Below are 113794 nucleotides of genomic sequence, written 5' to 3' on the forward strand. Positions count from 1 at the left end.
GCCATGCACCGTATGGCCCGCCTTGACCAGGTTTGCGGCCATTGGATTGCCCATATTGCCGAGGCCGATGAAGGCGATGGTGGTCATAGTGGCGCTCCGTGATTGGATAAGCGGCATTAGGCAGTAGGCGGTAGGCAGTAGGCAGTAGGCAGTAGGCAGTAGGCAGTAGGCAGTAGGCAAACTATTGCGGCGCAAGTTTGCTGATGAGTTGGCGAAGCATTTTTCCGATGCCCTCGGTTGCTAACAGCATGCGGTCAGCTTGATCATGCGTGGCAAGACCGATGCGCTCAGCGATCTGGAGGTGGGTCTCCAACTCCTTCAGCGAGCCTTGGGCGATCCTGAGAAATTGCTGATATGAGCCTCGATTGTCCCGGCCATAGCCTTCTGCAATGTTCGCAGGAATAGAGGTTGCAGAGCGGCGGATTTGGCTGGTCAGGCCATACAATTCCTCTTTAGGCCACGCTTTAGTCAAGGCGTATGTCGCGACGGCCAGATCCATCGCCTGCTGCCATACGATAAGATCCTTGTACGAATTGATCGTGCCGGTCATCTGCCTACTGCCTACTGCCTTTACCGTCCGATCAACGCGCGCGCGATGATCACGCGCATTATCTCGTTGGTGCCTTCCAGAATCTGGTGCACGCGCAGATCGCGCACCAGCTTCTCGATGCCGTAGTCGTGCAGATAGCCGTAGCCGCCGAGCAATTGCAGCGCATCGTTGGCGACGTCGAAGCCGGTGTCGGTGACGAAGCGCTTGGCCATCGCCGACCATTTGCCGGCGTCCGGCGCCTTGCGGTCGAGCTTCGAGGCCGCGGCATAGAGAAAGATGCGCGCGGCCTGCAACTCTGTCTCCATGTCGGCAAGCCTGAACTGCAGCGCCTGGAACTGGTTGATCTTCGAGCCGAAGGCTTTGCGGTCGGCCGTGTAGGCCAGTGCCTTGTCGAGCGCCGACTGCGCGCCGCCCAGCGAACAGGCGGCGATGTTCAGCCGGCCGCCGTCGAGCCCGGCCATGGCGATGCCGAAACCGGCGCCTTCGCCCGACAGGAGGTTCTCCGCCGGCACCTTGCAGTCCTCGAAGATGACCTGGCGGGTCGACTGCATATGCCAGCCCATCTTGTGCTCGTTGGCGCCGAAGGAGAGGCCGGGCGCATCCTTGGGCACGACGATGGTGGAGATGCCTTTCGGGCCGTCGGCGCCGGTGCGCACCATGACGGCGTATACATCGCTGTCGCCGGCGCCGGAGATGAACTGCTTGGCGCCGTTGAGAACATAGTCGCCGCCGCTCTTCACCGCGCGGGTCTTCAATGCAGCTGCATCGGAGCCGGAACCCGGCTCGGTCAGGCAATAGCTCGCCAGCCATTCCATGGAGGTGAGCTTCGGCAGGAAACGCCGGCGCTGTTCTTCATTGCCGAAACGGTCGATCATCGAGGCCACCATGTTGTGGATCGAGATGAAGGACGAAAAGGCCGGATCGGCATGTGACAGCGCCTCGAAGATCAGCACCGCGTCGAGTCGGCCGAGCGCGGAACCGCCGACGTCGTCCCTGACATAAATGCCGCCGAGGCCGAGCGGTCCGGTTTCCCGGATCACGTCGGCGGGGAAGTGTTTCCTGCGGTCCCAGTCGAGTGCATTCGGCGCAACGCGATCGGCGGCGAAGGCCTGCGCCATCTCCTGGATGGCGCGCTGTTCCTCGTTGAGTTCGAACTGGCTGGTGCTCGCATCGACCGCGGCGTCCATGGCGTGCTCCCTATATGTTGGCCAGCTAGCCCGCTGGCCTGTCGTTTTTGGCTTTGCGCGCGTACCAATCTAGACCAATGATGCCGCCGCGCAACCCGACCCGCCGCGGAGCGGCTGTGCACCAATGCATGTCCGGAGCAAGATGTGACGACAAAATTCGACGAACTGCTGGAACAGTTCCACGCCTACCTTGCTTCCGTCGACGACGCCCTGGTGCGCGAGGCCGTGGCGCGCATAGGCTGGGACATGCCGGCCCGCGATCTGGAGCCGTATGCGCTCGGTTGCCTGCGCCATCTCGATCGCGCGGCTGATCTGGCGCCGATGGCCGCGAAACCGCTGGTGCAATTGCTGGCACGGCAGCGCAACGAACTCCATTGGGGGCAGACTTACAGCGAAGCGGATCTCGGGAAAGGTTTCATCGACAATTACGGCTGGCTGGAAATGTTCGGCACGCGCGGCCATTTCGCCAATGACGAGGTTGCGGCCGGGCTGCTGATCCTTGGGCCCGGGATCGTCTATCCCGACCATCATCACGTCGCCGAGGAGATCTACATTCCGCTGACCGGCGGCACCGAATGGCGCATGGGCGAGGGCGGTTTTCGCACGCGTGAAGCCGGCGAGGTCGTCCATCACGCCTCCGATGTCAACCACGCCATGCGGACTGGCAAGGAACCGCTGCTGGCGCTTTATATCTGGCGCGGCGGGCCGCTGGCGCAGAAATCCACGATCACCGGAACCGCAACGCAGGGCCAGAGCTGATGGCCAAAGCGATCATGCTGCAAGGCACGGGCTCGGATGTCGGCAAGACGGTGCTGGTCGCCGGGCTGTGCCGCGCCGCCAGGAATCGCGGCCTGAAGGTGCGGCCGTTCAAGCCGCAGAACATGTCGAACAACGCTGCCGTTGCCGATATTCCTGGTGACAACAACCATGGCGGCGGCGAGATCGGCCGTGCGCAATGGCTGCAGGCGATCGCTTGTGGGATTGCGCCGTCGGTCCATATGAACCCGGTGCTGCTCAAGCCGCAGACCGATGTCGGCGCCCAGGTCATCGTCCAGGGCAAGGTGTTAGGCGAAGCGCGGGCGCGCGACTATCAGGCGCTGAAGGGCCGGCTGATGGATGCGGTGCTGGACTCCTGGGGCAAGGTCGGCGTGGGCGCCGACCTCGTCATCGTCGAGGGCGCCGGCTCGCCGGCCGAAATCAACCTCAGAAGCCGCGACATCGCCAATATGGGTTTTGCCACGCGCGCCGACGTGCCGGTGGTGCTGGTCGGAGACATCGACCGCGGTGGCGTCATCGCCTCGGTCGCCGGCACGCACCTGATCCTGCCGGAAGAAGACCGGCGCATGATCGTCGGTTACCTCATCAACAAGTTCCGGGGCGATGTTTCGCTGTTCGATGATGGCCTGAAGGCGATCGAGAAATTCACGGGGTGGCGCTGTTTTGGCGTCGTGCCGTGGCTGAAGGCGGCGGCGCGGCTGCCCTCGGAGGATTCCGTGGTGCTGGAGCGGCTGGCGTCCGGTGAGGCGCGCGCGTTGAAAGTGGCGGTGCCGGTGCTTGGCCGCATCGCCAATTTCGACGATCTCGACCCGCTCAAAGCCGAACCGCAGGTCGAGGTGGTGTTCGTGCCGCCGGGAAAGAAGCTGCCGGCCGATGCCGGGCTGGTGGTCATTCCCGGCTCCAAGTCGACTATCGGCGATCTCCTGAAGTTTCGCGAGAACGGCTGGGACCGGGATTTGGCGGCGCACCGCAAGCGCGGCGGCCATGTCGTCGGCATTTGCGGCGGCTTCCAGATGCTCGGCCGAACGGTGCGCGACCCCGACGCCATCGAAGGCAGCGTCACCGAGGCTGAAGGTCTTGGCCTGCTCGATATCGAAACGGTGATGGAGCCGGAAAAGACGGTGCGCAATGTCAGTGCCCGCTCTGTACCGTTCGACTTGCCGCTCGAGGGCTACGAGATCCATCTCGGCCGCACCACCGGCCCGGACACCGTGCGGCCGTCAGCGATCATCAACGGCATCGAGGATGGTGCGATCTCCGCCGATGGCAAGGTGATCGGCACTTACATGCATGGCCTGTTCGGCGCCGATGCCTTTCGGGGAAAATTCCTCGAAAGCCTCGGCATCAAGGGCGGCGGCATAGACTACCGCGCCGAGGTCGAGCGGGCGCTGGACGAGGTTGCGGCCGAGCTGGAGAACCATCTCGACTGCGATGCGATTTTCGCGCTGGCACGTTGAAGGTCAAATCAGGCCTTTTCATCTGCTTTCGGCCAGTAGGTGCCGAACGACCAGACATTGCCCTCGGGATCGCGGCAGATGAATTCGCGGCTGCCGTAATCGCGGTTCGTCAGTTCCTGGATGATCGTCGCGCCGGCCTTCCTGGCCTTGGCGTAGGCGGCGTCGGCATCGTCGACGGCGATATAGATCGACTTGCCGCCGCCTGAACCGGGTTCGCCGACCATCTTGCCGTAGTCGTCGTCGCGCACCGTGCCCAGCATGATCATCGAAGAGCCGAAGACCAGTTCGGCATGATGCACGACATCGCCTTCGCCATAGCGGGCACGGACGCTGAAGCCGAAGGCTTCGCCCAGCCAGTCGATCATCCTTGCCGCATTCTTGTAGCGCAAAGCAGGATAGAGCCGGGGTGCTTCAGTGATGGCGGGCATGGGAACCTCCTTCGTGGGTTGATCGATAAATCCCTGTTCGTGCATGTCGTTGTCCCAAACTGCTGCGCAAATTTGGGCGACATGCATCACTCTGTTCGAAGGCCGTTCCAGCGTCTTGAAGAAATGTTACCTGACCGAAAGTGCCGTTGGCGTCTCGCCTGCAAACTCGCGAAATTCGCGCACAAGATGCGCCTGGTCGGCATAGCCGCAATCGGCGGCGATATCGGCCCAGTCGGCGGTCGGCTGCCTCGACAGGCCGAGCGCCCGGTTGAAGCGGACGATTCGCGACAGCGTCTTGGGGCCAATGCCGGTCGCGTCGGAGAATTTGTCGGCGAGGTGTTTGCGGCTCCAACCCAACCGTTCGGCAAGCGATGCAATCCGGGTCCGGCCGCCGGACGCGATGATACGGTCATAGGCCCAGGCGATTTCCAGCGGCGTCTCAGCGGCGCTCTCAAGACGAGCGGCGACGAAGGCCTCGGCAAGATCGAAACGCGCCGTCCAGTCAGGCGCGTTGCCGAGCTGTTCGCGCAGCGCCATGCCTTCCGCGCCGAGCACGTCATCGAGCACGACCATGCTGTCGGTCAAGTCGCTCATCGGCAGGCGGAAGAAGCGGCGTGCGCCAAGAGGGGTGAAATTGACCTGGATGCAGCAGGCGCCGCCGAAGGATTCGATCATTACCGGACCGGCGAAAAGGCCGGCGGCGAAACTGGCGAAGCGGTCATTGTCATCAGGCGTCCTGCCGAGGCCGATGGCGAAGGGCTCGGCGAAGCTGATCACCAACGGCACCGTCAGCGACGCGTATTCGACATTGGGGAAATGGCCCGCCGCCGTCTCGCGATAGCCGCAGATGTCGATGACAACGTCCTCGAGCGCGGGATCGGGAAAACGCCGGCGCATTTCGAATAGCCCCGATATGGAGCGATCCTGTTCTTTCCGGCGCTGCATCTCGATCGGCATTGGCCACCCTTCCGCCAAGCGAATCTAGCAGAGCCCGCATCAAAATCAAAAACGCCCGGCTTTTGGCCGGCGCTCTCGGTCCCCACCTGTCCAGGGAAACTTGTCAGGCGCCGCGCATCAGGCAGCCGGCGGCGAGCACGATGTAGGCGACGAGCACGATCCACACCGATGCGAGCGGAATGAACGCAAAAACGCCAAGCGCGGCAAGAATGCCGATGATGGCGATGACCAGGGAAATGATGAAAACAATCTGGGTAGGCGCGCTGAGATTCATGTCTGGCTCCTCCAACATGATTCGAACAGCGATATTGTAACAGGCGCGTGATCACACACCAATCATGACACGCAGCGGGTTGGCCGGATCGGCCAGCAGCTTCTCCGCCAGAGCCACGCAGACGATGACCAGCAGCGGCTTGATCAGTTTGGCGCCGATGCGCATGGCGAGACTGGCACCAAGCCGGGCGCCGAGGAACTGGGCAACGCCCATCATCAGGCCGATCTTCCAGGAGATGACGCCGACGGCGGCAAAGACGATGAAGCCGCCAATGTTGGAAGCGAAATTGAGCAGTTTGGTGTGCGCCGTCGCCTTGAGCACGCCGTAGCCGGCGAGCGTCACGAAGGCCAGCATATAGAAGGAACCGGCGCCCGGCCCGAATACGCCGTCATAGAAGCCGATGGCCGGCACCACGGTCACGCCGAACAGGAAGGGCGACAGGCGCTCGGCCCGGTCGACATCGTTCATGTTGGGCTTGAGCGCGAAATATAGCGCAATGGCAATCAGCACCAGCGGCAGGGCCGCGCGCAACAGGTCGCCGGGCACGATCGTGGCCAGCAACGCGCCGACGGCACCGCCGGCAAGTGCCAGCAGCGCCGATGGTAATTGCCGGCGCAGGTCGACATGACCTTTCGAGGCATAGTGGATCGTCGCCGACCCGGAGCCGAACATGCCTTGCAGCTTGTTGGTTCCGAGCGCTTCGACCGGCGAGAAACCGGCAAGCAGCAACGCCGGAATGGTGATCAGTCCGCCGCCGCCGGCAATCGAATCGACAAAGCCCGCGGCAAAAGCCGCGAGGGCAAGTATGGCGATGGACTGGATGCTGAGGTCGATCATCTGATCTGTCGAGATGTCCGGTCGGCGGAGATAGCGCGCGTTCGACCACGACCACCCCGTTTGCGCAAGGCCGATTCCGCGCTAATTCTATTGAAGAGGAATCGGAAAGGGGCCGTTCATGGCATTCGCGTTGCTGGACCAGATACGCTCGATCTTCGACGGCGACCCGGGCGTGCGCAAAGTCGCTGACGATCCCGTCCTGTCGGCGGAACTCTTGATGCTGTTCCGGATGATCCTGGCAGATGGCACAGTGAGCGAGAGCGAGATGGTTGCCTTCCGGCGCATCTGCAAGGATGCCTTCGGCATTCCGGAAACCAGCATCGACAGCGTCATCGAATATCTCAACGAATTCGGCTACGAGACCAACGGCTCGCAGGCGATCGCGCTGTTCCGCGATCTCGACGTCGAGCGGCGCAAGCAATTGGCGCAGCATATGGCAGAGATCGCCAAGGCGGATTCGCAACTGGTCGAGAGCGAGGTGCGGCTGCTCCGCCGCACGCTCGATTTGCTCGACATCAGCCCGGTCGATGTGGTGAAGCCGGAAGGTTGACGCTGCATGAGACAACCAATCACCAGCGCCGAGGGGTTTGTGTGAGCTTTGCCGATAGCTACCTGGGACAATTGCGGGCGCTGATCGGCGACCGTCTGGTGCTGATGCCGGGTGCGCGTATCGTCATTGAACGCGCAGACGGCAGCATTCTCCTGCAGAAACGAACCGATTTTGGCTTGTGGGGCTTGCCCGGCGGTAATGCCGAGGAAGGCGAGGGCCTGGAAACCCTGGTGATCCGAGAAGTACTTGAGGAGACCGGCTTGGTCGTCAGCGATGTCGAGCCGTTCGGGTTCGGCTGCGACCCGAATTATGAAACCTTCCCTTCGCGCGCAGTTCTTCGCACTGATGTTTTACACGCGCCGCTTTGAAGGCGAGCCAGCCGTCGCCGACGACGAGAGCAGCGCCGTCGAATGGTTCTCGGTCGACAGCCTGCCCGAGATGCTGCCAAACATGGCGCGTAGCGTCGAGGCCTATCTCCGGTTCAAGACCACCGGAAAATTCCAGATGATCTGAGAGTCCCACTCACGCCACTTTGGGCGACATGCATCAGCCCTGTTCCTGCATCCGTCGAGCGATCGCGCGATGCAAATCCGGGGCGGCTGTGACCAGCGCCCTTGCGGCTTCGGATTGCGGATGGTCGAGCACTTCGCTCGTCTTGCCGCGCTCGACGATCTTGCCGTCATGCATGACCAGCACTTCGTCCGTGATGGCGCGGGCGACGGCAAGGTCATGGGTGATGAAGAGATAGGCGATGCCGAGTTTCTGGTTGAGCCCGGCGAACAGGTCCAGGATCTGCGCGCGGATCGAGACATCGAGTGCCGAGACCGGCTCGTCGGCGACCACCAGTTTCGGCCGGGTGATGATGGCGCGGGCGATCGAGAGGCGCTGGCGCTGGCCACCGGAAAATTCGTGCGGGTATTTGTCCATGTCGCGTTGGTCGAGGCCGACCTCGTGGAGCGCGTGCGCCACCATCTCGCGGCGTTCGGCCTGCGTCGGTTTTTTCTCCAGGACATGAAGCGGCTCGGCAACCAGTTTTTCGACCTTCTGGCGTGGATCGAAGGAACCATAGGGATCCTGGAACACGACCTGCATATCGCGCCTGGCCGGCTTCAGCTCGGCTTCGCTCTTGCCGGTGATGGCTTCGCCGCGAAACCGGATCGCGCCCGCCACCGGCCGGTCCAGTGCCAGGATCATGCGGGCAAGGGTCGACTTGCCGCAACCGGAGCGGCCGACCAGTGCCACCGACTGGCCCGGCGCCATCGAAAGGGAGACGTCGTCGACGGCGCGAATCGCCGGCGCACGGCTGAACAGCGAGATGCGGCGGCCGGGGTAGTCGCGGGTGACGCCTTCGACCTGGAGCAAGGGTTGGTCCGTCCCGACACGGTGAGGCCTGGCGCGCGTCGGAACATGCATCGAAGCCTGCGCCAGTTGGCGCGTATAGGGATGAAGCTGGCCGGAGAGCGTGCGCGCCGTGTCGCCTGCCTCCATCACCTCGCCATGGCGCAGGATGGTGATGCGGTCCGCCATCTCGGTCACGACAGCGAGATCATGCGAGATCAGCAGCAGGCCCATGCGGTTCTCCGCAACGAGGTCGCGCAGGAGGTCGAGAATCTGCGCCTGCAGCACCACGTCGAGCGCCGTCGTCGGCTCGTCGGCGATCAGCAGCTTTGGTTTCAACGCGCAGGCGATGGCGATGACGACCCGCTGGCGCTGGCCGCCTGACAGTTCGTGGGGATAGCACGACAGCGGGAACTTTGCCGAGGGCAGACCGACGCGGTCGAGTATTTTTCGCGCGCGCTCCTCGGCATCGGCACGGCTTGCCCTGGTGTGCCAGCGTATGCCTTCCGCGACCTGTTCGCCGATCGTCTTGACCGGATTGAGCGCTGTCATCGGTTCCTGGAACACCATGCCGATGTCGTCGCCGCGCAGCGCGCACATCTGGTCCTCGGTTGCCGTCAGGATATCGATGCCGTCGAATGTCACGCGGCCGGTGGCACGTGCGGCATGGGGCAGGAGCCGCATCACCGTCAGCGCGGTCATCGATTTGCCGGAGCCGGATTCGCCGACCAACCCCATGACCTCTCCGGGCGCGACGGAGAGCTGCATGTTCTTCAGGATTTGAGTGTCGCCGATGGCCAGCGACAGATTGTCGACTTCGAGCAGGCTCATCGCTGCCGCCGCGATTTAGGATCCAGAATGTCGGCGATGCCGTCGCCCAAAAGATTCAGGCCGAGCACGGTGACGACGATCGCCATGCCAGGGAATATCGCCATCCACGGCGCCACCACCATGCGCGTCTGGGCGTCGAACAGCATGCGGCCCCAGCTCGGCATCGGTGGCTGAGCGCCGAGGCCGAGATAGGAAAGCCCGGCTTCGGCCAGGATGCCCAGCGCGAACTGGATCGTGCCCTGCACCAGGAGCAGCGTAGCGATGTTGGGCAGTACATGTTCGATCGATATCTGCGTGCTGCTCTTGCCGGCGGCGCGCGCGGCAAGGATGAATTCGCGCGGCCAGACGGCAAGCGCGCCGGCACGGGCGACGCGGGCAAAGACCGGAATGTTGAAGATGCCGATGGCGATGATGGCGTTGACGGCTCCAGGCCCGAAAATGGCGGTAATCATGATGGCCGACAGCAGCGCGGGGAAGGCGAAGACGAGGTCGTTTACACGCATCAGGGCCTCGTCGGCGAGGCCGCCGCGCGCAGCGGCGAAGGCGCCGAGCGGCACGCCGGCCCCCATGCCGATCCCGACGGCAACCAGCGCCACGGCAATCGAATTGCGCGCGCCGACCATGATCATCGACAGGATGTCGCGGCCGAAATGGTCGGTGCCGAACCAATGCGCCAGCGAGGGGCCTTGCGTCTTGTCCGCTATGACCAGCCTCGTCACATCGTAGGGCGTCCAGACGTAGGAGATTACAGCCATCGCCAGGATCAGCACCGTGATGACGAAGCCGGCGACGAATGCGGCGTTCCCAAATGCCTTGGCCAGGATGCTGCGGAACGTCTCTTCGGGGATGTCGATGCGCAGCGTCATTGCCGGGTCCTCAGGCGAGGATCGACCACCGCATAGGAAAGGTCGACGACGAGGTTGACGGCAATGACGGCGGCGACCAGCAACATGACCACGCTTTCGACGACGATCAGGTCGCGCTGGGTGATCGCCTGGAACACCAGTCGGCCGAGACCGGGCAAATAGAAGACATTCTCGATGATGATGGTACCGGCGAGCAGGAAGGCGAATTGCAGGCCAAGAATGGTCAGCACCGGGATCATGGCGTTGCGCAGCGCGTGCCGCCACAGCACGGCGCGATAGGGCAGGCCCTTGGCGCGGGCGGTGCGGATATAGTCCTCGTTCAGCACCTCGATCAGCGCCGAGCGGGTGACGCGCGCCAGGATCGCAGCTTGTGGTAGGGCAAGCGCCACCGCCGGCAACAGGAGCGATTTCAGCGCGGGCCAGGCGCCGGCTGCCCAACCGGGAAAACCACCGGCTGGGACCAGGCGCAGCCAGACGGCAAAGACATAGATCAGCATCAGCGCGAACCAGAAATTGGGGACGGCGACGCCAAGCTGCGCCACGCCCATTGAAATCGTGTCGCCGGCCCGTCCGCGCCGGCTGGCGGAATAAAGCCCGACCGGAATGGCGATGATGGTGGAGAGCGCCAGCGCGATCAGCGCCAGCGGCAGCGAGACGGCGAGCCGTTCACGCACGAGGTCGATGACCGGCACCGAATAGGTATAGGAGCGGCCGAAATCGAGGCTGAGCAGGCCGCCGGCCCAATGCAGGTAGCGCAGGACGAGCGGCGCGTTGAGACCCATCTGGTTGCGCAAGAGTTCGACCTGATCGGCGCTGGCATTCATACCCAGCATCAGCCGCGCGGGGTCGCCGGGGAGGACCTCCAGCACGGCGAACACCACCATTGAGGCAAGCACCAGCGTGGCGAAAGCGATGGCGAGGCGCTTGAGGAGGTAGGCTGTCATGGGAGGCGAGGGAGCGTGGCGTTCTTCCTTCTCCCCTTGTGGAAGAAGGTGGCCTCGCGAAGCGAGGTCGGATGAGGGGTGCTGGACGAATTGCAGGTTGAGTTTGTTCCAGCACCCCTCATCCGTCTTGGCGCTTTGCGCCAATCCACCTTTTCCCACAAGGGGAGAAGGGAAGTCCCGCGCAACAGCCGCCGCACCACGAGCCTCACTCGCTCCACTTCACCTTGGTCAGATCATTGGCCTGGATAGGGGCGTTCTCCCACAGGCCTAAGAGCTTGGCGTCCCAGACGCCGATCTTGGGCAGTTCGTAGAGGAAGCCGACCACGGCGTCGTCAGCCAGGATCTTTTGTGCCTCGCCAAGCAGTTCCTTGCGCTTGGCTTCGTCGGAGGTGAGGTTGAGGTCGGTGATTATCTTGTCGAAGGTCGGATTGTCGTAGTTGAAGTAGTAGTCCTTGCGCGAATAGATATCGATGTCGTTGGGTTCGGTGTGGGAGACGATGGTCAGGTCGTAGTCCTTCTTGGTGAACACCTGGTCCAGCCACTGCGCCCATTCGACCGGGATGATCTCGAGGTTGATGCCGACATCGCGAAGTTCCGAGGCGATGATCTCGCCACCCAGCCGTGCATAGCTGGGCGGCGGCAGTTTCAGCGTCGCCTTGAAGCCGTTCTCCAGCCCGGCTTCCTTCAGCAACTCCTTGGCCTTGTCGATATTGTGCGGATAGAGGCCGGTGAGGTCGACATAGTCCTTGTTGGCTGGCGACATGTGCGAGCCGATCGGCAGGCCAAGGCCGGCCGAGGCGCCGTCGATGATCGCCTTGCGGTCGAGCGCGTAGGAGATCGCCTGCCTGACCTGCAGCTTGTCGAAAGGCGGCTGCTTGTTGTTGATCGCCAGGATGGTCTCGCCCTCGGTCGAGCCGATCACGACCTTGAAACGCGGGTCGTCCTTGATCTGTGCCAGGCTGTCGGGATCGAAGAAGGGGAAGGCCTGGATGTCGCCGGACAGCAGCGCCGGCACATAGGCCGCGGCATCCGGCACGATACGGAACTCGACTTTGTCGAGGAACACCGGAGCGCCCCAGTAATGGTCGGCTTTTACCAAAGTGATCGACGACCCCTTGGCCCAGTTCTGGAATTTGAAGGGGCCGGTGCCAACAGGTTTTTCCTTGTTGGTATCGGCGGATTTGGGGGACACCATCACCGCGTCGCCCCATCCCATATTGTAGAGGAAAGACCCTTGCGGGTTCTTCAGCGTGACCTTGACCGTTGCCGGATCGATGATCTCGACCTTGTCGATGGCCGCGAACAGGCCCTTCTGCGCATTGACCGAGTTGTCGGCGCGGGCCCGGTCGAGCGAGAATTTCACGTCGTCGGCGCTGAAATCGGCGCCGTCGTGGAATTTGACGCCGGTGTGCAGCTTGAACATATAGACCTTGCCGTCATCGGAAATTGTCCAGCTCTCGGCCAGATCCGGTAGCACCTCGCCATTGGGGCCGATCCGGGTCAGACCCTCGAAGACATTGGCGTAGAGCACTTCCTTGATCGCCGCCGCGGCACCCGCGGTCGGATCGAGATGCGGCGGTTCGAGCGGAATGCCGATGACCAGGTCGGTCCGGGCCGCAAAGGCCTGACTTCCGGCGGCCAGCGCAAGGACCGCCGCGGCCAGAATGGTTTTCCACAGTCTCATCGTGCAACTCCCCATGCGTTCAGGACACGTGCTCAAACCGGGCGATAGAAGCGTGATTTCGCGCGGGAGTAAATTGCGTTTCGTGCTGCCGGGCAGCATGGCCGGGAATGTTTTTGCCGTGCCAGCCCTGTCGGCAAGTTGAAGCTTGTCGCGATGCTGGGTTATTCCGAGGCAGTGCCACGCAGCAGCACGTTGAGCCCGATCGCCATCACCTTGGCTGATTCCACCATGTCCGATACGCCGACCCACTCGTCCGGCCGGTGGGCAAGATCGAGAATGCCGGGTCCGTAGGCGATGCAGTCATAGACGTGGCCGATGCGGGCAATGTGCTTCTGGTCATAGGTGCCGGGCGAAATGACATAGTCGGGCTCGCGGTCGAAGATCGCATGAATGCCTTGCGCCACCGCCTTGACCACGGGCGCGTCGCGCTCGGTCATCAGTGGCAGTACTTCCATCAGGTCGCGGATTTCATAATCGAACTTTTCGCGCTCGCGCTTCAGTCGGTCGAGGATGCCGGTCACTTCGGCTTTGACCGTGGCGAGATCCTCCTCCAGCAGGAAGCGGCGGTCGATGGTCAGCCGGCAGGAATCGGGCACGTTGGGCGAGGGCAGGCCGGGCCGGAAATCCTCGGTCTGGCCGCCATGGATGGAATTGATGTTCATGGTCGAGCGCCTGGCGCCTTCCGGCACCACCGGCATGCGCGTGATCTTGCGGTCGAGCGCCGGAAACAACTCGTCCTCGAAGGCCCGCAGGACGGCGCCCATGTGGCGCACCGCATTGTCGCCGAGAAACGGCATCGAACCGTGCGCGATCTCTCCCTTGGTCTCGATCTCCGCCCACCAGACGCCGCGATGGCCAAGGCAGATGCGGTCCTTGTTCAGCGGCTCGGGGATGATGACGTGGTCGACCTTGGGTTTCGAGAAATAGCCGAGCCTGGCCAGATGGGCGACGCCGCCGAAACCGCCGGACTCCTCGTCGACCGTGCCCGAGATCTCGATGGCGCCGGGAAAGTCGGGGAAGACTTCCATGAAGGCTTCGACAGCGATGATGGAGGCGGCGAGGCCGCCCTTCATGTCGCAGGCGCCGCGGCCATAGACCTTGCCGTCCCTGATGACGCCGGCAAAGGGATCCACGGTCCAGCCCTCGCCGGCCTCAACCACGTCTATATGCGAGTTGAAGTGGACGCAGGCGCCGGGTGACCGGCCGTCGAAACGGGCAACGACATTGACGCGCGGATAGCGATCGGTGTCGCCGGGCGTGCCTTCGGCGCGGATGAACTCGGTCTCAAAGCCGCGCTTCCTTAGCCGCGCACCGATATAGTCGGCGCATGGCCTGTAGGCTTCGCCGGGTGGATTGACGGTCGGAAAACGGATCAGGTCGGCGGTCAGCGCCACCAACTCGTCGCGCCTGATATCGATTGCCTTGAGGAGTCGCTCGTTCATGCCGCGATTTGAGCAGCGATCGCCGTGGTTTTGCAAGCCCGTCGATCAAACCGTGCAGCGTGTCCCTGCGGCAACTATCGCGGGAAATCGTTCAAATTAGCTGCTTTGGATTGGCGAATTGATCAAGGACTGTGTGTTATCCGTTCACCGCCATTAAAAAGGTGAAAAACAACGTGATGGCGGGCAGGCAAGGGGCAATCAAAGGGGTTTGATCGCATGAAAATGTCATTTCTCAAGGCAGCAGTATTGGTTGTTGCGCTGTTTGGCGCATCGGTCGCAAGTGAGGCGGCCACATTGGTGGCGAATATCGACGTGTCGTCGCAGACAATGACGGTCCGCTATGGCGCTTCGGTCTATCGGTGGGCCGTGTCGACCGCTCGGCCAGGCTATTTCACGCCACGCGGAACCTACCGGCCGCAACGCACGGCACGGATGTGGTATTCGCGCAAATACGAAATGTCGCCGATGCCTTATTCCGTATTCTTCCATGGCGGCTATGCCATCCATGGAACAGGCGCCGTCAGGCAGCTCGGCCGCCCGGCTTCGCATGGCTGCGTAAGGCTGCATACGGCCAATGCCGCGGCATTCTATTCGATGGTGCGCGACGTCGGATTCGTCAACACGCGCATTGTCGTCACCAATTAGGCAATTGGCGGTTCACTGATATTGGCTTTGTCTGCTGGCGGAGGAACTCACGTTCCCGCCAGCGGCTTGCTCAGGTGTTTGAGGCGGAGGCCGGCTTGGTGCGCGTTTTTCGCCGCCAGTTGCTGATCTCCCACCTTTTGTGGAACCACATCCACTGGCCGGGATCCTCGCGCACCCAGCGCTCGACGACGTCGTTCAGCATCTGGGTGGTGGCGTGAACGTCGACGCTGCCGTCGGCGGTGCGCGGCAAGACCAGCTTGTCCTCGATCTCGAGCCGGAAGCGGTTGCCCGGCAACCTGACACAACGCGCCGGATAGACATCGCAGTCATAGTGACGAGCAAGGGTGCCGAGCACGCGGTTGCTCTGGCAGGGACGGCCGAAGAAGGTGGTGTCCAGGCCGTTGGAGAATTTCTGGTCGACGAGAACGCCGATATTGCCGCCATTCTCCAAGACTCCCGCCAGCGCGAACGAGGCGCCAGCCATCGAAGGCAGCAAGCCTCCCATGGTCGATCGCCTTGTCGAAAGGATGTAGTCGGCCAGGTAGGGGTTGTTGGGCGGCCGAAACAGCGCCGTGATGTTCATGCCGAAGGTCGCGGCCGCCACCGGCAGCAGCTCGAAATTACCGAGATGGCCGGTGAAGACGATGTGCGGCTGCTTCTCGGCCGCGATCTCGACGAAATGCTCCGTTCCCTTGACCTCAACCCGACCCGGCTTGCCGGCGGCGGGGTCATAGTCGAACAGGGCGTCCAAAAAGATGTATTCGGCGGCAAGGCGGGCCATGTTGCCCCACATGTCGGAGGCGATGGCCTGGATTTCGCCATCATTCTTTTCCGGATAGGCCTTGCGCAGATTGTCGATGGCGACCTGGTGGCGTCCGACCCTTGGGCCGATGAGGCGAGCCGTGCGGTCGGCAAAATTCAGCGCGCTGTCGACCGGCAGCAGGCGCAGCAGCGACATGATGATCATCGCCGCGCGCGCGACAAGCCAGTAATTCATCTGGCGCAGTTGTCTGCCATAGCGAAATGTCAGATCGCGGCGAAGCTTCTTGAGCACGGAAATCGAGGCTCTAGGCGACGCGCAAGATGATCTTGCCGAAGACGTCGCGGCCTTCCATGCGCTTCAGCGCGGCATCGATATCGTCGAAGCCGACCTCGGTGTCAATGACCGGCGCGACCTGCCCCGCGGCCATCTTCTGCATGGCGTTGGCCATGTTCTCCATGCGGCAACCGAAGGATCCGAGCAATTTCAACTGCTGCTGGAAGAGCTGCATCAGGTTGATCTGCGTCGACACGCCCGAGGTCGAGCCGCAGGTCACCAGGCGGCCACCGCGCTTCAGGCAAAGCATCGAGCCGGCAAAGGTGTCGGTGCCGACATGCTCGAACACGACGTCGACGCCCTTCTTCTTCGTCAACTTGCGCACGACGCCTTCGAAGCGGTCGTCGCGGTAGTTGATGACGTGGTCGGCGCCCAGCGCCTTGGCCTTGTCGATCTTGTCGTTCGAGCCGACCGTGGTGATGATCGTGCAGCCCATCCGCTTGGCCAACTGGATAGCCGCCGAACCGATGCCCGATCCGCCGGCATGGACGAGGATCGTCTCGCCGGGCTGCAGCCTGGCATTGTCGAACAGCATGTGCTCGACGGTGCCGAAAGTGACGGGTGCTACCGCGGCCCCGATGTCGGTCACGCCGGGCGGGGCGGGGACCAGCAGGCGCGCCGGCAGGTTGATCTTCTCCTGCGCGAAGCCGTCGAGATGGAAGCCGTGAACGCCCGAAACATGTTCGCACAGATTGTCGCGGCCTTCGCGGCAGGCGCGGCAAAGGCCGCAGGTGCGCGCGCCGTAGATCGACACCAATTGTCCGGGAAGCAGGCTGGAAACGCCGGGACCGACCGTCTCGACCTCGCCGGAAGCCTCGGCACCGACCACCAGCGGCAGCTTGCGCTTGGCGAACGCCATGCCACGCCAGCCCCAGACGTCGATATGGTTCAGCGCCACTGCCCTGATGCGCAGTGTGACTTCGCCAAGCGCGGGGGGTGGCGGGGATGGCAGGTCCACCGTTTCAAGGCGGCGGTCCTCGATAAGTTGCAGTGCGCGCATGGAGCCTGTCGGTTCTGTTAAGCGGAAAGGGCTCGCTTAGACCGGTTCCCGCGCCATGACAAGGCAAGTGTTCTGGCCGCCGAAGCCGAAGGAGTTCGACAGAACGGTACGAACCTGCGCATCGCGCTTCTTGTTCGGCACGACGTCGAGCACGATAGCAGGGTCGGGATTGTCATAGTTGATGGTCGGGGGAATGACGCTTTCGCGCATCGTCATCAGCGAAAACGCCGCTTCGACCGCGCCCGCCGCCGACAGTGTGTGGCCGATCATCGACTTGTTGGACGAGATCGGCATAGAGCCGATGCGCTCGCCAAACACCGTCGACAGCGACAGGTGCTCCATCTTGTCGTTTTCCGGCGTCGAGGTGCCGTGGGCGTTGACATAGTCGATCTCGTCTTCGCCGAGGCCCGCATCGGCAAGTGCGGCCCGGACAGCGGCAATCGCCGGCGAACCGTCCGGCTTGGAGCGGGTGCGGTGGAAATCGTCAGCCTTTTCGCCACAGCCGCTGAGGATGCCAAGAACGGCGGCCCCACGGGCGAGCGCCGCCTCCAGCGATTCCAGCACCAGAGCGCCGGACCCCTCCGCCAATACGAAGCCGTCGCGGTCCTTGGAAAACGGCTTGGAAGCCTTTTCCGGATTGTCGTTGTGAGTGGAAAGAGCCGACAGCAGCGAAAAGCGGATCAGCGCCTCGGCGGTTGCCGAACCGTCGGCGCCGATCGACAGGGCCCGGTCGCATTCGCCACGGCGGATCGCCTCGACGCCGAGCTGGATGGCGGTCGCGCCGGACGCGCAAGCCGTCGAGAGCGTGATCGGCAGGCCGCGCGTACCGAACCTGTCGGCGAGCCGGTCGGCGATCGAACCGAACTGGGTGGTTTCGAAGACATCAAGCTCCTTCAGGCCGCGCGCCACACGCAGCAGCCTTTCGGCGCCGGAATCCTGCTTGTCGGAATTGTAGAGCGAAAAGCGGTCGTGCCAGTCGAGTTCGACCGGTGGCGAGGCGAGGAACAGAGGGCCGTCGAAATCACCGGAATTCAGGCCGGATTCGCCAACAGCCTCCTGCGCAGCGGTTTCCGCCAGCTCATAGGTGAGGAGGCTTGCTCCCTTGGAGCTCGACGGCAGAAAATCGACCATGCCGGAGATACGCGTGTTGAGGTGATCGACCGGGAAACGGGTGATCGGGTGAATGCCCGACTTGCCCGAAGTCAGCGCTGCCCAATTATCTGATTTGCCGACTCCGAGCGAGGTCACCACCCCGATGCCGGTGACGGCGACAACGGGCCTGCCCATGTGATCTCTGAACTTGGCCATCCGGGAGCCCCTCTTATCTCTGCGGCATGATCGCGAAACGCCGCCTCAGGCGGCGTTGACCAGCGCCATGCCCTCGAATTGGTGATAGCCGATCGCCGTTGCAAGGACGCTCGCGGGAATGCCTTCGAATGGCTTTTCGGCCGTAGCGTCAAAAACAGGGTAGGCGGCCTTGCGGTCGACAGCCAATGCCGCCAGCGCGACGGCGAACGGGAACTGTGCTTCCTTCATATGCCCGGTCAGCGTCGAAAAACCGCGCGTGGCGATTGCCGGATTGGCATCGAGCGTTGATTTCTCGGCAATGGTTGCCGCATGTGCGCCGGACGCGCCGGACATGGCAAGCAGCTTGCCGTTCGGCGGCGCCGCCCGTTTGAGCAGGAGAGCGATCTCGCCATCGAGTCCTCCGCGCGACCGCCTGGCACGGCCGGACACGATTTGTCCGAGCTCCGCGTAAATCTTGCGCCCGCGGCTTGCCGCGTGATCGCGCTGCTCAAGCACCAGGAAGGCCCCGCCGGAACCTGACACCACGCCGCCGCCCTCGGCGCCCTGCCTTTGCCAGACAGGCTTCCACGGGCCGCGATGCAGATAACCGGCCAGCTCATAGCCGAGCAGCATGTCGGAATGTTCGGTCTGGAAGGCGCCGCCGACCAGGATGTGCGTCGACTGGCCGGAGCGGATGCGCGCGGCCGCGGTCTCGACGGCGGCGACGCCAGCGCCTTCCTCGCCCATGAAGGTGCGCGACGAGCCCGTCACCTTGTGGACGATGGAGATGTTGCCTGCGAGCAGATTGGAAAGCTGCGCCAGGAACAGAGTTGGGCGCAGCTCTGTGGTCAGCTTCTCGTTGAGCAGCACGTCGCGGTCGTTGCGGTTTTCCGAAGCGGCGAGAATGTCGGCGTCGACCGCTTCGTCGCGCTCGCCGCCGCCGGCTGCCACAACCATGTCCATGGTGGTGCACAGCTCGTCATTGCCCTTGATGCCGGCATCGTCCAGGGCGAGGCCCGCGGCATAGGTGCCGAGCCTCTGCCATGTCTCCATCTGCCGCTGGTCGCCGCGCTTGGCGATCTGAAGGTTCCAGTCGATCTCCGGCAGCGGATGGACGGTGTAGGGTGCAAAGCGCGCGGCTTCGAGCGCTGGCTCGTGGCCGGGTTGCGCCAGCTTCTGCCAATGGGCGTCAGGACCTTCCCCCAGCGAGGAAACAAGGCCGATACCTGTGATGACGACGTCGTGGGGGCTGCTCATGGGCGGCTTTGTGGGTCAGGCGGCGGAGCGCGTCAAGTCACGCGCCCTGATGACCTCAGGCGGTCTTGGCGGCAACCAGCGCGTCGATCTTGGCGCACAGGTTCTTCATGACGAAGTAATCGTCGGTCGAAGCCTTGCCGTCATTGACTTCCTGGGTCCACTTTTCCAGCGGCACCTTGATGCCGAATTCCTTGTCGATGGCGAAGACGATGTCGAGGAAGTCGAGGCTGTCGATACCGAGATCGTCAATGGTGTGGCTCTCGGGCGTGATGGTGTCGATATCGATCTCGCTGGTATCGGCAATGATCTTGGCGACTTTGTCGAACGTGGTGGAGTTCGTGGTGGACAAGGGCTTTTCCTTCTTTGCGGGCGGAATCTGTCCGCATTCGTTTGGGCGCTGTCTAATCGGTTTTTTCCGGCAGGAAAAGGCCTGATAAGCCGGGCGCAGATGGGCAGGGCGCCCGGGAAACGCAAGAAGGGCCGCCGGTTGACCCGGCGGCCCTTCCATTGACGTGACGTAAGCTCAGCTGTCGCGGAGCTTGACCAGGTCGTTCAGTAGCCCGCCCGTTCCGTTGTGGACGGTCAGCCGCTCGACCTTGCCGGCGATGGTTTCCAGAGCCTCGAGCTCCTTCAACCGCAGCATCACCGGGTTTTCCGCCATCACCCTGGCAGTGTTGAGCAGGGAACGCGTGGCGTTCGTCTCCTCGCGGCGGCGGATGACGTTGGCCTCGGCCTGCTTTTCGGCCGAAACCACCTGGTTGAGGATCTCGCGCATCTCGCCCGGAAGGATGACATCCTTGAGCGCGATATCGCTGACCTCGACCCCGATCTCGGCCATGTCGGCCCTGACCTTGGCCGCCGCCTCTTCGTCGACCGTCACCTTCTTTTCAAGGATATGGTCGAGGGTAAGCGCGCCCAACGTCTTGCGGAAGGCGTACTGCAGGGCACGGTAGAGGGCCTCGGAGAAGTCCTTCACCGCGCTCACCGCCTTGACCGGATCGACGACCCGGTATTCGGCGGCGATGTTGACGCGGATCGTGACGCGATCCCTGGTCAGCACTTCCTGCCCGGCGACGTCGAGCGACTGGCGCTTGAGGTCGACGACCTTGATCTGCACCATCCGTCCGACGTTCCAGAAGCCGTGCACGCCAGCGGCAAGCGTCCGCACAAGGACACCGTCGATGAACAGCAGCCCGGCCTGACCGTCGACAACCGGGTGAACGGACATCAATTCCGCCTTCCGGGCCTGGCCGAGCCGGCGCATGACCGCCGGATCGATGGCAAGATCGACCGAGGTGTCGATCACCGTCACCTTCCACGGTCCGGCATCGGTCCACAGCACCAGCTTGCGGTCCGGCGCCAGCACGGAATGGAGGTTGCCGTCACGCTCGATGACGGCAATTTCCGTGCGCCCGGTGCGAACAACCGTGAAATGACGCGCGGCCACGTCCGGGAGCTTGTCGAACAACGCCTTCTCGTACGCCGAAACGAATTCCGGGTTCTTCAGATCGTGCCGGGACACCTCAAGGCTCTGGTTCCGGTTGGCGAGCCAGTGCTCACCCGGCAGCAGGACAGCCTTGATCTCCCCCTTGTGGAGGGTGAGGGCACGTTCGTTTTCCCTTACGAGGACGCGCTCGCGCCCAAGAACCTTGTCGAGAATAGTCGTCATTGTCTTACTCCTGTCGGGCATGGCCCCATGCGAGGCGTCACGTCATGCGTCGATCTTCCCTTCGTTTCTCGTTTCACTTCGAATTCCGGCACGAATGATCCAGGGACTGGTGGCATCAATCCGTGGCGGGCCCTCGGGAGCGGATCGCGGGGCAGCGAAGCGGGCGCCGGAGGCCAAAACCTCCCTTGCCGGCGACGCTGCGCCTTGACCATCACCGCGAGCCTGGCCGCGAGCCGATGGCATCGGACCTTTCGATACGGCTTTGGCCCGAAGGCTTCGGCCGTCCGTCAGGTCTTCAGCATTCCAGTCCCCGGACCGTTTTCAGATAACACCTGGTAGGTGCTGGCTTATCAGGCCAATGGAGAAGGAATCGAACCTTCGACAATCAGATTATGAGTCTGATGCTCTAACCAAACTGAGCTATCCGTGGTGCAGACGACGGGACTCGAACCCACAACCTCCGGATTAAGTCCGGCGCTCTCCCAATTGAGCTACATCCGCGATCCCAATCCCCAAAGCGGCGCCTTATACAGGGCGGCAAAGCCGCCTGCACGGGCGGAGACGAAAGCTCCAACCGTTGTGCTCGCTTCCGTTTTCGTGACCGGGAGCGCGCCTATAGCCCCTGCGACGGGTTGTCGCAAGCGGCATTGTCGCGGCCAAATCGCGGCTTTTTACGGCAGTGGCATTTCGGCAACATCCGCCTATCGGCGATTGCATGTACCAATGTACCATGGTAAATCTAATTATGGATATAGAGCGCGTGCAGACCGGGGTCCGTCTGGAAAAAAGATTGGTGAAGGTACTCAAGGCCTTGGCCGAACATCGCGACATGAGCCTCGGTGATCTCATCGAAGGCATCGTGCTGCATGCTTTCGAGGGGCAAACGCCGTTTTCCCTGGAGACCCTCGAAACAATCGGCCAATTGAAACGCATCTACGGGTTGGAGCTAGGCGCGGCGGACAGCCACGGTCTGGCTGAACGGAAGGAGAAGGCGGATGACGAGCCATCTTGAGCGCAGCCACAGCATTGTCCTTGCCGCTCCGGTCGAGCGTGTCTTCCCGCTTTTCTCGCCGATCGGCGAGACCTTGTGGGTGGAGGGCTGGGCCCCGGAATTTCTGCACCCGCAAGGTGGAGAAACACGGCAAGGCATGGTCTTCCGAACCGTCCACGGCGACGAGACAACGCTCTGGGCCTGCGCTGACTGGGATCCAACCGCGCATCGTGTCCGCTATGTCAGGGTCACGCCGGACTCGCGTTTCGGATTTGTCGAAGTGGCCTGCCGTTCGGCATCCGATGGCGGCACCGAAGCGTCGATTGCCTATACGTTCACGGCTCTGAACGGGGCGGGAGAATCCTATCTGTCGATGCTGACCGAGGATACCTTCGCGCGCATGATCGAGATGTGGAAAGTCCGTATCGATGCGTGGCTGCTCAGTGAGACGTCAGCTGGCTCTGATCATCGTTAGAAGGTGACACGGCCGAGTACGCGCAAGCCGTCGCCTTGCGGCTCGACCACTACTGCTTCGCCTTCGCGCGGCGACACGCCGGTCAGCGCCACGATGTTTTCGAGATGGGTGACCATGACCATATTGTCGGAACCGGTATAGGCGCGGATTTCCTTCATAACCGCCGCGATCTGCGCCGCCTTGTCCGCCGCATCGCTCTTCAAAAGGTCGAGGGGTGCAAAAAGCTCCGGCTCGGCCTCGAAGGCGGTGCGCGCCGTGTCGAGGCAACGGCAATAGCGGCTGGACAGAATGCGCTCGATGGGAGCCGCGCGGGCGGCAAACAGCGCGCCGATCTTGCTTGCCTGCTGCTTGCCGCGCGCCGACAGATTGACCTGGGTGGCGCAATTGCCGATGTCGAAATTGGCCGGGTCGGTGGTGCCGGTGACCATGGCGTGGCGCAGCAGCACGACATGGCCGCCGTCGCGCAGCAGCGCCCAGCCGGCGTCCGTCGCGTGCGCGGCGGCGGGGACGACAAGCAGGAACAACGCCAAGGCTAACCGGATCATCGCCACCCTTCCATGAGTCCGTATCGGGCTCCAACCATTCGCATATAGAGATTGGAAAGCGGGCACAAAGACAAGCCGGGCGTCGGCCGCGTCTCAAGCCTCACTTTTTGGCGAGCTGCTGCTTCACCAGATCGATCTTCTGGTCGGTGAGCGGGATGGGGATTGTGTAGCCGGCTTCAGTAAAGCCCTGTTTGGCGTTCTCGAAGAACGCGATCGCCTTGAGGTATTCCGGCTTGCCGCCGCCATAGCTGGCGCGGTTCCAGTGGATGTCGCCAAGGTTGTTCTGTTCGAAGGCCCACTGCATGGGCTGACTTTCCCTGGTGAACACTTTCAGCGTCGCCGTGAAAGCCGCCTCGGCGTTATCGAGATATTTGCCGGTCCGTTCGATGTTGCCGAGGTTGAGCAGGCTCATACCGATACCGTTCTGGGCGTTGGCCCAGTCGACGGGTGCCGTCTCGATGGTCAGCACTTCGAGCGCCGCACGCCGCGCGGCGATCGAATCCTGCAAGGTCCTGGGGTCGTCATTGCTCATGCTCAACCAATGCAGCGTCGAGCCGAGGCCAGCCTGGGTCAGCGCCCATTGCCGCGGGTTGGTCTCGCGTTTGTACTCGCGCAAGGCATCGCGATAGGCGGCAATCGCCTCGCTGTAGTGCTCGGGCTTGTCCGTCACGCCGCCAAGAAGCTGGAGCGTGTTGCCGAGATTGTAGTAGCTCATCGCCCAATCGAGGGGAAATTTCCGCCTGACATAGACCTGGCGGGCCGCCTGGAATGCCGCGGCCGACTGCTCCAGCCTGGATGCGTCGCGGGTGCGCTGGCCAAGCGTCTGGTAGATCGAGCCGAGATTGTTCTGCGCCGACGCCCAATCCATCGGGAAGCGCTGCCTGGTGAACACCGTCAATGCATCGTCATAGGCTGCCGCCGCCTCTTCAAGCGTGCCGGTGCCCGTGTCGAAACGGGCGACACCACTCAGCGCATTGCCGAGGTTGAGCCGGCTGGTGGCCCAGGAGACGGGGAAAGTGTCGCGGGTTCGCACTTCGAGCGCGGCGCGAAAGGCGTCGACGGCCTCGTTGATCCTGGCCTTGTCGTTGAGCTGGATGCCGAGGGTCACAAGTGTGTTGCCGAGATTGTTCTCGACCATCGCCCATTCGACCGGCGTCTTCTGGCGCGTGTATTCCTCGAGCGCCAGCCGGTAGGCCGCTTCCGCCTGGGCCAGATGCTCGCCGCCGGGTTCACGTTCGGAGAGCGCATAGAGCGCGAGGCCAAGATTGTTCTGCGAGGAAGCCCAGTCGAGGGGAACCTTGTCGCGCGGGCGCTTTTCCAGCGTGGCACGCATCGCCGCCACCGCCTCGTTCAAGCGCTTCGGGTCGCTCTCGCGTTCGCCGATCTTCAACAGCACGTTGCCGAGATTGTTCTGGGCGGCGGCCCAGTTGAGATCGTCTTTCACACGTTCGAACACGGCGAGCGAATCGCGAAAGATCTGCGCGGCCTCTTCGAGATGCGCGGTCTCGGTCTCGCGCTCGCCGATGTTCTGCAGCACCACGGCCATGTTGTTGCGGGTGATGGCCCAGTCGCGATTCTGTTCGCCATTGGGAATGAAGTTCAGGATGGCGCGATAAGCTTCGATCGCGTGCTGCAGTGCATCCAGGTCGCCGGTGGCGTAGCCATAGGAATTAAGCGCCTCCGCCTCCTGGTTCTTGTAGTTCCAGCGCAGCTTGTCATCCCATTTCTCGGCCAGCGAGAACGCCTTGGCGTAGTCGTTGGCGGCCGATTTGTAGTCGAAGACCAGCGCCGAGGCGTCGGCCCGCTTGGCGTAGATCGCGGCATCGGCGATGCGCTTCTGCTTGATCAACTCCTCAGCCTGGTCGACCGTGTCGTTGGTCTCCTCGACCCGCCCCACGGCATCATCGAGGAATTTTCGCGCCGTGGCGATCGCGCCCTGGCCGATGGCCTTGTCGGCGGAGGCGACCAGACGCTTGATCTCCGGGTCGTCGGTGCGCAATGCGGCGCGCTCGGACATCATCTTCTTCAGGCGCTCGGCCTGCCCGTCGAGCACTTTCCGCAGGTCGGTCGGATCTTCGGGAATTTTCTCGGTGCCGAGTGCCCGCAGCACGCCATAGAGTGCGTCGAGCGGCACGCCCTCCTGCAGCGATGCCAGTTCCACCTGTGCCCGCTTGGGGTCCGGCAGATCGGAAATGGTCAGCAGCAACTGTCGCCGCTCACCGGTGATCAGCCCGTCATCGCCGGTCGGCTCCGGCGGAGCCACGCCGAAATAGAGCAGGCGGCGCAGGCTTTCGTTGACCCAGGGGCGCTGCTTCGCCTTGGTGTCGAGATAGACCTCTTCTGTGACCATGCGCATGACCGAGCCGAACTCGGTGCCTTTCATCGCCGCGAGGTGGCGCAGCAGGGCGGCCGCATAGGGGCTGTTTTCGCCAGCGGCGCCATCGAGCGCCGGACGGCCGGGTTCCGCGGCGAAGCCGATCACCGTGCCGAGGCTCGCATCGGCCGCCGGCGCGTTGCCGAGGGCCTTGGCGCCGCGCACCGGTTCCAGTCCCCCTGCGCCGATCGGCTCGGCGGAAGCGGTCGGCGCACGCCGCACCACGGCGTCTGACGGAAACGGATTGGTGCGGCAGGCATCGAGCAGCATGATCGTCACCGGCACGGTCTTCTTCAATTCGTCCATGACGGCGGAAATCGGCACCAGTGCCTGATCGGCATCCTTGAGCGACGAGACGTCGGCGTCGACCGGAACCAGATAATTCTCGCCACCGGCCTCGATGCCGTGACCCGAGTAATAGATGAGAGCGACGTCGGCGCCCTCTGCGTCCTCGACGAAGCGTTCGAGGTCGCGCTTCAGCTTGCTCGCATCGCGGTCGGTGACGTTGCGGGCATCGAAACCGAGATCGGTCAACATCTTGGCCATGTCGCGGGCATCATTGGCCGGGTTGGGCAGCGCAGCGATGTGTTCGTATCTGGACTGGCCGACGATCAGCGCCACGCCCTTGAGGTCTTTTGCCTCGGCAGCCTGAAGCATCGACGCGGCAACGGAGACAAACATGGCGACAAACAACGTCAGCCACGCACGCCGGAAAAGACACAGTTTCGAGGTTTCGACAAAGGTCATTTGTCGTTCCGCCCTGATGATCCAAACCCTCTATAACCCTGGCAGCCGACGATGATCAAATTCGGGCGCGATTGCGCCGCGACCGTGGCTCGCCTATCCCTGAAAAATGTCTCCGCTCACCGAAACCGTCCTGTTCGTCTTCAGTCTTGTCGCGCTCGGCTATCTCGCCGGGTACACAGGCTATCTGAGACCGGCGAGCGGCGAGGGGATATCCGACTTCGCGGTCTCCGTGGCAATGCCGCTGCTTCTGTTCCAGACCATGGTCAAGGCCGATTTCCATGGCGTGGCGCCATGGCCGCTATGGGGTGCCTATTTCACCGCCGCGGCGATCACCTGGGCGGCGGGCCATGTCGTAACCACGCGAATCTTCGGTCGCGATGCACGCGCCGGGGTCGTCGGCGGGGTGTCATCGGCCTATTCCAATGTGGTGCTGCTCGGTGCCCCCTTCATCCTTGGCATATTTGGTCCGAGCGGCTTCGAAGTGCTGTCGCTGCTGGTCTCGGTGCATCTGCCGATCATGATGATGGCTTCGATCGTGCTGTTCGAGATGTTCGGCCGGGGCAGCGGCGACCATGTGCATCCGTTGCGCGTCATCCGCAGCTTCCTGAGGCGGCTGTTCATCAACCCGCTGATCATCGGCATTCTCCTGGGGCTGGCATGGCGGCTCAGCGGCGTGCCGTTGCCCGGTCTCGTCATGCGGCTGGTCGATGCGCTGGCGAATACGGCCGGGCCGGTGGCGCTGTTTGCCATGGGGCTCAGCCTGCGCCGCTTCGGAATATCAGGCAATGTCCGCCCGGCCTTGGCGCTTTCGGTGCTCAAGCTGTTCCTGATGCCGGCGCTGGTCCTTGCCTTCGTCTGGCTGCTCGGCCTGCCGCCGTTGACTGCCAAGGTGGCGGTCGTGGTGGCGGCGCTGCCGTCCGGCATCAATTCCTATCTCATCGCCGTGCAGTTCAACACCGGCCAGGCGCTGGCATCGAACCAGATGACCATTGCCACGGCTTGCGCCGTCCTCACCACCGCCTTCTGGCTTACAGTGGTCTTGCATGTCTTCGGGTGAGATTGACGACGGCGCATGCCAAGCCGCCCTCGTCTTGCGCTGGTCCAACCCCTATATGCCATCTTGCGATTGCTTGCGGGGCTTTCCCTAGGTTAAGAGCAATGGCTCCAGCGTGCGGCCCTGCCTGCGCTTTACCGAAGACATCCAGATAGCGGCCCGTGAGCGCCGAACGGAGGCTAGACCATGCTTCAGAAAACCAGCCATTTCATGCGCCAGGCCAATCTCATCAACGGCGAATGGGTGCAGGCCGACAGCGGCCAGACGGTCGATGTGAACAATCCAGCCACCGGCCTCAAGATCGGCACGGTGCCGAAGTCGGGCAAGGCCGAGACACGCCGCGCCATCGAGGCGGCCGACGAAGCTTTCAAGACCTGGCGCAAGACGACCGCGCTCGAGCGCTCCAAGCTGCTGCGCAAGCTGCATGATGCGATGATGGACAATCAGGACGTACTGGCTGAACTGCTCACCATCGAGCAGGGCAAGTCGCTGTTCGAGTCCAAGGGCGAGATCGGTTCGGCGGCCGCCTACATCCTGTGGTTCGCCGAAGAAGGCCGCCGTACTTATGGCGACGTCGTGCCCTCGCCATGGGCGGACCGTCGCATCCTGGTGACCAAGGAACCGGTCGGCGTCATTGCCGCCATCACACCGTGGAATTTCCCGTCCTCGATGCTGGCCCGCAAACTCGGTCCCGCACTTGCCGCAGGCTGCACCGCCGTGGTCAAGCCGGCCTCGCAGACGCCGTATTCGGGTCTCGCCTGGGGAGCGCTGGCCGAAGAAGTCGGCTTTCCCAAGGGCGTCGTCAACATCCTGACCGGCGCCGCCGGCGAGATCGGCGACGAAATCTGCGCCAATCCGCTGGTCAAGAAGATCACCTTCACCGGCTCGACCGAGGTCGGCAAGATCCTGATCCAGAAATCGTCGGTCACCGTCAAGAAGGTGTCGATGGAGCTCGGCGGCAACGCGCCGTTCATCGTCTTCGACGACGCCGATGTCGAGCGTGCCGTGGCCGGCGCGATCACCGCCAAATATCGCAATTCCGGCCAGACCTGCGTCTGCACCAACCGCTTCCTCGTCCAGGCCGGTGTTTACGACAGGTTCGTCGAGAAGCTCGCTGCAGCCAGCAACGGACTGAAGGTCGGTTCCGGCCTCGAAGAGGGCGTCCAGCAGGGGCCGCTGATCGACGAGAAGGCGGTCGAGAAGGTCGAGGAACTGATCGCCGATGCCACCTCAAAGGGCGGCAAGGTCGTCGCCGGCGGTCATCGCCATGCGCTGGGCGGTTCGTTCTTCCAGCCGACGGTCATCGCCAACGCGACGCCGAAAATGCGCTTCATGAAGGAAGAGATCTTTGGCCCGGTCGCACCCGTGTTCAAGTTCGAGACTGAGGAAGAGGCCGTCGCGCTCGCCAACGACACCGAATTCGGCCTTGCCTGTTATTTCTACACCGGCGATCTCGGCCGTGCCTTCCGGGTCATGGAAGGCCTGAAATACGGTATGGTCGGCGTCAATGAAGGGCTGATCACCACTCCGGAAGCGCCGTTCGGCGGCGTCAAGGAATCCGGACTTGGCAAGGAAGGCGGACATCAGGGCATCGAGGATTACCTCGATACCAAATATGTGTGCATCGGCGGCCTCGGCCTCTGATAGGCTGGTGCTGGGGCAGGCTGGTAAACCTGCCCCAGGCTGAACAACCAGCCGAAGTCCTTTGGATCCACTGGCATTTGCGGGCATGATGATGAAGGACGGCGAGGTTTTCGGCACGACGCAGGCAGGCGACCCGATCCGCCGCTTTACGATCAGGGGCGGCGGCCTCACCGCCAACGTCATCGGGCTTGGCGCCATCGTCCAGGACCTGCGCCTGACCGGGCACGACGCGCCGCTGGTCCTCGGCTACAACAATCTGGAGGCCTATGAGACCGACACTGGCTTCTTCGGGGCCGTGGTTGGGCGCTACGCCAACCGCATCGGCGACGGCCGCTTCACAATTGGCGGCAACCGCTACCAGACCGAGCGCAACTTCCTGGACAAGCATACGCTGCATGGCGGCTCGCAAGGCTACTCGCACCGTCCATGGGCGGTTTCACTGCATGGCAGGGACTTCGTCACGCTGACATTGCACGATCCCGATGGCGCGATGGGCTTTCCCGGCGCGCTCGACGTTACCTGCACCTACCGGCTGAAAATTCCCGGCACGCTCAGCGTCGAACTGACGGCGACCTGCGAGGAGCCGACGCCGTGCAATCTCACCCAGCATTCCTACTTCAACCTTGATGATGGCGGCACGGGCGACATTCTCGACCACAGGATGATGCTGAACGCCGGCGCCTATCTGCCTGTCGACGGCGACATGATCCCGACCGGCGTGGTCAAGCCGGTCGACGGCACGCCCTTCGATTTTCGTCAGGCGCGGCCGCTGCGCATGGAGACCGAGGGCGAACAGCTGCCCTACGACCAGAATTTCTGCCTGGCCGCGGCGCGCGGGCCGCTCAAGCAGGCAGCGTGGGTGCAAGGGGCGAATTCCGGCGTCGAGATGGAAGTCTGGACCACGGAGCCCGGTGTCCAGCTCTACACCGGGCAATATGTGACGCCGCGCATCGGTCTGGAAGGACGGAATTACAAGGCCTTCAGCGGCTTCTGCCTGGAGCCGCAAATATGGCCGGACGCGCCGAACCGGCCCTATTTCCCGCAGGCGACGCTATGGCCGGGCGCGATCTACCACCACGTGACCGAATATCGCTTCCGGCAGAGTTAGCTTTTTAGGGCCTGTCGAACGCCGCTCGTAGCGTCTCGAACGGCGCCAGTGCCCCGCGGACCTGCACCACGGCAGCGGCAACGCGGTGCGCGTGGCGGACAGCGTCCGTCGGACCAAACCCGGCAAGCCGTGCGGCGAGATAGCCGCCATTGAAGGAATCTCCGGCACCTGTCGTGTCCACGGGCACCGCGACATGGATCGCGGCGACCTCCCGCAGCGCTCCACCCTCGGCAATCAACGCCGGCGCTTCGCCGTTCTTGACCACGACCTCCTTGACCAATTGACCGAGGCGATCAGCGGTCGCTTGCGGTGTGTCATCGCCGAACAGCATCTGTTCGTCCGGGAAAGTCGGCAATGCAATGTCGGTGACGGCGAGCGCTTCGACGATCGCTGCCTGCGCATCCTTGCGGCGGCGCCAGAGCCGTGGCCGATAATTCGGATCAAAGGCGATCAGCGAGCCCGCCGAGCGTGCCTTAGCCACTGCCGCCAGAAGCGTAGTGCGCGCGGCATCGTCCAGAATTGCCAAAGTGATTCCGGAAAAGTACACAAGTGCCTGATTTTCCAGGTTTTTCGACAATGCCGCTGAATCCGACGCGAGCTGCCTGGCGGCGGCGTCGCCGCGCCAGTAGGTGAAGGAGCGCTCGGCGCCGGTCAGCGTGATCGCATAGAGGCCGGGGCGGGCGCCCGGTATCACCGGACTGGAGCCGATGCCGATGCCGTTTTCGGCGAAGAAGGCGATCTGGCCCTGTGAGAAGGGGTCGTCGCCGAAGGCCGAGACATAGGTTGCCGGCCGGTCAGGGCTGAGCGCATGCAGCGCCCACAGCGTGTTGAACGTGTCGCCGGCAAAGCCCATGCGCCAGTTCGGGCCGGTCTGACCCGATAGTTCGAGCATGCATTCGCCGATCGAGGCGACGCCGTTTCCCACCATCTGCAATCCTCCAGTGATTTCGGTGCTGTAGCTTTTTGCCGGACGCAGCGCCATGCTTGGCAAGCAGGCTTTTTTCCGCCACAGCGTTTTCCCACAGGCTGGCGGGATGCGATCCGCCCGGCAGAACGTTATCCGCAGAAGAGGAACCGGTTTGGCATCGTTATGGCGTTATTTCCTGGCAGGTCTTGGTCTGGCTGCTTTGCTGGTCGGCGTTCTCGCGGCCGTCTATCTGACGGCGCCGCATTCGGCACAGCCCGCCGGCCCGGATGTCTCGCGGACCAAGAAAACCGACAACGGATTGTACGTAGCGAGTTTCGTGCCGGAACACGGCGTGGTGCGGCAGGGCGAACTGGAATCCTGGCTGCTGACGCTGAAGACAAAGACAGGGGCCTCGGTGGAACGAGCCGCGATCACCATCTCCGGCGGCATGCCGCAACACAATCACGGTCTGCCGACCAGCCCGCAGGCGACCGATTATCTGGGCGAGGGACGCTACCGGATCGAAGGGGTGAAATTCACCATGAGCGGCTGGTGGCAACTGCATTTCGCCATATCGTCCGGCGCGGGCTCCGACACTGTGCTGTTCAACGTGGTACTGTGAGCGGTCGATGAGGCGCTTGTTCTGTTTTTTTGCGCTGACGGTGGCGGCCATCCTTGCCGGTTGTGGCAAGCCGGATTTTTCCGATGCCGAGAAGAAAATGATTGCTTCGCTGGCATTGAACACACTGCCGGCGCTGAAGCCGGACACCACCAATCGCTTTGCGGATGTGCCAGCCGCTGCCGCACTTGGCTCGACGCTGTTCTTCGACGTCGGGATGAGCCGCGACGGTACGGTGTCCTGCTCGACCTGCCACAAGATCGACCGCCAGTTCCAGGACGACCTGCCGCAGGCGGTCGGCGTTGGGCGCACCAACCGGCGCACCATGCCACTGGCCGGTGTGGCGCGTGACCCCTGGTTCTTCTGGGACGGACGTCGCGACAGCTTGTGGGCGCAGGCGCTGACCCCCCTCGAAAACCCGTTGGAACAAGCGGGAAACCGCACCGGCTATGCGCATTACATGAAGACACGCTTCGGCGAACGCTATGAGCGGATCTTCGGGCCTTTGCCCGATTTGTCCGGCATTCCGCCGAATGCCAGCCCGCTCGGAAGCGATGCCGAAAGGACAGCCTGGAACGCGATGAGCGGCGCGCAGCGCGATGCGGTCAACCGCGTCTACGCCAATATAGGCAAGGCGATCGCCGCTTTCGAACGCTCGATCGAGCCGTCGCCGACGCGCTTCGACCGCTTTGCTCTGGACCTTGCCACAGGTGCCGAGCCGAAAGGCGATGCCGCCTTTTCGCAAGAAGAAATCCTTGGGCTGAAACTGTTCATCGGCAAGGCCAATTGCGTGACCTGCCACAACGGCCCGCGCTTCAGCGACAACGGTTTTCACAACACGGGCGTGCCGCCCGTTGCCGGCCTGCCGGCGGATCGTGGGCGCGTCGATGCGGTGGCCCAGGTCGAGGCCGACCCGTTCAACTGCTTCGGCGCCTATCGCGATGGCGACGCCAGTGCCTGCGGCGAACTGCGCTTCATGGTCAAGGATGCGCCGGAACTTGTGCGCGCCTACAAGACGCCGTCGCTGCGCGGTGCGGCGACGCGTCCGCCTTACATGCATGCCGGGCAGTTTTCATCGCTCGACGAGGTTGTGGCGCACTACGCCAAAGCGGCAGGAAGCGTTGAGGGCACCTCTGAAATTCACCCGCTTGAGCTGTCCGACCACGAGCGCGCCGCCCTGGTGGCGTTCCTGAAGACGTTGTCGGAATAACGCCAAGGGATGAGCAGTTGAAAAAATATTGCAAAAAAGATATATTCTAACCCGATGAGCTGGTCAGTCGAGTTTCTCAATGTTGAGGTGAGACGGGAACTGGGGGCCCAGCCAAAAGATATTCTCGCGAGCTTTCTGCGGATATCGCGGCTGATCGAGGTCCATGGGCTGCAGAAAGTCCATGAGCCATATGTGAAGCATCTGGAAGGCCCGCTCTGGGAAATGCGGATGAAGGGCCGGGATGGCATTGCTCGCGCGGTCTATGTCACTGCCGCGTGGTTGTGGTGCGGGTGTTTGCCAAGAAGACCCAGAAGACGCCGCGAAACGAGATCGAGCTCGCCCTAAAGCGAGCGAAGGAGGTTCCATGAGCCGAAAAGCAATTTCCGTCGAGGACGCCGCTAAGGAGTGGTTCAAGGACCCGCAATTCGTTGTCGAATACGATGCCTTTGAGGAAGAATTCGCCATAGCCGAAGCCTTGATCAGGGCACGAGGCGACGCCGATATGACTCAGGAACAGGTCGCTGCGGCCATGGGAACCACACAAGCCGTGATCGCTCGCCTGGAGAGCGGCCGAAACATGCCCTCGACCCGAACCTTGCAGCGCTTCGCAAAGGCGACCGGATCGAAATTGCGCATCAGCTTCGAGCCGGGCAAGCCGAAGTCACGCTCCGGCCATTAAGCGTCTACCTATCCTTCACCGTTTCCATCGCCACGAAGGTCGAGGTCTGGGCGACGTGGGGCAGGGCCGAGATGCGCTCGCCGAGCACGCGCCGGTAGGCGGCGATGTCGCGGGTGCGGACCTTCAGGAGATAGTCGAAGCTCGACGCCATCATGTGGCACTGCTCGATCTCCGGCACGGCCTGTACGGACCGGTTGAAGGCATCGAGCGCGGCGGATCGGGTGTCCGACAATTTCACCTGGACGAAGGCGACATGGCCTTCGCCCATGCGTTCGCGGTCGATGATCGCCTGGTATCCCCTGATATAGCCGTCCTTCTCCAGCCGCTTCACCCGCGCCTGCACCGGTGTCTTCGACAAGCCGACCTTGGCGGCCAGTTCCGACATGGAAAGCCGGCCGTTGCCGGCCAATGCCGACAGGATGTTCCTGTCGATGCGGTCCAATTGGTCTTCTGTCATCGAAACCGCAGCCTGAATCAGCAATTTTCAGCGACATGATAGGTCAATTGAGCTGCCCTGTCGATTTTTTCAGACCGCCTGAAATCTGGCACTTGTGCTAGCTTGCGCCATTCGGTCCGGTGACCGCCGGCCGCTCCCTTATGCTTGCTCATAGGACCGCCATGCCGCTCGACGCCATCCGCCAGCAGATCCGTGCCAATTATTTGCCCGACGAAGACGCAGCGGTTAAGCGATTGGCCGAGGCGACCGGGCTTTCTGCCGGACACCGCAAGGCGATCTCGGCCCGCGCGGCCGACCTGGTGCGGGCGGTGCGGGGCTCCACCGATCCCCGGCTGATGGAGGTCTTCCTCTCCGCCTACGGTCTCTCCACCAAGGAAGGCGTGGCGCTGATGTGCCTGGCCGAGGCGCTGTTGCGCGTGCCCGACACCGAGACGATGGACGATCTCATCGCCGACAAGATCGCGCCGCACGACTGGTCGGCGCATTCCGGTGGTTCGAGTTCCATTTTCGTCAATGCCTCGACCTGGGCATTGATGCTGACCGGGCGCGTGCTCGACGAGGGCGAGGGCGGCATCGAAGGCACGCTGCGCTCGATGGTGCGAAGGCTGGGCGAACCCGTCATCCGCAAGGCGGTGGCCGCCGCCATGCGCGAAATGGGCGAACAATTCGTGCTTGGCCGCACGATCGCGGAAGCCGTCAAGCGCGGCCGGCCGATGACCCAGAGGGGTTATCTCTATTCCTTCGACATGCTGGGCGAAGCGGCTCGCACCGAGGCCGACGCCTTGCGCTACCACAAGGCCTATGCCGACGCCATTTCCTCGCTCGATGCCGGCTCGAACGGGCCAGATATCCGGTACAACCACGGCATTTCGGTCAAGCTCTCGGCGCTGCATCCGCGCTACGAGGTGGCGCAGAAGGAAGAGATGCTGCCTGTGATGGCCGAGCGGCTGTTGTCGCTGGCTCTGGCCGCACGGCATTCGCGGATGGGCCTCAACATCGATGCCGAGGAAGCGGATCGTCTGGATCTGTCGCTCGACGTCATCGAGCGGGTGCTGGCAGAGCCGGAACTCGCCGGCTGGAACGGTTTTGGCGTCGTCGTGCAGGCCTATGGCCCGCGCGCGGCTTTCACCATCGACTGGCTCTATGCGCTGGCCAGAAAAAACGATCGCAACATCATGGTTCGGCTGGTCAAGGGCGCTTATTGGGACACCGAGATCAAGCGGGCGCAGACGCTCGGACTGTCAGGCTATCCCGTGTTCACGCGCAAGGCCAACACCGACGTTTCCTACATCGCATGCGCGAAAAAACTGCTTGGGATGACCGACCGAATCTATCCGCAATTCGCCACCCACAATGCCCACACCGTCGCCGCCATTCTGTCGATGGCGGACAACCGCGACACCTTCGAATTCCAGCGCCTGCACGGTATGGGCGAGGCCTTGCACGAAACCGTGCGCCGGTCGGAGGGCACGCGTTGCCGCATTTACGCGCCGGTCGGCGCGCATTCGGACCTGCTTGCCTATCTGGTCCGTCGCCTGCTGGAGAACGGCGCCAATTCCTCCTTCGTGCATCAGCTGACCGATGAGGACGTCGAGCCGGAGGACATCGCGCGTGATCCATTGGAAACGGTCGAACGCCAGGGTCCCGCCGCCAATCCGACGATTGCCCGGCCTTCCCAGATATTTGGCGCGGGCCGTCGCAACTCGATAGGGTTCGACATTGCCGATGCGGTGACGCTGGCTGCTATCGACCAGACCAAAGCGGCATTCGCGGGTCCCGATCGCTGGCACGCCAAGCCGATCACGCGCGCCGCCGGCTACGGCAAGCAGCGCCCGATCGTCAATCCGGCAAAACCTTCCGAGGTCGTCGGCACGGTTCACGAGGCCGCCGCTAAGCAAGTCGCGACCGCCGTGCGCATCGCGGTGGAGGCGCAGCCGGCCTGGGCAAAACGGCCGGTCGCCGAGCGTGCCGGCATCCTCAACCGCGCGGCTGACCTTTACGAGGCCAATGCCGTCGAGTTCTTTGCGCTCGCTACGCGCGAAGCCGGCAAATCGTTGGCCGACGGCGTCGCCGAGGTGCGCGAGGCCGTGGACTTCCTGCGCTACTACGCCACCGAGGCGGCGAATGCCGAGGCGGGCACGCAAGCGCGCGGCGCCATTGTCTGCATTTCGCCATGGAATTTCCCGCTCGCCATTTTCACCGGCCAAGTCGCGGCAGCACTCGTCACCGGCAATTCGGTGATCGCCAAACCGGCTGAGCAGACGCCGCTGATCGCCTTCCGCGCCGTCGAGATGCTGCGCGAGGCCGGTGTGCCGGAGGACGTCATCCAGCTCCTGCCCGGCGACGGCCCATCGGTCGGTGGCCCGCTGACTGCGGATCCGCGTATTGCCGGCGTCTGCTTCACCGGGTCGACCGAGGTTGCCAAGCTGATCGAAAAACAACTGGCCGAGACCGCGGCGCCGGACGCCATGCTGATCGCCGAGACCGGTGGGCTCAATGCCATGATCGTCGATTCCACCGCGCTGCCCGAACAGGCGGTGCGCGATATCCTGGCGTCGGCCTTCCAGAGTGCCGGCCAGCGCTGCTCGGCGCTGCGCGTGCTCTATGTGCAGAAAGACGTCGAGAAGAAGATGCTGGAGATGCTGAAGGGCGCCATGGAGGCGCTCAATGTCGGCGATCCCTGGCTGATCTCGACCGACATAGGGCCGGTCATCGACGACGAGGCGCAGGCCTCGATCCGCGATTATTGCACGACGATGGGGCTGCAAGGGCGGCTGATCGCCAAACTGGAAGCCCCCAAGGACGGCCGCTTCGTCGCGCCGCATGTCTTCCGGGTCAAGGGCATCGAGGAGATGGAGCGCGAGGTGTTCGGGCCGGTGCTGCACGTCGCCAGTTTCGACGCCGACCAGATCGACAGCGTCATCGCCGCCATCAACCGCAAGGGTTATGGCCTGACTTTCGGTCTGCATACCCGTATCGAGGGGCGTGTGCAGCATTTCGTCGACGGCATCCATGCCGGCAACATTTATGTCAACCGCAACCAGATCGGCGCCGTGGTCGGTTCGCAGCCATTTGGCGGCGAGGGCCTGTCCGGCACCGGGCCGAAGGCAGGCGGCCCGTATTATCTCAGGCGCTTCCGCAAGGGGCCGGAAGCAGGCACGGAAGTTGGCGAAGGCCACAAGGTTACGGCGACCGAGCTTGCCGACAATCTGCCCGATCCGGCACTTGGCGGCTGGTCGACGCGGCCGGACCGGATCGCCATCCTGAGGAAGCATCTGCGTGGCAAGGGCGCGGCGGCGATCGGTGCCGCCGCCAGCATCGATTTCGGCCAGGTCGATTTGCCTGGCCCGACCGGCGAGGCCAACACGCTGTCGCTGTCGCCGCGCGGCCGGGTGCTGTGTCTGGGGCCGGACGCCGACACGCTGCTAGCCCAGACCATCCAGGCGCTCGCCGCCGGCAATGCGGTGCTGGCGGTGGCGCCAGGTGCCCCGGCTACCCTCTCCGCATTGACCGGGAAGGGCTTGCCGCTGGCGGCCATCGATGGCCGCCCCGATCCTATCGAGGCGCGCTCGCTGCGCGTCGATGTCGTTGCTTTTTCAGGCACGCCCGAGGCGGCGCGCATCGTGCGCAAGGTCATCGCCGAGCGCAGCGGGCCGATCGTGCCGCTGGTCAGCGAGGTGCTCAATCCAGCGGCCTATGCGCATGAGCGGGCGGTCTGCGTCGACACGACGGCAGCGGGCGGCAATGCCAGCCTGTTGGCCGCTGCATAGACTGGTCGATACTTACGCGCCTTCGACGATGGAAAAGCCCTCGAATTGCGGGTGGCCGAGATAGTGGACCTTTGTCGTGCCGACATCGCGGTGGGCGGCGCGAAAATTCTCCGACTTGGTCCAGGCGACGAAATCGTCATGGCTGGCCCAGACCGTATGCGAGGCAAAAAGCGTGTAGCCTTCGGCCTCGTTGACCGGACCGCGCAGCAGATGGAACTCGCGGAAGCCTTTCATCTCGGCAAGGCTGGAATCGCGGTTCTTCCACACGGCTTCGAAGTCGGCCTCGGAGCCGGTCTGCACCTTGAAGCGGTTCATGGCGATATACATGGGGTTCCTTTCAGTAGGTCTCGAACGTTGATGATTGATGGCTTGAGTGACTGGCCACGGCTCAGAACGGACCGATTGGCGCCTTGAAGCGCCAGCTCGACATCCCGGTCTCAGGCGGGATTGGCGGGAATGGCGCCTGTTTTCGCACCAGGTCCAATGCGAATTGATCGAGCTCCGGGGAGCCGGAGCTCTTGGCAAGTTGCAAGTCGGCTATGTTGCCATCGGCAAGCACGACAAATGCCACCATCGCGTTGTTGCGGGCTGTCGTTTGCGCGGATTTCGATACACGGCGATTGGCGCGAGCCAACTTGCTGGCCACTTCGCCGCTATAGCGGGAAGCCGCCGCGTTGCCGGCCTCGCTTCGCTTTCTCCCTTTGCTGGCAATGGCCGCCTTGATTTCATGGCCGTCAGCCGAGCCGCGTTTCTCGTATGGTTCGCCGGCGGTTGCTGGAGCACTTTCCGGGCTCGGCCTTGCGATGGGAACCTGCGGCTGCTCTGGAACCGAGGCAGGCGTTTCGGTGTCCTCGGCCTGCACGGTCGGTTGCGCCGGCATTTCAGTTCTGGGAGGCGCCACGCTCTGGTCGTCGGAACGTGGCGTCCCCGCCACCAGTATGTCCGGCGTGACCGCCGGCAGCTTGACAGGTTCCGGCAGAGGCTCGGGAGGTGGCTTCGCGCCTTCCCGCGCGGGACGTGGAGGTTTTGTCGGTGATGTCGACCCCGCTGCCTTTTCCGGCCGCGGCTTGGCCGGCTGCGGATTCGGCACCAGCGTGACATTCATCGCAGCCTGGTCCTTGTCCAGTGCGCTACCGACCACCTTGTCTCCTGTGTGATCGCTGCCTTCCGACTGCACCCCGCCCTGGAGATCGAACGTTCCCTTGGGCGATATAAAAAAGGCCGCCGCCACGCCCGCGTGCAGCAGACAGGAGACGACGATCGCAGCCGGCCATTTGCCGTTGCCGGCAGGCGGCCGCGTCTGGGCAAACGGCTCGGCCGGCACGATGGCCAACTCGTCGCCGGCGTCGGGAAGGGGACTGGTTTCCTGCATGTCGCGCGGCGGAAAATGCAGCGGCCCAGGCGCCATTGTCAAATCAAGATAGACTGGCTCGAACAACAGAAGGCCGGCCAGGGGCCGTGCCTGGATATGTCGCGCCAAGGCGGGTTCTGGTCCCACATCAGACGCCGAAAGCAACGCCGGTCCTGGTGTCCGTCTTCAGCTTGCGCATGCAGGCGGCCGGTTCGAGGCCCGTGCCGGCGCATTCCGTCGCGCTGTTGATCAGCACACGGCTGACCTTGGTGCAGTCGGTGCCGGCCAGGTCAAAGCGCGTCACCTTTGTCTTGCCCGATGGCAAATCCTTGAAGTCGAGCACCGTCAGCCGGTCGACCACCCCGGCCTCGTTGAACAGGGCGATCTCGAACGCCGCCTTGGTGAGGTCGGCGCCGAGATTGTTGTTGACCAGGAAGGTCAGCCGGCAGCCTTTGTCAGAAGGCCGCGCGGCATTGAGTTCGAGGGTCAGGACCGGCTCGGACTGTTCAGCCCGCGCCGGAACCGTCGCAAGCGACATCGCCAGCGTCGAGGTCAGCAGACGAAGGGATGTCGTCAAGCTCGTCATGCTCAGCCTCCAAATCGCATGGTTGCGGCCAGCTTCAGCGTGATGCCCGGTTCATAGACAGCAACCGTCGTGCCGCCGTTCAGCGGGTTGGCGTATTTGACGTCGAACAGGTTGTCGGCACGGAAATCGACTTTCAGATTGTCGGTCGCCTGATAGCTGGCGAACGCGTTGACCAGTGTGTAGTCCGTGGCCACCGCATTGCCCTTCGGCTTGCCGTTATACTGTACCTCGCCGCCGACGGTCAGCTTGTCCTCGAGGAAGCGCAAGCCGAGCTGAGCGGTGACCTGAGAGGAAGGAATGGTGGCGAGGTCGGCTTCCACACCCTTGTAGGAAACCGTGTGGCCATCCGTGATCGAAGCCGAGAGGCCGGCATAGCCCCATGCCGCGTCATAGACACCTTCCAGCTCGAAGCCGTTGATCTTGGCCTTGGCGAAATTCTGATACTGGAAGCAGATCGGGATGCCGGGGCCGAAGGGGCAGCCGCTGCCTGGAGCGAACGGCGACAGCGTTACGCCGTCGATATAGTCGTCGACATCGTTGTTGAAATAGGCCGCCTTGATACGGAGTGCGTCGCCAGCCTCGAAGATGTCGTTCTGCTTGTAGTTGACGCCGAACTCGGTCGTCTTGCCGGTTTCAGGCCGCAGATTTGGATTGGGCAGGAAGGGGAAGCTGATGCCAGCCGGATGGTTGCCGCTGATCAGAGTCTCCGTGATCGACGGCGAGCGATAGCCTTCCGCATAGGTGCCGTAGAATTGCAGGCCGGCAAGCCCGGCGCTCTCGAACGGCGAGACACCGACCGTGACGCGCGGCGATAGCCTGTCGCCGGAAATATCGTGCGTGTCATCCTTCAGGCTATAGCTGTCGTAGCGCAGGCCGGCGATGACTTCGAGCCAGTCCCAGCTGAGCTTGTCCTGGACGTAGGCGCCCGACACATTCCGCTTGCCAGAAGGGGTGTAGAAACTGTCGCCGCCGGCAGCGCCGCCCGTCTTGACGTTGTCGCCGACCCAGTCACCGCCATAGGTCAGTTCATGCGCGATGCCGCTCGTCTCGAACCGTGACGTGTTCCAGATATCGATGCCGGTCGTGCCGACATCGAATGTCGACTGCGATCCTGCAGGCAGCACCACGGGAAAACCGGTCGCCGGATCGAAGCGGTTCTGCGGCACGAGACTGGTCAGGTCGAGATTGGTCTTGTTGTAGGAGGTGTTGATGTGGAGATCGAGCCAGCTCTTGTCTTCGTCCGTGATGTTGTAGCGGGCCGTGAAGGTGTTCGACTTCAGGTCGACATCATTCACAGACAGGCCGCCGCTGGTCTCGTTCCAGCCATCGCTAGAGCCGACCCAGCCAAGCTTCAGTTCACTGTTCTCGGTCGGCCGGATGGTGGTCTTGAGCAGGCCGCTCAGCACGTCGAAACCAGTGCCGTTGACGGTGTCGCCGCCGCCGTCCTTGTAGTTGTCGTAGTCGCGGTAGACGATGTTGCCCAGCACGTCCCAGTTCTGATTGATCCGATAGGCGCCGGATGCGCTTGATGTCCAGCCCTTGCCGTTGCTTTCGTAGCGTCCAGTAACGGAGCCTGCCCAGGTCTCGTCAGGCTTGAGGAAATCCAGCGCATCCTTGGTATCGAAGAAGACGACGCCGCCAATGGCGCCCGAACCATAGGTGTTGGCGACCGGACCGCGGATCACGTCGACGGATTTGACCAGTTCGGGATCGATGTAGAAGGTCGACTGGGTGCCGTGGTCGGAACGCTGGAAATTCTGGCGCGCGCCATCGACGATGACGGCGACGCGGCCGAAATCCTGTAGGCCTCGGATGTTGATGCTGGTACTGACGCGCCTGGCGTCTGCCTGCGCGGCGACACCTGGTACGCCGAGCAGCATTTCGTTGGGCGTCGTCGCCATTCGGCGGTCGAATTGCTCCTGGTCGACATGGCTGGCCGAAGCTAGCGATTCGATCGCCGTTTCGCCGGTGCGGCTGAGCACCAGGATCTTGTCGAGCAGCGTCGCGCCCGAGGGAGCTGCTTTTTCCTGGTCAGTCTTTTTCGATTGGCCGGTCTGCTCGCTCGCCGGCTGCGTCGCCTGTTGCGCGTGCGCCGATGGCGCGGATAGGGCGATCGCCGCGACGCTTGCAAGCAAAGCCATTGCACGGTTCGCCTTCGACCGGCCGCGCCATTCCCAATTCATCAACCCCATGCCCCAACTCCAAATTCCAGGTTCCATGCTGGCTGGCCCGGGGCTTGCTGGCATTTTTGATCGTATCCGGCATCTTAAATGTTGACTCATTTAGTCCGGTATTGCACTGACTAGTAAACATGATTATTCGAGTCAAGAAATGAATCGGCAATTTCGCAACGCCTAGCCAGATGCCCGGCACAGGAAAGGGATCGACCCAGATGAACACGCACAATCCCAACGATTTTCGCTATCGCGTCCGCCGTTCGGACGATGCCTCCGCCCGTTTCGACCGGATTCCGCTGGCGGTGCGAACGCTGTCCAGCAACACGCTGTTCCAGGGCGAGCACGAGATCGGCATCGAACATCATGGCGCGCTCTACCGGCTGAAGATCACCCGCCAGGGCAAGCTCATTCTCAACAAGTAAGGCAAGGCATCAGGGGTAAAGACATGGACCAGCGCGTAAAACCCGCTCCGCATGAAATCCGGCGGGCACGGACCGAGAATCCGAAAGCGCGCGAGCGTGACCTGGCCGGCCAGCTCGGCATTTCGGAAGCCGAGCTGGTCGCCGCGCATTGCGGCGATGGCGCCCTCCGCATCGAACCGCGCGTCAACGACTTCCTGACCGGTCTCGAGGCCGTTGGCGAGGTCATGGCGCTGACCCGCAACGAAAGTGCGGTGCACGAGAAGATCGGGGTCTATGACAAGGTCGTCACCGGCAACCACAATGCCATGGTGCTTGGCGAGAACATCGACCTGCGCATCTTCCCGAAAGTCTGGGCGCATGGCTTCGCCGTGGAGAAGCGGGACGGCGACGACATCCGCCGCAGCCTGCAGTTCTTCGACGCGGCCGGCGAGGCGGTGCACAAGGTGCATCTGCGCCCGGCCTCCAGCCTCTATGCCTACCAGAAGCTGGTCGCCTCCCTGGAATCCTCGAACCAGGAGCCGACGATCGACATTTCACGGCCCGTTCTCGATGAGGAAAGCGAGGCCGGGACCGCAAGCCTGGACGATCTGCGTGACCGCTGGAGCCGGCTGACGGACGTGCACCAGTTCTTCGGCATGCTGAAGACGTTGAAGCTCAGCCGTCGCCAGGCGGTGCGCATGATCGGCCAGGACTATGCCTGGCTGCTCGACAATGACGCGGTCCGGGCCATGTTCCATCACGCCGCCGAAGGCGAGATGCCGATCATGTGCTTCGTGGGCAACCGCGGCTGCATCCAGATCCATTCCGGCCCGGTCAAGTCGATCAAGACGATGGGACCGTGGATCAATGTGCTGGACGAGACCTTTCATCTGCACCTGCGAATCGACCACGTCCATGAGGTCTGGGCGGTGCGCAAGCCGACCAAGGACGGCCATGTCACCTCGCTCGAGGTCTATGCCGCCAATGGTGACATGATCATCCAGTTCTTCGGCAAGCGCCATGAAGGCGAGGGCGAACGCGACGACTGGCGTTTCCTGGCCGAGCACCTGCCGCGCATTCCAAGCCCGACGGCAGCCTGAGGAAAGTGTAATGCGTTCTGTTTCGAGACTGTCCGCCCTGCGCGGATCGATCATCGGTTCCGCGATCGGCCTTTCCCTGGCTTTCGCCGCAATGCAACCAGCCGGCGCCACCGAAGGCGTTTCGGTCTTCGCCGACCCTTCGAAGATCGCCGCCATTGGCGGTTCCATCACCGAAATCGTCTATGCGCTTGGCGAGGAAAAGCGTCTCGTAGCGCGCGATTCCAGCAGCCTCTATCCGAAAGCGGCACTCGAATTGCCCGATGTCGGCTACATGCGCCAGCTGTCGCCGGAAGGCGTCTTGTCGGTCAATCCGACAGGCATACTGGCATTGCACGGCAGCGGCCCCAAGGAAGCCGTCGACGTGCTGAAGAAGACGAGCATTCCCTTCATCGAAGTGCCCGAGCAATACAACCGCGAAGGCATCCTCCAGAAGGTCCGCATTGTCGGCAAGGCGCTCGGGGTCGAGGCCAAGGCGGAGGTGCTGGCCAAGGCGCTCGATGCCAAACTCACGGCCGCCGAAAAGCAGACAGAATCGATCAAGGGGCGCAAGCGCGTCCTGTTCGTGCTCTCGATGCAGGGCGGCAAGATCATGGCGGCCGGCAGCGACACCGCGGCCAACGGCATGGTCAAGCTGGCGGGCGGGGTCAATGCGGTGGAAGGCTTTTCCGGTCACAAGCAGATGTCCGACGAAGCGATCGTCACCGCCAGGCCGGACGTGATCCTGATGATGAGCAATGCCGGGCCTCCTGTGTCGGACGACGAAGTGTTCGGCAATCCATCCATAGCCTCGACGCCGGCCGGCACCGCGCGCAAGCTGATCCGCATCGATGGCGCCTACCTGCTCGGCTTCGGGCCACGCACGGCCGACGCCATCCACGACCTCGCCGTGTCGCTTTATGGCGCACAGGTCACGGACTGAGCATCATGGCCGACCAGTCGATCGCCGGTCCAGTGAAGGCGATGGGTGCATCCGAAGGCGATCGTTCCGGTCGCGCCCGTGCCGTCATCCTCTTGCTGTGCCTGGGCCTGGCGATCGCCGTCTTGCTTTCGCTCACATCCGGGGCGTCGGACGCATCCGCCGTGAACGTCATCAGGAATTGGCTCTTTGGCACCGTCGCCGGCGATGCGGCCCTCAACGCGCGTGACAGCCTGATCGTCTACGAAATCCGCCTGCCGCGCGTCATCCTCGGCATGTTGGTGGGCGCGGCGCTCGCGGTTTGCGGCGCCGTCATGCAAGGGCTGTTCCGCAATCCGCTCGCCGATCCCGGCCTGATCGGGGTTTCAGCCGGCTCCAGCCTTGGCGCGGTGGCCGTCATCGTGCTTGGCGGGACCGTGCTGGCACCGGCGACCGCCTTGCTTGGAACGCTCGCGCTGCCGTTTGCGGCGTTTTTCGGCGGCCTCGCCACCACACTGGTGCTTTATGAGGTCGCCACGCGACGCGGGCAAACCTCGGTCGCCACCATGCTGCTCGCCGGCATAGCCCTGGCGGCACTTGCCATGGCGCTGACCGGAATCCTGATATTCATGGCCGACGATCGCCAGTTGCGCGACCTGACCTTCTGGTCGCTGGGATCGCTCGGTGGTGCGACATGGGCCAAGATCGCTTCCGTGGGGCCCATCATCATCTTGGCGCTGGCGGCGATGCCGTTCCTGGCCCGCGGCCTCAATGCGCTGGCGCTCGGCGAGGCCACCGCCGGCCATCTCGGCATACCGGTGCAGCGGCTGAAATACACAGCCGTCATTGGTGTCTCGGCGGCGGTCGGGGCGTCCGTCGCCGTCAGCGGTGGCATCGGTTTCGTCGGCATCGTGGTGCCGCATCTGCTGCGCCTGCTGATCGGCCCGGACAATCGTTACCTGCTGCCGGCCTCGGCGCTGCTCGGCGCCTCGCTGTTGCTGTTCGCCGATGCCGTCGCCCGCACCATCGTGGCGCCGGCCGAATTGCCGATCGGCATCGTCACCGCCGTCGCTGGCGCGCCGCTCTTCCTGTGGATCCTGTTGCGCAAGCGCGGCGTGATCGACCTGTGAGATTTGGGACCTGTAGGAGTGTTTCATGATCGAAGCGCGCGATGTTTCTGTGGCGATCGGCAAGAAGCGTATTGTCGTTGATGTCGATTTCGAAGTCGGGCCGGGTGAAATCTCGGCCATCGTCGGTCCCAACGGCTCGGGCAAGACGACCTTTCTCAAGGCGATGTCGGGGGATCTCGCCCATACCGGACGGATCGTCATCAACGGTCGCGAGCTGTCGACGATGAAGCCGGTCGAGGCTGCGACGGTGCGAGCGGTGTTGCCTCAGGCAACGACCTTGTCCTTTCCCTTCACGGTGCGCGAGATCGTCAGGCTTGGCCTCGTCGGTGGCCGCTCGGGCGTGCTGTCCGGCGAGAACGAACGCCTGCCGGAGCGGGCGCTGGCGCGGGTCGATCTCGACGGCTTTTCCGGGCGTTTCTACCAGGAACTTTCGGGTGGTGAGCAGCAGCGCGTCCAGCTTGCGCGCGTGCTGTGCCAGGTCTGGGCGCCAGTTCTCGACGGCAGGCCGCGCTATCTCTTCCTCGACGAACCGGTTTCCAGCCTCGACATCAAGCATCAGCTGATTATCATGAACATCGCCCGCGATTTCGCCAGAAGAGGCGGGGGCGTGGTCGCGATCCTGCACGACCTCAATCTGACGGCCATGTATGCCGACCGCGTCTTCGTGATGCATCGCGGCCGGCTGGCCGCGACCGGCTCGCCGCGGGAGGTGCTAAGCGATGAGCTGATCGAAAAGGTGTTCGATTGCCGGCTCAAGGTCGGCGTGCTGCCGGCTAGCGACATGCCGTTCGTGCTCCCGCAATCGTCGGTCAGCTGATATTCAGCCGACCTCGCACGACTCGACAGGGATCAAGCTGCCGGCGCGCGGCGCTCCATCAACAGATCGATGCCGAGCAGGTTGCGCACATTCGGCCGCGCCGCCACCAGGTCGGCGATCGTGTAGCGGGCAAGCACGGCGAAGAAGGCGTTGAGCGCCTCGCGCAGCGCCGAATTCAACGCGCAGCTGTCGACGAGCGGGCATTCGGCCGCGTCGTTCTCGAAGCACTCCGCCATCGCAAAGCTTTCCTCGGTCACGCGCACAACGTCGAACAGGCTTATCGCTTCGGCGGCACGGCCGAGCCGTACCCCTCCGTTCCGGCCGCGGACAGTCTCGACCAGGCCGTTCTCGACCAAAGGCTGCAGGATCTTGAACAGGAACAGTTCCGACACCGAATAGGCGGCCGCGATCTCAGGGATGCGGCTCAACCGTTCATTGTTGGCGGCACAATACATCAGGATGCGCATGGCGTAGTTGGTCTGGCGGGTAAGCCGCATTTCATCCTCACAAAGCGCTGACACGGTGCAACCATGCCAGAGTGTAGACTTGCTGGCGCGGCTTCATCCGGATTTTCGGAGTCTCCACACTGGCCTCGACGGAATATGGCCTATACCTTGGAATAATTCCAGACTAGCTTCGCGTTATAGCTGAATATTCTCGTCAACTTTATGTGCGTGACCGGGTGAAACCCGGGGGTAATCACTGTCACGGGCATTCTGGCGGTCGAAACACTAAATAGGCTGAGATCGACGAGGAGCGGCCCATCCATGGCTCAATCGGACCAGTCCCTGGCGCCAGTGCGGTTCGATGCCGACGCGGGCGCCAAGCTTTCCGCGCTGCGGCGGACAAAGTTCGTCGCCACGGCGGCACTGGCACTCTGCGTGCTGGTCTTTGCCTTGGCCAAGTCCTTCCAGAGCAGCTATCCGTGGCTCGGCTTCGTCGCCGCCTTCGCCGAGGCGGCAACCATCGGCGGCCTTGCCGACTGGTATGCGGTGGTGGCGCTGTTCAAACGGCCGCTCGGGCTGCCCATCCCCCACACCGCCATCATCCCGGAAAACCAGGACCGCATCGCCGACAATCTCGGCCGTTTCATCGAGGTCAATTTCCTGGCGCCGGAGCCGGTGCGTGAAAAACTCGCCGAGGTCGATTTTTCGGCACTCGTCGCCGACTGGCTGGCCGATGCCGAGCGCGCCGCCGACCTGTCGCGCTTCGTCGTGCGGCTGGTGCCGCAGACGCTTGCCGCAGTCGAACAATCCGGTCTGCGCGGTTTCGTCACCAGCCGCATGCTGGAGCAGATCGAAAAGGTGCCGCTGGCGCCGCTGGCCGCCGAACTCTTGTCGGCTCTCACCGACGATCGCCGCCACCAGAAGTTGTTCGACGAGTTCATCAAGGTCATCGGCCGGTTTCTCAACGACGAACAGGCGCTGGCGACGATGCGCGACAAGATCCGTGAGGAATTGCCGTCGCTGTTCAATCTGTTTCGCGCCGACGCCTATCTCCTGAAGAAGATCGTCGCCTCGGCGGGCTCCCTGCTGGACGAGGTGCGTGCCGATCCCGACCACCCGATGCGCGCCGAATTCGACCGTTTCGCGCTAGGCTTCGTCGAGCGGCTGCGCACATCCAGGCAATATGCCAAGCGAGCGGAGAAAATGAAGCGCGATTTCCTCGCCAGACCCGAAGTCAGGGCGCTGGCCGGCGACATGTGGGAGAGCCTCAGCCTGTTCATCGAGCAGGATGCCAAGGCGCCGAAATCGCTGATCCGGGAGCAACTCGCCAGCATGTTCGTCGAGGTCGGCCGCCATCTTGCCGGCGATGCGCAGATCCGGGCCGACATGAACGGGGGATTCGTGGTGGCGCTGGCCTCTTTCGTCGAGAGCCAGAAGAGCGGCGTATCGAAATTCATCGCCGACCAGGTCAAGCGCTGGGATCTGGCGCAATTGACGCGCCTGATCGAGATGAACATCGGCAGGGACCTGCAATATATCCGCTTCAACGGCATGATCATCGGCGGGCTGGCCGGCATCGTGCTCTATACGATCGAGTTGCTGCTCCCGGTCAATTGATCCGTATCGACCGCCAGGCGTGCGTTCGAAATGGACACACGGCGTTCGAGTGCTATTCTCCCGTCGAGGGCGTCCGCACCCGCGGCAACAGGGGAGAAGACAATCATGGCCAGGCAACCGGAATCCGATTCCTTCATGGAGATGTTCGGCAGATTCGGCCGTGACCTCAAGGTGCCCAATGTCGATGTCGAGGCGATCCTTGCGCATCATCGCAAGAATCTGGAAGCGCTGGAGAAGGCGGCACGGACCAGTGCGGCCGGGGCATCCTCGCTGTTGTCGAGGCAGCGCGAAATGCTGCAGGACACGCTGCGGGAAGTCGCCGACATGGCGCAGAGCTACCGCGCACCGGGCAATCCGCAGGAGCTCATGGCCAAGCAGGCGGAGTTTGCCAGAAAATCCTTCGAGGCGGCGCTCAAGAACGCCGGTGAAGTGGCTGAACTGGCAAGGAAATCAGGTACCGAATCGATCGATATCCTGCGCGCGCGCATCAAGGAAGCGATGGAGGAGGTCCGCGCCGGTTACGGGCAGAAGTAGGTTCTCATCGGCTGTCGTTCCGTCCTCGGCCAAGCACGCCGGTTCGCGATTCCGCAACCTTGCGCATGGTTGTATTAGCGCCACAGCATAAGCTCCCGGCAGCCTGGAAGGTTGGAAAATCCGAATTCGGCCTGCCAACGCGTGGCAATGCATGGCACGAGTGAGCTCGAATCCGTCGGAACGGATTTGCGCAGGATGAATTGACAGAGGCCGCCGGTTCGTGGTCCGGAAGCTTTGGAAGCGATCGGGAAAGCAGGAATGACGGAAGTACGGCCTAAAACGCCGCCTAGCTACGAGCAGCTGAGAACGATGTCCGGACAGGAGCTCGGCGTCTCGGAATGGACCACGGTCGACCAGAACCGTATCAACCAGTTCGCCGACTGCACCGGCGACCATCAATGGATCCACGTCGATCCTGAACGGGCGCGGCGGCAAAGCCCGTTCCGCACCACGATCGCGCATGGCTATCTGACGTTGTCGATCATCGGCGCGCTGGCCCTCGACATGGGGATCGTTCCCGAGAATACGCAGGCCGCCTTCAATTACGGTTTCGACAAAGTGCGTTTCCTGGCGCCGGTCAAGGTCGGCGCACGCATTCGCCTGCGCACGACGCTGCTTTCCATGGAAGACAGAGGCCCAGGCCAGTATCTGATGAAGGCAGCCAACACGGTCGAGATCGAAGGCGAGGAAAAGCCGGCGCTGATGGCTGAAACGCTGGTCATGCTTTACGAACGCCGCAAACGGGCAGGGGCCTGAACGGCGGTCCGCCAGGCCCCTTGCGTCATTTCCTTCAGCTGTTCTTGTCCTGCCTTGTCTGCTTGCTCCGCAAAAGCCTGAGCGCAAGCAGCGTTATCACCGCGAAAACAGCGGCATAGAAGGCCAGGGGCCATGCTGTGTCGCCGCCGAGCAGGAGCACGAACAACGTCCCGGCGATGCCGACGATCAGGCTCTGGACGCAGAAATAGAGCGCCACCGCCGTCCCCGCGACATCGCCGAAGGCTTCGAGCGCGCCATTGGCCGTGACCGATCCGGCGAAGACGATGCCCACGGCCATCACCCACATAGGCAGGACGAAGGTCGTGAAGGAGGGGGCGGCGAAGATCTGGCCCAATGCCAGCATCGCGGCGCGGAGAAGCAACGTCGCCATGCCGCGGGCGAGACTGCCGGCGACGCCCCAGCGGGCAATGAGCGACTTCGCAAATCGCGTGGTCGCGACCATCACCAGTGCCGCCGTGGCAAAGGCGATGCTGAAACCGATCTGCGAGAAGCCGGCGCGATCGATGAGAACCCTGGGCGCTGTCGAGAAGAACACGAAGAAGGTGCCCATCGCCGTGGCGAAGCCGAGCGTGTAGGTCCAGAAGGCGAAGCTACGCAGGATCGTGCCGAAGGCAGGACGCGGACCTGAGCTGTTTGAGGCGCGCGTCTCATGCCATCGCAGCCACGCATTGAGCGTGGCCGCAGCGGCCAGGATGGCAAGCGTGACGAAGATGGCACGCCAGTCGAATTTCCAGGCGATCAGGGCGCCGGCGACCGGGCCCAACGCCGGCACGAAAGCCAGCATGGAGCTGAACAGACCATAGATGACCGTGCCCTCCGGCCTTTCGGCATAGACATCCCGGATGGTGGCGAAGGTTGCGACCAGAACCGCCGATGCGCCCATCGCCTGCACGATGCGCATCACGACAAAGGGCGTGGCAAGCGACGTGACGGCGAGCAGGACGGAAGCGGCTGCGAACAAAAGCCCGCCGCCGATCAGCACCGGGCGCCTGCCTATGCGGTCGGAGATCGGGCCGAACACGACCTGACCGAGGCCGAGGGTCACCATGTAGAGGCTGAGCGTCAGCTGAATGATGGCAGGCGATGTGCCGAGAGCTTCCGGCATCACCGGAACCACCGGCAGGTAGATGTCCATGGCCAGCGAGGCAAGGATATCGAAAGGCGCCATCAGCAGCAGCGCCGAAGGCAAGGAATAGGCCCATATTGGGGTGGGTCGTTTCGGAAAAGGCATGATTGAGCATCCGCACAAATGGTGAGATTTGGCGGCGATTCTGCCATTTCATGGTTGGTCTGGTTTGACGGGGCAGAAGGCCGCAACAACGAGGTGTCGCCGCGGCTTATTTGTCTGCTGACTTGGTGGTTCCCATACCGCTGTCCCGAAATTTGACATCGCAGACATGCGTCCGCGCGCCGGTCAGTACCAGCGCGGGATCGGCTCGGCAACCTTTGCGCTGCTCCATGAGCTATCAAACGGTTCGGTTCAAGGCAGACTGGGTTCCGCTCGGCGAGCGACGCGGGCGGAGAGCAGGGCAAGGACCAGCGCGGCCAGGGCCAGGGCGGTGGCTGTCCGAAAAGTGATCTGCATGCCTCGGGCCGCGACCGCGGAACTCAAGAGCTGTTGCCCGATCCCTTGCCGAGCGTCACTTGATGCGATCGCGAATATGGCGCCCATCAGCGATGCGCCAGTGATGAGGCCGAGATTGCGCGACAGGTTGAGCAGACCGGAAACGACGCCACGTTCGTTTGCGCTTACACCGCCCATGACGGCCGCGTTGTTGGAGGTCTGGAACAGGGCGTAGCCGAAGCATGTGACGGTGATTGGAACGACATAGCTGGCAATGCCGAACTTGGTCAGGGCAAGCGACAGGAGGAACGTCCCCGTGGCGAGGCAGGCCAGGCCGGCGACCATCATCGCGTGGGCGCCGAGGCGATCGGTCAGGCGGCCGGCCAGCAGCGCCGACAAGGTCGAGACAAGCGGCCCGGTCGAAAGCGCCATTCCGACCATCGCGGCATCCAATCCGAGCCCGCGCGACAGATAGAACGGAGCAACCACGAGGGTTGCCATCATCACCGTCGCGACGATGAGACTCATGGCAAGGCCGGCGCTCAGCCGTGGGTCGCGGAAGCGGGCGAGTTGGATCAGGGGCGCCTTCGCCTTCGCCTGCGCGATGGCGAACACGATGACGCCGATACCGGCCGCGACCAGCAGGCCCAAATTGGGCATGCCGAAATTGCCTCTTCCAAGCGTCAATGCCAAGGCATAGGCGCCCAAGGTAAGGGCCAGCAGGGCGGTGCCCGTGGCGTCAAACGTGCCTCGACCGGCCTCCATTGTCCCGCTGCGCGCCGGCAGGGCACGCCAGGCGAGAGCGAAGGTCAGAAGGCCCAGCGGGACATTGACAAGAAAGATAGCCCGCCAGCCAAGGCCAGCGATCAAAAAGCCACCAAGCGAAGGCCCGAGCGTCGTGCCGATCGCGGACATGGCGCCGAGCAGGCCCATGGCGCTGCCGGTTCGCTCCTTGCTCACGGTTTCCGCGACGAAGGCCAACGTCAGCGCCATCATCAGCGCGGCGCCAAGCCCCTGCATGGCGCGTGCCGCGATCAGCAGCCAGAGCGTCGGTGCCAGGCCGCAGAGCACCGATGCCAGGGTGAACAGCGCGATGCCGCCGAGCAGCAACGGCCGGCGCCCGAACATGTCGGCCAGCCGCCCGGCGCCGACGATCAGTGTCGTGATGGCGAGCAGATAGGCGAGAACCACCCATTGCACGGACTGGAACGATGCATCGAAAGCCTGCATGAGCGAGGGCAGCCCGACGCTGGCGATGCTGGTTCCCAATGACGATAGCAGCGTTGCGAGCGACAGGCTCGCCACCGCCAGGCCGGTGGACCGGGCCTGTTGCGGCGCCGATATCAGTTCCCGATTTTGCTCAGCGAGTGCCAAGGCGATCTCCTTCTGTCTGCTCCCGAAGCGGAGCCGTCGGAGATCTAGTCTTGTGATTGATATGGCGGAAGGTGCATCATTTGCATCTTATCCGTGCGTCAAACGCCATATCATGCTAGGATCGAGCGATGATATCGCCAGATCTCAATCTGCTGTTTGCCCTCGATGTCCTGCTGGCCGAGGGCAGCGTGGCGCGCGCGGCTCACCGTCTGCGCCTCAGCCCCTCGGCGATGAGCCGAACGCTGGCGCGGCTGCGCGAGGCAACGGGCGATCCTCTGCTGGTGCGTGCCGGGCGCGGCCTGGTGGCGACGCCGCGTGCGGAGGAATTGCGGTCACAGGTCGGCCGTGTCGTCCAGGACGCGGAAGTGCTCCTGCGCCCTGCCGAGTTGCTTGACCCCTCAAGTCTGGACCGGATCTTCACATTGCGCACCAACGAAAGCTTCGTCGAGGAGTTCGCGCCTCGTCTCGTCAGCCGCATCGAGGCCGATGCACCAAGGGTGCGGCTGCGTTTCTCGCCGAAGTCCGATAAGGATGCGATGTCGCTGCGCGAAGCGGCGATTGACCTAGAAATTGGCGTTGCTGGCGAGACCGGACCCGAAGTGCGCATCCAGGCGCTGTTTCGCGACCGTTTCATCGGCGCTGTTCGATCAGGCCATCCCCTGAGCGAGGGCAAGGTGACGCCCGAGCGCTATGCGGCCGGCCGGCACATCAGCGTTTCGCGGCGCGGCCGCGAGAAAGGGCCGATCGACGAGGCCCTGAGCACGATTGGCTTGCGGCGGACAGTCGTGTGCATGGTCTCGGGCTTTTCGGCAGCACTTGCCATGGCCCGAGCCTCGGACTTGATCGCCAGCGTGCCCGAGCGGCATACGACAGGAGCGCGCGCCGGCATGCACAGTTTTCCCCTGCCGGTCGCCACCTTGGACGTCACCATCTCCATGCTCTGGCATCCGCGCCTCGATGCCAATCCGGCACAACGCTGGTTGCGTGAGTGCGTGCGCGAGGTTTGTTCGAAGCACTGACGATTTCGTGCCAAATCAGCGAGCCATCGCCGTTTCGAGCGCCTTGAAAATCCGCTCGTCCGCGCACTGGGCGACGTTGAAGCGCAGGAAGCGACTGGCGGACTGCGACAGGCTGAACGCATTGCCGGGTGCCAGCACGATGTTGTCGGCCAGGGCGCGGCGGGCGATTTCGGCCGCGTCCACCCCGTCCGGCAGGCCGCACCACAGGAACAGCCCGGCCGGCTGCTCGATCCAGGGCATGATGCCGATCGCTTTCAGCCGGGCGCTGGTTTCAACCATGGCGCGCGCAAGCTTGGCGCGCAGCAGATCCATATGTTTGCGGTAGCTGCCGTCCCTCAGCAGCGTCAGCACAAGTTCGGCCGCCAGCCGTCCGCCGCCGAAAGTCGTGGCGATCTTGAGATCGGCCAGGCGCTCGATCCAGTCTCGGGGCGCGGCGATGAAGCCACAGCGGACCGACGCCGAGAGCGTCTTGGAGAAACTGCCGATCTGGACGACGCGACTGAGGCCATCGAACGCCGCCAGCCTGGGGGCGGGGGTATGCTCGAAATCGGCGAAGATGTCATCCTCGACGATGGTCAGGTCCGACTGGTCGGCTAGCTTGAGCAACCGGTGCGCGGTGACCGGAGACAGGATCGCGCCGGTCGGATTGTGGATGGCGGAGTTGGTGATGTAGAGGCGCGGCCGGTGTTCGGCCAGCGCCTGGGCGAACAGTTCGATGTCCGGTCCCGATGGTGTGTAGGGAATGCTGACGACCTTGGCGCGATGGGCACGCAGCAAAGCGTGGAAATTGAAATAGCAGGGGTCGTCGACCAGCACCGTGTCGCCGGGCTCGATCAGGAACCGGCAGAGCAGATCGATCGCCTGGGTGCCCGATTCCGTCAGCATGATCTGTTCGGGGGAGGCTTCGATGCCGTGCCCGGCCATGCGCCGCGCCAGCAATTGCCGCAGCGGCGGCAGGCCAAGCGGCGTGCCGTAGTCGGCAAGCGCGACATCGTCGGCACGCGCGACCGTACGCAGTGCCCGGCGCAGTCCGGTCTGGGGCATCCATGATGCCGGCAGCCAGCCGCAACCGGGTTTCAGGACCTCCTCGCCAGCCTCCAGCGACTGGCGCGAAACCCAGAGCGGATCGACGGCACGATCGAGCCGGGGGCCGATCTCGGCCAGGGACAGCGGCGCCAGCGAGCCGGCGGCATAAAAACCGGAACCCGGCCGGGAGCGGATCGCGCCTTCGGCGGCGAGCCGCTCATAGGCTTCGACGACGGTGGATTTGGACACCTGCATGGACTTCGCGAAGGCACGGATCGACGGCAATCGGGTTCCCGGTGTCAGGCTGCGCGCTGCGATCCGCTGACGGATGGTCGCCATGACGCTCTCCACAAGGGTGCGTGCGCCGTCGGGTTCCAAGGCAAGGTCTGTCATCCGTACTGCTCAATCCTCCATTACAGTTTCATCGAATTGTACCCCATTGTCTCTGGCCGCACCATGGGCGTCCGCCCGATAGAGGGCGAAAGCAATGGAGCCTGCGATGGACAAGACGGCGAGCGGCTGGGTGAACGGATTTATCGGCGTGCTGATCTTCAGCGGTTCGTTGCCGGCGACGCGCGTGGCGGTGATGGATCTCGATCCCATATTCCTGACATCGGCTCGCGCGGTCATAGCCGGCCTGCTTGGTCTGGCGCTGCTACTTGCATTCCGCGAGAAACGCCCTGGGCGTCATGACTTGCTGTCGCTCGTCATTGTTGCTCTTGGCGTGGTGGTCGGTTTTCCCTTGCTGACGGCATTGGCGCTGAAGCATGTCACTTCGGCCCACTCCATCATCTTTGTCGGCCTGCTGCCGCTGGCGACCGCGATCTTTGGTGTGTTGCGCGGCGGTGAACGGCCCCGGCCGGCGTTCTGGCTGTTCTCATGCCTCGGCAGTGCGCTGGTGGCGGGTTTTGCACTTGCGCAAGGCGTGACGGCTTCGCCGGTCGGCGATGGGCTGATGCTTGCGGCCATCATCGCCTGCGGCCTGGGCTACGCCGAGGGTGCCGCACTGTCGCGCAAGCTCGGCGGCTGGCAAGTGATCTGCTGGGCGCTGGTGCTGTCCCTGCCGATCATGCTGGTGCTGACGTTTGCGACCCTGCCGCCATCCTTCGCCAGCGTCGGCTCCAATGCCTGGATCGGCCTTGGCTATGTCTCGCTGTTCAGCATGCTGATCGGCTTCGTCTTCTGGTATCGCGGCCTGGCGCAAGGCGGTATTGCAGCGGTGGGGCAGTTGCAGCTTCTGCAGCCGTTTTTCGGGCTCGCATTGGCGGCGACGCTGCTGCACGAGCAGGTCAGCCCAATGATGATTGTCGTCACGCTCGGCGTGGTGACATGTGTGTTCGGCGCGAAGAAATTCGCCAAGCGGGATTTGCCGCGGCGTGCGGCTGCATAGGGATGATGCCGACCCTGACTAGTTTTTCGTATAGTCAGGCCCAACCCGTGTCGGCAGGCCGTCGGCGAGTTTCAACCACGGGAGCTTCTCCTCAAAAGCGACATGCAGCGTGGGTGCAAATTTTTCCGGCTCCTCCATCCCCGCTGCAAAAAAATGCATGACACCGGACATGTTCGTTGAGCGGAAGGACAGCGGCGAGCCGCAGTGATCGCAAAATGTTCTTTCCACACCGGGTGAAGAGTTGAATACCTTCGGTGGCTTGCCCAACCATCGCCAGTGGCCGTCCAAGACGCCAATGTAGGTGGTCATCGGCGCGGAACATTGCCGCCGACAACTTTCACAATGACAGACCACGCATGCTTGCGCCGGCCCATCGACTTCAAAAGCAATAGCGCCGCATAAGCAATGACCACGCATGGAAACTCTCCTCAAGTCATTGACCCAATAAGTTGTACCGGGCGTAGCGGGAGAGCCGCCATGAGATGCGTCGAGCTGGCGCTCAATTGCGACATTACCGATGAAGTATCAGCGGCGCCTTCTTGTCGAGCATGGCCTTGGCGGCCATCAGATTGTCGCTTCGCTTTCACCGCCCTTTGGCTCTGAACGAGTTTAAGCTCTAGGTACCCGACTGCGGCACTGTCCTTTCGGCGACATACACCATGTGCATTGAGCTCGGATCGGTCGGCAGCAGGTCAGGGTGAGCGAATTCGCCGCCCTCGATTTTCTTCATCCCCAACCTTTGCATGACGGCTTCGGACCGCTTGTTCGCCAATGCGGTGAATGCGTAGACGCGCGGCGCATCCAGGCTGCCGAATGCATAGTCGAGGGCGGCGCGAGCGGCTTCGGTCGCATAACCCTTGCCCCAATGGTCGCGAGCAAGCCGCCAGCCCACCTCCAGGGCCGGGCCGAAAGGGAAATCGGTCCCGAGGCGGTGCAGGCCGACCGCGCCGAGCAACGCCCCGTCGCCGATACGCTCGGCGGCCCAGAAAATCGGCTCGCCGACTTCGGAAAGCCGCATCAGTTGTTCGACGATGTCGCTGGTCTCAGAGGCGGTCTTCATGCCGCCGAGGAACTGCATCACCTCCGGATCGGCGTGGATAACACCCAATAGGGGCTTATCCGCCTCTCGCCAGGCCCTGAGCTTCAACCGGTCGGTCGCGATCATACACTCTCTCCAAGAGGATCGGCTCACCCCCGCTACCATAATAGCGTTCTGGCTGTGATTGAGTCTCGACCTTAGAACTTCGTCACCACGCCGATGCCGATGCCCTCGAAACCGCCCATCGCCATCAAGGCTGCTGGCGCCTCGTCGAGGCTTATCTTCTTGCCGACCAGCAGTTCGGGCTTGAGCTTGCCGTGGCGGATCATCTCCATCATCGCGGGGTAGCGATAGGCCTGCATGCCGTGACTGCCGAGGATTTCGAGTTCGAAGGCGATCACCTTGTCCATCGGCACTTGCGGTCGGGCATGCTCGCCCAGCATCAGGCCGACCTGCACGTGACGGCCGCGTCGGCGCAGGTTGGCGATCGAGTTGAAGGACGTCGTGGGGTGGCCGAGCGCGTCCATCGACATGTGAGCGCCGCCATTGGTGATCTGCTTGACCGCCTTGACGACGTTCGGCGTCGTGGAGGCGTTGATGGTCGCCACGGCACCGATTTTTTTGGCGAAGTCCAGTTTCTCGTCGGTGAGATCGATGGCGATGACATTGGCGCCCATCGAACTGGCGATCATGATCGCCGACAGGCCGACGCCGCCGCAGCCATGCACCGCCACCCATTCGCCCGGCGTCACCCGGCCCTGGTCGACGATGGCGCGGAACGACGTGACGAAGCGGCAGCCGAGGCTGGCGGCGGTGGCGAATTCCATTTCGTCGGGCAGGCGCACGAGATTGGTGTCGGCGTGTTCGATGGCGACATATTCGGCGAACGAGCCCCAGGCGTTGAAGCCAGGCTGAGACTGATGTTCGCAAACCTGATGATTGCCTGATGTGCATTCGAAGCAGTGGCCGCAACCGACGGCGAACGGCACGGTGACGCGTTCGCCCGCCTTCCAGCGGGTGACGTGCTTGCCGGCGGCGACGACGATTCCCGCCAGTTCATGGCCCGGCACGTGCGGCAGGCGGATATCGGCGTCATGGCCCATCCAGCCGTGCCAGTCGCTGCGGCAGAGCCCCGTCGCCTCGACCTTGATGACGACGCCATCGGCAGCCGGCTTCGGATCGGGCACGGTCTGGATGGTCGGCGCTTCGCCGAATTTCTCGAAGACGACGGCTTTCATCGGTCACTCCACCCTTGAGACTGCACGTGGGAAACGATAACCGATTCCCTGACCGGTCAAGCGGAAATCGATCCCGCGATGCCAACGGAGGAGGTGAATGGCGGTTCGTCGTCTTCTTCCAGCACGTACAGGATATGGCAGCCCTACGCCTCGATATCGGCCAGCACCTTTGCCTCGTCGGCATCGCTGGCTTCTCTATTCGGCATCGATCTGGTTCTGTGGCGCGGCTTTCTGGAAGGCCGGCAGTGCCATGCAGCCGGCATTGATGCGCGAAATCGTCGGATAGGGCATCATATCGACGCCAAAGCGGGCATTGCTGGTGACTTGCGCGGCAAGGCAGATGTCGGCCAGTCCCGGCGTGTCGCCGTGACAGAATGTGCCGGTTTCGGGCGAAGCCGTCAGCAATTGCTCGAGCGGCGCAAAGCCTTCATTGACCCAATGCCGGAACCAGTTGGCGACATCCTGGTCGCCGGCGCCGAACAGGGTGCGCAGGGAGGTCAGCACGCGCAGATTGTTCACCGGGTGGATGTCGCAGGCGATGATCTGCGCCAGCATTCTCACCCGTGCCCGGCTGGGCGGGTCTTTCGGCAATAGCGGAGGTTCAGGTATGGTCTCGTCGAGAAATTCAATGATTGCCAGCGATTGCGTCAGGAGCATGCCGTCCCTCCAGATCAGCGCCGGCACCAGCCCCTGCGGATTGACCGCGAGATAGGCCGCCTCCAGATGCTCGCCGTGACGCAGGTGATGCGGGATGTAGTCATAGCCCACCCTTTTAATCTCCAGGGCGATCCGCACCCGATACGAGGTGGAAGAGCGGAAGTAGTTGTGCAGGACGATGTCGCTCATGGCTTCGGCTGGCCGATGGTCACTTCGATCGTGCCGATGCCGTCGACGCCGCCTGATATCGTTTCACCCGGCTTGACCGCGCCGACACCGGCCGGCGTGCCGGTGAAGATCAGGTCACCGGCCTGCAATTCCACGCCTTCGCTGCAGATCGAGACGATATCGGCAATCGGCCAGATCAGCTCGGCGAGGTCCGCATCTTGTTTCACCGCGCCGTCGATGGCGAGCCAGATACGACCCTTCGCCGGGTGCCCGGATTTCCGCGCGGCAACCAGCGGACCGCAGGGCGCGGAACGGTCGAACGCCTTCGACCAATCCCAGGGCCGCGCCGCCTTCTTGGCGGCATCCTGCAGATCGCGCCGGGTGAGGTCGATGCCGACGCCATAGCCCCAGACATGGTCCAGCGCCTTGTCGCGGGAAATGCGAAAGCCCGATGTACCGATCGCCACCACCAGCTCGATCTCGAAGTGGAGATTTTCGGTCAGCGGTGGATAGGGGATATGAGTGCCGGAATCGACCACCGCGTCGGTCGGCTTGGTGAAGAAGAAAGGCGGATCGCGCTCGTCATTGCCGAATTCGCGCGCATGCGCCGCATAATTGCGGCCGACGCAGAAGATGCGCCGCACGGCAAAGCGTTCGCCGGAACCCGCAATGGCGACAGAAGGCGTTGGCGGGACGGGAAGGACAAAGGCGGTCATGGCGATCTCTGCGTATGATGGCGATACATTCGGCCGATTTCGGGGGTCGGGCAAGGCGTCGCTTTTCATAAAGCATGGGCTTTGCCGCGGCTGGATGAGGAATTCAGGGCTTCCGATCTTTTTGCTGCGATGAATCCCGTCAACAGGCGATAGACTATTTGCCAATAATCCGGCCATGGTCAGGAGACTATGGTGTGCCCGGTAAACCGGAACGAGCCCTATGACCCCTCCCACCGATCGTGTCCGGTTTCTTATCATCGACGACCATCCGCTGTTTCGCGAGGCGCTGCACAGCGCCGTCCAAATGGCTTATCCCGAGGTCGACACGGTCGAAGCGCGATCGATTACCGAGGCGCTGGATCTGCTGGCCGATGCAAAGCCTTTCGACCTGGCGCTCCTCGACCTCAGCATGCCCGACGTGCACGGCTTCGACGGGCTGCTGCAGCTCAGGACCCGTTATCCGCGCCTGCCGGTGGTGATCGTGTCGGGCTATGAGGAGCCGAGGATCATCTCCGAGGCCTTGTCCTATGGCGCTGCCGGCTTCATCCCGAAATCAGCGCGCAAGAGCGATCTCGCCGCGGCAATCCGCTCGGTGATGGACGGCGCGATCTATGTGCCGGAAACCTATGAGGGCCTGCCGCCGGGCGCCGACAGTGCCGATCGCGCCGACATGCTCCAGCGCCTCTCCAAGCTGACGCCGCAGCAGTTGCGCGTGCTGCAGATGCTGCGCCAGGGCCTGCTCAACAAACAGATCGCCTTCGAGCTACAGGTCGGCGAGACCACGGTGAAGGCGCATGTCTCGGAGATCCTGCGCAAGCTCAACGTCTACAGCCGCACGCAAGCGGTGATCGAGGTGTCGAAGCTGGACAATGCCGAGCTGTTTCGCGATCAGGCCGGTTTTTGAGCCATTAGTCCTCCGCTGGGGACTCTAAGCCAGCAAATGCGCCAGCAGCGCGCGCAGTTGCGCGGGCTTCAACGGCTTGCGCATCAGTTCGATGCCGCCGGCGCGCGCTGCCTTGGCCACGGCTTCGGAACTGTCGGCGGTGACGATCAGCGCCGGCACGGCGCGGCCGAGATAGTCGCGGACCTCCGATATGGTGGCGGTGCCGAGGTCGCCGCCGTTGAGATGCTGGTCGGCGATGACGATGTCGGGCACCCAGTCGGTATCGCCGAGCATGTCCAGCGCATCGTCAGTCGAGGTCGCGGCCCGCACCAGGCACTGCCAGCGCTCAAGCAGGAAGGTCATGGCCTCCAGCACCTCGGCATCGTTCTCGACCAGCAGCACCTTGGTGCCGAACAGGCCGTAGCCGCGCGGCCGTTCCAGGCTGGCGGCGCTGGCGATGGCATCGGCCGGCACGCCGAGGCCGACGGGGACATCGATGTGGAAGATGGTGCCGCGGCCAACCTTGGATGAAAACGTCACGGGGTGGCCGAGCGCGCCGGCCATGCGGCGCACGATGGCGAGCCCGAGCCCAAGCCCGCCGCCATCGAGTTCGGCATTGGCCGGCGAGGTGCCGCGATGGAATTCCTCGAACACCGCTTCGCGCTGGTCCTCGGGAATACCGCAGCCCGTGTCGGCGACATCGATGCGGATGGTGTCGCCGCGATGGCGTGTGCCGACGAGCACGCCACCCGAACGGGTATAGCCCAGCGCGTTGGAGAGGATGTTCTGCAGGATGCGGCGCAGCAAGGTCCTGTCCGAGCGGACCACCGCATTGACCGGCCGGAATTTCAGCGACAGCGCCTTCAACTCCGCCACGGGCTGGAAATCCGAGCGCAGCGACGAGAACAACGCCTCCAGGCTGACATCGCCGATGTCGGGCTGGACCACGCCGGCGTCAAGCTTGGAAATGTCGAGCAAGGTGCGCAGTAGGTCTTCCATCGTCTCCAGCGAGCGCTCGACCTGCCGAACCAGTTTTTTTCCCTCCTCGCTGGTCTGCACCTCGGCGAGCGCCGAGACGGAGAGGTGGGCGGCGTTCAGCGGCTGCAGCACGTCGTGGCTGGCGGCGGCGAGGAACCTTGTCTTGGACAGGTTCGCCAGCTCGGCACTCTCCTTGGCGGCGCTGAGGTCGATGTTCGACTGTTCCAGCCTGCGCAAGGTCGAATGCAGTTCCTCGGTGCGCGTGCGCACCCGGTTTTCCAGTGAGATCGCGGTCTGGAACAACGAAAAGGCATTGCCTTGCTGGTCCATCGAGCGCTCGACGCGGCTGACCAGGGCGGCGTTGATCTTCTTCAGCCTGTCGAGATCGTTTATGTCCCTGAGCGGCATTTTGTTGCGCCTATTCAGCCGCTTGCCGGTCACCGAAGGCGATGCCGGTGAAAGTCTGGTTCAGGTGCATCGACCGATATTGCTCGCCATAGGTGCCGAAGCCGATGACATTGTTGACCCTGTAGAGCTCCGAAATGTCGCGAAAGACCTGCCGGTTGCGCGCATCCAGCCGGCGCAGCACGCAGTCGAAGCCAAGAATCATATCGATACCACCCAGCCTTTCCTCGACCTCGCGCAATGCCGCTCGTGTCGCTTCCACCATGTCCTTGGGCTGGGCGATCGACAGCACGACACCGTCGTCGATGGCGCAGAAGAACGACAGCGAGCCATCCGCGTGCATCTTCTGGATCGAGCGGCAGTAATATTCTCCGCCCACCTTCACCACCACGGGATGCGAGGCGAAGCTCAGCGGCGTCAGGGTCTGCGGGAGGATGCCGACGGAAGCGGCATATTCCTCCGCCGCATTGGTGGCGTTGAACTCCCGCACGATGCGATGATCCGGATCGGACGCGGTCACCACCAGCTTTTCGTCGGTGGGAACGAAGTTGTCGGTCTTGAAGACGTGGAACGGAATTTCCGTGGCGATCAGCACGATGATGGCGCTGTCCGAAGTGACGGCGCCGTTCGAGATCAGACGCGTCGTCTCGAATTTCAAATCGTCACCGGCCGAGCCGCCGAGCAGCGGTATGTCGTCAAGACCCCAGTGGATGGCCGAACTCACCGCTTCCTCGGCGTAGGACAGCCCGTCGATGAAGCAGAGCGCGAAGGTGTTCCTGGTCTGCTCGCCGCCGGGCCGGGCGCGCAGCGTGCGCCGCAGGGCCTCGACCTCTTCGGTGATCCTGTCCATGCCCGATGTCGACAAATTGTCGACCATGGTGCTGACCGCCGTGAAGGACGCCGAGGGCAGCAGCATCGCCAGCATATGGCCTTCCTCGAGCCCCTGCGGCGTGATCTCGCCGGCGGTGGAACAGCCGGCATGGTGGAGCCCCGGCGCGCACGTCGTGAGCGCCTGCGAGAGGGTGCTTGCCTCGACGAGGCTTTGGGAAAAGAACACGAGGGCAAAGCCGGCATCGATGGCAGCGGCCTCGGCGGCTACCGCGCGTGCGAAGACGTCCGGGTCGGGCTCGTCCGTGGTCAGCGCCGACAACCCGCATGCGTAGCGCGTCAGTGAACTGGTCAGCGGCGTTCTCCCGCATTTCCTCCGACGCCTTCTTGTGCGCGGCTTTTCAAGTGCTTCTGGCGCGCGGGCGACGAAGGCATTCTTGCCGCCAGGAGGCGTTTTGGCAATGGGGCCGGAAAAATGCACTTTGGTCCCTTGGCCATGGCCGAAAGTACAATGATCCGACTTTTCCCTCGTGTTGTTTTTTGTGCGTTGTGCGGTGTACGACTAACGCATGGCCGAAGTGCCAGCGGCGCGTCGGCAACCTGATGACCAAGGTTGACACCCAGGGAGGGGCTATGTCGGACGTTTCGTTGATGGTGAACGGCAAGCGGATCGGCGTTGCCGTCGAGGATCGAACGCTGCTCGTCCATTTCCTGCGGGAGAATCTCGGCCTGACCGGCACCCATGTCGGTTGCGACACCTCGCAGTGCGGAGCCTGCGTCGTGCATGTCGACGGCAAGGCGGTCAAGTCCTGTACCATGCTCGCGGTCCAGGCGTCCGGATCGACCGTGGTTACGATCGAAGGCCTCGCCGACGGCGCCGACCTGCATCCAGTGCAGGCGGCCTTCAAGGAACATCATGGTCTGCAATGCGGCTTCTGCACGCCAGGCATGATCATGGCCGCAATCGACATGATCAACCGTCATCCCGAAGGCCTCGACGAGGCCACGGTGCGTGCAGAACTCGAAGGCAATATCTGCCGCTGCACCGGCTACCACAACATCGTGAAGGCGATCCTCGCCGCATCGAAGACGATGTCGAAGGGGTCCAAGGACAAGGCGAAACAGGCGGCGTGAGAGAAGAGCGGGTAGTGAGTAGTCAGTAGTCGGTCTGAACCGGCGGCTATACTTACTACTCACTACTTCCTATTCACTTTTTCGGGAGGAATCTCTGCATGGGCATCGAAGGTGTTGGCGCTCGGGTCGCGCGCAAGGAAGACAAAAGGTTCATCACCGGCGCCGGCCGCTATGTCGACGACATGGTGGTGCCCGGCATGAAGCATGCAGCCTTCGTGCGCAGCCCGCACGCGCATGCGCAGATCAAGAAGATCGACGTGAAAACGGCTCAAGGCATGCCGGGCGTCATTGGCGTGCTGACCGGCAAGGAGCTCAAGGCGGACGGTATCGGCAACCTCATCTGCGGCTGGATGATCCATTCCAAGGACGGTTCGCCCATGAAGATGGGCGCATGGTCGCCGCTGGCCGTCGACAAGGTCCGTTATGTCGGCGATGCGGTCGTGGTGGTGGTGGCCGAAACCAAGGGCCAGGCACGCGATGCGGCCGAGGCGGTCGACATCACCTACAAGGAACTGAAGGCCGTCGTCGACGCGACCAAGGCGCTCGAAAAGGGCGCGCCGCAGGTCCATGCCGAGGCCGAGAACAACCTGATCTTCGACTGGGAGATCGGCGATGCCAAGGCGACCGATGCCGCCATCAAGGCGTCGGCGCATGTCACCCGCATGAAGATCGTCAACAACCGGCTGGTGCCGAACGCAATGGAGCCGCGCGCGGCTCTTGGCCATTACGACAAGGCCGAGGATCATTACACCTGCTGGACGACATCGCAGAACCCGCATGTCGCGCGGCTGGTGATGAGCGCCTTCTACAACGTCGCACCAGAAAACAAGCTGCGCGTGATCGCGCCGGATGTCGGCGGCGGCTTCGGCTCCAAGATCTATATCTACCCGGAAGAAATCGTCTGCCTGTGGGCCTCGAAGAAGACCGGCGTGCCGGTCAAATGGGTCGCCGATCGCACCGAAAGCTTCCTCACCGACGCGCATGGCCGCGACCACGTCTCGACCGTGGAAATGGCTTTCGACAAGAACAACAGGATCACCGGGCTGAAGGTGGACACCATCGCCAATCTCGGCGCCTACATGTCGCTGTTCTCGTCCTGTGTGCCGACCTATCTCTACGCGACACTGCTGTCAGGGCAGTACGACATCCCGGCCATTCACGCCAATGTGCGCACCGTCTACACCAACACGGCACCTGTCGATGCCTATCGCGGGGCAGGGCGGCCGGAAGCCACCTATCTTCTGGAGCGCACCATGGAAGCCTCTGCACGCGAGCTCGGCGTGTCTCCGGCCGAACTGCGGCGCAAGAACTTCATCACGACGTTTCCGCACCAGACGCCGGTGATCATGAACTATGACGCCGGCGATTATGCGACCTCGCTCGACGCGGCCATGAAGACCGCCGATTATGCCGGCTTTGGCAAGCGCAAGGCGGACGCGGCCAGGAAGGGCAAGCTGCGCGGCATCGGCATGAGCTGTTACATCGAGGCCTGCGGTCTCGCCCCGTCGGCCGCGGTCGGCTCGCTTGGCGCCGGCGTCGGCCTGTGGGAATCGGCTGAGGTAAGGGTCAATGCCGTCGGTACCATCGAGGTGCTGACGGGGTCGCACAGCCATGGCCAGGGGCACGAGACGACCTTCGCGCAACTGGTCAACCAGCGTTTCGGGGTGCCGATCGATTCGGTGTCGATCGTCCACGGCGACACCGACAAGGTGCAGATGGGAATGGGCACTTACGGCTCGCGCTCGGGCGCGGTCGGCATGTCGGCGATCGCCAAGGCGCTCGACAAGGTCGAGGCCAAGGCCAAGAAGATCGCCGCTCACCTGCTCGAAGCCGACGAGGGCGACATCGTCATCGAGAATGGCGAAGTCAAGGTCGCCGGTACCGACAAGAGCCTGCCGTGGTTCCAGGTGGCTTTGGCCGCCTATACCGCGCACAATTTGCCGGCCGGCATGGAACCAGGACTAAAGGAAACGGCGTTCTACGATCCGGCGAACTTCACCTTTCCGGCGGGCTGCTACATCTGCGAGGTCGAGATCGATCCGGAAACCGGAACGACCGAGATCGTCCAGTTCGTGGCGGCGGACGATTTCGGCAATATCATCAATCCGATGATCGTCGAAGGCCAGGTGCATGGCGGCATCGCCCAGGGCGTTGGCCAGGCGCTGCTGGAAGGCGCTCACTACGACGCCAGCGGGCAGCTGCTGACGGCGAGCTACATGGACTATACCATGCCGCGTGCCGGCGACCTGCCGTCGTTCAAGGTCTCGACGTCGAACACGCCATGTCCGAGCAATCCGCTCGGCATCAAGGGCTGCGGCGAGGCCGGCGCCATCGGTTCGCCGCCGGCCGTGATCAATGCCATCACCGATGCCATCGGCATCGCCGATATCGCCATGCCGGCCACACCGTCGACCGTGTGGGCCGCGATCCGCGCCGCGAAGCATTGAAGAGCGAATAGCGAATAGGGAGTAGCGAATAGGGAACAGAGAGGGCGGTGCGACGGATGATTCCTACTCGCTATTCGCTACTCCCTATTCGCTCTTTTTCCAAAAGGGAGGAAGACAAATGTACTCGGTCAACTATCACCGTGCCGCCTCGGTCACTGAAGCCGCCAAGCTCGTGAAGAGCGGCGACGCCAAGCTGCTGTCGGGCGGCATGACCTTGATCCCCGCCATGAAGACGCGGCTGGCGGCCCCTTCCGACCTGGTCGACCTGTCACGCATCAAGGACCTGCAGGGCGTCAAGGTGTCAGGCAAGACGGTCACGATTGGCGCCGCCGCCACGCATTTCGACGTCGCCAATGACGAGAAGCTGCGCAAGGCCTGCCCGGCGCTTGCCCATCTGGCGTCGCTGATCGGCGATCCGGCGGTACGCCACAAGGGCACGATCGGCGGTTCGATCGCCAACAACGATCCGGCGGCGGATTATCCGGCCGCACTTCTGGCGCTGGGCGCCACCATCATCACCAACAAGCGCGAAATATCAGCCGACAAATTCTTCAAGGGGCTGTTCGAGACGGCCTTGAAGGACGGCGAGATCATCACGGCGGTCTCCTTCACGGCGCCGGCAAAGGCTGCGTACGAAAAATTCCGCAACCCGGCCTCGCGCTACGCGATCGTCGGCGTGTTCGTGGCCAAGGGCAAGGACGGCGTCAGCGTTGCCGTCACCGGCGCCGGCGATGACGGCGTCTTCCGTTCGAAGGAGATCGAGGCGGCACTTGCCAAGAGCTTCGATGCCACCTCGCTCAATGGCGTGAAAGTGCCTGCGAAGAACCTAATGAGCGACCTCCACGCTTCCGCCGACTACCGCGCCAACCTGATCGCGGTCATGGCCAAGCGCGCGGTGGCGGCAGCCAACGCCTGACGCAAGATCGATTGCGGACAAGGAAAGGGGCTGTCACGGCCCCTTTTTCGTTCCTAGCGCCTGTAGCTGCCCGGTTCCCGACCGCCGCATCCCATGTTTGCTTGAAACGATTCCGACCCATGCCTGCCCGGGAATGCACCGGCGCTAATCTCGCACTTGCACAAACTTATATTGCACTGCAGTATGGGGCGGGCGGGGAATGCGAGCCGGGTTCGGAATGCGTGCAGCCGTGCCCTTTCGCATATCAATGCGAAGGGATCGGCATGTCCGAAATTTCCGCGACCCATTTGGTTCCGTCCCAAACGATGGTCCACCGATCGGCCAGGACAAGGCTGGCCTATCTCGACGGCTGGCGCGGCCTGTCGATCGCCCTGGTGCTGATTGGGCATTTTTTTCCCGTTCCTGGAATCAACCTGGGCGTGCTGGGCGTCGAATTCTTCTTCGTGCTCAGCGGCCGGCTGATGGCCGAAATCCTGTTCATCGAACGCTATCCGCTGAAGAAATTCTTCAAACGCCGCTTCTCGCGCATCTATCCGGCGCTTCTGGTCTTTGTCGTCGTCGCCATGATCGCGCTCTCAGGCACGTTCATCGTCTTCAAATGGAAGGCGGCCCTGACGGCGCTGACATTCACCTACAACTATGCCGGAATTCTCCTGAACCGGGCCGGGGCACTCGACCACATCTGGTCGCTCTGTATCGAAGAGCATGCCTACATCATCCTGGCGGCGATCAGCGCAATGGTTGCCAGCCGCAGCCGTGTCGTCCCGCTGCTGCTGGTCCTGGCCTTGCTGGCCATGGCCAATGGCGCGGTTTCCTACTGGTTCCTGCACATGGATTATGAAGCCACGTACTGGCGCACCGATGTGCACATCGCCTCGATCCTGCTGTCGGCCGCGGTCTGCCTGCTCAAGGCCGACGGCAAGCTGCCGGCCTTGTTGAAGGGGCCCTATGTCGCCGTTGCGGCGGCCGTCGGCGCGGTTTTCCTGTTCATGGATTCAGTACCGACACCGATCCACTACCTGGTCGCGGTGCCATTGCTGGCGACTGCTATCAATGCGCTGGATTTCAGCACGCGGTTCTTGTCCGGATGGCTGTCATCCCTGCCGATGACGACACTGGGTCTGTGGTCGTATTCGCTCTATCTGTGGCAGCAGCCCTTCTACAAGTTCGTATACGAGCAGGGCAGCAATCCATGGCCGATGCTGGCCGGGGTTTTTGCCTGCGCGCTCTGCAGCTACTACCTCATCGAGCGCCCAGCGCGCGAATGGCTCAACCGCAATTGGTGAATGAGCGCCGAGCGCCATCGGATCAGGCGGCGATCTGCCTGACGTAATAACGCACCGCTTTCTTGCCGCCATGGATCACCGCGTCGCCGACCTCGGCGAAGCCGAGAGCGGCGTGGAAGGCATCCGAGGCGGGGTTGGGCGGGTCGATGTTGACCTCGCAGGTGACCAGTGTATGGCCGGCGCTCTCCGCCTGGTTGAACAGGTCCCGATAGAGCCGGCGAGCATGGCCGCGGCCTCTTGCGTGCGCCGCCACGACGACGCGGTCGACATAGATGAAGCGTTCGTAGCGCTCGCGGAACCAGACGAAGTTCGGACTGTCGTAATTCGCATCCTGGTCGAAGGTCATGATGAAGGCTTCGAGATCGCCGATGCGGCGGGCATAGAAGGACTCGCCGAGCAGGAAGGACAGCCGTTCGGCTTCGAGCCACGACAATTCGGCGGCGTGCTCGTTGTTGAGCGCCAGTATGGCGGCTTCGTCGTCCTGCGCTATGCGGTCTATGGGAGAGGTCATGCCTTGGCCGCCGCGATTGTCGCCGCCACCAGCGGTGTGTCGGTCAGTGTGTTGCGATACTCGCGGTCGAGATCGGAGCCGCCCATGCCGACCTTCGGATTGCGGTAGCGCATGGCACTCGGCACGTCCTTGAGGGCGGCGAAGTGCATTTCGGCCAGGCCGGTCCTTGCGCGCACCTCGGCAATGTTGCCGAGATCGAGCCCGCCGCAGCCGAGAATGATGATCCGGTCGCCGGCCTGACGCACCAGCTCTTCCAGCAACGGCAAGCCCTCGATCGCCGTGTCGCGCTGGCCGCTGGTCAGCACGCGACCGACCTTGCAGCGCATCAGCGCTTCCAGTGCCTCGGCCGGATCGAGCGTCATGTCGAAGGCGCGGTGGCAGGTGACGTTCAAGGGCCCTGCGGCCTCGGTCAGTTCGCCCATGCGCTTCTCATCGATGGTGCCGTCGGCGTTCAGGCAGCCGAACACCACGCCGGGCACACCGAGCTCGCGGAGCGCGGTGACGTCGGCCAGCATCGAGCGGTATTCAGTCTCGCTGTAGAGAAAATCGCCGCCGCGCGGCCGCACCATGACGTGGAACGGCACGGTCGCCTGGTCGAGCGCGGCGCGCACAGTGCCAAGGCTCGGCGTGATGCCGCCCTCGACCAGACTGGCGCAGAGTTCGACCCGGTCGGCGCCGGCGGCCTGCGCGGCGAGCAGGCCATCGATGCCTTCGACACAGATTTCGATCAGCGGCGGGCGAGTTTCCATGGTCAAGGGCAATCCAGTTCATGATGTCGTGGAGAGCCCTAGCACCAGGACGGCTGACGCGAAAGCGTGAACCCTATGCCGCCATTTGGACCAGATGGCAGATTCCCTTCTTGACAATCGCATAACCGCATGGTTATGAGCAATGTATAGCTGACGGGTTATTGATTGCGCGTGCGTGGCACGACGACAACAACGAGAGGAGCAAGGCATGACGGAAACCAAATCGATTGTCGTCGAAAGGCTGATTCCATATTCGGCGGAAAAGATATGGCGGGCACTGACCGTGCCGGCACTCGTCGGCGAATGGCTCATGCAGAATGACTTCGCTGCGCAAGAGGGGCATCGCTTCACACTGCGTGCGACCCCAGTTCCCGGATGGTCCGGCGTGACGAACTGCGTGGTGCTGAAAGTCGAGGCGCCGCGGCTGCTGGCCTACAGTTGGGGCGATGGGACGGAATCGGACAGCGGGTTGAAAACCGTGGTGACCTGGTCACTGACGCCCGAGGGTGTGGCGACCCGGGTGCGAATGGAGCAGTCGGGATTCCGGCCGGCCGACGAGCGTGGCTATATCGGCATGGGAAGTGGCTGGCCGCGCATTCTCGCACGGCTCGAACAGGTTACCGCAACACAGGCCTGATACGCGGCAGGCAGCCAACAGTTTTATCAAGTTCGAATCCTGGATGCGGGACGTCCGGGCCGGGAAAACACGCCCGGAGAAACAATTCAAAAGGAGAAGGATCATGCAAGCAAGGATCAAGAACCCGGTGACGCTCATCCCCGGTTCGGTGCAGGCGCTGCTGGCGCTGGACAAGTCGACCGAGGCGGCCGACGTGCCCTATGTGACGCGCAAGCTCATTCATCTGCGCGCCAGCCAGATCAATAATTGCAGCGTCTGCGTCGACATGCATGCGCGCGAATTGAAGAAGGCCGGAGAAAAGGACGAGCGCATCTTTGCGCTAGCGGCCTGGCGGGAGACGCCGTATTTCACCGACGCCGAGCGCGCGGCATTGGCGCTAGCAGAAGCCGGCACCAGGCTCGCCGACCGGCCGGACGCAGTGCCGGACGATGTCTGGGATGAAGCGGCCCGGCATTATGACGAGAAGGCGCTTGCCGCACTGGTCATCCAGATCGCCCTGATCAACGCCTTCAATAGGCTGAACGCAACGACCCGGCAGCCGGTTGGCGCCTGGGGCTAGGCGCCTGGTTCGAATGGTCCGCGAGGCGAGGGCGGGCGGGGCATTGCCTTCCCGCCCTCGGGCGCGCGCATAGTCTTGGTGGCTACTGGCGCAATTCCGTGTTCTTGGCGCCTTCCTCGACCTGATCGATCACCAGGAGCTTGACCGGCCCGTCACCAATATTGGTGGCCTGATGCCATTGGCCGATCATCTCGATGATGAAATCACCTGTCTTGTAGACGTTGCTGTTGCCGGTCTCGACGTTGGTGACCTTCAATGTTCCGGCCTCGACATAGGCGTAGCGCGGGAAGGGATGGCGATGGACCGGCAAGGTCGCGCCGGGCCTGATGTCATAGGTCGAGACCAGCACCTGCACGTTCTTCTGCGGCAGCGTGATCGGCTGACCTGATGCAGTGGTCGTGCGTGATGCGAGTGGCGTCACGACGACGGGGGTTCCGCTGCTGTCCAATGCCAGGGCACAATTTGCATAAAGTGCAGCCGCGGCCAGCAGTACCGCTATCAGGACTTTCCGCATGATTCCTCCACTGCCGCAGCATTGCTCGGGAGACTTACCATGCGCAAGCCTGCCGGTGAGACCGTCGGAATGGCTCGACCCATTGCCACCGGGCATCGAGTGAGAAAGCCATGCTGTCGCACGTCTCGGTGGTCGGCAGAAGGCACACCGCCGAACACACCTTACAGAGTCCGCGGTATTAAGCCGAACTTAGCAACTGGTTCTCATAGTCTCTCGACCTTCGCTGACGGAATCCCGATGAGCAGAATTGATATACTTGTTCCTGATGACAATGTGTGTTCGGTGCACATGCTTGTCGCCAAGCGGCTGGCCGAGAAAGGTCATGACGTTGCGCTGGTCGGCGTTGCGGCGCCCGGGGTACAATGGCCGCTTGGCTATATTCTGCGCCTTGAGCGCAAGGCAGTGCAGATTCGGGGCCATGACCTTCTTGAACCTGTCGAGGGCGTGGAACTGTCCCGGTCCCGGCCTGACGCTGAACTGCGTATCGATCTGACCGGCGTCATGCTGCCTATTGCCTCTCCTGGCCTTCGCCCGGGCTTCGCGGGCTCCGCGTCAATTGCCGAAGCAGCCCGGGTGTTGATGGCCGGCGGCCTTCCCGATATCGAAATCATTCTGGATGGTGAACGCATCGCGCGCGCGGCCCCCATGGTCGACAGCCGGCTTTCGATCCTTCGCGGGCTCAATGACATTCTGGCGCGCATGTGCACACTGCTGGTGGATACCGCGGATCATTTCCTCAAGGGCCACAAGGCCCGATCCGAACCGACAGGGGGCGCGCGTCAGTGTCCAACCAATGGACAGCTGATCGGTACCTACCTTCTTTCAACCATACCCCGGCAAACAGCAGGGGCGGCCAGGCGCTTGGGGTTCCGCGTCAATCGTTGGCGGGTGAGCTACCGGTTTCACAATGGCCAGACCGTCGCGGCCACGGGTCTCCTGGCCGGAGAACCTTGGATCGATCTGCCCGATGATGGCGATCGTTTCTATGCTGATCCGTTTCCGTTCGAATGGCAGGGGCGATATTTCATATTCATTGAAGACTTTTGCCATGCCAGTACCAAAGCGGTGATTTCCGTGACCGAGGTCTTCCGAGACGGCGCTCCAACCGTGCCGCGTGTGGTGATCGAGGAACCCTATCATCTGTCCTATCCGCAAGTGTTCAGTCATGGCGGCCAGATCTGGATGCTTCCCGAGGGCGGTTCGGGTGGCGATCTGGTTCTATACCGGGCTGAGTCGTTCCCGGACCGGTGGGTTCGGCACTCGGTCCTGATTCCGGATCGCGAACTTTTCGATGCGACCTTGCTGGAGCATGGCGGCAAGCTTTGGCTGTTCGCGACCGAACGCGATGGCTACGGCAGCGCCTCGGATACCCTCGTGGTCTATTATGCGCAGGCCCTGGAGGGACCATGGTTCCCGCACCGGAGCAATCCGGTGAGAATCGATCGCGCCGCAGCCCGGCCCGGAGGCTGTTTTGTGCGCATGGGCGATCGCATCATATTGCCATTGCAGAACGGCACGGACAATTATGGTGGCGGGCTCGGACTTGCCGACCTTGTCGAGTTGGACGAGACGAAGGTGCGTTTGACCTTACCAGTGCCCATTCTTGCTTCGGCAAAGAGACCTTATCCGATGATCCATACTCTCAACAGCAGCGATCATCTTGAAGTCATCGACTGTCGTGCACCCGCGCCCAGGTCGGCGCTTCGAAGGGTTGTGTGACCTTTTGGATCGAATCCGGGTCCTCTGTGTCGTTCCGCGGGGCCTGAAAGGCCGTGGCGGCATCGAGACGCTGTTTTCTCACGTTGACGAACAGCTTCGTTCGACGGCCGGCAGTGCGATCGAGATGGATTTCCTGGCCTCGCGTGGCGACGCGTCCGGTGTCGGTTGGCTGGCACATTTCCCGTTCGCATTGATCCGCTATGGCTGGCTGCTGGCAACCCGCCGGTATGACATCGTCCACCTCAACACCGCGACGAATGCATCGTCGTGGAGGAAATGGGTCATGCAGTCCATGGCGCGATTGGCCGGCGCGGCCACGGTCGTCCACTTTCATGGCTCGGCCTTTCCCAAGCCCGGAGATGCGCAACGCGGCTGGGTCCGTGTCTTGCGCCTTGTCTTTGAGCGAGCCGACGCCATCATCGTGCTTGGCGATTACTGGCGAGACTTCGTCGCCCACTTTTATCACATGCCACCGGATCGCTTCGACGTCGTGTCCAATGGCGTCGCCGATTTCGCTTTTGATGCACCGCAACCGCGCGAGGAGAATGCGCCCGTTCGACTGTTGTTTGCCGGCAACCTCACCGAGGCCAAAGGCGCCGGGGTGTTGCTTCAGGCACTTGCGCTTCTGCCGAAGGATCTGCCGCAATGGCGCGCGACCTTCGCGGGTGCCGGCGATGTCGCCGCCTTCCGCGACCGCGCCATAAGTTCAGGGCTTTTCGGCCAGGTGGAATTCACCGGCTGGCTGGCGCTCGAGACGATCCTGCCGCTCTATCGGCAGGCCGATATCGTCGTCCTGCCGTCACGCAATGAGGTCTTGCCGGTTTGCCTGCTGGAGGGTGCGTGTGCGGGCGCAGCCCTGGTCGCGACATCGGTCGGCTCGGTGCCCGACGTATTGAGAGAAGGTCGGAACGGTCTAAGCGTGAAGCCGGACGATGCGGAAGAGCTTGCGCATGCCCTTGCGCAATTGATTGAAAACGGCGCGCGCCGCGAAGCGTTTCGAGCGGCGTCGCGCGATATCTATAACGCGCGTTTCCGCCTCGAAACCATGATCGAAGGTCTTCAGGGAGCCTATCGGAAGGCGCTGGCGACCCGTCGCTGAGCGGCTTGCGGCTGTTCAGCATCGAGCGTCGGCCGGAACACCCGGAAGAACTGCTCCAGATTGGCAAGCGCCCACAGTATCTTCTCGTGATTGTGAGCGCCACCCAGGTGCTCGCTCATCAGTCGATCTATCTCGCGCGCATTGCAGACATTGCGCACCGTGGCGCTGTCACTCTGCAGCAGATCTCGAAGCTGATCCGACATGCCGGTACGGAACCATTGCTCGACAGGTACCCGGAAGCCGACCTTCTTGCGCTCCAGGATCTGGCGGGGAAGCAATTGCGCTGCAAGCGATCGCAGCACGCGCTTGCCCTTTGGCGCGCCGGTCAGGAAAGCATCGGGAAATTGGGCGACGAGTTCAGCCAGGCCGACATCCATGAATGGCATGCGCCCTTCGATCGACCCCGCCATCATCATGCGATCGCCGCGCTCGAGAAGATTGTCCGGCAGCCATGACGTCTGATCGAAATGCAGCATGCGTTTGAGCGGGCTGATTTCGCCATCCGTCGTGAACGGCAGCGGGTCGAGATCGCGCGATTGGGGCGGACCGGAATAGAGCGCTTCGGCTTGTCCGCCGTCTGCTCCGCCGAACCAGGCCACCATACGGGCCTGTGCATCGCGAATGCCGGCGACGCCGGCCAAGATCTTCAGTCGCCGCGCCGCATAGGGCAGGGCGCGTGCGCCAGGACCCACAAGGGCTTCGTGCAAGCCGCCCGGCACCAGACTCTGGTACATGGAAACCCACGGCTCGGCGCGATGCTTGGGATAGCCTCCCAAGAGCTCGTCGGCGCCTTCGCCGGTAAGCACCATCTTGACGGTGCGGCTCGCCAGCCGTGACAAAAGCAGAACCGGCAGGTCCGACGGCTCGGATACCGGCGCGCCCCGCCGCAGCACCGCCTCCTCCCACACCGACGTGAACGCATCCATGTTCACGACGAGCTCACTGTGGTGGCTGCCGAAGGTGTCGGCGACTTGCCTGGCATAGGGCAATTCGGAGGAGCCGGGCACATCGAACCCTACTGAATAGGTCGCCACGGGCTTGCCCATGTGACGGCTCATCAGCGCAACGATCATCGAGGAATCGAGCCCGCCGGAAAGATATGCGCCAAACGGCGCATCCGAGCGCAATCTGAGCCGTACCGCCTCATCAAGCTTCTCGCCAAAAAGCTTCACCGCCTCGTCGAAGCTTTCGACGGTGGGCGACGTGCGCGAAAAAGGCGTCGTGAAATAGCGCTCCGCACGGATGTTGGCGCCATCAATCACCATGAAGGTTCCTGGCGGAACCTTGAAGATGCCGCGAAAGAAGGTGGCCGGTCCAGGGACATAGCGATAGCTGAGAAATTCCCGCAGCGAATCCTGATCCAGACGGTCGTCGACACCTGGAAAATGGCGCAGCGAATCGATTTCGGAGGCGAAGGCGTGGAAGCCGTCCCCGGAAGCCAGGAAGAGCGGTTTCTTGCCGAAAGGATCGCGCGCGGCATAGAGGCGGCCGGTTTCGCTGTCCCAAAGCAGAAAGGCAAACATGCCGTTGAGGCGCGGCAGGCAGTCGTCGCCCCAGGCGCGCCAGGCCTCGATCACGACTTCGGTGTCGCCTTGCGTGGCAAAGCGATGTCCGCGTTCCATGAGTTCGGCGCGCAATTCGATATAATTGTAGACCTCGCCATTGTAGACGATGACATATCGGCCGTCATGCGAATGCATCGGCTGCGGGCTGCCCTCGATATCAAGGATCGACAGCCGACGATGACCGAGTCCGGCCTGCCACTCGCCATCCGGGCTCCGCATGATCAATGTTCCGCGCCCGTCCGGACCGCGATGGGCCAGCCGATCCGTGGCCCCATCCAGCGTTTCGGCGAGAGGCAAGCGTGATCGGGCGTGGAACCCAAAAATTCCGCACATGGCGACTAGCCCTGACCGCTGCACATGGCCGGGTCGGACCCCGAACTTGGCTTCTGGATTTGGCTCCTGGAAGGCGTGCCGAACAAGGCGTCATAGGCGGCCAGCAACTTCGGACCCTCGTGGCTCCAGGCGAGTTCCTTGCGTACCCGCTCACGGCCTAACGCGCCCATGGTCGCGCGGCGCTCGCTGTCGTCGAGGAGTTCGGCGATTTTGTCGCCGAAGTCGGTCGGCTCCGTGCAGGTTGCGTAGAGCGAGGCGCCTTGCGCCGAAAAGCGGCCTTCCCGCAGATCGTATTGCACGATCGGTTTGCCAAGCGCCATATATTCCATGATCTTGTTCATGGTCGATTTGTCGTTCATCGCCGTGGGCCGGTCGGGATTGACGCAGACATCGGCTGTCGATAGCGCGGAAAACAGAATCTCGTCCGGGCAGCGACCGGTATAGGTGACGTACTCGCCGAGCCCGCGCGCGACTGTATCCGCCTTGATGGCATCAAGCTCGGGACCGCCGCCGCAGATCACGAACTGTATATCCTGGCGCCCTTTGGCATTCACCAGGTGGTCGACCGAGTCGAGCAGAAGGTCGAGCCCTTCCTGCTTGCCGATGACGCCGACATAGCCGACGACGAAGCGGCGACCATTGCGCCATTTCGGATCGGGCGCAACCTCTCTGACCCGGTCCAGATTCGGGCCAGAACGCACGATATGCACCTTCTCGGGGGGCATGCCCCCCCGTCTGATGGCGATGTCGCGGTAGCTTTCGTTGGTGGCGATCGAGACATTGGCGGTTCGGAACGAAAGCCGCTCCAGCCAGACCATGAATTTCCAGCCGATGCCGCGCTTGCCGAACTTGGCCTCGTAGAGCTCTGGATTGATGTCGTGATGGTCGAACAGGAACTTCTTGCCGAACAACTTGTAGAACCCGCCAATGAGGAAAATCGTATCTGGTGGGTTGCAGGCATGGATCGCGTCGAAACCGCGCTGCCGCGCCACTTTGAGTGACAGCAGGAATTCCCAAAACAGCGCAGTGCTGTACTCCAGCACGTAGCCAAGGAAACCCTCGGCGTCGAGCGGCAGCGAGTGGCGATAGATATGGACGCCGTCGATCACCTCGTAGGGCGCCGTCGCGCCCTTGCCTTTCGGGCAGATCACCGACACTTGATAGCCGGCTTTCACCAGCGTGGTTGCCTCTGACCAGACGCGGCGGTCGAAGGGGACCGGCAGGTTTTCGACGATGATGAGGATGCGCTTACCAGTTGATGCCGTCATAGGTCCCCGCAAACCGGTTCGTGTTCGGCAGCCTGGCCATGTCGAGAAGCGTCTGGTCTGCATTCATCCTGTCAACCACAGTTTCATATTCGGGCGAACGACTGGTGGCCACCACAACGTCCGAATGCATCACCATCTCGTCGAGCGAGGGGACCATCAGCTGCGTAACGTGCGGGATCGCGTTCATTAGGTAAGTTTTGTTGGCGCCCATCAGCTTTGCCAACGACACGTTCGGGTCAAAAATGCGGATGTCGCAGCCCTTCCCGACAAGCCGCTCGATAAGTTCCAGATAGGGGCTTTCGCGCAAATCGTCGGTGCCTGCCTTGAAGGAGAAGCCGAGGAAGCCGATTTTGCGCTTGCCATAGCTCAGCAAGCGGTCCAGTGCGCGCTCGACCTGCTGCTTGTTCGACGGCAGCAGGGATTTAAGCAGCGGTGCTTCCACATCGTTCTGGATCGCGTAGGCGTTGATCGCACGTACGTCCTTCGGCAAGCACGAGCCGCCGAACGCAAAGCCGGGCAGAAGATAGGCATTCGAGATATTCAGCTTGGTGTCGGCGAAGAACACCTCCATCAGCTCATGGCTGTCAACGCCCGCCGCCTTGCAGATATTGCCGATTTCGTTGCCGAAGGCGACCTTAAGCGCATGCCAGGTGTTGTCTGTGTATTTGACCAGTTCAGCCAACCGAGGCTCTGTGACGACAACGCGGCCAGGCAGGCCTGCGTAGAGCTCCAACAGCCGATCCCGCGTTATCTCATCGTCAACGCCGATCACGGTCTTGGCTGGATTATTGAAATCGGCGACCGCCGATCCCTCGCGCATGAATTCGGGGTTTGAGGCCACGCCGAACGTTTCGCCCAGTTTCCTTGATGCAGTTGCCTGCAGCGCCGGAATGACGATGTCGGACAACGTCCCCGGCAGCACGGTCGAGCGAACGACGACCGAGTGATAGTCCGCCTTTCTGGAAAGAGACGATCCGATTTGGCGCGATACCGCCTGAACCGCCGACAGATCCAGTGAGCCGTTGGGGCGTGAGGGCGTGCCGACGCAAAGCAACGACAAGTCGCTGTTCATCACGGCTTCCTCGGTCGACGATGAGGCCTTTAGACGACCCGACGCGACATTGGCAGCGACAAGTTCGCCGACATCTTTCTCGATGATAGGGCTTCGGCCACTATTTATGAGATCGACCTTGGCCTCGCTGACGTCGCAGCCGATGACGTCATGCCCGCGCTCGGCCAGGCACGCAGCACAAACAGTACCGACATATCCCAACCCGAAGATGGAAACTTTCATAGCTCGCCCGTCCTGTTCTTTCTTTCGAAAGGCGGATCGAGCCACCTTCACGCTTGTTTTCGAAGAACATAAAAAAGACAAGTAAAGGTCAGGTTAGCAAACCGACCAGTAATCTGCTTTGCCACCGCATCCGGTGGCCAGGCACCTTGAAAACAACGGTTGCCGCCTCATCGAGGAGCCCGAATCCAGCCGACCGCAGGCCGCGTCCGGATGCCTGGTCGCCGCGTACAATCTCGATCTCGGCGCTTTCGGGCGCTACGATGCTGAGTTCCGACCGGCCGTTGCGGCGTGCCACCACACAATTGCCCTCGACCGACACGCTGAGTTCCGGCGAAATCAGGAAAACGATCTCGACCGTCCCGGACGGCTTCGTGCCAACCAGCCGGTCCGTGATCAGAAAACCCTTGGCGGTTTCTTCTATATCCCGATGGTGAATGACGCCGAAGCGCCTCATGTAACCATCATGCGAGGCGGATACTTTCAGCCGGGACGCTTGCGACCTGGCGTCCAATCTTGCTCGGGCACGCCGTGGCATCCAGTTGAAAGCACCTGACGGCTCGCTTTGGCTGACGCCGTCCATGGTAAGGGTATTGTGTACGGCGCTGACCCGGAAGCGCCGGCGACTTTCGCCTTCCGAATGATAAAGATGCGTGCCCGCATCGACCAGCAGCGGCAGGCCATCCAGTGAGAGCCATACCGCGAGCGCATCGGCGTGGCCATGTGCGGCCAAAGCGCCAAATCCAAGCGGTCCGTGATCGAAGACAAAATGGACACGGCGGCCCTTTATGGCACCGCGCCGGATGGTATAGCCGCCCTCTTCAAGGGTGACCGCGCCGTCGGCAGGCGGTGGCGTCAACGATGGGGTGGCGAATACGGCATCGCGCCAATGCGGATCACGTATGGCCGGTCCGAGTTCGGGCTGATCCAGAAAACCGGCAATCGCGCCGACGATGGACGCGACATAACGCGGCTCGTCGCTGCCGAATGCCAACAGGACCCGGCTCTGGTCGTCATCGCCGATCAACGGCGTGTGGCCGGCATCATCGAGAAAGAAGTTCAAGGCGCGGGCGGCTTCAGCCATGCGCTTACGTGCGGTTTCTGTGGCGCCGCCCAAGACGCTGAAGCCGATGAGCAGCATTTCGAGCGTGAAAGCGCTGTAGGCCGGCGACTGCTCCTTGCCCACGCCGTCCTTATGGAACAGGGCCAGCGCCCTGTCTTCAAGATGCGTCCGACCGTGTGTCAACCAGCGTGAGGCGTCGGAGTGGTCCGGCAGCATGCGCGCGGCAAGCGCAAGGCCCATCGCCTCTGCGACGAGGTGATTGTTGGCCGAGGAATGGAGTGACGGAAACCTGGCGAGCCACCGGCCGTGGGCGCAGACAAAGGACGCCAGCCGCTCGCCGGCAGCCCGGTCGATCCATGGATCGAGCGACGCTATGATGATGGACAGCGAGATCAGCCTATAACCGGCCTCGATACCTGAATACCAATTGATGCCGCGGCCGGGAACATTCGCTTCCATCCACGAGAAGACGGAGCCGAGTATGGCGTCGGCAAGGCTTGCGTCGTTTTCCCGGCGGGCATGGATTGCCGGCGCCGCCAGAAAATGCAGCCGGTTTGCCTCGGCCACGTACTTGACGTCTCCATGCTCCTCGCCGAAGCGGAAATTGATGTCGAAGGTCGATCGCTCGGCGCCAGGCCAGCTTGCGCCACTCACCGGGTCCAGCCGCCAGATCACCGGATCGACACGGCCGCTACTGTCCAGCATCGATACAGGCCAATCGCGATTGAGCAGTCTCAACCGGCCGGCGCGAAACGCGGCAGCGGCGGTTTGCAGTTGCTGTGCGACGGGCAGCGGCAAGTCCGGTTCGAACAGGGGCGCAAACAGCGGCAACACGCTGGGTCGCGCACCGGCCGTTGCAAAGTCGGACCAGTTGTGGCGCTCGCGCCGCGCGCGCCTGCGCTCCAACTGCTCACGAAACCGATGACGGACCTCGCCATGTTCCATCACGGCAAGCCGTCGTGCATACCAGGTCAAACGTCTCAACATGGAGCAGATTCTAACGGACTGCCATTGCCTTGAGATTAACATCGGCAGGCTATCGGGCAGACGGCTCCGCTAACCTTAATCGGCATCTTTGTCGCGTTGTCCTCGCGCGCACCGGCCGGGTACCGTATCTTTATAGGCGCGGGCTTACGAGGCCTCGCAAGGAGCGCCGCCCTATGGAATTCTCACGACGCCAGCTTCTGTCAGCTTCGATTGCCGCGCTGACGGCCCTGTCGGTGCGTGCTGCCGCGGCGCCAAAAACGAATTCCCGTTTTCAACATGGCGGTTCGATCCATACAATGATGAATTGGGGAGCGTTGCGCGACGGCGATCCACAACACTATCTGGCGCGCCCGTTCGAAACGGCCCGAAACGTCTTCCCAGCCGAATTGGTGCGCGATTTTGCACAGGTCGGATTCGACTTTATCCGACTCACCTTGGACGTTGGCCCGTTCATTCAGTTGCAGGGCAGCGACAGGGACGCGCTGGAGCGGAAGCTCATGGACAATTTGCAACTCTTCCAGGAGCTCGGGCTTTCGGTGATCGTGGATTGCCATCCGGTCGAGCAGGTGCCGGCCTATTCGGTTCAGTCGATCCTGGCGGATCTGGAGGCGCCGCTTTTTGCTCAATACACCGCGATGATCAGCCGGCTGGCGGCTCTGCTGGGTGAACTGCGGTCGGAGCGGGTCGCGCTGGAACTCATGAATGAGCCGGTGGTCGGGGAGGCGAGTCATCGAACCCAGGTCCAAGTCTGGGGCGCGGCGCAGCTGGTTCTGCACGATGCGGCGCGGCGGGCGGCGGTCGATCTGCCGATCCTGCTGACCGGCGCCGACTATGGCGGCATCAGTGGGCTTACGGATCTGGATCCATCACCATTCATCGATAGCAATACGCTGTTTTCCTACCACTACTACATGCCGCTCAGCTTCACCCATCAAGGCATCGATTTTGGGACGCCGGACGCCCCCTCTTCGCCCTACGTCGTCGATCTTCCTTATCCTTACGACGCCGTCTCGCCCGACGAGATATCGGCGAAAATAGAAGCTCGCATTGCCGCCAACACGGCGCTTGACCAGGCTGCAAAGACGGCTGCCATGGCCGATGCACGTCGGATTCTCGATGGTTTCCTGGCCGACGGCTGGAACCGCGCCCGCGTCGAGAAAGACTTCGTGCGTGTGGCGAACTGGGCAGATCGTAACGGCATCGCGAGGAATCGCATCGTGATGGGCGAGTGCGGGGTGACGCGGCGCGATCGGATTTTCACGGGAGCCGAGCCGACCTATCGCCGGGCCTGGCTTTCGGATGTGACAGGCATTGCGAAGACGCAGGGATTTGGCTGGGCGCTCTGGGAAATCAACGGCCGGCAATTTGGTATTCAGCGGGCCGACGACAACCGGATCGATCCTTCGATCGTCGAGGCATTGGGGATGCCAGGCTAATGCATGTCGCCCGGAAGTGTCCTCGGTTCCGGGATAACGACATGCATAAAATCAGAAGCTTACGGCAGGTCGACCGAATCCTATTCGCCGCGACATGCCGAAAGCAATCGCCTTGAGACCGCCGCAGCGATGCTTGCCAGCACAATTCCAGGAGAAGTTCGGGTCCGTCCAAGATTGTGTAAAAACAAGAGTTAGAGCCTCAACTCCCGCGACCACTATCGGGCAAGCAGGCTGGTATAGACGCGCTCAACTTCGTCTGCCAGACGGGCGTAGTCACGGTTGGCCTTGACCCATACGGGCCCTTTGGCGGCCATCGTCCGGGCCTTGTCCGGGTCGTCGAACAATCGCGCGACACCTTCCGCCATTGCTTCGCCCGAAAATGCCGTGACGATACCGGCGCCGCTGCGGTTGACCACCTCGCTCTGATCGTAGTGGACGGTGGCAACGATCGGCCGTCCCATGGCCATATATTCAACCAGCTTTGTGGGCGTGGCGACCTGCTGGGCCGCATCCATCTCGAACGGTGACAGGCAGACGTCGACACGCTTTACCCAGCCCAGCGCCTCGACCAGGGGAAGACGTCCGGTAAAGATCACCCTCTCGGACAGGCCGAGCCTGTCGAGTTGAGAGGCAAGTTGTTCACGCTCGTGCGCCGAAACGGCCCCGATGATCACTAGGACCGTGTCGTAGCCGTTGGCTACCAGCAGGGCCAATGCCTCGAACGTCAGGCGGGTGGTCAGGTTCAGAACATCGGCGCACATATAAGCCATGCTCTTCTTGCCGATGAGCCGCGGGTCGTCGGTGGCAGGGATCGACGCGGGATTATAGCGCTCAACCGTGACCCCCATCGGTATCGGCGTCATCTTCTTCGTCGGTATGCCTCGTTCGGCAACGCGCTCAAGCATCCTTTTCGATTGGACGATGACATGGTCCGACAGCGGCAGCACGACCCGGTAGAAGAGGGCGCTGCCGATAACGGCATAGGCAAGTCGAACAAATCGGGCCGGCAGGCTCATGGGCACGAGATTGTGAAGCGCGATACGCATGCGCGCTTCCAGCACGGGATAGCTCATCCAGAACACGAAGGGCGTACCGGAGATCCTGGCCGCGATGCCGTACACGATGCCCCACAGCGGCTGATCGCGTATCTGTATCAGGTTATATTCGCCACGCATTGCCCGCCAGGCCAGCTTCAGGCGAAGCCGGGTTTCCGCCATCATATAACGGAGCGAACCGAATTTCTCCGTCATCTGGCGACGAGCGACATAGAACCGCTCGGCGCCGCGCACGTCGACGCGTTTGGGACCATCCGCGTAAGGCCGCAGGCTCCAGTCAATCTTCAGCCCACGGCCAACCAGGTGGTTTGAAAACAGTTCCACCAGATCGACACGGAATGCCGGGTAGTCGTCTGGCGCCACGAACAGGACGCGGACTCCAGCCAGCGGACTTTGCTGTGGCGATATCACGTCAGCGGTCGCGATGGATTGTTTCGAGGCCAAGACTGTCATCTGTTCCCTGCGAATGCATGGCGCGCCAAATACGCCCTCAACCATTTAAGGCGCTGCCACAGAAATGGGTTTCGACGCAGTCGATCCGTCGCTGCCCGACCAAGCTGGATCGCCGCGATAGCGGCATTGCCGCGTGATGTGAGCGGCACATAAGCATCATCCAGTTCATGGATGACGTCACACCAATGGGTCTTGAAGTCTTCGAAGCCGACGCCCAGGTCATAGGCGGCCATGCCGCGTTCGCAGCACTCCGCGATTTGCCTGAAAGTCAGCACTTGGCCCGGACTTTGTGGCGCCAATTCATCCCTGGCGAAGGTCATGAAGTATACGTTGACCCGCTTGCGATGTATCGCCGAACCGATGACGGCGCAGATATTGCCGCCCACCCGAAGCTCCGCCATTTCCAGCAACGGCTCGCTCATGTGCCGGGAGCGATCGAGAAGGTCGCGGAAGAAATCCGTCACCCCTGGGGCACCAAAGCTGTTGAGCTGGCCTTGCTCGGCAAGGCGCAAGGCTTTCTGCTCGAAAAAGAAGTCGAGAGCGGCATTGCCGCGCTCGAGAGACCGAACCGTGCCGTATTCCAGCACGCCTGCCTCTCGCATTTTACGCTCTTTCGATTGGATTTTGCGTTGGCGCGAACCACCGTTTCTTTTCTGCAGCACAGCCGCAAATCCCCCGGCAAGAGCGAAGGAGTAGCCTTCCGTATGCGATGGGCTGCGCGACAGCGCGGCGAGCGGCTGAGCCATGTCGTCATGGATCCTGGGCATTCTCCTGAGCACCGCATAGTCCACTCCATCGAGCGCGGCGCGCAACATGGCTTCAATCTGGGTGCGCCTCATGCTGGCCATGACCGCCGCGGCTTCGTGGCTCCACAGGCCGAAATTGTAGCTGGAGTGGTTTCCGCCGATCCAGGTCGCGACGCGAACGGGTCCGAACGTCGAGGTCGCCAGCGGGAGGATGAAGGCCGGATTGCCGTCGAGCCGCCCCAACACTATGGCTGGCGTGGCTTTCTCCTTTGGCAGCACATGCCGGGCGTAGGCATCGACCCAATCATAGCGCTGAAAGACCGTTGCCACGCCGGTCGACTCGAGTTGGCGCCATTCGCGCTCGATATCCGAAGGGTTGGTAAAAGCCGCGACCTCGAAACGACCACAAGGCCTGTCGGACCAGACAGCCTGTGCCTCTCCATCGGCTGCCGTGTTCAACCGTGAGTTCATTCTCGCGACCCTTGGCGCCGGCTGCTGGCAATCTGCGTTGAGAAAACTGTTGGGTATGCATGCCAGGTTCCAAATCTACTTTATCCGGCACGACTTAAGGAATGGTCTAGCAATCCTCTATAATACCTCAGACAGACGTTCTTCATACCCTATGGATCGCGCTTTCTCGGGCGGCGGAGAGGCAAGCGCAGAGAGTTCGTTAACCTTTCGAACCGGTCGCCTCGGCGGTAATCGCTTAGCTCATACATTCCTGTTAGCAGTCGGCGAGAATTATCCAATCGACAGGACGAGAATTGATTGCGTCGCTCAGAACATTGATCGGTCGATCCGCAGACATTCGGGTATTCAGCGCCGGGCTGCTCTGGTCGACCTTTGGAACGGTGATCGTTCGGCTGACGCCGATGATCACCACCATTTTGATTTCACACTGGTTCGGCATTGAATTCGTCGGCAAATTCGGAGTGACCTACGGCACACTGATGTCGAGCAGCCTGCTGGCATCCGCCGGTGTGAGCCTGATGGCGACGCGCAATATCGCCGCCTACTCGATAAACGACCCCGCCACGGCGGGCCGCCTGGCCGGCATGGCATTCCTCCTCACCGGTGGCGCCGCGGCATTGATCGGCCTGATGATCTTCCTGTTCGCGCATGAGATCGCCGGTCGGCTGCTGAAGCAACCGGAACTCGCTTTCTATCTCCAGATCATCGCGCCTGTGATTGTGGTCAACGCGATGAACACGGTCCAGACGGCCATCCTGAGCGGTATCCAAGCCTTCAGGACCATCGCTCGCCTAAACGTGATCTTTGGCGGATTGATGATCACGCTGGTGCCTGTCGGGCTTTACTTTTACGGCCTCTCGGGCAGCTTTATCGCCTTGGGCTGCGCTTATCTGGGTGGATGCCTCATCGCCTATCCGGCCGTAGTGGCAGCGCTTCGGCGGCGCGGTATTGAGATTGCGTTCCGGGAGGCATTTTCGCAGTGGCGGCTGGTTACACGCTACGCGGTGCCGGCGCTGCTTGCCAGCCTGCTGTACGAGCCGGTGAACTGGATCTGCACGGCGATGGTGGTCAACAATCCCGACGGTCTTGCCCAGGTCGGCCTGTACTTCATTGCCATGCAGTTGGAGACGTTGCTGCTGTTCGTGCCGCAGATCGTGGTGCAAGTGGTTATCCCGATGCTGTCGACCGGCTTCGGCGAGGCCGACCGCCGGCGTGTGATCAACGTGCTTGGCATGGGCATCGGCACCAATATAGCCATAGCCATAGGCTTCGTCGTGGTCATGATGACGTTCGGCAACTGGTTCCTTGTGCTGTTCAAGCTCGATCCCGCCCAGCACTGGCCGATTTTCATGATCGTGGTGCTCGCCGCCGCCATGATCGCCGCCGCCCTGCCGCTCGGACAGGTCCCGGTGTCCTCCGGTTATATGTGGACCGGGCTTTCGATCACGGCTGGATGGGCGCTGACATTCATCATCGCAACGTGGTTTCTGCAAGATCGCGGCGCTCTCGGCATCGTTATAGCCCGCGCCATCGCCTGGTCACTGCAGACGGTGGTCTATATCGGGTTCACCCGCTTCGCCATTGGCCGGACGTGCGGTGAAAAGGGCACGTTACTTCGCGATCGTGACCTTTCCACTGCGCCCGCCAAGTCGGCATCCTTGGATGCCTGACGGTGCGTCGGGTGAAACATTGGCATTATAATGGATCCGGAAGTCGTTGGTTAAGCATAATCGCGGATACGATTTCGCATTAACTGCGCCGCTAGAGTTGAAGCGTATCTTCCAGACAGGGAGACTTGGACAGATGATCAATCGTATTCGTGCACTTTTCGCCCGCAACGAGGCGCTTTCATTCAACATCGAAACACTCTCCGATCATGACAACCTTTATGATGCGGGGATGACGTCGTTCGCCTCCGTCCAGATCATGCTGGCGATCGAGGAGGAATTCGACACCGAATTTCCAGAGGAAATGTTGACACGGCGAACATTCGCCTCGCTTGCCAACATCGCCGAGGCGGTCTCCATACTTGCGAAGCAGGCAGTCTGACCATGAATGTCGCGAAAGCAATTGGCGTCGCCCCTGCCGGCATGCACCGTGACGCCCCAACGGCGCGCATGGCCCGTGTTGCCGAGGTTGCGGCCAAGGCGGCCGATTCCGTCGATCGCGACGCCCGTTTCCCCCACGAAGTCTTCGATGCATTGAAGCAGGAAAACCTTCTTGGCGTGGCTGTGCCGATTGAATTCGGCGGCCAGGGAATCGGCCATGCCGCGATTGCCGACCTGATCGTCCAGCTGGCGCAGGCCTGCGGTTCCAGCGCGATGATCTATGGCATGCACCAGATTCAGATTGCGAGCTTGGCCAGCCATGGGCCTGGCAGCGAATGGCATCGTGCCTACATGCGTCGCATTGCCAGCGAGCAGCTGCTGATGGCATCCGCTACCTCCGAGGCGGGCATTGGTGGTGATCTTCGCAATTCTATCTGCGCGCTCAACGTCATCGATGGCCGCTTCTCGTTGACCAAGGACGCGACCGTGATTTCCTACGGCGCCTTTGCCGACGCCATCCTGGCCACAGCGCGCCGGGCACCGGACGCAGCCGGCACCGACCAGTCCATGATCGTCATACCCGCCGACGCCAACCGCACGCTGGAGCGCAAGTCCGTTTGGGACACGCTCGGCATGCGCGGCACCTGTTCCGACGGCTTTCTGCTGACTGCAACCGGCGATGCCGCGCAGATATTCACCAAGCCGTTTTCGGAGATCGCTGCCCAATCAATGCTGGCGAGTTCGCACATCTACTGGGCAGCGACATGGTTTGGCATCGCGGCCGATGCCTTCGCGCGTGCCCAGGCCTTCGTCAAGCAAGCCGCCCGCAAGCAGCCAAACCTGACGCCGCCAGGCGCGCTCCGCCTGTCGGAGGCAGCCGCCAAGCTGCAGGAGATGAAGGGACATCTCGTTGCCGCCATCCGTCGTTTCGAGATCGCCGAACGCAATGAGGACGATCTCTCCTCGATAGGCTTTGCCGCTGAAATCAACGCGCTGAAGGTGGCCGCGAGTGAAAAGGCGGGCGAAGTCGTGCGGCTCGCAATGCTGATCTGCGGCATCCTTGGCTATAAGAACGGCACGCCGTTCAGCGTCGGCCGGCATCTGCGCGACATCACCTCGGCTACAGTGATGATCTCGAACGACCGCATTCATGCGAACACATCGACGCTGCTTCTGATGAGCCGCTTCGATGCCAGACTGGGAGGTTGAGATGGATACCGGGACATTCACCTCAAAGGACCTGCTCGACAAGCTGTTCGATAACGGCATCCTGTTTGAGACCGGAGTCGACGGCCTCTATGGCCGCTCCGGCATGTTCGAGGAAGTCATCGAACGTTTCGAGCGCCTGGTCACGCGCCTCGGCGCGGTCGACAAGCCTACCCGTATCCACTTTCCGCCAGGCATGAGCCGCGCGACGCTGGAAAAAAGCGGCTACATGAAAAGCTTTCCGCAGCTTGCCGGGTGCGTGCACTCCTTCATGGGCGACGAGCGCGGCCATGCCAAGCTGCTTGGCATGATGGATGCCGGCCAGGACTGGACTGAACTGCAGCAGCCAACGGAGTTGGCGCTGACGCCTGCCGCCTGCTATCCGCTCTATCCGACGGTCGCCGCACGCGGACCGGTTCCGATGGACGGTCTCCTGTTTGAACTCTCATCCTATTGTTTCCGGCATGAGCCATCGCAGGACCCGGCCCGCATGCAGCTTTTCCGAATGCGGGAATTCGTCTGCATCGGTACGGCCGATCATGTGCATGCGTTTCGCCAGAGCTGGCTTGAGCGTGGCAAGGCGATGATCGAGTCGCTGGAGTTGCCTTGTGAGCTGGATCTCGCCAACGACCCGTTCTTCGGCCGCGGCGGCAAGATGCTGGCCAACAACCAGCGCGACCAGGGGCTGAAGTTCGAGCTGCTGATACCGGTGAGCAGCCAGGAAAAGCCGACAGCCTGCCTGAGTTTCAACTATCACCAGGATCATTTCGGCCAGACCTGGGGATTGAAGTTCGCCGATGGCAGCCTGTGCCATTCGGCCTGCGTCGGCTTCGGCCTGGAACGTGTGGCGCTGGCGCTGTTTCGTCATCATGGCCCCGACGTTAATGCCTGGCCGCCGGCTGTCCGCGCGGTTCTCTGGAATGCCTGACATGAACGCCGTGATCCCCGGTCTCGACCCGGCGGGCTACAGGCCGCATGAATTGCACAGCGCCGAACGTCGCTGGCCGCAGACAAATTGCTACGTCGACCTGCTGATTGAAGTCATGCATGCGACCGGCCATGACCCGGTGGCCGCGCTCGGCTTTACCCTTGCCCAGGATTTCGAAGGCGATCAGTTCACCTTCTTCAAGTTTCCAATCGCCGATCTGCAGCGGCTTGCGGGTCTCGATATCCAGGAACTGGCGATCTTTGACCGGCTGGAAACGCATGTTGCGACGCAGATCGACCTCGGACGCCTGCCGCTGGTGGAAGTCGATGCTTTCTACCTGCCCGACACAAGGGGAATCACCTATCGCGCGGCCCATTCCAAGACGACCATCGGTATCAATGAGATCGATCCGCGGACGCAGCGGATGGTCTATTTTCACAATGATGGTGTCTTCGCGCTGGGTGGTGAGGACTATGAAGGCATCTTCGGCGGCGCTGACCTTGCGAGCGCGGGCTCGTTGCCACTGTTTCCCTACGCGGAGTTCGTGAAATTCGGCGTCACGCAGCCGCCCGAAGATATGGCACGAGCAGCCGCGATACTGCTCTCACATCACCTGTCACGCCGCCCGAAGCACAATCCGTTGCGATCCTACGCTGCTGCGTTCGGCCGCCATGTCGAGATGCTGGTCCACCGCCCGCCGGAGTATTTTCATATCTACTCCTTCAACACGTTGCGGCAGCTAGGCGCGAATTTCGAGCTTCTCGGCAGCCATCTGGAGTGGCTCGGGAAAAATCGCCGCGAGAGTTTCGAGCAAGCGGCCAAGGCCGCAGGCGATATCGCCGAAGGCGCCAAGGTCATGCAGTTCAAACTCGCCAGGGCCATGGCGCGCGGGCGTTTCGATGGGCTGGAGGCGACGCTGGAACCGATGGCCAGCGCTTATGATGTTATCATCAACGTGCTTGACGCGCGCATGGCAACCCTGGCGGAGGCGGCCTGAACGGCGAGCGGAATTCGCCTGCCGTAGCCTGGATCAGATCCATGACGACAGTGATCTCCGTCGCCGATTCAGCTGAGTTGCTGGAAGCAGGATGGCAGCTTGCCCTGACGCCGGCTGGCGAATGGCGCGGGCCGAGCGATGCCGACCCTTCGGCAACATGGCTGCGCGCCACATGTCCTGGTACCGCGGCGGCGGCGCTCGAGGTGGGCGGTCTTTGGGATCGGCAAGCACCGATGCCATTGCATGACAAGGACATCTGGTATCGCTGTCGCCTTGAAGCCAGCGGGCCGGTGCGGCTTGTCTTCGAAGGCCTTGCGACGATTGCCGAAATCTACATCGACGATCGATTGGTCCTTGTCTCCACCTCCATGTTCGCGCCGTGTCAGACGTCGCTGACGCTGAAAGGCGGCGAAATGCTTGCCATCGCGTTTCGCAGTCTTGACGCCTATATGGACGGCCTCAAGGGTCCGCGGGCCCGCTGGAAGGCGCGCATGATTGACGATCAGCGCTTGCGGCTCGTTCGCACGACCCTGCTTGGCCACATGCCGGGCTGGTGCCCGGCCTTCGACGTCGTCGGCGCATGGCGGCCGGTTCTGCTGGTGCGCGAGAATTTGGCTTCGCGCGTTGCTAGCGTCGACATGCGTTCCGATCTCGAAGGGACTACAGGCAAGCTCGATGTCGAGCTGACGCTCTTCACGCCGCTTGTTGACGGCGAAACCGCCTTTATCAGCTGTGCCGGAAAAACCGCGACGCTCACCGGCGATGGCGAGAAGCTGAATGCGCGCCTTGACATCGCCAACGTTGCGGCTTGGTGGCCGCACAGCCATGGAACGCCGGATCTTCATGGTGTCAGCGCTACCATCGGGAGTAACGAGGTAAACCTCGGACGTGTCGGCTTTCGACGCCTGGAGCTGGATCGCGGCCGTGACGGGCGCGACTTTCGGCTGATCGTCAACGGCATCCCGGTCTTTTGTCGTGGCGCGGTTTGGACACCGTCGGACATAGTGTCCCTGGACGGGAGCGCGGCGCCGTTGGACGCCGCCTTGCGCCTGGCAAGTGATGCCGGTGTCAACATGCTGCGTGTCGGCGGCCCCTTCGTCTATGAATCCAACGCCTTTCATGCCCTGTGTGACGAACTCGGCATACTCGTCTGGCAGGACCTGATGCTGGCGAATTTCGATTACCCCGCCCGGGATGACGAATGGTGCGCTACGCTGGCGGCGGAAGTAGAAGCATTGCTGCGACGATTGCGGCACTCGCCTTCGCTGGCTGTGATTTGCGGCGGCAGTGAAATCGCCCAGCAGGCGTCTATGATGGGAATTCCAGCGTCCATGGACCCGACGCCGTGGTTCGACACGGTGGTGAGGCCGCTTGCGGACGCCATTAGACCTGATCTCGTGCAGGTTGCTTCCTCGCCGCATGGCGGCAGCTTGCCTTTCACCGCTGAAGCCGGACCGGTGCATTATTATGGCGTGGGCGCTTATTGCCGGCCGCTGGAGGATGCGCGCCGTGCCGAGGTCCGCTTCGCCAGCGAGTGCCTTGCCTTCGCCAACGTGCCGGATCAGGAGACGCTGGACGCCTTCCTGCCCGTTGCGCCCGTGCATGACCCACGCTGGAAAGCCGCGACGCCGAGAGACGTTGGGGCGTCTTGGGATTTCGAGGATGTACGCGACCACTATCTGGAAAACGTCTTCGGCGTCGACGCCCGTGCGTTGAGGCTGCAGGACGGTGCACGCTACCTCGACCTCTCGCGTGCCGTGACGGCCGAGATTGTGGAGCGCACGATTGACGAATGGCGCCGACCGGCCTCGCCGACGGCGGGTGCACTGACCTTGTTCTGGAAAGATCTGGCCGTCGGCGCCGGCTGGGGCGCGATCGATGCGACCGGCCGGCCAAAATCAGTTTGGCATGCGATGAAGCGGGCCTTCCGTCCGCTGCGCCTGATCCTCAGCGATGAAGGCTTGAACGGCCTCCATGTGCATGTGATCAACGATGGACCGGATTTGGTTGAAGGCAGGCTCACCCTGACCTGCCTGCGCGATGGTTTGACACCGGTCGTCACAGGCAAACGCGAGATCGCGGTTGCGGCGCATGATGCCGTGACGGTTTCGGCCTTCGAGCTGTTCGGTGCGTTCTTCGATATCTCTTACGCCTACCGCTTCGGTCCGGTTGCGCATGAGTTGAGCGTGGGGCAGTTTACGGATTCGCAGGGAATCCAGTTGGCGGAAGCCTTCCATGTTCTGCCCAATGTCATGACGAAACGGTGCGATGTCGGCCTTCGCGCCAAGATCGAACCTGGCAGCGATTGCTGGCGGCTTCGGCTCGCCTGCGACAGGGCCGCGTATTATGTCCATGTCGGCGGTCCCCATTATCGGGCCGAAGAGGACTATTTTCATCTGTTGCCTGGTCGCGAAAAAACAGTGAGGCTGGTCGCGCTGACGGGCGCACCGATGCCTACCGGGACCGTTACAGCCCTCAATGCGCAGCGACCTGTTGTTTTCGACCTGACCGAGCCGTTCCCTAAAATGGGTGCAGCCAGGGGCATTTCGTGAGGCCGATCGTTTTCGAAGGGACTGTCGGCTGGGTTCATCCCGCAGGGGGCAGCCGGGGCGTGGTTATAGCGGGCGCGCACGGTTTCGAAGACCTTTGCAGCCGGCGTTTTCTCACATTGATGGCAAGGCGGTTGGCCCAAGCTGGTCTACCCGTTCTGCAATTCGACTATCCAGGCTGTGGAGACGCCACCGGCGATCACACCGAGCCCCATCGCGTGGCTGCCTGGGTGTCGAGCATCGAGACGGCGATAGGGCGGCTGAAAGCCGAAACCGGCGTGACCGATGTGCTGGTGATCGGCTTCCGTCTCGGTGCTCTCCTTGCTCCATCGGCCATAGGCGGACGGGATGACGTTGCCGGTCTGGCACTGCTTGCGCCGCCAATATCGGGCAAGGCCTATGTGCGCGAGATGGCAGGCCTGGCAAGAATGATCGACGCAGCCCTGCCGACATACGACACTGAGGTCGAGCCATTCGACGGCATCGAAACCGCCGGGTTCAGGATGAGCGCCGAGACGATCGCGGATCTGCGGACGCTTGAGTGGCGTGAACTCGCCGGTTCCTTGCGCCAGGATATTCTGCTTGTGACGACACAACCCGCCACGTCGCATTCGGCGCTCGCCGAAGGCGTGGCCGCGGCCGGTGGCGGCGTGCGGATCGAGACATTTGCCGGTTTTGCCCGGCTGATGAGCAACCCGACCGCCAACGACATCCCGCAATCCACCCTTGAGATGGTCGTGGGGTGGGCAGTCGAGCGCCGAAAGCCCGTCGGCGCGGCTTCCCACGAGCCGGTGGCCACCGCGCCAGTGTTTATGGCGGAGGGTGGATATAACGAATGGCCACTGGTGCTCGCGCCCGCGCCGGAGATTTGCGGCGTGCTGTGCATGCCTGCCCAGGCCAAGCCCCAGGGACAGGTCGCCCTTATCCTCAATGCCGGCGCGATACCGCATATCGGTTGGGCACGTGGCGCGGTCGACATGGCGCGTTCACTCGCCCGAGATGGCATAGCCTCGCTGAGGGTCGATCTGCCGGGCCTCGGCCAGAGTGGGACGCCGGACGAGAAGCGGCTGTTTCTCTACGATGAGCGCGGCCGCGATGACATGCTGCGGATTGTAAACTGGCTCGAGCAGTATGGATTTGATCAGGTCAGCGCGATCGGCACATGCGCCGGGGCCTATCAGGCGTTCCATGCCGCGCGTTTCGATCGCCGTATTGCCTCGCTGACCATGGTCAATCCTTTGTGCTTCGCATGGAACAGTTCATATGCCCTGGACATGGAACTGTCGAAAGTCAGGGACAATGCGCGTGGCTCACTCAAACCAGAGGACGGCGCCGGCGAGGCGGATGTGGCTGAGCCGCATTCACACGCAACGGCCTTGAGATCACCTCGCTTGAAAGCGCTCCTGTCCAGACTTGGCGGGCGCGCCCTGCGCTTCGGCCTGGAATTGTCGAAATCCACGACGTCCAACTTTTGGCGCAGGCGCGGTTCAGGAAGCCAGTCCGTGGAAACCTGGATGAAAAATCTGACCGCGCGTGGAACGCGCGTCTTGGTGGTAAGCGCCGAAAACGATCGGAGCCTGGATGAAATTGCCCGCCACTTCGGGCCGGACGGCGAGCGTTTGAGACGCATGCAAGGTGTCACTCTCGTGCGTCTGGATGCCGCCGATCATACATTGACGCCGGCCCATGCACGCTCCCGGCTTGTCGAGCACGTCACACAATTGTTAAGCCCCGCCGCCGATGGGCGGTAGAGACCTGGGGTCTGCTCGACGACCAATCGACAGCCGGCACTTTAATTCTTTATTTCCCAAACTGGCATACCAATTGGGAAAGGCCTTCTATCTTCATGGATATCGCGGAATGTCCAACGCGCGAAACACTGCCGCCAGGCCGGGTGAAAACTCAGATTTGCCACCGTCGAGCGAGAAAAAATTGAGATTGCTGTCCTTGATCACCAATTTGCTGCGCAAGAGGAGCGGCAATCTAGCGGCTTCACAGACCGGCGTGATCTACGGGGATGACGATTTTGCCGGCTCGCCTGCTAGACTACGGCTCCTCGATCCACTGGAACTGGACTACTTTCCTCATGACAACGAGATATTCCAAGACCAGGATGAGAATACCGCTGAAACAATCCACAGCATTCATGCCGAGCTCGCCGAACTGCACGCCAGCGTGGCCGAACTGATGCAATCGTCAAGCAACGGACAAGCTAAAATTGCAAGCCCAGCCTATGCCGGACGGGGATTTCCGAAGGGTGCTTCCACGGATTACGGCACGATTGAGGAACCGCATTCGGCCTCCCCTTGGGAGCATATCCGTCGCTGACAAGATGTAAGTCAGATCCCGGACTGAAGCCTCGCCCTGACCGGCGTCTTCCCGACGAGGGTGGCTCCGGCATCGCGGCTGGGGAATATCCTGTAACCCGATATTAAGCATATCCGCGCATGGATTATTGGCGATATACGCACGATGATTTTAGTGCGGTGGAGACGAGACTATGGCGACCTCCATGGGCGGCATTTCACGCGATCGATCTGCCGCCAGGCGAGCGCAGGTCGATACCTCGGTGGATTTGCTCGGCCTTGCCGATACGCTAATCCGCCGGCGCTGGATCGTTCTTTCGTTCACGCTGACCTTCGTTGCATTGGGACTGTTGGCGTTGTTCCTGATTTCGCCGCGGTATACAGCGACGTCGCGCATCCTTATCGACCCGCGTGAGCAGCGGGTCATGCAGAACGAGGTGGTGCAGCAAGGCTTCGGCTCCGACATGGCGCTGGTGGAAAGCCAGATCGAGGTGATCACCTCGGAAGCGGTGCTCAAGCGGGTTGTCCAGAGCAGCGGTCTTGCCACGGATCCGGAATTCATATCCGCCATCAAAAGTGGGCAAGATCCCTCAGTCATTGCGCTTGAAGCACTGGCGCAAGCGACCAAGGTCGTGCGGCCCGAAAACACTTACGTGCTTCAGATCAGCGTCACCAGCAAAGAAGCCATCAAGTCAGCTCGTCTCGCGAACGCCGTGGCTGCTGCATATTTGGGCTATCAGGCCGAAACAACTTCCGGTACCGCACGCGACGCCAGCACGTCGATCCGTGACCGCCTCGCACAATTGCAAAGCGAGTTGAATAGCTCGGAGGAAGAGGTCGAAGCCTTCAAGCGCGACCACAATGTTTCGGAATCGGATGGACGATTGCTCGGCGAGCGCGAACTGACGGACCTTTCGGCTCGCCAGTCGGCTAGTGCTGCGCGAGTCAACGAAACAAAGGCCCGGTTCGAGGTTATGCAGGCCGCGCTGAAGACGCGCGGAGATGTCAGCACGGTCATCACCGGCACCGACAGCGCCATGGTCGACCTGCGTACCCAGCTTGGCGAGGCGCAGCGAAACCTGGCCGAACTCCAGCAGATCCTTGGACCGCGTCATCCTCGCGTCACGGCTGCCGAAGGGCAGGTTGTGCAAGCTCGCGCGACAATCCGTGCGGAAAGTGAGCGGCTGGTGCAAGCCGCGCAAGACGACTATCGCGCAGCTGTTGACACCCTGAACAAGGTCACCGGAGACCTTAATGCCGCCAAGACAGCTTCCTTCGATACCAACCAGGATCTGATCAAGCTGCGTGAACTTGAGCGCAAGGCGCAGTCGAGCAAGGTCGTCTACGAGGCGTTTATGGTCCGCGCCAAGGAAACCGCCGAGCAGGAAAATATTTCGCCGCCCAATGCCCGTATCATCGCTGAAGCGGCGGTTCCAAGTTCGTCCTCGTATCCACCTAAGTTGCCGCTGCTTATCGCCGCCGGACTGTTGGGATTGTTCATAGGCGTCTTTGCCGCGATATTGCGGGATCTGGCTGCCGGCGCGCTCGCCGCGCGTCCTCAGGCTCAGCCTTTGGAACCTGCCAAGGCGGACATCACCGGCGGGCTTGTAACAGTCGTCTCCATCCATGATCCCGCCCTTGCCCGTCAGGCCGCGTTCGAGTTGGCGCGAGACGCAATGGCGGCCGACCAGAAGGTCATTTTCATCGATCTCGCGTCTGATGCACCTTCCGACATAGCCGGACTTGCAGAACTAGCAATTGGTGAATCCCCGGTCGCGAAAGCGATCCGGATCGGCCGTAAGTCGGGACTTCAGATGCTCAACGCCGGGCGCAAGGATACTGTCGCGCGCCTGTCGCCCGGAAAAGTGGAAGCGGTCCTTGGCGCGATAATTCAGGAATATGACCACATCGTTGTCAATGGAGGGACACTCGAGGCCAGCCCCGGTCCCATGGCCGATGTGATTGCCGGATATTCCAGCCGGTCGGTGCTGGCGGTGCGGGACGGTGTGTTTGGTCTACGCGAACGCCAGGCTTTAAATGCGTTGGCCGGCGATGGCGACATGGATGTTTCGGTGGTGTCGGTTGAGAAGGACGTGGCTATCGATCAAGCCGCATGAAGTTCCCCTGGCCAAGAAATTGCGTCGCGGCGAAAGGCATTCATCGGCCCGACGCGGCCACTGAAAGTCAATGACAATGGGATCAATAGAGTATCGGCTGAACGTCGCTGATTTCCCTCTAAAGGTGCAAGGCGACGCTGCGTCCTGGCGGCAGTTGGTCGATCCGCTCATTCTGCTGGCCACGGTACTTTTATTCTCCCTATCAAACTATGCGCTCGACTTTCTCGGCATCCCGTATGATTCATCGAGCGGATCGATCGTCACCAAGATTCATCCGGCAACCTACACATTTGGCTTGGCGCTGGTCCTGGCGGTGCTCGCCAATCGAAACCCGGTCGGCTACGCGGTCTCCCTTCTCGTTCGTTGCGCCGGATCGACCAGCCTGCTCGCCGCTTGCCTGCTGCTCTGGTACTTCATCTCCCGTTACAAGCCCGATCAATCCGCCTCCTTCCTGATCGACGCGCTGATGGTCGCGGCCGTTATTACCATGCTGTTTTGCGACTCGGGCGAGAAGCTGCGGCTTTATGCTGCCCGTTGCCTTCACATGCTGATGGTCATCAATTGCCTGATTGCGATCACCGAAGGCTTGACGTCGTGGCGACTGTTTCCCTTCCTCATTGAGGATCGGGTCCAGACCTGGGATCATCGGGCCACGGCTTTGCTTGGCCACCCGCTTGCCGGTGCGCTGGCCACTGGCGTCTACGCGGTGATCCTGATGACTGTGAAAGATGTTCGCGGGCTGAGCCCGCGCTGGCGCCTGCCCATCATAGTCCTGTGCATGGCGACGATGCCGCTTCTCGGCGCCCGAACCTCGTTTGCCGTTGTCTATGGCGTGGCGGCGGTGATGGGCCTGCTCTTCATTTTGAAGCTGATGCGCGGCGGCGCGATTTCAGTGCGCGCATTGCTCGCCATTCTCGTTCTTGCACCGCTTGGCGTCGTCGCTGTCGCGGCAATGTACCAATTCGGCTATTTCGACAATTTCCTCGCGCGTTTTACCAATGACAGCGGCAGTGCGGCGACTCGCATTCAGTTGTTTCGCCTGTTCGACAATTTCGGGCTGCGCGAACTGCTCATCGGATTCAGTCAGGACGAACTGGAGACCAGTGTACGTATAAACGGCCTCAGCGAGGGTATCGAGAACGCGTGGGCTGGCCACCTCTTGCGCTATGGTCTCGTCTTCTCGTCGGTTCTGTGGCTGGGCATCTTGAGCTGGTTCATCGAGATGCTGCGGGTCGGCGGCCGTGGCGCGATCCTGCCGCTCTTTTTCGCATTGCTGATCAACTCCACCAGCGTCGGCATAAGCGCCAAGACGACGATGCTGACCATGCCGGCCGTGCTGATACTGGCCCTTGTGGCAAGGACTAGAGCAATTCCAGGAAGAGCAATTCCAGGAAAGGTGTGAGCGGTTTCCGTCCGGAATTGCTTACGGAACCACTTATCAGAAGCCGGTCGCAGCGGCCGGGCGGCGAGGGGAGCGCGCCAACGCCTCTGAGCGAAGCAATCCGAGCCTCGCTCGCGGCGTTGTTCGGCATAGGCTGGACAATTCGGCGCCGAGCTGTCTCGTCCGCTTGATCCGACGACCTGCCATTGCTGGACCCAGCCCGTCGCGCATGGCAGGCGGTCGGATAAATCGTGAGCGATTGCGGGTGCTGAGAATGGGCCGAGCTGATTAAGCTAGCCAGACCTCGATGCTTCGGACGGAGCGCTCATCACCGTTGGTGCGGCGGCGGATGTGCGCATCCTTCGTCGCAGCCGGTGCTGGGCGACTTGATAATGCTCGACGTCGATGTCAGGTCATCAACGCGGATCCAACCCTGCGCGGATCCGATCAGGCTGGCTAGAGACCGCCAGCGAGATGGTGATAGAGCGCGATGATAACCTCGTTCTGTTTCCAGATCATCAGCACGCCGCTCAGGGCCATCAGCATTACGACGGCTGTCCGGAATTGGCGTCCGCTCATCCGCCCAAGCCATGGCTGCGCGGCGACCGTCGAGAGCGCCGCACCTATCCCGGTCGCCAGGCCAAAGGCAAGGGCGTGCCCGCCGAACGCGCCAAGGTCGGCAAACACTGCAATCTTGACCACATCGGTCGCGAAGGAGTTCACCGACTTCGTCGCTACCAAGGTCTCCTTGCTGGAACCATAGTTCAGGTAAAGTGAGTTCAGCACCGGGCCCACCGTGCCCATCAGCGCCGAAAGCAGGGATACAATCAGCCCGGCGGGCAAGAACCACCAGCGCCGTGCCTGATAGCTGCGCGCGCGCGCGCCGCCTCGGAACTCCCACACCGCGCCTATCAGATAGAGGCCGATGAATATCTGCAGCCAATCGGCGCGCGCGCTGGCGAACAGCCAAGCGCCCGCTGCCGCCCCGATGATGGCTCCGGGCAAATACCAGCGCACGATATGCCAATCGACGTCGCGGCGAAACGCCAGGATCCGCGCCGGATTTCCCATCAACTCGGTGATCGTGATCACCGGAGCGACGGCGGCGCTGCCCGTGAGGAAGGTCACTGCCGGGATCAGCATCAGACCGCCGCCGCCTGCCGACAGCGTATTGAGGGTCCAGGCCATAAAGCCCGCGCCGCAGAGCAATATCAATTGGAGCCAGTCCATCGGGCAGAAAACGTGCCGCGCGCCTGGCCGGTTCCGGTCAGCGGTTGCGAGTGACGATCAGTCTCCGGGCGGTGCAGTCCGCTTGGGACCCGAGAGCGGCACTCGCTGATGATGGGTGGCGGTGTCGCCTTGCGTGTTCGCCAGGCGACAAGGCTGTTACCGGGCGTGGGCCGATGGTGCCGTCTTACCCTGAGTCACCGACGGCGGGGTCCTGAGTGAGGCACCGGTCTGCGTATCAGTGGCCGGTACGGTATGCTCGTCGCCCGACAGCGGACTGCCCTGGCCCGGCACGGCGTCGGCTGTCGGTGCACTGTTGTTTATGCCGTTCATGAACGGCTGGCTCGAGGTCGTCAGGCCCCCGGCCGACGTGGCGGTGAAGAGGTGATCGGCTGCCGACGCGGGGCCGGCAAGCAGCGAAAACGCCGCAATGACGATGAGAGTTCGCATGATGGATACTCCGATGACTGCCTGTCCGATGCCGGCCTTGCGGTGGCAGGGACGGCCGTCCCTTCATGGTCCCAACGCCGCGCTTCTCGCTGCGTTCCCGAAGATTTCGTTTCGACGCAAAGAAATGTCTTTTGACTGAGACACACCGGCGTCCGGCTGCAATCAGTAGCAGCGGTGCGCCAATTCTCGCCCGAGCGCGGCTGCTGCAGGCCGATCAGATCATCAAAAACGCGTTCCATGGGATTTCTCTCCTCCGGGCGATTCCCGTATAGATCGGGGCCTAGCGAAGTCGAGTTGTGTAGATATGCTGTAAATCGGCCGATTTTCGGCCGTTCCTGGAAACCCTGTATAGCTTGAGAATGTTGGCTCCCCAGGACCGACGAAGCTGAGAAATTCGAATTCGCGATTCCCCTACGCCAGAATGCGCCCTCGGTGACGAAGATGCGCAAACGTGATCGTGACCGCGCAGAAGCCCTACGCCTTGCTGGCGGGCCAAAGCCGACGCTGAGAGACCGAGCTGCGGCCCTCGCTCGCGAGCGTGGCGAGGTGCGAACGGCTGAACTGACAGCAATCGGCATTCCCCGCTGCTACCTAGCCCGGATGTGCGATGAGGGCTTGCTCATCAAAGTCGGTTATGGAGTATATCGCGCCGCCAAACGTGATGCTGCTTGACGGTCAGAGCCAGCGGCGAACCTCGGCCTTGTAGCGGCGGTAGTCGTCGCCGAACTTCGCTTCGAGATAACGCTCCTCGCGGGCGATCACCTGCGTCTGGATCGCGATCAGCACCAACGGGAGCAAGGCGAAGGCGATCGGCCCGTCGAGGCCGATGGCAAGGCCGCTATAGATAAGCGCCATGCCGAGATACATGGGATTGCGGGTCCACTGATAGGGACCGGTCGTTGCTACGAGGGTCGTTGGCTGCGACGGGGGAACGTTGGTGCCCAGCCGCCGGAACAGCCCCGCCGCTGCAAGCATTATCGCCGCGCCGGCAGCGAACAGCAGAGCGCCCGTCGCCGCCAGCAACCGCCAGTCGATGCCGAAAGAGCGCAGGGGACGAACCGCTCCACCGCCAGCCCTAACAGCAGCGCTCCCAGATAGACGAAGGGCGGAGGGAAGCGCACACCCGCGCTGTCCGGTTCGACGGCCATGCTCCTCTCCAATCTCTGCTCTCAAACCAGCATCGACTGCTGGGCGAAGATACCCGCCATCGCGCCGTGCGATGATGCCAGGGTGACCGATGGCGGCGTAACGGGGTTGGCGAGGTCGCCGGCGGCGTAGATGCCGGGCGTGCTGGTTTCGCGGCGCTCGTCGACCTTGAGGATGATGCCGAGTGGCGTATCGACCGTGGCGAGGCCCAGTGATTCATGGAGGTTTGCGGACGGCTTGTTGCGCGGATGCGCGAACAGGATGTCGACCGCGACATTTGGGCCGGTATCGAGCTTGACGGTGGCGTTATGGCCCTCGTGATGCGCGATCTCGATGATCCGGCCATCGACGACAGGCGTGTTGCGGCGCGCCAGATCGGCCCGGATATCGGGCGGAATGTCATGACCATCGGCGAAGACCGTCAACCTGTCGGTCCAATCGTGGAACAGCTTGACCTGATTGTGTGACTGCCGGCCGGACCAGACGAGGCCCCAATGCTGGCCGGCGACTTCAAAGCCGTCGCAATAGGGGCAGGGCACGATGGACTTGCCCCAGCCTTCGGCAAAGCCCGCAACATCAGGCATCTGGTCGATGACGCCATAGCTCAGGATCAGACGACGCGCCGCAAGGCTTTCACCATCGCCAGTGACGACTGAGAAATCGTCGATGGCGCCGGAGACGCTGTCGGCCCGGGCACTGACAAGCTTGATCGCGGGATACCGTTCCAGCTGCTGCCGCGCCTCCGCCAGGATGTCCAGCGGCGGCTTGTGATCGTGGCCGAGCAGTCCATGCGAGTGACCGGCGAAGCGGTTGCGCGGCAGGCCGGTATCGAGAACGGTGACCTTGCGGCGGGCGCGGCCGAGCTGCAAGGCGGCGGCGAGACCGGCAAAGCTGCCGCCGATGATGATGACGTCATCCATGGAAATGGGCTCCGTGTTGTGGATGAAGCGCTGGGCCCAGGGCACAACGACTTGCATTTCAGATACTATCTGGTATCATAATGCAGGAATTAGGATACTGTCAAGGACTGGAATTGTCGTGACTGAAAACAGCCGGAGCCGGCGCGGCCGGCCCGCCAACGAGGCGCTTGGCCAAACGATCATCGACGCCGCGAGCGAACTCTTTGTTGAATTGGGTTTTCAAGCGACGACATTGGACAAGGTCGCCCAGCGAGCGAAGATATCCAAGCTCAGCATCTATCGGCACTTCGAGAACAAGGAGGCGCTGTTCAGCGCGGCCATCGCGGCCGGCTGCCATCAGTTTGCACAGGCTCTTTTTGAGGGCGTCGACGGTTCAGCCGAAGATCAGCTCATGGCGGTGGGATCATCCCTGCTTCGCACCCTGATGAGGCCGGACGTCAGCAATGTCGAAGCCATGATCATGGCCGACAAGACCAATCAAAAGTCGTTAAGCAAGCTCCATTACGAAGCCCGCCCCGCCCATATCATCGCCGAAATCGAGGCCCTGTTGCGTCAGTTGCACGCGAAGGCGGTTCTGAACGTGCCCGATCCTCTCCGGTCCGCCCGCTTGTTCGCCGCGCTTTTCAAAGGATCCGATCTCTTGATTATCGCACGCTTCGATCAGGCGAGAGCAGAAGACGACAACGAAATCGAATCCTATTGCCGATCGGCCGTCGCCATGTTCATCGCCGCCCATGGTGGCAACGACTACGCGGGCGGATAGCCTAGACGAGGATCCTCGATGTTCTGACACTCTGGAAGCAGGACTATCGAGATCGAAGAGTATGGGAGAAATTCCACGCTGGCGCGCAGCATCGCGCCATGGCGTAGAAGAGGCGGTGGCTCCCCGGGCCGGATTCGAACCAGCGACCAACCGGTTAACAGCCGGTTGCTCTACCACTGAGCTACCGGGGAACGGAGGCTCTTTGAGCAAGTGGCGCAGCCTATAGCAAACCCGTTTCGGCTTTGCAAAGCAGCATTTCGCATTTTGCCGAGACTTTTTCGCGCGGTGGTTTCTCGCAATCGGCTTTGCCCACCCACATATTAGCCGTCTTGGCGACGGGCGCGGAACCGAAAGGGCGGTCGCGGCTTTCTAAAAATGGCATTATCGAGCCCCCCAGACAGGCAGTTTTCGCAATGACGGCAGCGGACGAAAACCGGATACCCGCACGAAAGATCTCGGTTTTCGGGCGCGAATTCACCATGCCGCAGTCGCGTGGTCTCAGAATCACCATCGGCGTGCTTTTGACAATTGGCGGCCTTCTCGGGTTCCTGCCGATCCTTGGCTTCTGGATGGTGCCGCTCGGACTGCTGGTACTCTCCTACGAAATCGCCATGGTCCGTCGCCACCGGCGCCGCTTGGTCGTCTGGTGGGAGCGGCGACGCCGGCCGGACTGAGCGGCCCTTGCCGACGCATCTCGCACGGCCGCCTTCGAAAGAGAATCAATCCTGGCGCCGTCTCCCCGTGCCAGATTCCTCCGAATCGGGTTGCCCGCCTGCCTTCAAATCCTCGCTGATCTCCTTCAGGACCGCGGAAGCCGAGGCCAGACGCGCGCGATCACGCGGTGACAGCCTGCCGGTGCCTTCAATTCTCAGGCAGTCGATGGCATAGCGCACCAATTCCTCGCACCCCACCAGCGGCACGCCTTCCGTTTCGTGCGTTTCGTCCTTTGGTTTTGCCATGGGCATGGCGCAGTCCTCCCTGTCTCTCAACGCAGGCCGGTGCGCGGCGTTTCGCTCGATCATCCGCCATGCTTAACGGATTGCTAATAGGGCGGCTGTGACGGCGATCTGACAGGGGGGTGGAGCCGGCGCAGAGGAAAGCGTTCGGAATACGTCGTGGCCGCTTGACGGCATTTTCGCCGCAACCTATTGGAACCGGGTGGAACGCCGGGAGCAACGAGGCCTCGTGGCGGAGTGGTTACGCAGAGGACTGCAAATCCTTGCACCCCGGTTCGATTCCGGGCGAGGCCTCCAATGCCCAGGCTCCCGCGCGTCAGCGCCGGAGCCTGAAGTTCCGGTCGAAATGAACCGCGATTCTGACGCGGCAAGCAGATTGGTTGGAACATGAGCGCTGATTTTTCCGAACTTCGCATCAAGATGGTCGATGGTCAGGTTCGCACCACCGACGTGACCAGCGCGCCGTTGCTCGACGCGATGCTTTCCGTGCCGCGCGAGGTTTTCGTCGGCGATCGCCAGCGCGATCTGGCCTATATCGACGAGGACATCCGCATCGCCGGCAGCGCTGATGGCTCGCGATACCTGATGGAAGCTTCGCCGCTGGCCAAGCTGATGCAACTGGCCGAGATCAGCGTGGCCGATTCGGCGCTCGATGTCGGCTGCGGCACCGGCTACGCCTCGGCGATCCTGTCGCGCCTGGCGAGATTCGTCGTGGCGCTCGAAAGCGATTCGGCCTTGGCGCAAACCGCCGCGTCGACCCTGTCCAGCCTGGGCTGCGGCAATGTGACCGTGGTTCAGGGCGCACTGGCGCAAGGCCATGCGGCGAAGGCACCTTACGATGTCATCTTCATCGGCGGCAGTGTCGGCAAAGTGCCTGCGTCGCTGCTCGACCAACTCGCCGAAGGCGGACGCCTGGTCGCGGTCGAAGGACAGGGCAATTCCGGCGTGGCGCGGCTTTTTTTCAAGGCTGGGGGGGTTGTAACCGGGAGAAGGGCATTTAATGCGGCAATTAAGCCACTACCCGGCTTCGAACGTGAGCATGCTTTCGAATTCTGAATGATTTGGCCTTGCAGCAAAGGCTTTGTCATGGTCGCTTGCATTTGAACGATCGTTGCTGATCCCAGACTGGGGGCACTTTGGGCCGAGCGACAGGGAACATGAAACACGCCACGCCGGCTGCTCCAGAAGGAGAAGCCGGCGCGGCGCGGTTCCCATGGAAAACGAATGAGGGATATACCGTGCCGTCAGTACGCAAATCACTTTTAACCGCCGTCCTTGTTTCGGCGACCGCACTATCCCCACTGGCTGCATCGGCTGAAACCATCACCGGTGCCCTTGCAAAAGCCTATCAGTACAATTCCACACTGAATTCATCGCGTGCCGGCGTGCGTGTGACCGACGAGAGCGTGGCGATTGCCAAATCGGGCTGGCGTCCGACGGTTACCGGATCGGCCAACATCGACTATACGAACACGCGCCGGGCAAATGGTGGCGGCAATTCGAAGCTGACAAGCGGCAGCTACGGCATCCAGATCAACCAGTCGCTGTTCGACGGTTTCCAGACGAGAAACAACGTGGCGGCGGCTGAATCCCAGGTCAAGGCGTCGGTCGAAAGCCTGCGAAACACCGAAGAGAACACCCTGTTCAATGCGGCTACCGCCTATATGGACGTGATTCGCGACCGGCAGATCGCGGTGCTGACCGAACAGAACCTGCAGTTCCTGACCGAGCAGGCACGCGCGGCGCGCTCGCGCTTCGAAGTCGGCGAAGGCACGCGCACCGATGTCGCGCAGGCCGATGCCTCGCGCGCTTCCGCGGTGGCATCGCTGAGCGCGGCTCGCGCGCAGGCGCTGGCAAGTGCTGCGACCTACCACCAGGTCGTCGGTGACGAACCCGGCAAGCTCAAGCCTGCTTCGCCATTGGGCAGGTTGCTGCCGTCGAGCCTTGACGCCGCTATCGCCATCGGCTCGGCCGAACATCCGGCCATCCTTGCCACCCAGCATCTGGTCGACGCCGCGGGGTTCACGGTGAAATCGTCCGAGGGCGCGCTGTTGCCGCAGTTGTCGGCTTCGGCCGGCGTTTCGGAAAACTACCGCAACTCCATCCCCGATGTGACGGGTTCCAACGGCAATTCGACCTCGGCCAATATCGGCGCGACGCTGACCATCCCGATCTATTCCGGCGGCCGGACCTCGGCGATCGTGCGGCAGAACAAGGAGTCGCTCGGGCAAGCGCGTATCCAGGTCGACGTCAGCCGCGACCAGGTCCGCCAGGCTGTCGCCACGGCATGGTCGCAATACACCGCCGCGCAGCAAAGCGTATCCGCCAACAGGCAGGTGATCGAAGCCGCACAATTGGCGCTGAACGGCGTCATCGAGGAGCGCAATGTCGGCCAGCGCACGACGCTCGACGTGCTCAATGCACAGGCCACCGTAATCACGGCCAAGATCAACCAGGCCAATTCCGAACACGACGTGGTCGTGGCGAGCTATGCCATCCTCTCAGCGATCGGCCACCTGTCGGTCGACCGGCTTGCGCTGCAGGTGACGAAGTACAAGCCTGAAGAGCACTACAACGCCGTCAAGGACAAGTGGATCGGCCTGCGCACGCCGGACGGCCGCTAGGCCTTTCGTCGAACGGCGTTTCCGGGTTGAGCGGTTCGATCGGAAACGCCTGACTATCGTTGTCCTTCGATGGGTTGCTGACGGGAACCGTCACACGGCTTTGGCGGAATCGCTCTAATCTGTTGAAATCCCACATGTCCCCAGATTGGGGATTCTCGTGCGGCGATCCGTCGGTTACCCTGTCGTCATGATTCGAATCCGGCTGTTGCCGGAGCGGAAACCTGCAACGGGTCACAAGGGCGGCGGATGTGACGATGGCAACGGCAAGCAGCGCACAGCGCGAACCCTCCATGGAAGAGATACTGGCTTCCATCAGGAGGATCATCGAAGACAGCGACAACGGTCGCAAGCAGCCCGGCGAGGCCGATGAGTTGCAGCAGGATTTGGAGCCCGCGCCGAGTGCTGTTGCGGCCGCCGACATAGACGCGTTCCGTGCCGAACTGCATGCCGTCCCCGAGGTCAGGAAACCGGCCGCTATGGCGGAAGTCCAGGCGCCAGCCGTACAGCCGGCGATCGCACGCACGGAAGCGCCGCCACGTGCCGATCCGGCTGTTGGCAGGTCGCCGACGACACTGGCCGAGGTCGGCGCCCGGGTTGCCGCCGAGCCGGTGCCCAGCCGCGACGCGCCATCGGCTCCCGCGGAGCTTGCGGCGAGTGAAGCCATTATCGCCGATTGGCGTCGCGAGATCGCGGCGGTTGGCGAGCAAGCCAAGGCGATGCCGGACCGGAGTATCCGCAAGCCAGCGGCACGGCCGGAGGTGGCGGCGAGCGAAACGGCGGTGGACCCCGCGACCGAGCGGTCTTCGTCGAGCGATGCTCCGGGCACGGCCCAGGCGCGCGCGGCGGCAAACGAAGCGCATGCGGTGCGTCCCGCGATACTTTCCGAACATACCGGCCGGCAGGTTGCTGCCGCCTTCGGCGAACTATCCGACGCCTTTGCAAGCCGCAGCAAGAAGACATTCGACGAGATGGCCGAAGAAATGCTGCGGCCGATGCTGCAGGACTGGCTCGACAACAATCTGCCGACGCTGGTCGAAAGGCTTGTGCGCGAAGAGATCGAGCGCGTGGCACGCGGGGCACAGTAGCGTCCAGGCTTGCATTCCAGAAGAAACGCCGCCGTCGAGGCGGCGTTTCTCGTTGTGCGAGGTCAGCCGCTGGTCGCCGAACTGGCAAAGGCGATCAAATTGCCGTCGGGGTCGCTGACAATGCGGGAACCCCAGGGCTCGGTTCGCAACGATGCCTTACGGCCGTCCGTTGAAATGAACAGGGCCGCGCCTATCTGCTTGTGATGATCCCGGGCGGCCTCGCGGTTGACTTGGCCAGGACCTTCCGATTTACACCGAGCCAGCAAAATCCCGACAGCGCGGACCGTTTCCCCATGCTTGAAAAGACCTACGACGCCAAGACCGTCGAGCCGAAGATCGCCAAGGTGTGGGAGGAAGCCGACGCGTTTCGCGCCGGCGCCGGGGCGGAGGAGGGGGCCGAGGCCTTCACCATCGTCATTCCGCCGCCCAATGTCACCGGCTCGCTGCATATGGGCCATGCGCTCAACAATACGCTGCAGGACATTCTAGTTCGCTTCGAGCGCATGCGTGGCAAGAACGTCCTGTGGCAGCCCGGCATGGACCATGCCGGCATCGCCACGCAGATGGTGGTCGAGCGCCGGCTGATGGAAAAGCAGATCCATCGCCGCGATCTCACCCGCGAAGAATTCATCGAGAAGGTGTGGGAATGGAAGGCCGAATCAGGTGGGTTGATCTTCAACCAGCTGAAACGTCTCGGCGCCTCCGCCGACTGGTCGCGCGAACGCTTCACCATGGACGAGGGCCTGTCCAAGGCCGTGCTCGAAGTGTTCGTCACGCTCTATAAGGAAGGGCTGATCTACAAGGACAAGCGCCTTGTGAACTGGGACCCGAAACTGTTGACCGCGATCTCCGACCTCGAGGTCGAGCAGCAGGAGGTCAACGGCAATCTCTGGCATTTCCGCTATCCGATCGAAGGCGCGGCCTTCGATCCGGAAAATCCGAAAACCTTCATCATCGTGGCGACGACTCGTCCCGAGACGATGCTGGGCGACACGGCTGTCGCGGTGAATCCCGACGACGAGCGGTTCCAGAATCTCATCGGCAAGAACGTCGTCCTGCCGATCGTCGGGCGCAAGATCCCTGTCGTGGCGGACGAGTATTCCGATCCGGAAAAGGGGTCCGGAGCGGTCAAGATCACGCCGGCGCATGATTTCAACGACTTCGAGGTCGGCAAGCGCCACAAGCTGCCGGCGATCAACATCCTCACCGTCGAAGCCGCCATCAAGCTCAGGGATAATGAGGACTTCCTCGCCGGCCTCGAGGTGACGCCGGAGCGTCAGGCGGTATGGGACGAACTCGACGGCCTCGACCGTTTCGTCGCGCGCAAGAAGATCGTCGAACTGATGGAGGCCGGCGGCTTCCTCGACAAGGTCGAGCCGCATCGCCATGCCGTGCCGCATGGCGACCGCGGCGGCGTGCCGATCGAACCGTTCCTCACCGAACAGTGGTATGCCGATGCGGCCGAGCTCGCCAAGCCGGCGATCGCCTCGGTGCGCGAAGGTCGTACCAACTTCGTCCCGAAAAATTGGGAAAAAACCTATTTCGACTGGATGGAGAACATCCAGCCCTGGTGCATTTCACGCCAGTTGTGGTGGGGACATCAGATTCCGGCCTGGTATGGGCCGGACGGCCGCGTCTTCGTCGAGAAGACCGAGGAAGAGGCGCTGAGTGCGGCGATCGAATATTATTTGGCTCTGGAAGGGCCATGGAAGGCCTGGGTCGAGGACAAGCTCGAGAACTTCAAGCCGGGTGAGATACTGATCCGCGACGAGGATGTGCTCGACACCTGGTTTTCGTCGGCGTTGTGGCCGTTCTCGACGCTTGGCTGGCCGGACCAGACACCGGAACTGAAAACCTACTACCAGACCGACGTGCTGGTCACCGGCTTCGACATCATCTTCTTCTGGGTTGCCCGCATGATGATGATGGGCCTGCACTTCATGGACGAGGAACCGTTCCACACCGTCTATGTCCATGCGCTGGTGCGCGACAAGAACGGCGCCAAGATGTCGAAGTCGAAAGGCAACGTCATCGACCCGCTCGATCTCATCGACGAATATGGCGCCGACGCATTGCGCTTCACCCTGACCGTGATGGCGGCGCAGGGGCGCGACGTGAAGCTCGACCCGGCGCGCATCGCCGGCTACCGCAATTTCGGCACCAAACTGTGGAACGCGACGCGCTTTGCCGAGATGAACGAAGTCGCGCGCAATGACGATTTCTGGCTGAACGACGCCAAGCTGGCGGTCAACCGCTGGATCCTGACCGAGTTGACGCGCGCCGCGCGCGAGATCACCGACGGCATCACCTCGTACCGCTTCAACGAGGCGGCTGGAGCGGCCTACCGCTTCGTCTGGAACCTGTTCTGCGACTGGTATCTGGAACTGCTGAAGCCGGTGTTCATGGGCACGGACGAGGCGGCCAAGGCTGAAAGCCGCGCTTGCGTCGCCTTCGTGCTCGACGAGATTTACAAGCTGCTTCATCCGATGATGCCGTTCATGACCGAAGAGTTGTGGGCGCAAACGGCGGGCGAAGGCAGGGAACGGGCCTCGCTGCTGTGCCATGCCGCATGGCCGTCGCCGGATTTCGAGGACGCGGAAGCAGCCGCCGACATCAACTGGCTGGTCGATCTCGTCTCCGGCATCCGCTCGGTGCGCTCTGAGATGAACGTGCCGCCGGCGGCCATTGCGCCGCTCGTGGTGGTCGGCGCCAACGACGTGACGCGCGAACGACTGGTTCGCGAGGAGTCCGCGATCAAGCGGCTGGCGCGCGTCGGCGACATCTCGCTCGCCGATGCGGCACCCAAGGGGTCGGCGCAGATCGTGCTCAACGAGGCGACGATCTGCCTGCCGCTTGGCAGCCTGATCGACCTCACGGCGGAGGCCGTGCGGCTGCAAAAGGAACTGGTCAAGGTGACCGAGGAAATCGCGCGCCTGCACAAGAAGCTGTCGAATGAGAAATTCGTCGCCAGCGCGCCGGCCGAGATCGTCGAAGGCGAACGGGAAAAGCTCGCGGAATATCGCGACGCGCAGGACAAGCTTTCGGTGGCGCTGACCAGGGTTCGTGACGCCGGCTGAAGGGCAGATTCGGGAGATTTTAGCGCCCTCTAAAATGGGCGGTCTCGTGCCTCGAAAACCGGCATTCCGTTGCGTTAATGTTGACGTAAACGGAAGTTTTTGCCCCATTGTTGCCATAATGTAACAATGGGGCCGCAGACCGCTTAAATCGGCCTTTTTTGAGCCTTTCCGGTCGCTTTTTCCCTCTTTTGGAGCGGTGAACCTCACCAAAGACCGTTTTTTGGCGTCGCGGCGTCCGCCTGCATTTTGCCCGAAATGCGTTGGGCGAACATGTACATGTACGCCCAACGTATTCGTTATTGCACCGTTAACGTGAATTGGTTCTAGCTTGATCCAATAGTTATTCGGGGAGGATGTCCATGAACAATTTGCGTCTGAAAGCACTGCTGGGGGCAGGGTGCTTTTCGTTGGCTTTGATGGGTTCGGCGATGAACCCGGCGCATGCCGGCGGCATTGAGCGCGGTGGCTACGACATCGATTTGCTTTTCGATCCTGCGCCGTTCGCCACGGAAGCGGAAGCGACTTATGTGATGCCGCAACGCAAGCTTAAGAATGCGGTGGATACAGATCCAAGTGACGGAAACGTCACGTTCTTGGGCAGCACGGCGAATGACAGCGAGAACTATTGGGTGCCGCGCATCGGCGTCAAGGCGCAGGTCGTCCAGGGCGTCGATTGTATGTTCGACTATTCGCAGCCCTGGGGTGCACACACCAATCCGGGTCTTTGGGCCGGTGCCGAGTCCAATATGGAAACCGACATCAAGAGCAACAATTATGCCGGCACCTGCTCCTACAAGATGGACGCCGGCAAAGGTCAGGTCCGCTTCATCGGGGGCGTCTACTATCAGGAAGTCTATGGCTTCAAGGAAGACCTGGTGTCGCCGCTGGTGCCGGGCTTCCAGGGCACCGGCCGAGTCGATCTCAAAGGCACCGGGTGGGGCTGGCGCGCTGGCTTGGCCTATGAAATCCCTGAGATCGCGCTGCGCGCTAGCCTCGTCTACAATTCGCGGGTCAAGCTCGACAACATCACGGGCACGCTGGATTTGACGCATGTCGGCAGTGTCGTGCTGCCGATCTACGGCGCGACCGAGTACATGCCGGACACGGTGGAATTGAAGTTGCAGTCAGGCATAGCGCCCGGCTGGCTTGCCTTTGGTTCGCTCAAGTGGGTCAACTGGAGCCTACTGCAGAGTGTTCCGATTTGCGTGCAAGGTACTCCCGCCGCGGCATGCGTTACAGGTGATGCTCTGCATTCAGGTCAGATCACGTCGCTGGATCTGATGTATCGTGACGGCTGGACGGTTACGGGCGGCATCGGTCATAAATTCAACGATGAGTGGAGTGCGGCTGGGCAGCTTTCCTGGGATCGCGGCACCTCGCATGGCTTTGGGTCGCAAACCGACACCTGGACGCTGGGCGGCGGCGTCGCCTACACGCCCAAGCCCAACATCGAGGTTCGTCTGGCTGGTGCGATCGGCGTCCTGACCAGCGGCCATTCGGGTACAGTGGCAGGTGAGAACGGCTACGTCGCCGGTAAAGAGGTCAGCTATGACTTCGGCAACGACCTAGTCACCGCGATTTCGGGCGGTCTCAAGATCAAGTTCTAAGCCTCTGAAAATGGTAGTAAAAGGCCGGGCGATGCTCGGCCTTTTTCGTTTGAGCCTGGGTTGCCGTCAAGTCTGTTATGCAAGCGGCGTTGCATATAAGCCGCACTCTCGGCCGCCTCGCGCAATTGTGACGTTTCAGCAACACTTTCTGAACAACCCCTCCGCTAAGGGGCAGGCCGAGGAAATTGCCCATTTCCCGCCATAAACCCGGCGCACCTCGATCTTGTCCCGGGACATGCCCCAAAAGGCTCGGCGATGGGACAGGCCGCACCGCCCGCGGCAAGGATGAGAATGGACGCCAAGGTCATTTCAAAGGCTAAGCTCCCTAGCCGCCATGTGACTGTCGGTCCGGCGCGTGCGCCGCACCGGTCCTATCTCTATGCCATGGGCCTGTCGGCGGCCGAGATCGCGCAGCCGCTGGTCGGCGTCGCGTCCTGCTGGAACGAAGCAGCACCCTGCAACATCTCGCTGATGCGCCAGGCGCAGGTGGTCAAGAAGGGGGTCGCAGCCGCCAACGGCACGCCGCGCGAGTTCTGCACCATCACCGTCACCGACGGCATCGCCATGGGCCACCAGGGCATGAAGTCGTCCCTGGTGTCGCGCGAGGTCATCGCCGATTCGGTCGAGCTCACGATGCGCGGCCATTGCTACGATGCGCTGGTCGGCCTCGCCGGCTGCGACAAGTCGCTGCCCGGCATGATGATGGCCATGGTGCGGCTCAACGTGCCGTCGATCTTCATCTATGGCGGTTCGATCCTGCCCGGCAGCTATCGCGGCCGCCAGATCACCGTGCAGGATGTGTTCGAGGCGGTCGGCCAGCACTCGGTCGGCACGATCGACGATGCCGAGCTGCTTGAAATCGAGCAGGCCGCCTGTCCGTCGGCCGGTTCCTGCGGCGCCCAGTTCACCGCCAACACCATGGCCACCGTCGCGGAGGCAATTGGCCTCGCGCTGCCCTATTCCTGCGGCGCACCGGCGCCCTACGAAATGCGCGACCGTTTCAATTTCGCCTCGGGCGAAAAGATCATGGAGCTGATCGCGAAAAACATCCGCCCGCGCGACATCGTCACGCTGAAGGCGCTGGAAAACGCGGCGACCGTGGTTTCGGCCACCGGCGGCTCGACCAATGCGGCACTGCATCTGCCGGCGATCGCGCATGAGGCGGGGATCAAGTTCGACCTGTTCGACGTGGCGAAAATCTTCGAGAAGACGCCCTACATCGCCGACCTCAAGCCAGGCGGCAAATATGTCGCCAAGGACATGTTCGAGGCAGGCGGCATCCCGCTGCTGATGAAAACGCTGCTCGACCACGGCTATCTGCATGGCGATTGCCTGACGGTCACTGGCCGTACTTTGGCCGAAAATATGGAGCATGTTGCCTGGAATGAACACCAGG

The 113794-nt window shown here is 62.4% G+C and carries 105 protein-coding genes, 3 tRNA genes and 2 pseudogenes (2 of these 110 running past the window's edge); 56 read left to right on the forward strand and 54 right to left on the reverse strand.

The window, feature by feature from the left end:
- The 3 genes from mmsB to O7B34_RS10395 form a co-directional block, all read right to left on the reverse strand.
- On the reverse strand, positions 1 to 87 hold the start of the coding sequence (gene mmsB, locus O7B34_RS10385) for a 3-hydroxyisobutyrate dehydrogenase (protein ID WP_337145995.1). The gene continues 798 nt to the left of window position 1, outside the view; the window shows 87 of its 885 coding nt (coding positions 1–87); its start codon is at positions 85 to 87; its stop codon lies off the left edge, out of view.
- A gap of 94 nt (positions 88 to 181) precedes the next feature.
- Positions 182 to 550 (reverse strand): four helix bundle protein, encoded by a 369-nt coding sequence (locus O7B34_RS10390; protein ID WP_337129568.1) that lies wholly within the window; start codon positions 548 to 550, stop codon positions 182 to 184.
- Between the two features lie 20 nt (positions 551 to 570).
- The gene (locus tag O7B34_RS10395; protein WP_337145996.1) at positions 571 to 1737 is read right to left on the reverse strand and encodes an isobutyryl-CoA dehydrogenase; all 1167 of its coding nucleotides are present in this window, start codon (positions 1735 to 1737) and stop codon (positions 571 to 573) included.
- Between the two features lie 144 nt (positions 1738 to 1881).
- Here O7B34_RS10395 and O7B34_RS10400 point away from each other — a divergent pair, with 144 nt between their 5' ends.
- Positions 1882 to 2496 (forward strand): dimethylsulfonioproprionate lyase family protein, encoded by a 615-nt coding sequence (locus O7B34_RS10400; RefSeq protein ID WP_337145998.1) that lies wholly within the window; start codon positions 1882 to 1884, stop codon positions 2494 to 2496.
- Positions 2496 to 3971 (forward strand): cobyric acid synthase, encoded by a 1476-nt coding sequence (locus tag O7B34_RS10405; RefSeq protein WP_337146000.1) that lies wholly within the window; start codon positions 2496 to 2498, stop codon positions 3969 to 3971. The genes O7B34_RS10400 and O7B34_RS10405 overlap by 1 nt, the downstream gene beginning before the upstream one ends.
- Before the next feature lie 8 nt (positions 3972 to 3979).
- On the opposite strand, the gene O7B34_RS10410 is transcribed toward O7B34_RS10405, so the two are convergent.
- From O7B34_RS10410 to O7B34_RS10425, 4 genes are all read right to left on the reverse strand, one after another.
- Positions 3980 to 4399 (reverse strand): VOC family protein, encoded by a 420-nt coding sequence (locus O7B34_RS10410; RefSeq protein ID WP_337129560.1) that lies wholly within the window; start codon positions 4397 to 4399, stop codon positions 3980 to 3982.
- 126 nt (positions 4400 to 4525) lie between these two features.
- On the reverse strand, positions 4526 to 5356 hold the full coding sequence (locus tag O7B34_RS10415; RefSeq protein ID WP_337146002.1) for a helix-turn-helix domain-containing protein: 831 nt from the start codon (positions 5354 to 5356) through the stop codon (positions 4526 to 4528).
- Between the two features lie 103 nt (positions 5357 to 5459).
- Positions 5460 to 5630, reverse strand: a complete 171-nt coding sequence (locus O7B34_RS10420) for a hypothetical protein (RefSeq protein WP_084636692.1) — start codon at positions 5628 to 5630, stop codon at positions 5460 to 5462.
- Positions 5631 to 5681: 51 nt separating this feature from the next.
- Positions 5682 to 6467: a TSUP family transporter gene (locus tag O7B34_RS10425; RefSeq protein ID WP_337146004.1), complete on the reverse strand. Its 786-nt coding sequence runs from the start codon at positions 6465 to 6467 to the stop codon at positions 5682 to 5684.
- 118 nt (positions 6468 to 6585) lie between these two features.
- Here O7B34_RS10425 and O7B34_RS10430 point away from each other — a divergent pair, with 118 nt between their 5' ends.
- Genes O7B34_RS10430 through O7B34_RS10440 form a run of 3 tightly spaced genes read left to right on the forward strand, consistent with a single transcriptional unit; the run spans position 6586 to position 7530 of the window.
- Complete coding sequence (locus O7B34_RS10430) at positions 6586 to 7017, forward strand: TerB family tellurite resistance protein (protein WP_337146006.1); 432 nt, start codon at positions 6586 to 6588, stop codon at positions 7015 to 7017.
- 41 nt (positions 7018 to 7058) lie between these two features.
- Positions 7059 to 7385 carry an NUDIX domain-containing protein gene (locus O7B34_RS10435; protein WP_337146008.1) on the forward strand — a complete coding sequence of 109 codons (327 nt, stop codon included), beginning with the start codon at positions 7059 to 7061 and terminating at the stop codon, positions 7383 to 7385.
- Complete coding sequence (locus tag O7B34_RS10440; RefSeq protein WP_337146010.1) at positions 7363 to 7530, forward strand: hypothetical protein; 168 nt, start codon at positions 7363 to 7365, stop codon at positions 7528 to 7530. Before O7B34_RS10435 ends, O7B34_RS10440 begins: the two co-directional genes overlap by 23 nt.
- Before the next feature lie 33 nt (positions 7531 to 7563).
- Here O7B34_RS10440 and O7B34_RS10445 read toward each other — a convergent pair whose 3' ends face one another.
- The 5 genes from O7B34_RS10445 to O7B34_RS10465 all read right to left on the reverse strand — a co-directional run bounded on the left by O7B34_RS10445 (position 7564) and on the right by O7B34_RS10465 (position 14122).
- Positions 7564 to 9186 (reverse strand): ABC transporter ATP-binding protein, encoded by a 1623-nt coding sequence (locus tag O7B34_RS10445; protein ID WP_337146012.1) that lies wholly within the window; start codon positions 9184 to 9186, stop codon positions 7564 to 7566.
- Entirely contained in the window at positions 9183 to 10052 is an 870-nt protein-coding gene (locus tag O7B34_RS10450; protein WP_337146014.1) for an ABC transporter permease, read from the reverse strand. Before O7B34_RS10450 ends, O7B34_RS10445 begins: the two co-directional genes overlap by 4 nt.
- Complete coding sequence (locus O7B34_RS10455; RefSeq protein ID WP_337146016.1) at positions 10049 to 10996, reverse strand: ABC transporter permease; 948 nt, start codon at positions 10994 to 10996, stop codon at positions 10049 to 10051. The genes O7B34_RS10450 and O7B34_RS10455 overlap by 4 nt, the downstream gene beginning before the upstream one ends.
- A 205-nt stretch (positions 10997 to 11201) precedes the next feature.
- Positions 11202 to 12680: an ABC transporter substrate-binding protein gene (locus O7B34_RS10460; protein WP_337146018.1), complete on the reverse strand. Its 1479-nt coding sequence runs from the start codon at positions 12678 to 12680 to the stop codon at positions 11202 to 11204.
- A 161-nt stretch (positions 12681 to 12841) separates the two neighbouring features.
- Positions 12842 to 14122: an acetylornithine deacetylase/succinyl-diaminopimelate desuccinylase family protein gene (locus O7B34_RS10465; protein WP_337146020.1), complete on the reverse strand. Its 1281-nt coding sequence runs from the start codon at positions 14120 to 14122 to the stop codon at positions 12842 to 12844.
- A 216-nt stretch (positions 14123 to 14338) separates the two neighbouring features.
- Between O7B34_RS10465 and O7B34_RS10470 the strand changes: the two genes are divergently transcribed.
- Positions 14339 to 14767 carry a L,D-transpeptidase gene (locus O7B34_RS10470; protein ID WP_337141777.1) on the forward strand — a complete coding sequence of 143 codons (429 nt, stop codon included), beginning with the start codon at positions 14339 to 14341 and terminating at the stop codon, positions 14765 to 14767.
- A 70-nt stretch (positions 14768 to 14837) separates the two neighbouring features.
- On the opposite strand, the gene O7B34_RS10475 is transcribed toward O7B34_RS10470, so the two are convergent.
- From O7B34_RS10475 to O7B34_RS10505, 7 genes are all read right to left on the reverse strand, one after another.
- Positions 14838 to 15821, reverse strand: a complete 984-nt coding sequence (locus O7B34_RS10475) for a lipid A biosynthesis lauroyl acyltransferase (RefSeq protein ID WP_337146022.1) — start codon at positions 15819 to 15821, stop codon at positions 14838 to 14840.
- A 13-nt stretch (positions 15822 to 15834) separates the two neighbouring features.
- Complete coding sequence (locus O7B34_RS10480; RefSeq protein WP_337146024.1) at positions 15835 to 16863, reverse strand: zinc-binding dehydrogenase; 1029 nt, start codon at positions 16861 to 16863, stop codon at positions 15835 to 15837.
- 36 nt (positions 16864 to 16899) lie between these two features.
- Complete coding sequence (locus O7B34_RS10485; RefSeq protein ID WP_337146026.1) at positions 16900 to 18171, reverse strand: beta-ketoacyl-ACP synthase; 1272 nt, start codon at positions 18169 to 18171, stop codon at positions 16900 to 16902.
- A gap of 45 nt (positions 18172 to 18216) precedes the next feature.
- On the reverse strand, positions 18217 to 19407 hold the full coding sequence (locus O7B34_RS10490) for a beta-ketoacyl-ACP synthase (RefSeq protein WP_337146028.1): 1191 nt from the start codon (positions 19405 to 19407) through the stop codon (positions 18217 to 18219).
- A 55-nt stretch (positions 19408 to 19462) separates the two neighbouring features.
- The gene (locus O7B34_RS10495; protein WP_027029416.1) at positions 19463 to 19756 is read right to left on the reverse strand and encodes an acyl carrier protein; all 294 of its coding nucleotides are present in this window, start codon (positions 19754 to 19756) and stop codon (positions 19463 to 19465) included.
- Between the two features lie 174 nt (positions 19757 to 19930).
- Positions 19931 to 21076 (reverse strand): slipin family protein, encoded by a 1146-nt coding sequence (locus O7B34_RS10500; protein ID WP_337146029.1) that lies wholly within the window; start codon positions 21074 to 21076, stop codon positions 19931 to 19933.
- A gap of 355 nt (positions 21077 to 21431) precedes the next feature.
- Positions 21432 to 21501: transfer RNA gene (locus tag O7B34_RS10505), tRNA-Met, on the reverse strand.
- Between the two features lie 335 nt (positions 21502 to 21836).
- Between O7B34_RS10505 and O7B34_RS10510 the strand changes: the two genes are divergently transcribed.
- The gene (locus O7B34_RS10510; RefSeq protein WP_337141784.1) at positions 21837 to 22088 is read left to right on the forward strand and encodes a hypothetical protein; all 252 of its coding nucleotides are present in this window, start codon (positions 21837 to 21839) and stop codon (positions 22086 to 22088) included.
- Positions 22072 to 22542, forward strand: coding sequence for an SRPBCC family protein (locus O7B34_RS10515; RefSeq protein ID WP_337146030.1), 471 nt, complete (start codon positions 22072 to 22074; stop codon positions 22540 to 22542). The genes O7B34_RS10510 and O7B34_RS10515 overlap by 17 nt, the downstream gene beginning before the upstream one ends.
- Here O7B34_RS10515 and O7B34_RS10520 read toward each other — a convergent pair.
- Positions 22539 to 23087, reverse strand: coding sequence for a histidine phosphatase family protein (locus O7B34_RS10520; RefSeq protein ID WP_027144069.1), 549 nt, complete (start codon positions 23085 to 23087; stop codon positions 22539 to 22541). The genes O7B34_RS10515 and O7B34_RS10520 overlap by 4 nt on opposite strands.
- Positions 23088 to 23187: 100 nt before the next feature.
- Positions 23188 to 26208, reverse strand: coding sequence for a caspase family protein (locus O7B34_RS10525; protein ID WP_337146032.1), 3021 nt, complete (start codon positions 26206 to 26208; stop codon positions 23188 to 23190).
- 106 nt (positions 26209 to 26314) lie between these two features.
- Here O7B34_RS10525 and O7B34_RS10530 point away from each other — a divergent pair, with 106 nt between their 5' ends.
- From O7B34_RS10530 to O7B34_RS10540, 3 genes are all read left to right on the forward strand, one after another.
- Positions 26315 to 27265, forward strand: coding sequence for an AEC family transporter (locus tag O7B34_RS10530; protein ID WP_337146033.1), 951 nt, complete (start codon positions 26315 to 26317; stop codon positions 27263 to 27265).
- Positions 27266 to 27448: 183 nt separating this feature from the next.
- Positions 27449 to 28906: an NAD-dependent succinate-semialdehyde dehydrogenase gene (locus O7B34_RS10535; RefSeq protein WP_337130650.1), complete on the forward strand. Its 1458-nt coding sequence runs from the start codon at positions 27449 to 27451 to the stop codon at positions 28904 to 28906.
- 85 nt (positions 28907 to 28991) lie between these two features.
- Positions 28992 to 30014, forward strand: a complete 1023-nt coding sequence (locus O7B34_RS10540) for an aldose epimerase family protein (RefSeq protein ID WP_337146034.1) — start codon at positions 28992 to 28994, stop codon at positions 30012 to 30014.
- Positions 30015 to 30018: 4 nt separating this feature from the next.
- Here the strand turns inward: O7B34_RS10540 and O7B34_RS10545 are convergent, their stop codons facing one another.
- Positions 30019 to 30942, reverse strand: a complete 924-nt coding sequence (locus O7B34_RS10545) for a sugar kinase (RefSeq protein ID WP_337146035.1) — start codon at positions 30940 to 30942, stop codon at positions 30019 to 30021.
- Positions 30943 to 31093: 151 nt separating this feature from the next.
- On the opposite strand from O7B34_RS10545, the gene O7B34_RS10550 reads away from it, so the two are divergent.
- The 4 genes and pseudogenes from O7B34_RS10550 (at position 31094) to O7B34_RS10565 (ending at position 33429) form a co-directional block, all read left to right on the forward strand.
- The gene (locus O7B34_RS10550; protein ID WP_337146130.1) at positions 31094 to 31543 is read left to right on the forward strand and encodes a FixH family protein; all 450 of its coding nucleotides are present in this window, start codon (positions 31094 to 31096) and stop codon (positions 31541 to 31543) included.
- A gap of 7 nt (positions 31544 to 31550) precedes the next feature.
- Complete coding sequence (locus O7B34_RS10555; RefSeq protein ID WP_337146036.1) at positions 31551 to 32750, forward strand: cytochrome-c peroxidase; 1200 nt, start codon at positions 31551 to 31553, stop codon at positions 32748 to 32750.
- A 54-nt stretch (positions 32751 to 32804) separates the two neighbouring features.
- Positions 32805 to 33118: pseudogene (locus tag O7B34_RS10560) on the forward strand (type II toxin-antitoxin system RelE/ParE family toxin).
- Positions 33115 to 33429 (forward strand): helix-turn-helix domain-containing protein, encoded by a 315-nt coding sequence (locus O7B34_RS10565; RefSeq protein WP_337146037.1) that lies wholly within the window; start codon positions 33115 to 33117, stop codon positions 33427 to 33429. The pseudogene O7B34_RS10560 and the gene O7B34_RS10565 overlap by 4 nt, the downstream one beginning before the upstream one ends.
- Positions 33430 to 33433: 4 nt before the next feature.
- Here O7B34_RS10565 and O7B34_RS10570 read toward each other — a convergent pair whose 3' ends face one another.
- The gene (locus tag O7B34_RS10570) at positions 33434 to 33886 is read right to left on the reverse strand and encodes an Lrp/AsnC family transcriptional regulator (protein WP_027046935.1); all 453 of its coding nucleotides are present in this window, start codon (positions 33884 to 33886) and stop codon (positions 33434 to 33436) included.
- A gap of 161 nt (positions 33887 to 34047) precedes the next feature.
- Here O7B34_RS10570 and putA point away from each other — a divergent pair, with 161 nt between their 5' ends.
- Positions 34048 to 37656, forward strand: a complete 3609-nt coding sequence (gene putA / locus O7B34_RS10575) for a bifunctional proline dehydrogenase/L-glutamate gamma-semialdehyde dehydrogenase PutA (protein ID WP_337146131.1) — start codon at positions 34048 to 34050, stop codon at positions 37654 to 37656.
- Between the two features lie 12 nt (positions 37657 to 37668).
- Here the strand turns inward: putA and O7B34_RS10580 are convergent, their stop codons facing one another.
- From O7B34_RS10580 to O7B34_RS10600, 5 genes are all read right to left on the reverse strand, one after another.
- Positions 37669 to 37983 carry an antibiotic biosynthesis monooxygenase family protein gene (locus tag O7B34_RS10580; RefSeq protein ID WP_337146038.1) on the reverse strand — a complete coding sequence of 105 codons (315 nt, stop codon included), beginning with the start codon at positions 37981 to 37983 and terminating at the stop codon, positions 37669 to 37671.
- A gap of 61 nt (positions 37984 to 38044) precedes the next feature.
- Positions 38045 to 39136 carry an energy transducer TonB family protein gene (locus O7B34_RS10585; RefSeq protein ID WP_337146039.1) on the reverse strand — a complete coding sequence of 364 codons (1092 nt, stop codon included), beginning with the start codon at positions 39134 to 39136 and terminating at the stop codon, positions 38045 to 38047.
- 19 nt (positions 39137 to 39155) lie between these two features.
- Positions 39156 to 39593, reverse strand: a complete 438-nt coding sequence (locus O7B34_RS10590) for a hypothetical protein (RefSeq protein WP_337146040.1) — start codon at positions 39591 to 39593, stop codon at positions 39156 to 39158.
- Positions 39594 to 39595: 2 nt separating this feature from the next.
- Positions 39596 to 41734, reverse strand: a complete 2139-nt coding sequence (locus tag O7B34_RS10595) for a TonB-dependent hemoglobin/transferrin/lactoferrin family receptor (RefSeq protein ID WP_337146041.1) — start codon at positions 41732 to 41734, stop codon at positions 39596 to 39598.
- On the reverse strand, positions 41625 to 41993 hold the full coding sequence (locus tag O7B34_RS10600) for a hypothetical protein (RefSeq protein WP_337146042.1): 369 nt from the start codon (positions 41991 to 41993) through the stop codon (positions 41625 to 41627). Before O7B34_RS10600 ends, O7B34_RS10595 begins: the two co-directional genes overlap by 110 nt.
- On the opposite strand from O7B34_RS10600, the gene hemP reads away from it, so the two are divergent.
- The 5 genes from hemP to O7B34_RS10625 are packed head-to-tail and all read left to right on the forward strand — an operon-like array spanning position 41986 to position 46113.
- Complete coding sequence (gene hemP, locus O7B34_RS10605) at positions 41986 to 42192, forward strand: hemin uptake protein HemP (protein ID WP_027051401.1); 207 nt, start codon at positions 41986 to 41988, stop codon at positions 42190 to 42192. The genes O7B34_RS10600 and hemP overlap by 8 nt on opposite strands.
- Positions 42193 to 42215: 23 nt before the next feature.
- Positions 42216 to 43271, forward strand: a complete 1056-nt coding sequence (locus O7B34_RS10610) for a hemin-degrading factor (protein ID WP_337146043.1) — start codon at positions 42216 to 42218, stop codon at positions 43269 to 43271.
- A 10-nt stretch (positions 43272 to 43281) separates the two neighbouring features.
- Positions 43282 to 44190: a heme/hemin ABC transporter substrate-binding protein gene (locus O7B34_RS10615; protein WP_337146044.1), complete on the forward strand. Its 909-nt coding sequence runs from the start codon at positions 43282 to 43284 to the stop codon at positions 44188 to 44190.
- Positions 44191 to 44195: 5 nt separating this feature from the next.
- On the forward strand, positions 44196 to 45296 hold the full coding sequence (locus O7B34_RS10620) for a FecCD family ABC transporter permease (protein ID WP_337146045.1): 1101 nt from the start codon (positions 44196 to 44198) through the stop codon (positions 45294 to 45296).
- A gap of 25 nt (positions 45297 to 45321) precedes the next feature.
- Positions 45322 to 46113 carry a heme ABC transporter ATP-binding protein gene (locus tag O7B34_RS10625; protein WP_337146046.1) on the forward strand — a complete coding sequence of 264 codons (792 nt, stop codon included), beginning with the start codon at positions 45322 to 45324 and terminating at the stop codon, positions 46111 to 46113.
- A gap of 32 nt (positions 46114 to 46145) precedes the next feature.
- Here O7B34_RS10625 and rirA read toward each other — a convergent pair whose 3' ends face one another.
- Complete coding sequence (gene rirA / locus O7B34_RS10630; RefSeq protein WP_027144053.1) at positions 46146 to 46610, reverse strand: iron-responsive transcriptional regulator RirA; 465 nt, start codon at positions 46608 to 46610, stop codon at positions 46146 to 46148.
- Between the two features lie 270 nt (positions 46611 to 46880).
- On the opposite strand from rirA, the gene O7B34_RS10635 reads away from it, so the two are divergent.
- The 3 genes from O7B34_RS10635 to O7B34_RS10645 all read left to right on the forward strand — a co-directional run bounded on the left by O7B34_RS10635 (position 46881) and on the right by O7B34_RS10645 (position 49466).
- Entirely contained in the window at positions 46881 to 48176 is a 1296-nt protein-coding gene (locus tag O7B34_RS10635) for a DUF445 domain-containing protein (protein ID WP_337146047.1), read from the forward strand.
- Between the two features lie 105 nt (positions 48177 to 48281).
- Positions 48282 to 48710 (forward strand): phasin family protein, encoded by a 429-nt coding sequence (locus O7B34_RS10640; RefSeq protein WP_337146048.1) that lies wholly within the window; start codon positions 48282 to 48284, stop codon positions 48708 to 48710.
- Between the two features lie 258 nt (positions 48711 to 48968).
- Entirely contained in the window at positions 48969 to 49466 is a 498-nt protein-coding gene (locus tag O7B34_RS10645) for a MaoC family dehydratase (protein WP_337130677.1), read from the forward strand.
- A 34-nt stretch (positions 49467 to 49500) separates the two neighbouring features.
- On the opposite strand, the gene cml is transcribed toward O7B34_RS10645, so the two are convergent.
- Both cml and O7B34_RS10655 read right to left on the reverse strand, forming a co-directional pair.
- Positions 49501 to 50718, reverse strand: coding sequence for a CmlA/FloR family chloramphenicol efflux MFS transporter (cml, locus tag O7B34_RS10650; RefSeq protein ID WP_337146049.1), 1218 nt, complete (start codon positions 50716 to 50718; stop codon positions 49501 to 49503).
- A gap of 249 nt (positions 50719 to 50967) precedes the next feature.
- Complete coding sequence (locus tag O7B34_RS10655; protein WP_337146050.1) at positions 50968 to 52425, reverse strand: MFS transporter; 1458 nt, start codon at positions 52423 to 52425, stop codon at positions 50968 to 50970.
- A gap of 128 nt (positions 52426 to 52553) precedes the next feature.
- Here O7B34_RS10655 and O7B34_RS10660 point away from each other — a divergent pair, with 128 nt between their 5' ends.
- A complete protein-coding gene (locus tag O7B34_RS10660) occupies positions 52554 to 53444 on the forward strand; it encodes a LysR family transcriptional regulator (RefSeq protein ID WP_337146051.1) in 891 nt (296 codons plus the stop codon).
- A 15-nt stretch (positions 53445 to 53459) separates the two neighbouring features.
- Here the strand turns inward: O7B34_RS10660 and O7B34_RS10665 are convergent, their stop codons facing one another.
- On the reverse strand, positions 53460 to 54863 hold the full coding sequence (locus O7B34_RS10665) for an aminotransferase-like domain-containing protein (RefSeq protein ID WP_337146052.1): 1404 nt from the start codon (positions 54861 to 54863) through the stop codon (positions 53460 to 53462).
- Between the two features lie 106 nt (positions 54864 to 54969).
- Here O7B34_RS10665 and O7B34_RS10670 point away from each other — a divergent pair, with 106 nt between their 5' ends.
- On the forward strand, positions 54970 to 55860 hold the full coding sequence (locus tag O7B34_RS10670) for a DMT family transporter (RefSeq protein WP_337146053.1): 891 nt from the start codon (positions 54970 to 54972) through the stop codon (positions 55858 to 55860).
- Positions 55861 to 55878: 18 nt separating this feature from the next.
- On the opposite strand, the gene O7B34_RS10675 is transcribed toward O7B34_RS10670, so the two are convergent.
- From O7B34_RS10675 to O7B34_RS10695, 5 genes are all read right to left on the reverse strand, one after another.
- A complete protein-coding gene (locus O7B34_RS10675) occupies positions 55879 to 56277 on the reverse strand; it encodes a GFA family protein (RefSeq protein WP_337141806.1) in 399 nt (132 codons plus the stop codon).
- Between the two features lie 199 nt (positions 56278 to 56476).
- On the reverse strand, positions 56477 to 57025 hold the full coding sequence (locus O7B34_RS10680; protein ID WP_337146054.1) for a GNAT family N-acetyltransferase: 549 nt from the start codon (positions 57023 to 57025) through the stop codon (positions 56477 to 56479).
- A gap of 71 nt (positions 57026 to 57096) precedes the next feature.
- Positions 57097 to 58137 (reverse strand): zinc-dependent alcohol dehydrogenase family protein, encoded by a 1041-nt coding sequence (locus O7B34_RS10685; RefSeq protein WP_337146055.1) that lies wholly within the window; start codon positions 58135 to 58137, stop codon positions 57097 to 57099.
- A 195-nt stretch (positions 58138 to 58332) separates the two neighbouring features.
- Complete coding sequence (gene maiA / locus O7B34_RS10690; protein ID WP_337146056.1) at positions 58333 to 58983, reverse strand: maleylacetoacetate isomerase; 651 nt, start codon at positions 58981 to 58983, stop codon at positions 58333 to 58335.
- On the reverse strand, positions 58980 to 59678 hold the full coding sequence (locus O7B34_RS10695; RefSeq protein ID WP_337146057.1) for a fumarylacetoacetate hydrolase family protein: 699 nt from the start codon (positions 59676 to 59678) through the stop codon (positions 58980 to 58982). Before O7B34_RS10695 ends, maiA begins: the two co-directional genes overlap by 4 nt.
- Positions 59679 to 59898: 220 nt before the next feature.
- Between O7B34_RS10695 and O7B34_RS10700 the strand changes: the two genes are divergently transcribed.
- The gene (locus tag O7B34_RS10700) at positions 59899 to 60582 is read left to right on the forward strand and encodes a response regulator transcription factor (RefSeq protein WP_337146058.1); all 684 of its coding nucleotides are present in this window, start codon (positions 59899 to 59901) and stop codon (positions 60580 to 60582) included.
- Between the two features lie 24 nt (positions 60583 to 60606).
- On the opposite strand, the gene O7B34_RS10705 is transcribed toward O7B34_RS10700, so the two are convergent.
- Together O7B34_RS10705 and O7B34_RS10710 are read right to left on the reverse strand one after the other, a co-directional pair.
- Positions 60607 to 61947 (reverse strand): hybrid sensor histidine kinase/response regulator, encoded by a 1341-nt coding sequence (locus tag O7B34_RS10705; RefSeq protein ID WP_337146059.1) that lies wholly within the window; start codon positions 61945 to 61947, stop codon positions 60607 to 60609.
- A gap of 10 nt (positions 61948 to 61957) precedes the next feature.
- Positions 61958 to 63094 carry an FIST signal transduction protein gene (locus O7B34_RS10710; RefSeq protein ID WP_337141814.1) on the reverse strand — a complete coding sequence of 379 codons (1137 nt, stop codon included), beginning with the start codon at positions 63092 to 63094 and terminating at the stop codon, positions 61958 to 61960.
- Positions 63095 to 63405: 311 nt separating this feature from the next.
- Between O7B34_RS10710 and O7B34_RS10715 the strand changes: the two genes are divergently transcribed.
- The 4 genes from O7B34_RS10715 to O7B34_RS10730 all read left to right on the forward strand — a co-directional run bounded on the left by O7B34_RS10715 (position 63406) and on the right by O7B34_RS10730 (position 68555).
- A complete protein-coding gene (locus O7B34_RS10715; RefSeq protein WP_337146060.1) occupies positions 63406 to 63906 on the forward strand; it encodes a (2Fe-2S)-binding protein in 501 nt (166 codons plus the stop codon).
- Positions 63907 to 64004: 98 nt separating this feature from the next.
- Positions 64005 to 66353, forward strand: a complete 2349-nt coding sequence (locus O7B34_RS10720; RefSeq protein WP_337146061.1) for a xanthine dehydrogenase family protein molybdopterin-binding subunit — start codon at positions 64005 to 64007, stop codon at positions 66351 to 66353.
- A gap of 118 nt (positions 66354 to 66471) precedes the next feature.
- Positions 66472 to 67269, forward strand: a complete 798-nt coding sequence (locus O7B34_RS10725) for an FAD binding domain-containing protein (protein WP_337146062.1) — start codon at positions 66472 to 66474, stop codon at positions 67267 to 67269.
- A gap of 263 nt (positions 67270 to 67532) precedes the next feature.
- Complete coding sequence (locus O7B34_RS10730; protein ID WP_337146063.1) at positions 67533 to 68555, forward strand: acyltransferase family protein; 1023 nt, start codon at positions 67533 to 67535, stop codon at positions 68553 to 68555.
- Between the two features lie 22 nt (positions 68556 to 68577).
- On the opposite strand, the gene O7B34_RS10735 is transcribed toward O7B34_RS10730, so the two are convergent.
- Together O7B34_RS10735 and O7B34_RS10740 are read right to left on the reverse strand one after the other, a co-directional pair.
- A complete protein-coding gene (locus O7B34_RS10735) occupies positions 68578 to 69066 on the reverse strand; it encodes a GNAT family N-acetyltransferase (RefSeq protein WP_337146064.1) in 489 nt (162 codons plus the stop codon).
- Positions 69063 to 69815 carry a copper homeostasis protein CutC gene (locus O7B34_RS10740; RefSeq protein ID WP_337146065.1) on the reverse strand — a complete coding sequence of 251 codons (753 nt, stop codon included), beginning with the start codon at positions 69813 to 69815 and terminating at the stop codon, positions 69063 to 69065. The genes O7B34_RS10735 and O7B34_RS10740 overlap by 4 nt, the downstream gene beginning before the upstream one ends.
- A 208-nt stretch (positions 69816 to 70023) precedes the next feature.
- Between O7B34_RS10740 and O7B34_RS10745 the strand changes: the two genes are divergently transcribed.
- On the forward strand, positions 70024 to 70452 hold the full coding sequence (locus O7B34_RS10745) for an SRPBCC family protein (RefSeq protein ID WP_337146066.1): 429 nt from the start codon (positions 70024 to 70026) through the stop codon (positions 70450 to 70452).
- 103 nt (positions 70453 to 70555) lie between these two features.
- Entirely contained in the window at positions 70556 to 71011 is a 456-nt protein-coding gene (locus tag O7B34_RS10750; RefSeq protein WP_337146067.1) for a carboxymuconolactone decarboxylase family protein, read from the forward strand.
- Positions 71012 to 71093: 82 nt separating this feature from the next.
- On the opposite strand, the gene O7B34_RS10755 is transcribed toward O7B34_RS10750, so the two are convergent.
- Positions 71094 to 71525: a cupin domain-containing protein gene (locus O7B34_RS10755; RefSeq protein WP_337106340.1), complete on the reverse strand. Its 432-nt coding sequence runs from the start codon at positions 71523 to 71525 to the stop codon at positions 71094 to 71096.
- 237 nt (positions 71526 to 71762) lie between these two features.
- Between O7B34_RS10755 and O7B34_RS10760 the strand changes: the two genes are divergently transcribed.
- Together O7B34_RS10760 and O7B34_RS10765 are read left to right on the forward strand one after the other, a co-directional pair.
- On the forward strand, positions 71763 to 73244 hold the full coding sequence (locus tag O7B34_RS10760; RefSeq protein WP_337146068.1) for a glucosamine inositolphosphorylceramide transferase family protein: 1482 nt from the start codon (positions 71763 to 71765) through the stop codon (positions 73242 to 73244).
- 4 nt (positions 73245 to 73248) lie between these two features.
- Positions 73249 to 74343 (forward strand): glycosyltransferase family 4 protein, encoded by a 1095-nt coding sequence (locus O7B34_RS10765; RefSeq protein ID WP_337146069.1) that lies wholly within the window; start codon positions 73249 to 73251, stop codon positions 74341 to 74343.
- Here O7B34_RS10765 and asnB read toward each other — a convergent pair.
- From asnB to O7B34_RS10785, 4 genes are all read right to left on the reverse strand, one after another.
- On the reverse strand, positions 74313 to 76241 hold the full coding sequence (gene asnB / locus O7B34_RS10770) for an asparagine synthase (glutamine-hydrolyzing) (protein WP_337146070.1): 1929 nt from the start codon (positions 76239 to 76241) through the stop codon (positions 74313 to 74315). The genes O7B34_RS10765 and asnB overlap by 31 nt on opposite strands.
- A 5-nt stretch (positions 76242 to 76246) precedes the next feature.
- Positions 76247 to 77509, reverse strand: a complete 1263-nt coding sequence (locus tag O7B34_RS10775; RefSeq protein ID WP_337146071.1) for a glycosyltransferase family 4 protein — start codon at positions 77507 to 77509, stop codon at positions 76247 to 76249.
- A complete protein-coding gene (locus tag O7B34_RS10780) occupies positions 77490 to 78803 on the reverse strand; it encodes a UDP-glucose/GDP-mannose dehydrogenase family protein (protein WP_337146072.1) in 1314 nt (437 codons plus the stop codon). Before O7B34_RS10780 ends, O7B34_RS10775 begins: the two co-directional genes overlap by 20 nt.
- A gap of 88 nt (positions 78804 to 78891) precedes the next feature.
- Positions 78892 to 80850, reverse strand: a complete 1959-nt coding sequence (locus O7B34_RS10785; protein WP_337146073.1) for a heparinase II/III family protein — start codon at positions 80848 to 80850, stop codon at positions 78892 to 78894.
- 173 nt (positions 80851 to 81023) lie between these two features.
- Here O7B34_RS10785 and O7B34_RS10790 point away from each other — a divergent pair, with 173 nt between their 5' ends.
- Entirely contained in the window at positions 81024 to 82286 is a 1263-nt protein-coding gene (locus O7B34_RS10790; protein WP_337146074.1) for a glycoside hydrolase family 5 protein, read from the forward strand.
- A 215-nt stretch (positions 82287 to 82501) separates the two neighbouring features.
- Here the strand turns inward: O7B34_RS10790 and O7B34_RS10795 are convergent, their stop codons facing one another.
- Together O7B34_RS10795 and O7B34_RS10800 are read right to left on the reverse strand one after the other, a co-directional pair.
- Positions 82502 to 83794: a glycosyltransferase gene (locus tag O7B34_RS10795; protein ID WP_337146075.1), complete on the reverse strand. Its 1293-nt coding sequence runs from the start codon at positions 83792 to 83794 to the stop codon at positions 82502 to 82504.
- A complete protein-coding gene (locus O7B34_RS10800; protein ID WP_337146076.1) occupies positions 83791 to 84999 on the reverse strand; it encodes a GNAT family N-acetyltransferase in 1209 nt (402 codons plus the stop codon). The genes O7B34_RS10795 and O7B34_RS10800 overlap by 4 nt, the downstream gene beginning before the upstream one ends.
- Positions 85000 to 85304: 305 nt before the next feature.
- Between O7B34_RS10800 and O7B34_RS10805 the strand changes: the two genes are divergently transcribed.
- The 10 genes from O7B34_RS10805 to O7B34_RS10850 all read left to right on the forward strand — a co-directional run bounded on the left by O7B34_RS10805 (position 85305) and on the right by O7B34_RS10850 (position 98564).
- Positions 85305 to 86681, forward strand: a complete 1377-nt coding sequence (locus O7B34_RS10805; protein WP_337129920.1) for an oligosaccharide flippase family protein — start codon at positions 85305 to 85307, stop codon at positions 86679 to 86681.
- Positions 86682 to 86727: 46 nt separating this feature from the next.
- Complete coding sequence (locus tag O7B34_RS10810; RefSeq protein WP_442920959.1) at positions 86728 to 87060, forward strand: acyl carrier protein; 333 nt, start codon at positions 86728 to 86730, stop codon at positions 87058 to 87060.
- 2 nt (positions 87061 to 87062) lie between these two features.
- Positions 87063 to 88268 (forward strand): acyl-CoA dehydrogenase family protein, encoded by a 1206-nt coding sequence (locus tag O7B34_RS10815; protein ID WP_337146077.1) that lies wholly within the window; start codon positions 87063 to 87065, stop codon positions 88266 to 88268.
- Between the two features lies 1 nt (position 88269).
- Positions 88270 to 89193: an amino acid--[acyl-carrier-protein] ligase gene (locus O7B34_RS10820; RefSeq protein ID WP_337146078.1), complete on the forward strand. Its 924-nt coding sequence runs from the start codon at positions 88270 to 88272 to the stop codon at positions 89191 to 89193.
- Between the two features lies 1 nt (position 89194).
- Positions 89195 to 90190 carry a DUF1839 family protein gene (locus O7B34_RS10825; RefSeq protein ID WP_337146079.1) on the forward strand — a complete coding sequence of 332 codons (996 nt, stop codon included), beginning with the start codon at positions 89195 to 89197 and terminating at the stop codon, positions 90188 to 90190.
- Between the two features lie 41 nt (positions 90191 to 90231).
- Entirely contained in the window at positions 90232 to 92742 is a 2511-nt protein-coding gene (locus tag O7B34_RS10830; protein ID WP_337146080.1) for a glycosyl hydrolase 2 galactose-binding domain-containing protein, read from the forward strand.
- Positions 92739 to 94490, forward strand: coding sequence for an alpha/beta fold hydrolase (locus O7B34_RS10835; RefSeq protein ID WP_337146081.1), 1752 nt, complete (start codon positions 92739 to 92741; stop codon positions 94488 to 94490). The genes O7B34_RS10830 and O7B34_RS10835 overlap by 4 nt, the downstream gene beginning before the upstream one ends.
- Positions 94491 to 94599: 109 nt before the next feature.
- Complete coding sequence (locus O7B34_RS10840; protein WP_337146082.1) at positions 94600 to 95067, forward strand: hypothetical protein; 468 nt, start codon at positions 94600 to 94602, stop codon at positions 95065 to 95067.
- Between the two features lie 172 nt (positions 95068 to 95239).
- Complete coding sequence (locus O7B34_RS10845; RefSeq protein WP_337146083.1) at positions 95240 to 97162, forward strand: GumC family protein; 1923 nt, start codon at positions 95240 to 95242, stop codon at positions 97160 to 97162.
- 70 nt (positions 97163 to 97232) lie between these two features.
- Positions 97233 to 98564, forward strand: a complete 1332-nt coding sequence (locus O7B34_RS10850) for a VpsF family polysaccharide biosynthesis protein (protein WP_337146084.1) — start codon at positions 97233 to 97235, stop codon at positions 98562 to 98564.
- Between the two features lie 435 nt (positions 98565 to 98999).
- On the opposite strand, the gene O7B34_RS10855 is transcribed toward O7B34_RS10850, so the two are convergent.
- A complete protein-coding gene (locus tag O7B34_RS10855; protein WP_337146085.1) occupies positions 99000 to 99773 on the reverse strand; it encodes a sulfite exporter TauE/SafE family protein in 774 nt (257 codons plus the stop codon).
- A gap of 156 nt (positions 99774 to 99929) precedes the next feature.
- Positions 99930 to 100220, reverse strand: a complete 291-nt coding sequence (locus O7B34_RS10860; protein ID WP_337141840.1) for a hypothetical protein — start codon at positions 100218 to 100220, stop codon at positions 99930 to 99932.
- A gap of 441 nt (positions 100221 to 100661) precedes the next feature.
- Between O7B34_RS10860 and O7B34_RS10865 the strand changes: the two genes are divergently transcribed.
- Complete coding sequence (locus tag O7B34_RS10865; RefSeq protein ID WP_140761456.1) at positions 100662 to 100892, forward strand: type IV toxin-antitoxin system AbiEi family antitoxin domain-containing protein; 231 nt, start codon at positions 100662 to 100664, stop codon at positions 100890 to 100892.
- Positions 100893 to 100895: 3 nt separating this feature from the next.
- Here O7B34_RS10865 and O7B34_RS10870 read toward each other — a convergent pair.
- Together O7B34_RS10870 and O7B34_RS10875 are read right to left on the reverse strand one after the other, a co-directional pair.
- Positions 100896 to 101368, reverse strand: a pseudogene (locus tag O7B34_RS10870) (methyltransferase family protein).
- 21 nt (positions 101369 to 101389) lie between these two features.
- Positions 101390 to 102286, reverse strand: coding sequence for an NAD(P)/FAD-dependent oxidoreductase (locus O7B34_RS10875; protein WP_337146086.1), 897 nt, complete (start codon positions 102284 to 102286; stop codon positions 101390 to 101392).
- Positions 102287 to 102404: 118 nt separating this feature from the next.
- Here O7B34_RS10875 and O7B34_RS10880 point away from each other — a divergent pair, with 118 nt between their 5' ends.
- A complete protein-coding gene (locus tag O7B34_RS10880; RefSeq protein ID WP_337146087.1) occupies positions 102405 to 103049 on the forward strand; it encodes a TetR/AcrR family transcriptional regulator in 645 nt (214 codons plus the stop codon).
- A gap of 116 nt (positions 103050 to 103165) precedes the next feature.
- Here the strand turns inward: O7B34_RS10880 and O7B34_RS10885 are convergent.
- A tRNA-Asn gene (locus O7B34_RS10885) sits at positions 103166 to 103240 on the reverse strand.
- 222 nt (positions 103241 to 103462) lie between these two features.
- Between O7B34_RS10885 and O7B34_RS10890 the strand changes: the two genes are divergently transcribed.
- Positions 103463 to 103723, forward strand: a complete 261-nt coding sequence (locus tag O7B34_RS10890; protein ID WP_027146779.1) for a hypothetical protein — start codon at positions 103463 to 103465, stop codon at positions 103721 to 103723.
- A 45-nt stretch (positions 103724 to 103768) separates the two neighbouring features.
- Here the strand turns inward: O7B34_RS10890 and O7B34_RS10895 are convergent, their stop codons facing one another.
- Positions 103769 to 104071, reverse strand: a complete 303-nt coding sequence (locus O7B34_RS10895) for a hypothetical protein (RefSeq protein ID WP_337146088.1) — start codon at positions 104069 to 104071, stop codon at positions 103769 to 103771.
- A gap of 157 nt (positions 104072 to 104228) precedes the next feature.
- Between O7B34_RS10895 and O7B34_RS10900 the strand changes: the two genes are divergently transcribed.
- The 7 genes from O7B34_RS10900 to ilvD all read left to right on the forward strand — a co-directional run.
- Positions 104229 to 104302 (forward strand) — tRNA-Cys (locus tag O7B34_RS10900).
- 90 nt (positions 104303 to 104392) lie between these two features.
- The gene (locus tag O7B34_RS10905) at positions 104393 to 105061 is read left to right on the forward strand and encodes a protein-L-isoaspartate O-methyltransferase family protein (protein ID WP_337146089.1); all 669 of its coding nucleotides are present in this window, start codon (positions 104393 to 104395) and stop codon (positions 105059 to 105061) included.
- Between the two features lie 182 nt (positions 105062 to 105243).
- Positions 105244 to 106629 carry a TolC family outer membrane protein gene (locus O7B34_RS10910; protein ID WP_337146090.1) on the forward strand — a complete coding sequence of 462 codons (1386 nt, stop codon included), beginning with the start codon at positions 105244 to 105246 and terminating at the stop codon, positions 106627 to 106629.
- Positions 106630 to 106883: 254 nt separating this feature from the next.
- Positions 106884 to 107714, forward strand: coding sequence for a PopZ family protein (locus tag O7B34_RS10915; protein ID WP_337146091.1), 831 nt, complete (start codon positions 106884 to 106886; stop codon positions 107712 to 107714).
- A gap of 293 nt (positions 107715 to 108007) precedes the next feature.
- Positions 108008 to 110791 carry a valine--tRNA ligase gene (locus O7B34_RS10920; protein ID WP_337146092.1) on the forward strand — a complete coding sequence of 928 codons (2784 nt, stop codon included), beginning with the start codon at positions 108008 to 108010 and terminating at the stop codon, positions 110789 to 110791.
- Positions 110792 to 111150: 359 nt separating this feature from the next.
- Entirely contained in the window at positions 111151 to 112398 is a 1248-nt protein-coding gene (locus O7B34_RS10925) for an OmpP1/FadL family transporter (protein ID WP_337146093.1), read from the forward strand.
- A 291-nt stretch (positions 112399 to 112689) separates the two neighbouring features.
- Positions 112690 to 113794: the 5' portion of a dihydroxy-acid dehydratase gene (ilvD, locus tag O7B34_RS10930; protein ID WP_027146787.1), read on the forward strand. It continues 620 nt past the right edge of the window; only the first 1105 of its 1725 coding nucleotides appear in the window; its start codon is at positions 112690 to 112692; its stop codon lies off the right edge, out of view.

Source organism: Mesorhizobium sp. Cs1299R1N3 (assembly GCF_037179625.1).
In the GTDB taxonomy this organism is placed as follows: Bacteria; Pseudomonadota; Alphaproteobacteria; order Rhizobiales; family Rhizobiaceae; genus Mesorhizobium; species Mesorhizobium salmacidum.

Excerpts from the sequence above, each read along its gene's own strand:
- O7B34_RS10785 (WP_337146073.1), bottom strand. The coding sequence starts at position 80,850 with ATGTTGAGACGTTTGACCTGGTATGCACGACGGCTTGCCGTGATGGAA.
- O7B34_RS10555 (WP_337146036.1), top strand. The coding sequence starts at position 31,551 with ATGAGGCGCTTGTTCTGTTTTTTTGCGCTGACGGTGGCGGCCATCCTT.
- hemP (WP_027051401.1), top strand. The coding sequence starts at position 41,986 with ATGAACACGCACAATCCCAACGATTTTCGCTATCGCGTCCGCCGTTCG.
- O7B34_RS10525 (WP_337146032.1), bottom strand. The coding sequence starts at position 26,208 with ATGACCTTTGTCGAAACCTCGAAACTGTGTCTTTTCCGGCGTGCGTGG.
- O7B34_RS10760 (WP_337146068.1), top strand. The coding sequence starts at position 71,763 with ATGAGCAGAATTGATATACTTGTTCCTGATGACAATGTGTGTTCGGTG.
- O7B34_RS10775 (WP_337146071.1), bottom strand. The coding sequence starts at position 77,509 with ATGACGGCATCAACTGGTAAGCGCATCCTCATCATCGTCGAAAACCTG.
- O7B34_RS10790 (WP_337146074.1), top strand. The coding sequence starts at position 81,024 with ATGGAATTCTCACGACGCCAGCTTCTGTCAGCTTCGATTGCCGCGCTG.
- O7B34_RS10490 (WP_337146028.1), bottom strand. The coding sequence starts at position 19,407 with ATGAGCAGCCCCCACGACGTCGTCATCACAGGTATCGGCCTTGTTTCC.
- O7B34_RS10830 (WP_337146080.1), top strand. The coding sequence starts at position 90,232 with ATGACGACAGTGATCTCCGTCGCCGATTCAGCTGAGTTGCTGGAAGCA.
- O7B34_RS10615 (WP_337146044.1), top strand. The coding sequence starts at position 43,282 with ATGCGTTCTGTTTCGAGACTGTCCGCCCTGCGCGGATCGATCATCGGT.
- O7B34_RS10465 (WP_337146020.1), bottom strand. The coding sequence starts at position 14,122 with ATGAACGAGCGACTCCTCAAGGCAATCGATATCAGGCGCGACGAGTTG.
- O7B34_RS10405 (WP_337146000.1), top strand. The coding sequence starts at position 2,496 with ATGGCCAAAGCGATCATGCTGCAAGGCACGGGCTCGGATGTCGGCAAG.
- rirA (WP_027144053.1), bottom strand. The coding sequence starts at position 46,610 with ATGCGGCTTACCCGCCAGACCAACTACGCCATGCGCATCCTGATGTAT.
- O7B34_RS10920 (WP_337146092.1), top strand. The coding sequence starts at position 108,008 with ATGCTTGAAAAGACCTACGACGCCAAGACCGTCGAGCCGAAGATCGCC.
- O7B34_RS10430 (WP_337146006.1), top strand. The coding sequence starts at position 6,586 with ATGGCATTCGCGTTGCTGGACCAGATACGCTCGATCTTCGACGGCGAC.
- O7B34_RS10845 (WP_337146083.1), top strand. The coding sequence starts at position 95,240 with ATGGCGACCTCCATGGGCGGCATTTCACGCGATCGATCTGCCGCCAGG.
- O7B34_RS10670 (WP_337146053.1), top strand. The coding sequence starts at position 54,970 with ATGGACAAGACGGCGAGCGGCTGGGTGAACGGATTTATCGGCGTGCTG.
- O7B34_RS10420 (WP_084636692.1), bottom strand. The coding sequence starts at position 5,630 with ATGAATCTCAGCGCGCCTACCCAGATTGTTTTCATCATTTCCCTGGTC.
- O7B34_RS10815 (WP_337146077.1), top strand. The coding sequence starts at position 87,063 with ATGAATGTCGCGAAAGCAATTGGCGTCGCCCCTGCCGGCATGCACCGT.
- O7B34_RS10795 (WP_337146075.1), bottom strand. The coding sequence starts at position 83,794 with ATGACAGTCTTGGCCTCGAAACAATCCATCGCGACCGCTGACGTGATA.
- O7B34_RS10425 (WP_337146004.1), bottom strand. The coding sequence starts at position 6,467 with ATGATCGACCTCAGCATCCAGTCCATCGCCATACTTGCCCTCGCGGCT.
- O7B34_RS10685 (WP_337146055.1), bottom strand. The coding sequence starts at position 58,137 with ATGAAAGCCGTCGTCTTCGAGAAATTCGGCGAAGCGCCGACCATCCAG.
- O7B34_RS10535 (WP_337130650.1), top strand. The coding sequence starts at position 27,449 with ATGCTTCAGAAAACCAGCCATTTCATGCGCCAGGCCAATCTCATCAAC.
- O7B34_RS10895 (WP_337146088.1), bottom strand. The coding sequence starts at position 104,071 with ATGATCGAGCGAAACGCCGCGCACCGGCCTGCGTTGAGAGACAGGGAG.
- O7B34_RS10875 (WP_337146086.1), bottom strand. The coding sequence starts at position 102,286 with ATGGATGACGTCATCATCATCGGCGGCAGCTTTGCCGGTCTCGCCGCC.
- O7B34_RS10745 (WP_337146066.1), top strand. The coding sequence starts at position 70,024 with ATGACGGAAACCAAATCGATTGTCGTCGAAAGGCTGATTCCATATTCG.
- O7B34_RS10450 (WP_337146014.1), bottom strand. The coding sequence starts at position 10,052 with ATGACGCTGCGCATCGACATCCCCGAAGAGACGTTCCGCAGCATCCTG.
- O7B34_RS10665 (WP_337146052.1), bottom strand. The coding sequence starts at position 54,863 with ATGACAGACCTTGCCTTGGAACCCGACGGCGCACGCACCCTTGTGGAG.
- O7B34_RS10705 (WP_337146059.1), bottom strand. The coding sequence starts at position 61,947 with ATGCCGCTCAGGGACATAAACGATCTCGACAGGCTGAAGAAGATCAAC.
- O7B34_RS10625 (WP_337146046.1), top strand. The coding sequence starts at position 45,322 with ATGATCGAAGCGCGCGATGTTTCTGTGGCGATCGGCAAGAAGCGTATT.
- O7B34_RS10840 (WP_337146082.1), top strand. The coding sequence starts at position 94,600 with ATGTCCAACGCGCGAAACACTGCCGCCAGGCCGGGTGAAAACTCAGAT.
- O7B34_RS10645 (WP_337130677.1), top strand. The coding sequence starts at position 48,969 with ATGACGGAAGTACGGCCTAAAACGCCGCCTAGCTACGAGCAGCTGAGA.
- O7B34_RS10740 (WP_337146065.1), bottom strand. The coding sequence starts at position 69,815 with ATGGAAACTCGCCCGCCGCTGATCGAAATCTGTGTCGAAGGCATCGAT.
- O7B34_RS10545 (WP_337146035.1), bottom strand. The coding sequence starts at position 30,942 with ATGGTGGGAAACGGCGTCGCCTCGATCGGCGAATGCATGCTCGAACTA.
- O7B34_RS10455 (WP_337146016.1), bottom strand. The coding sequence starts at position 10,996 with ATGACAGCCTACCTCCTCAAGCGCCTCGCCATCGCTTTCGCCACGCTG.
- O7B34_RS10500 (WP_337146029.1), bottom strand. The coding sequence starts at position 21,076 with ATGACGACTATTCTCGACAAGGTTCTTGGGCGCGAGCGCGTCCTCGTA.
- O7B34_RS10855 (WP_337146085.1), bottom strand. The coding sequence starts at position 99,773 with ATGGACTGGCTCCAATTGATATTGCTCTGCGGCGCGGGCTTTATGGCC.
- O7B34_RS10750 (WP_337146067.1), top strand. The coding sequence starts at position 70,556 with ATGCAAGCAAGGATCAAGAACCCGGTGACGCTCATCCCCGGTTCGGTG.
- asnB (WP_337146070.1), bottom strand. The coding sequence starts at position 76,241 with ATGTGCGGAATTTTTGGGTTCCACGCCCGATCACGCTTGCCTCTCGCC.
- O7B34_RS10825 (WP_337146079.1), top strand. The coding sequence starts at position 89,195 with ATGAACGCCGTGATCCCCGGTCTCGACCCGGCGGGCTACAGGCCGCAT.
- O7B34_RS10695 (WP_337146057.1), bottom strand. The coding sequence starts at position 59,678 with ATGACCGCCTTTGTCCTTCCCGTCCCGCCAACGCCTTCTGTCGCCATT.
- putA (WP_337146131.1), top strand. The coding sequence starts at position 34,048 with ATGCCGCTCGACGCCATCCGCCAGCAGATCCGTGCCAATTATTTGCCC.
- O7B34_RS10390 (WP_337129568.1), bottom strand. The coding sequence starts at position 550 with ATGACCGGCACGATCAATTCGTACAAGGATCTTATCGTATGGCAGCAG.
- O7B34_RS10460 (WP_337146018.1), bottom strand. The coding sequence starts at position 12,680 with ATGAGACTGTGGAAAACCATTCTGGCCGCGGCGGTCCTTGCGCTGGCC.
- O7B34_RS10515 (WP_337146030.1), top strand. The coding sequence starts at position 22,072 with ATGACGAGCCATCTTGAGCGCAGCCACAGCATTGTCCTTGCCGCTCCG.
- O7B34_RS10415 (WP_337146002.1), bottom strand. The coding sequence starts at position 5,356 with ATGCCGATCGAGATGCAGCGCCGGAAAGAACAGGATCGCTCCATATCG.
- O7B34_RS10445 (WP_337146012.1), bottom strand. The coding sequence starts at position 9,186 with ATGAGCCTGCTCGAAGTCGACAATCTGTCGCTGGCCATCGGCGACACT.
- O7B34_RS10480 (WP_337146024.1), bottom strand. The coding sequence starts at position 16,863 with ATGCGCGCACTGCAACTTATCGAGGACCGCCGCCTTGAAACGGTGGAC.
- O7B34_RS10680 (WP_337146054.1), bottom strand. The coding sequence starts at position 57,025 with ATGATCGCGACCGACCGGTTGAAGCTCAGGGCCTGGCGAGAGGCGGAT.
- O7B34_RS10520 (WP_027144069.1), bottom strand. The coding sequence starts at position 23,087 with ATGATCCGGTTAGCCTTGGCGTTGTTCCTGCTTGTCGTCCCCGCCGCC.
- O7B34_RS10780 (WP_337146072.1), bottom strand. The coding sequence starts at position 78,803 with ATGAAAGTTTCCATCTTCGGGTTGGGATATGTCGGTACTGTTTGTGCT.
- O7B34_RS10620 (WP_337146045.1), top strand. The coding sequence starts at position 44,196 with ATGGCCGACCAGTCGATCGCCGGTCCAGTGAAGGCGATGGGTGCATCC.
- O7B34_RS10915 (WP_337146091.1), top strand. The coding sequence starts at position 106,884 with ATGGCAACGGCAAGCAGCGCACAGCGCGAACCCTCCATGGAAGAGATA.
- O7B34_RS10440 (WP_337146010.1), top strand. The coding sequence starts at position 7,363 with ATGTTTTACACGCGCCGCTTTGAAGGCGAGCCAGCCGTCGCCGACGAC.
- O7B34_RS10725 (WP_337146062.1), top strand. The coding sequence starts at position 66,472 with ATGTACTCGGTCAACTATCACCGTGCCGCCTCGGTCACTGAAGCCGCC.
- O7B34_RS10610 (WP_337146043.1), top strand. The coding sequence starts at position 42,216 with ATGGACCAGCGCGTAAAACCCGCTCCGCATGAAATCCGGCGGGCACGG.
- O7B34_RS10540 (WP_337146034.1), top strand. The coding sequence starts at position 28,992 with ATGATGATGAAGGACGGCGAGGTTTTCGGCACGACGCAGGCAGGCGAC.
- O7B34_RS10860 (WP_337141840.1), bottom strand. The coding sequence starts at position 100,220 with ATGCGAACTCTCATCGTCATTGCGGCGTTTTCGCTGCTTGCCGGCCCC.
- O7B34_RS10590 (WP_337146040.1), bottom strand. The coding sequence starts at position 39,593 with ATGACGAGCTTGACGACATCCCTTCGTCTGCTGACCTCGACGCTGGCG.
- O7B34_RS10640 (WP_337146048.1), top strand. The coding sequence starts at position 48,282 with ATGGCCAGGCAACCGGAATCCGATTCCTTCATGGAGATGTTCGGCAGA.
- O7B34_RS10905 (WP_337146089.1), top strand. The coding sequence starts at position 104,393 with ATGAGCGCTGATTTTTCCGAACTTCGCATCAAGATGGTCGATGGTCAG.
- O7B34_RS10410 (WP_337129560.1), bottom strand. The coding sequence starts at position 4,399 with ATGCCCGCCATCACTGAAGCACCCCGGCTCTATCCTGCTTTGCGCTAC.
- O7B34_RS10700 (WP_337146058.1), top strand. The coding sequence starts at position 59,899 with ATGACCCCTCCCACCGATCGTGTCCGGTTTCTTATCATCGACGACCAT.
- O7B34_RS10395 (WP_337145996.1), bottom strand. The coding sequence starts at position 1,737 with ATGGACGCCGCGGTCGATGCGAGCACCAGCCAGTTCGAACTCAACGAG.
- O7B34_RS10715 (WP_337146060.1), top strand. The coding sequence starts at position 63,406 with ATGTCGGACGTTTCGTTGATGGTGAACGGCAAGCGGATCGGCGTTGCC.
- O7B34_RS10660 (WP_337146051.1), top strand. The coding sequence starts at position 52,554 with ATGATATCGCCAGATCTCAATCTGCTGTTTGCCCTCGATGTCCTGCTG.
- O7B34_RS10470 (WP_337141777.1), top strand. The coding sequence starts at position 14,339 with ATGAAAATGTCATTTCTCAAGGCAGCAGTATTGGTTGTTGCGCTGTTT.
- O7B34_RS10530 (WP_337146033.1), top strand. The coding sequence starts at position 26,315 with ATGTCTCCGCTCACCGAAACCGTCCTGTTCGTCTTCAGTCTTGTCGCG.
- maiA (WP_337146056.1), bottom strand. The coding sequence starts at position 58,983 with ATGAGCGACATCGTCCTGCACAACTACTTCCGCTCTTCCACCTCGTAT.
- O7B34_RS10565 (WP_337146037.1), top strand. The coding sequence starts at position 33,115 with ATGAGCCGAAAAGCAATTTCCGTCGAGGACGCCGCTAAGGAGTGGTTC.
- O7B34_RS10865 (WP_140761456.1), top strand. The coding sequence starts at position 100,662 with ATGCGCAAACGTGATCGTGACCGCGCAGAAGCCCTACGCCTTGCTGGC.
- O7B34_RS10730 (WP_337146063.1), top strand. The coding sequence starts at position 67,533 with ATGTCCGAAATTTCCGCGACCCATTTGGTTCCGTCCCAAACGATGGTC.
- O7B34_RS10675 (WP_337141806.1), bottom strand. The coding sequence starts at position 56,277 with ATGCGTGGTCATTGCTTATGCGGCGCTATTGCTTTTGAAGTCGATGGG.
- O7B34_RS10850 (WP_337146084.1), top strand. The coding sequence starts at position 97,233 with ATGACAATGGGATCAATAGAGTATCGGCTGAACGTCGCTGATTTCCCT.
- O7B34_RS10820 (WP_337146078.1), top strand. The coding sequence starts at position 88,270 with ATGGATACCGGGACATTCACCTCAAAGGACCTGCTCGACAAGCTGTTC.
- cml (WP_337146049.1), bottom strand. The coding sequence starts at position 50,718 with ATGCCTTTTCCGAAACGACCCACCCCAATATGGGCCTATTCCTTGCCT.
- O7B34_RS10570 (WP_027046935.1), bottom strand. The coding sequence starts at position 33,886 with ATGACAGAAGACCAATTGGACCGCATCGACAGGAACATCCTGTCGGCA.
- O7B34_RS10595 (WP_337146041.1), bottom strand. The coding sequence starts at position 41,734 with ATGGCTTTGCTTGCAAGCGTCGCGGCGATCGCCCTATCCGCGCCATCG.
- O7B34_RS10580 (WP_337146038.1), bottom strand. The coding sequence starts at position 37,983 with ATGTATATCGCCATGAACCGCTTCAAGGTGCAGACCGGCTCCGAGGCC.
- O7B34_RS10635 (WP_337146047.1), top strand. The coding sequence starts at position 46,881 with ATGGCTCAATCGGACCAGTCCCTGGCGCCAGTGCGGTTCGATGCCGAC.
- O7B34_RS10925 (WP_337146093.1), top strand. The coding sequence starts at position 111,151 with ATGAACAATTTGCGTCTGAAAGCACTGCTGGGGGCAGGGTGCTTTTCG.
- O7B34_RS10755 (WP_337106340.1), bottom strand. The coding sequence starts at position 71,525 with ATGCGGAAAGTCCTGATAGCGGTACTGCTGGCCGCGGCTGCACTTTAT.
- O7B34_RS10485 (WP_337146026.1), bottom strand. The coding sequence starts at position 18,171 with ATGGCCAAGTTCAGAGATCACATGGGCAGGCCCGTTGTCGCCGTCACC.
- O7B34_RS10890 (WP_027146779.1), top strand. The coding sequence starts at position 103,463 with ATGACGGCAGCGGACGAAAACCGGATACCCGCACGAAAGATCTCGGTT.
- O7B34_RS10720 (WP_337146061.1), top strand. The coding sequence starts at position 64,005 with ATGGGCATCGAAGGTGTTGGCGCTCGGGTCGCGCGCAAGGAAGACAAA.
- O7B34_RS10735 (WP_337146064.1), bottom strand. The coding sequence starts at position 69,066 with ATGACCTCTCCCATAGACCGCATAGCGCAGGACGACGAAGCCGCCATA.